Genomic DNA, 114,487 nt, shown 5'->3' with positions numbered 1-114,487 from the left:
TTCTGCCCGGGAAGAGTGCGGAAGTCAGAGGGGACGGGTTAAATTGTGCTCTAATATCGTGCGTTATTGGTCGTCTTGCACCATTGTGGTGGCCTGCTCAGACTGCTCTTTCCACGCGGCGTAACGAAGCAGGTCGGATTCCACCCAGGCCAGGCAGGCCGCCACGACTCCCGCGTCGTCCAGGAAGCCAACACCCAGAAGCAGGTCTGGAATCAGGTCCAGGGGGTTGAGTACATAGATAAGGGCGCCGGCAATGGCGGCGATGCTTTTCCAGGGCACTTCCCGGTAGTTCCCTTGCCAGTAATCCTGCAGCATGGAAAACATCAGGCGGATGTCGGTACTGAATCGGCGCAGTTTGCCGCTGTTCCTGACTTTTTCCTCAATGGCCTGGCGGCGGCTGAGCAGGTCGCCGACATCGTCCTGGCGGACCCTGTTGGCTTCGGTGTTCAACTGCTCGCTTGCCTTGCGCTTACTGAAATCTGTCATCGGGTTGATCCTGTATGGGATGAGTTTGCGGGGCGATTCCCGATCATGGTTATATGGTGACTATGGCTGATTTTGTCAAACACAATCCTGGTTCTTGTACCGATGCTCTGCTATGTGAGGCCCGGGGCCTTGAAACATTGGCGGAGACCCTTCGGCTGGCGGGTGTCAGCGAGCTGCGTGTTCCGGAAGTGAAGTCCGTGTCGGAACGGGAACTGGTTATTCCCAGGATCAGTCCCGGCCCGGCAAGCGAGGAAGCCATGATCGCCCTGGGTGAGGGACTGGCCCGGATGCATACAGTTCGTCAGCCCCACTATGGCTTTGCAAGCGACAACATGATCGGTTTGTCACCGCAGAAAAATCGGCTGACGGACGATTGGGGCGATTTCTTCCTGCAGGACCGGTTGGGTGTGCAGATTGGAATGATCGGAAATTCTCAGGTTCGGGAAGAGTTTGAGGTTGTGCTCAGGCGCAAGGGCAATGCCCTTTCTCAATTCCTGAATGAACACTGCGAACACCCCAGCCTGCTCCATGGTGACCTCTGGTCCGGCAATGTGCTGTTCGACAATACTGGCCCCTGGCTGATTGACCCTGCGGTCTACTACGGTGACCGGGAGGCGGACATCGCCATGACGGAACTGTTTGGCGGTTTCTCAACGGCTTTCTACCGCGCCTATGACCGGGTCTATCCCCGAACGCGGGTCTACGACACCAAACGGGCCGTCTATAACCTCTATCACACCCTTAACCATTACAACCTGTTCGGATCGTCCTACCTGGGCGCCTGTCGCCGTAATCTTGAGGTAATTGCGGCGATGTGATGGTAGCGGCTACCACCTGGCCTTGTCCCACATCTCCGGGTTGGCCCAGTTGTCGGGGTTGTTCCAGGCGCGTTTGTGGTTGTAGCTGTCGATATTGTAGGTGTAGAGGGTCAGTGGGTCGCTCTGTTCTCTTAATTCCGCCTGGCGGCGAAAGCCCAGCCCGATGAAGTCTTTGAATGACCACTCGGGGATGTCTGCCACCACCACGGCGATCTGGTGCGTGCCGTAGTTGCGAAGCTGGCCCAGCAGAACCTGGCCCTCTTCGTGGCTAAGATGTTCCAGTGTGCCGGTGACCAGTGCCAGATCCTGGGTTTCGGGTAGCGGGAAAGCCTCATTGGGGGCGTTGGTGTCCAGTGTTGTCATGGCGGATTCGTCGTGATGCCGGCACCAATGCTCACCCACTTCGCCAGCAACCTTGCCGCAGACCACAAGGGTAGCCGGTTGGCAGGTATCGATGATTCGCGCCAGGGCCTGGTGTGGTGTGGTCATGGTGTTCATTGGCCGCCCATATAGATTGACATCAAATGGTTGTCATCCCTGATGTCCTCGCGTGTACCCGCAAATTTACGCTGCCCACCCGCAAAGATATAGACACTGTCGGCGACAGGTAGGGCTTCACGAATGTTCTGTTCCACCATGATGACGCCGACCCCCCGCTCCTTCAAGCTGACGACTCGTTCCATGGTTTCGTGGACCAGGGCGGGCGAGAGTCCGGCTGATGGCTCGTCGAGCATCACAAACGCAGGGTCCGTAACCAGGGCTCGGGCGATGGCCACCATCATCTGTTCTCCTCCTGACAGTGAGCCCGCGGGGGTATTCCTGCGACGCTGCAGGTTCGGATAATCCGCAATCAAAGATTCAATTCGGTCTTCAACAACATCCTTGTTGTTCAGCGCGTAGCCTCCCATCCTGAGATTTTCCATGACGGTGAATCGCGGAAACACGCCCCCGCCCTGGGGCATCATCACAATGCCTTTGCGCACCATGCTGTGTACCGGTAATCCGGTGAGTTCCGTGTTCCCGAGGGTTATCCGTCCGGACCACGCGGGCAGGAGGCCGGCAATGGCCTTTATAACCGTGGACTTGCCGCTGCCATTGGGTCCAAAAATGCAGGTTATCTGCCCCGGAAGGGCAGAAGCGGTGATGTCATGCACTATCTCCTGTTTGCCATAACCGGTAACCAGGTTGTCGACTCTCAACTCGTTGCTCATGTGCGCCCCAGGTAGGCTTTTCGAACGTTGGTGTCGTTGGCAATGGTTTCAAAGTCGCCTTCCGCGACGATTTTTCCCTGATCCATCACCACTAGCCGGTCGCAGATCTCCTTTACCATTTCCATATCATGTTCAATAACCAGAAAGGTGATGCCGGTTTTTCTCAACCGCTGTATGGCGCCCAGAATTATCTGGCGAATGTTCGGGTGCACGCCTGCGGTGACTTCATCAAGTAAAATCACTTTCGGGTCGCGCATGCAGACCCGTCCGAATTCCACCAGTTTCTGTTGACCGCCGGAGAGCTCCGTAGCCAGGTTATCGACCACGTGGCTGATCTCCAGCATTTCCAGGGCATCTTCCATCCTGTCACGGGCACGCTGCCAGTCTCCTTCGACGGCGGCTGCCAGCAAGTTGTCCCTGACCGTCATGTTGATAAACAGGGAAGGAATCTGAAAGGTTCTGCTTATACCCGTACGGGCAATTTTCCAGGTGGGCCAGCCGGTGACGTCGATTCCCTGCAAACGCACCTTCCCGGCGTCAGGCTTCAGCCCGCCTGCTGCGAGGTTGAACAGTGTCGACTTGCCGCTGCCATTGGGGCCAATGACCCCAACCACTTCACCTGCATCTGCGGACAGGGAGACGCCATCGACCGCGGTAATCCCACCAAAGTGTTTGGCAACCGATTCTATGGCCAGTGGCGGATGGCCTGGTGATTTGGCATTGCTGGATGCAGATGACATCAACGGCCTTCTCCTAGAATTTTCTGAGAATGTTGGAAATCAGTTCCTTGCCGCGCTGGCGGCCAACAAGAAGGCTGATCAACCCGTTGGGCAGGAACAGGACCACCAGCGCGATAATAACGCCGAGTATGGGGAGGTATATGACGGTGTCCCCGAACGTCGACCAGATGTAACGATTGGTGATCCAGAGCAATACCCCGCCCAGGGCGGGGCCCCAGATGGTTCCAAGCCCGCCGAGAAGCACCATCACGACCATCTGGTCAGTTATCTGCGGCCCCATTACAGAGTGTGGATCGATATAGGTTGTCCAGTATGCGTAGATGCTTCCGAACAGCGCGGTGATGGCTGCCGAGAGTGCAAAAGACTGGACCTTAACCAGGTTTGTCCGGATGCCCAGGGATTCGGCAGCCGGCTCATCATCCCGCAATGCCTTGATTCTGAATCCGAAGCGCGAGTGTTCGATTAGCAGCCAGACGCCAACGAAACTGGCCGCCGCTGCGATCAGCATGGTGTAGTAGAAGAAAAACTCATTGAGGTAGGCGGGCAGGGAGAGACCGGCCGTGCCACCGGTAAAATCCAGTACCGTTACCAGTTGCATGAGCATTTCGGCGAACGCCCAGGTGGCAATGGCGAAATAGGCGCCCCGGAGCCGCATGGTCGGACCGCCAATGACCACAGCAACGGCGATTGACAGGATAATCGCCGGTAGCAGGGTAACAAAGAACGACGCGCCAAAATCAGACTGCATCAGGATGGCTGTGGTGTAGGCACCGATCCCGAAGAATGCCGAGTGCCCGAAGCTGATATATCCGGCGTAGCCACCCACAATGTTCCAGGCACAGGCCAAGCCTGCCCACATCAGTGCGCCGGTGGCAATTCTCAGAGTGTAGGAGTCAATAAAGGCCGGCAATACCGCAAGGGCGATCACAATGGCGCCGATCAGCAGCGCCCTGACGATGAACTTTGGGGTTTGAACAGGTTTAGATGCCACGTCCCAGAACTCCTTTGGGTGCAACCAGAAGGGCGAGGTACAGGGTTCCGAAAACAATCAGTAAGGAATATCGGGCACCAATATAGGTGGCGACATAGGCCTCAAGCAGACCAAGAGCGAGGCCGGCGATCAGAACGCCGCCAACCGATCCGAGCCCGGCGAGCACAGCAACAAAGAATGCAAAGAGCGTGTAGCGAATACCTACGGTCGGGTTCACGGAGTAGATAGTGGCGATCAGAACTCCGGCGGATGCGGTCAAACCGGTATATATGCCGTACACCCAGGCGGAAACCCGCTTTACGTCTACACCCATTAGTCCGGCATGGTCACGGTTCTGCGCCAGGGCCCTCACGGCCATGCCAAAGCGGCTGCGGTAGAGCAGGATAAACAGTCCAAGGCTGAACAGCATGGCCATGAGAAAGGCGGACAACCGCATCAAGGGAATGGTGACCGGCCCCAGGCTCAGGAACTGACCCGACAATACCGACTCGACGCTGCGGCTGTTATAGGACCAGAGCCATAAGGCACCCCCGCGCATGAACAGGAAAAGGCCGAACGTAAAGGCCAGTGCCATCAGGTCCGGCCGGGCATACCGGCTGGTTCTGACACGGTATATCAAAGGGCCCAGTCCACGACCGATCAGCAGAAACAGAGCAAAAACCAGGAAAATACTGATGAAAGGGTCAATGCCGGCCAGGGTTACCAGCCAGTAGGCGGTATAGCCACCAAGCATCGCCCAGCCCCCAACGGCGAAGTCGATCACATGGAGCACGCCGAAGGTGAGCTGGAACCCGATCGTCAGACAAATCAGGATACCGCCGATCAGGATGCCGTTTACAAGTGTTTGCAGGAAAAGGTCCAACTCGGTACTCCTTATCCAGGCGTCATCCACGCGTTGTTACCGCCGCCGAGAGCCTTCCCCTCGGGAGGGCAGCTGTCGGCGACTGTATATCCGGCTCGATGTCAGGAGGCGCCGGGGATTGGGTAGGTAAGCTCTCCCTTGGACGCGTTTTCCGGAGCCACAGGCACCACATCACCGTTCTTGATTTGGATGACAACTGGTACGGGCTTGGTATTGTTGTGGTAATGACTCCCTTCCTTGGCAAATCCCACGGGACCGTAGAAGGTTTCAATGTCGGTATCTTCAATGGCCTTGGCAAGTTGCGCACGGGTGTCCTGATTCCAGGGTGGCGCTTTTCCGAGCCGGCGTGCGGCGTCCTGTAGTACAAGGCCACTGGCCGAACACGCCGCTTCGGTGTAATCCGGACGTGTCCCCCATCTGGAAAACGACAGGTCTGAGTAGTCGCTTGCAGTGCCGAACAGGTCGTCCTTGTAGGGTAATCCGGCGGTCCACACGGAAACGCCAAGAATGCCGTTTGATTCGCTTCCGGTTTCGTTGATAAACGCCGCGGATGTTACGCCGTAATGCATGATGAGAGCTTTTGGCTTGTAGTTCAGTGCCTTGGCCGTATTCACGAAGTTAATAAAGACACTCTCGTGTCCCCCGACAGCCACGATATCCGGGTTAGTCGATTTGAGCTTGGAGACAATGGCCGAGAGATCGGATTCGGCGGGAAACAGCTCGTAACTCAGAAGGTCCAGCCCTGACTCCTCGACACCCTTGCGGAAGCCCTCCGCCGTCTCCTTGGAAAACGGTTCATCAACCCCGATCACCGAAGCGGTTTTTGCCCGGTCGCCGAGTGTGTCCGCCAACACCACCATGGATTTGTCGGTGGTGAGATCCACCGCCGGAATCATCCCGAAATTGAAAGCCGGCTTTGCCAGCCAGACATTCGGCGACTCGGCGGATCCGGAAATCATCGGCACCCTGTATTTCTGGCTGATGGGTTGCACTGCGAGGGTGACGCCAGAGGTATAGGGGCCGAACAATACGTCGACCTCGTCCTGGATGATCAGCCGTTCCGCGGCATCCGCACCGGAAGCAGGTTGTGACTGGGCATCACCATAGAACATTTCCACGGGATATCGCGTTCCCGCAATCTCTATGCCTCCAAGCTTGTTGATTTCTTCGGCCCATAGATCGTAGCCACGGCGGGTCAGGTTACCACCAAAACGATTTGCCCCTGATAGTGAGGTGACGACACCACAGCGAATTTTGGCCTCCTGGGCGCTGACGTTTAACGCTGGGAAACCAAGTGTCATTGCGCCAGTGCCGAGTAGGGAATTTCTTAGAAACTTTCTGCGGGAAAATTTATGACTCATGAGCATGCTCTCCCCTAATGGGTGCATTCGGTGCTTTGTCGTAAATCCGGAAATTCCGTGCCGATAACGAGAAACCAGCCAATGCAATTATTCCGGATACATTGTTAAGGAGTAGTCCAGACTGCCGAGGATTTCAAACTGGACCGCCAGACTCTGCAGGAATCAGCGCTGGTGTCGTATCCCAGAGGAAAGGTGTCGATGACAGCCAACCCAAAATCGTCCTTGATGTTAAAGTTGTGGTAAAACGGCCCTGCAGGCATGCTGGCGGTCGTCTAGAATGTGCCAAACATGCGAAACCTGAGACCCGTTTGAATCCGATAACCGACATTTTTTTCAAGGAGCCTGACCAGTGATTAAATCCCGTGCTGCGGTGGCGTTTGCCCCCAATAAACCGCTGGAAATTGTGGAAGTGGACGTTGCTCCGCCCCAGAAAGGGGAAGTGCTGGTGCGAATTGTTGCCACCGGCGTGTGTCATACCGATGCCTATACGCTGTCCGGTGCCGATTCCGAGGGTAACTTCCCTGCCATCCTGGGCCATGAGGGTGGCGGCATCGTCGAGGCCGTCGGCGAAGGTGTCACGTCGGTGGAAGTGGGCGACCACGTGATTCCCCTGTACACGGCCGAGTGCGGCAAGTGCAAATTCTGCACCTCCGGCAAAACCAACCTCTGTGGTTCCGTGCGCGAAACTCAGGGCAAGGGCGTGATGCCGGATGGCACCTCCCGTTTCTCCTACAAAGGCGAGCCTATCTACCACTACATGGGTTGCTCCACCTTCTCTGAATACACCGTGCTGCCGGAAGTCTCCCTGGCGAAAATTCCCAAGGAAGCACCGCTGGAGAAAGTCTGCCTGTTGGGCTGTGGTGTCACCACCGGCATTGGTGCGGTACTGAACACCGCCAAGGTGGAAGAAGGTGCAACGGTGGCCATCTTCGGCCTCGGTGGTATCGGCCTGGCTGCCATTATTGGTGCCACTATGGCCAAGGCCAGCCGCATCATCGCCATCGATATCAATCCCGGCAAGTTCGACATCGCCAAACAACTGGGCGCTACGGATGTGGTCAATCCCAAGGACTACGACAAGCCGATCCAGGAAGTCATCGTTGAAATGACCGACGGCGGTGTGGACTACTCCTTCGAGTGTATCGGCAACGTCAATGTCATGCGCTCAGCCCTGGAGTGCTGCCACAAGGGCTGGGGTGAGTCCATCATCATCGGCGTGGCCGGTGCTGGTGAGGAAATCAGTACCCGCCCATTCCAACTGGTGACCGGACGGGTCTGGAAAGGCTCTGCCTTCGGCGGTGTTAAAGGCCGCACGGAACTGCCGGGCTATGTGGAAAAGGCCGAGAAAGGGGACATCCCGCTGGATGTGTTCATTACCCACAACATGCCCCTTGAGGACATCAACGAGGCGTTTGAGTTGATGCATGAGGGTAAAAGTATTCGGTCGGTTATTCACTTCTGAAGGCAGGCGGGCGTCAAGCGCTGACGCCCGCCCCGAGCCCTGGCCCTGGGCAGACGTGCCTATTTCAGTTTGTAGGCCAGTACATAGTCACCGATGGTGGTCCCGATCGAGCCATGCCCACCGGCAACCTGTACCACCATTTGCTCACCCTGACTGTTCAGGTACGTCATCGGCGTGGCTTGCCCCCCTGCCGGCAACCGGGCCCGCCAGAGCTCCTCGCCGTCGGTCAGGTTGTAGGCGCGAAGATAGTTATCCACGGTAGCAGCAAGGAAGACCACACCCCCGCGGGTGATGATCGGCCCACCGATGCCCGGTACGCCCAGTTTCAGAGGGATCGGGATAGGCGCCATGTCTTCAACGGTCCCGTTCTTGTGCTTCCATACGATTTCACCAGTACGCAGGTCCGCCCCCGCCACATAACCCCAGGGTGGGCGCTGGCAGGGGATGTCCAGAGGCGACATTAGCGGCATCATTTCTACCGCATATTCCGCTCCCGCATTTTCATTCATGCCTTGCTCGCCCTGGTTGGTGGGCCCCAAGGGAGTGTTATCGTCTTTTGGAACCAGTCGCTGGATAAACGCCATGTACAGGGGCATGCCGAACATCACCTGGCGTTCCGGATCCACAGCAATGCCACCCCAGTTAAAGACGCCAAAATTGCCCGGATAAACGAGGGTGCCCTGTACCGAAGGCGGGGTGTATATACCTTCATAACGCAGAGACTGGAATTTGATGCGGCAGATCATCTGGTCGATGGCCGTGGACCCCACATATCGGATGCTTTCAGGGGCGGCGGACGGAAGCTCAGCCCGGATACCGGCTGGGTCGGGGCTGCATTGTCGCCCTCAATGGTGCCCTGGGGCGCTGCCTGCTCCGTGATAGGAATCAGCGGCTCGCCGGTTTCCCGGTTAAGCACGTACACATCCCCTTGTTTGGTGGGTACCACCAGGCCTGGTTGCAGGCCCTGTTCAGTCTGGATATTCACAAGGCTGGGCTGGGCAGGGGTATCCATATCCCAGAGATCGTGGTGGACGAACTGTTGCACCCACTCTACCTGCCCGGTTTCCAGGCTGAGCGCGACCACCGAGGAGGAGTATTTTTCTTCCTCCGGAGTGCGGTACATGCCCAACTGATCCGGTGTGCGATTTCCCATGGGAAAATAGACCAGCCCCAGCTCTTCGTCAGCACTGGCGACCGCCCAGCTGTTGGGGGAACTGGTGGAGTAGGTTTCGTTCTCGGCAATAGGTTGCGTCTGTTCCGGATTGGCGGGGTCCCAGTTCCATACCAGTTCGCCGGTCTTGACGTCGTAGGCACGAATAACACCAGAAGGCGAGTTTATGGCGTAGTTGTCATTGACCGCTCCAGCGACCACTACCACACCATTGGCGACCACCGGCGGTGAGGTGGAGTAATAAAAGCCGTCCTGCTTGTGGGGCATGTTGTGTAGCAGGTTGAGCGAGCCGTCGTCCGCAAAATTGCCGCAGCGGGCGCCGGTAACCGGGTCCAGTGCCAACAGCCTGGCATCGGAAGTGGGCAGGAAAAGCTGGGAATCGCATTCCACGCTGGCCTGGCTTTCTGCCGGTGACTGCAGGGTTTTTACCTCTGGGATATCACCGCCGCCCCCACTGGGAGGAAGGTAGGAAACGCCCCGGCAGGTCTGGTGCTGGCGCTGGCTTTCCAACGGCACTTGAGCGTCGTAAACCCACCGTTCCTCTCCGGTGTCTGCATCCAGGGCCACCAGCCAGTTATGAGGTGTGCACAGGTAGAGTGTGTTGCCTACTTTCAACGGGGTGGCTTCGTAGGTGGTCTCGCCAACATCTTTGGGCCCTTTACGATCACCGGTCTGGTATTCCCAGGCCAGCTCCAGCTCGCGGACGTTTTCGGGGGTTATCTGTTCCAGCGGTGAATAGCGCTGGCCGAGGTTGCTGCGCCCGTAGCTGAGCCAGTCGCCCTCTGGCACTTCCCCGAGTCGGGGATTCTGGATGACTGACTCAGTGTTGAGCGTTCCTTCAATGCGATGAGCATCATAGGGAATGCTCGCTACCGTAAACAGGCCCACGCCAACCCAGGCGATAGCGAGTGTTACGGCTCCCAGGCGGCCGTCCCCGCGGGCCGGGATCAACAAAGGGATGGTCAGCAGCAGCAATACGCCCAGTCGGGAGGCCAGGGGCCACCAGTCGAATCCTGCTTCCCAGTAGGCCCATATAGCGGTAGCCACCAGTAACAATGCGTAGAGGATCTGGGCAAACGTGCGCCGGGACTTCACCAGCAATGCGATGACGATCAGGACTATCCCGGCAAGGGCGTAATACCAGCTCCCACCGAGAGAAATAAGCCACACGCCCCCTATCAAAAGGCTAAGGCCGAACAGAAAGAGTAGTATCGCGAGCAAGATCATGGTCCGTTCCCTGGGATCATTGAGTTTCAGTGCCACATTAAAGCTAAGCTGGCGGGAAAAGCGATGTTTTCAATACGGTTAATAGCCGCCCTCTATGCAATAGTATCGTAGTTGAGTGCAATGAAGTCGTGCAACTTCTCGTTAATATCAAGGGTTGGACCTGCGGGTAGGTCGATATTGAGATGAGGAATTTTCGCTCCCGGCGCCAAAATGGGGTTTTTGGGGCGTTTTCGGGATGGCTAAATTTACCATTCGGATTGTATTTTTTACTGTGATTTAGAAGTTGATCAAGAATTGGGCGCAGGTCTTTTTTGATGAATGCGATAATATGGAATATATGTAGTTATTTTAATCATGAGTAAAGTGGTGTCACATCAAAGGTGGTAAGTGTTCAGGTTTCATTTCCTCTCCGTATTTGCAGATTGCTTTTATCCAAATCCAGTTTCATATTTATAAGAGAATCCTCAGGCCCAGTATCACCGGAATCAAGCGGTTGGACCACTGGACGTTGGACCGCATCGGTGTGGCAAGCCTTTTGTACCGGTGAATTGCGGCGCGATGTCCCCCAGTTAATAGAAAGCGAGCTGTTCGGGCCTGTCAGGCGACGCACCCGCCTTATGTAATGCAAGCCTCTGCGACGTGCTCATCGTGCGCGAGGCCAGTGCTCGCGTGACATTGTTGAAGAGCACCTCCGAAACCGAAAAGGGTGGAACCTCCGCATATCCTGAAACCGTCGGAGCTTCAAAGGCCGACGGTGTGAACTTCAAAAAGAAGGATCTGGACGAGATGCTCAATCTGATCAGCAACTTTAATACTATCAAGACGTCAATGTTGGTGGATAAGTAGAGGGGCCGACCTCTGGAGCTGGACAGCAACTAAAACCCATATGGTATCGTCGTAACGTCAGTTGATCTTGTTCCAAAGGATAATGTCGATATATCAAGATTGCAGTCAAAGGAGGGATCATGATTAGTCCTTCGGAAACCAAGGATCGCGCCGTAGGTTCGATAATGGGCGCTTTTATCGGCGACGCACTTGCACTGGGCCCGCATTGGTACTACGACCTTTCTGAATTACGCAGGGATTATGGTGATTGGATTGACGGATACACCGATCCAAAACCCGGTAGATACCATGATGGCCTGAAAGCCGGTCAGCTATCACAGGCCGGCTTTATTCTTACTCTTATGCTGCGGTCCCTGGTTGAGGCCAAAGGTTACAATGAGAAAGATTTTTGCCGACGAATGGACCAGGAACTCTTTCCTCTCCTTGACGGAACACCCGTAAGCGGGCCGGGTGGCTATACGAGCCAGTCTATACGTGACGCCTGGGGTAAACGGATTCAGCAGGACTTGCCCTGGGGCCAAACCGGTGGACACGCTGATACAACTGAAGCTATCGAGCGAACCCTTGCAATCGCTGTCCGTTATGCATTCCAACCTGCGCAACTGGCGGCTGCCATTACCGATAACACGGTTCTTACCCAAGTGGATGATACCGTGGTATCAATGACTGTTGCGTTTGGGGCTTTATTGGGACTTCTGATTCAGGGAAACAGCATGGATGCTGATGTGTCTGATAAATTGATGGCCCAAGTTAAAAACGGTGAATTGCCGTTTCATGCCGTCACTGGCGACAACCTGCAACCACCTCGCCCCGGTGATCCTGATCCGCCACGCGCGGGTCGTTTTGCCTCCCCCGATGCATTGTTGACCCCCTCTTTCATGGCTGCGGCTGCATCAGATCCTGACATTCGAATTGAACCGGCCTGGAAAGTCTCGCTCGTATACGGTATGCCTTGTGCCATTTACCATCAGCTCCCTGCGGCATACTACCTGTCCTCCTTGTTCCATGACGATTTTGAGTCTGCAGTGCTACACGCGGTGAACGGTGGGGGGCAAAATCAGGTGCGAGCCATGCTCACTGGTACTCTCACGGGTGCACAAGTTGGTATGAGTGGTATACCAAAACGATTTCTTGAGGGGCTCGAAAAAGCGGATGAACTTCAACACTTAGCAGAGACTCTGGCGTCTCATGTTGTAAATGGCTGAAAAAGTAGGAGGTTGCACCCCGCTCTGCCCCGTTATTCAAACTGGTCCCAGTAGGGCGGATCGCCAAAAAAGCCCTCCATGAAGTCAATAAAGCTGCGGACCTTGCTCGCCAGTAACTGCCTGTGGGCGTACACCGCATAGAGCCCCATCGGCTCTGGCTCATGATCTGGTAAGACGACTTGCAGCTTTCCCTGGCGGATGGCGGAGCCAGATATAAACGTAGGCTGCAGGGCGATACCTGCCCCGGCTATCGCTGCAGCGACGAGCACATCGCCGTTGTTACTGACCATCTCTGTGTTTTTGTCACGATCCGTGTTTTGCAACCATCGGTATACTGGGTGGTTAGCATCCAGCTCCATGTAGCTATAGCGCAGGTAACGATGGTTCCTGAGATCTTCAGGTCGTTCGGGCGTACCGTGCTGTTTCAGGTAATCCGGTGAGGCGCACAGCACCAGCCTTACCGGTGCAATCCGTTTGGCGATGAGTGATGAGCTCTTCAGGTGGCCGATCCTCAGGGCTATATCGAACCCTTCCTCCACAATGTCGACTTTGCGGTCGTTCAGTTGCAGATCGATCCCCACGGCGGGATGGACTTTCTGAAATTCGCTCAGCAGCGGGGCCATGTGGTGAATGGCAAAGGATACCGGTGCACTGATTCTCAGAACGCCCCGGGCCTGGCCTTGCAGGTCACCGAGCTGGTTTTCCATGTTGTCGATATCGTTAAGTACCTGCTGGGCAAGGTGCTGATAGCGTGTGCCGGCCTCCGTCAGATGTATTTTGCGAGTGGTGCGATTGAGCAAACGTACGCCAAGATGTTGCTCAAGCTGGGAAACGTACTTGCTGACCAGCTGTGGAGACATCGCCAGCCGCTCGGCAGCCCGGGTAAAGCTGCCTTCGTTAACCACAGTGACGAAGGCGTGCATGGCATCGATCCGGTCCATTGGATTGTCCTCTTGACTGTAGGTCTTTCAAATTATCAACACTGTGTTGGTAATTAAGCAACACTGGTCATCTTAGTCTTTATAAAAGTTGATAGTACAGTGAGTACATCATCTGGAGCGGGGCTTCAGGAAACGTCAACAGAGAAAGATTCAAGGTGATCATTATGAACTCCAAATTTGCACAGACATTGTTCAATTCCAGCGGCGGTTATGCGGCGCTTATTCTGCGGGTACCGGTCGGGCTGATTCTGGCGGCCCACGGTGCTCAAAAACTCTTTGGCTGGTTCGGTGGCTATGGCCTGGAAGGCACCGGGCAGTGGCTGGCCAGCATCGGCCTGGAGCCGGGCTATCTGATGGCTTTGCTGGCCGGCGGTGCCGAATTCTTTGGTGGTCTGCTGCTGGTACTGGGCCTGCTGACACGTCCGGCGGCCTTGGTGACAGCCTTCACCATGCTGGTGGCGATATTCTCCGTTCATATCGGCAATGGTCTGTTCATGGCCAACAACGGTTACGAGTATGCCCTGACCCTGTTTGTGGTTTCGCTGGCCCTCGTTGTACAGGGTGCTGGACGGTTCTCGCTGGACAACGTGTTACACAAGGGAGTCTGAATCATGCTGGTGAATGGTGAGTGGAAAGATAACTGGCAGCCGGTGCAGGCGAAGGATGATGAGGGGCGCTTTATCCGCCAGACCTCGTCATTTCGGAACTGGATTACGCCGGATGGCGCCCCTGGCCCGACCGGGGCTGGTGGATTCAAGGCGGAGACCGGGCGTTACCATCTCTATGTGGCGTATATCTGTCCGTGGGCTTCGCGGGCGCTGATGGCTCGCGAACTGAAAGGGTTGCAGGACGTCATTGGCGTCACGGTTGTCAATCCGCGGCTGACTGATCAGGGCTGGCAGTTCGGAGGTTACCCGGGCGCTGATGAGGATGCGCTCAATGGCGCACGCTACATGCATGAGCTGTATACCCGTGCTGATCCGGAGATTTCCGGGCGTGCCACCGTACCGGTACTCTGGGACAAGCAGACCGGAACCATCGTCAATAACGAGTCCGCTGATATTCTCAGGATGCTCAATAGCGCTTTCTTGGGGATCGTCAATCAGGGCCCGGATCTTTATCCGGAGGACCTTGCCGCCGACATCGATGCCCTGAACGCCTATCTTTACACAGACCTGAACAACGGTGTGTATCAGGCCGGGTTTGCTTCCAGCCAAGAGGCCTATGAAGAGGCTTACGGTAAGGTGTTTGCCGCACTGGATGAGTTGGAGTCCCGGCTAGCGGACGGGCGCACCTATCTGTTTGGTGACCGCATGACAGAAACCGACGTGCGCCTGTTCGTCACCCTGGTGCGCTTTGATGCCGCTTACCACGGACTGTTCAAATGCAACCGCAATACCCTGAAGGCCATGCCACACCTGCATGCCTACCTGCAGCGGATTCTGGCGCTTGAGGGTATCTTGAACACTGTAAACCTTGATCACATCAAGGCAGGGTATTACTCCATCAAGGCCTTGAACCCTACCGGGATTGTACCGGCGGGGCCCAGTGAAATCTGACGTTAATTGATGGAATCCAAACCGTTACTGGAGGGGCAATCGCCATGAGTGCCAATACCGATGTTCTGTTTATCTCTCACGGGGGCGGGCCAATGCCATTGCTAGGCGACCCGGGCCACAGAGAAATGGTGGAGCGGCTCGAGGAGATCGCAGGCAAGCTGCGTAAACCCTCGGCAATACTGGTCATCAGCGCCCACTGGGAGGAAGCGGTACCAACGATCACTGCCGGGACCAATCCACCACTGATATACGATTATTCCGGCTTTCCGCCGGAATCCTATGAAATTGAATATCCGTGCCCCGGTGAACCTGCACTGGCGGTTCAGGTGCACGAGGCGTTGGAGAAGGCCGGGATTCCGGTGCAGCTTGATCACCAGCGGGGGTTCGATCACGGTGTGTTTGTACCACTCAAACTGATGTACCCCTCTGCGGACATTCCATGCATCCAGCTTTCACTGGTAAAAGACCTGGACGCCTCAACGCATCTGGCCATTGGACGAGCGTTACAGGCTTTGGAGTACAAGAACTTGCTGGTGATCGGATCCGGTTTCTCTTTCCATAACATGCGGGCGTTTTTTGCGCCGAATACGCCAGAGGTTCAGGCCCGTAACCGGGCCTTTGAAGATTGGCTGGAAGAGACATGCTGTGACCCGGCTCTGAAGGAGGCTGAGCGTAGCGAGCGGCTACTGCATTGGGATCGTGCGCCCCACGCCCGGTTCTGTCATCCCCGCGAGGAGCACCTTCTGCCGCTGCATGTATGTTACGGACTGGCGAACAAGCCCAGCGACACCCATATATCAGCAACGATCCTTGGGAAACAGTCTGGCATGTTTTACTGGGGTGCCGATTAACTGGTTGTTGATTGACCAACTAAATTTATATAGAGTGAACGCATTAACAATAAGTAAATGAGGCGTGAGATGTTTGGTCAATCACTTGCGGGCGCTACCGTCCTTCAGGGGGCACATCCGGAAGAGGTGTCATCGTTCGTTAACCGGCATATCGGGCAGCATCGCCTGGAAATGATTGGCGAGCAGAAACGGAAGTCCAGTCTCAGCTTCAGGGAATTTGCCGGGTTTGGTTTGTCGCAAATCAGTTACGGTAACCACGTTCGGGTGAAGAGTCCCGAGTTGGAATCCATTTACCATTTCCAGGTTGTGACGCGGGGTGAGTGTGTCTGGCATCAGGCGGGCGAGCGCATGAAGGTTCGCAGTGGTCAGGCAGTGATGGTGAACCCCTATGAGAAAATTGACCTGGAGTATTCGGAAGACTGCGAAAAGCTGATCATCAAGGTTCCAGAACATGTTTTGAACAATGCCCGTGAACTGTCCCATGGTCGCTTGCCGGAAAACGGGATTCGTTTCACCCGGGCGCCTGTGGAGCTCCGGTTGTGCCCCGCACTGATCAATATCATGGAAGCTGTGTTCTCCGAGCTTGATGATGCTGGGGACGAGGACATAAACCCGGTCTGTGCCCCGTATCGGGAAATCATCCTCAAGAAATTCCTGAAGGTATTCCCCAGCAACTGGTCCTGCCAGGAAAACGGGCCGGCCTGTACGCCCTCACTGGGTAAGATGCTCCGCTACATTGAACAGAATGTGCATCGCAATATGGATATTGAAGAACTTTCCTCAGTTTCCAATATGAGCGTAAGGTCCATCTACAACGCGTTCTCCAAGGCCTTCGCTACCACGCCAAAGTGTTACATCAAACAGTTGAAGCTTCAGAAGTTGCGGGAAGACCTGCTGCAGGGTAAGTGCCGGAACGTGACCGAGATTGCGCTGGATTATGGCTTCAGCCATCTGGGCCGGTTTTCGTCGGACTATCGTAAAACCTTCGGTGAACTACCCTCTGAAACCATGCGAATGGCCGGTTAATCCCGGCCATTGCCCTCTCGTTGTTGCCCGCAAATCTGCCGCGTTACCCGGTCACTGCATTCCCGAACCTGTTCGAACAGGAATGAGCCTTCGCTGATGTCGGTGTCCCGATCAAGACCCAACAGGGTGATGACGGTGACAATGCTGCCGTTGATATCGAATACAGGGCGGCTGAGCACATTGATCTCGGGTAGGTAATCGCTGAAAAACGCGCAATAGTTGTCCCGTTTAATGGCTTCCAGGTGGGGTTGCAGCTCTTCCCGGGTGACGGGTTTGCCCCGGTGTTTGGGGAGTGACTTCGAGTTCCTGTAATACTGGTCCACCAGTTCCTTGCGCCGTTTCGTCGGCAGATGGGCGAGATAGATTCTTCCGGATGCAGAGTTCAGTGGAGATAATTCGGCGCCCAGCCGAACGTTTACCGAGATGGGCTGGCTTGAATCCAACCACTTGATAATCAGTGGTCCGTTGCCGTTCCAGACGGTGACAGACACGGTTTTGTCCGTTTCCTCATTGAGCCGGTCCACGGCCTCGTAACTCAACTGAATGGGGTTGATGCGCCGTAGCGCGGAAATGCCCAGGGTCAGGCTGGAATTACCCAGGGTGTACTGGGTGTGATTCACCTGATTGATGTACCCCTCTCTCAACAGACTGACCAGGTATTTATGGGCGCGGCTCGGTGAGAGGTCCAGCGCCCCTGACAGCTCCTTGAGGGTGGGTGGTTTGGGTGCTGTAGAAATGTAGTTGAGGATGTGTAATCCGATTTCCAGCGAACCGATTCCCTGCCGCTTGGGGCCTTCTTCTGCCATGGAAGTTACCGTTTGCAATTGACTGGTGCTGCCGTTTACCAGCGGAAAGCAGGCGCCCTGGAGACGTTGGGCGCCTGCTTTGCGGGTTGTTGGCAAGGATACCAATTCTGAAGGTCCGGATCAGAATTTGTATTTGGCCATGACCTCAACCTGCTGGCCTTCCGGCAACAGTGGGCCGAAGGCGAGGTTGTATTTGCGCCATTCTATCCCGGCTTCCAGATCCCGGGTAATGTTGTGGATCAGGTTGACGCGATGGGCTTCGTAGTTGGTGTCGGCGTTGTCATCCACCTCAACGGCTGTGTAGGCCACGTTTGCCCGCCAATCGTTATTGATGACGTAGCGGAAGCCGACGTCAAAACCCACTTGACTAACAGCATCGCCGTTCTCAACATCCGGCGACGCCAAACTGTTGTTCACGCCAACACCGGTGAACGCGCCAAGCCCCTCGCCGTAGTGGGCGTTCAGGTTAAAACTGTGTGGTCCGATCATGAACTTTGAGCCAATGGCACCACCACCCACAAAGTCACCGTTTTCAACTTCGCGGCCGGATGCGGTGAGGATAACACGGTGACCGCCGTCGAGATTCAGGTTGTAGTTGACGGCGAGATCGGGGGTGTCCGCGTCGTTGTTGACCGGGTCCTGGGCGGTAAGGCGGAAGCCGGCCACCTCATGGCTGATCAGGTTGGTGCGGAAGTTGAACCCACCCAGGGTGCCGCGTGGCCCGCCCAGGAAATCCAGGTAATCGTGATAGGCAACCGCCCAGAACTGGCCGGTCCAGGTTTGCCCTACAGTGGTCTGGTCAACCTTGATGAATGCGTGGCGAAGCCGCAGATCGTTGTTCTCGCCCGGGTAGGTACCGCCGTAAAAGTCGCCTTCCACAAAGCCAACAATCGTGTGGCCTTCCTTCTGGGTAACGGCCTTGAGGTTAACGCGGGACTGGTTTGAGCGACCGAAAATGCGGGAATCCCCCTCGTCCACCTTTTCATAGATGGCTTCGGCCTTGAAAAAACCACCGATGCTGAATTTGGTGTCGTTGAACTCGCCGAGTTCGAGGGCGTGAGCGGCGGGAGTAGCGCTGAGACCGGATGCGATCGCCAGCGCCAATAGTGAGTGTCGATAGTTCATTTGCCTTCTCCTTGTTGTTTGGCAATTGAACTATCGGTTATTCAGGCATGGTCAAATATCCGGTTAATGAACATCCCTATCCGTTTTTTGTAGTTATTCACACCCTGTGGCGAATCAGTGTTGCGGCCAAGGGGGTCTCCTTTGTGTTTCGGATCGGGATTTCAGACTTCTGAACGACTGGCAAATCGCGCCATCGCCATGCGCAAAGGCACGCCCACCCGCAGTAACGGTTTCGGCGGGAGTCGAGAAGGGGCACCTGATACTTCAACCATGTCGGACAGCAGTTCGCTTTTTTTTCCGCACGCCATGTCTGCCAGCATCATCCCGGATACGGTGCCCCGGGCGGCGCCGACGCTCTGGTCGCAGCAAGACAGGTAGATCCCCGGTTCTATTTGCCCAAAGTAGGTCTCGAAGTTACCTGACAAGCCGCTGGCTCCGCCCCAGGTGTACTCGAATTCCACATCCTTGAGTTGCGGGTAGCGCGCATCAAACGCTTTCCTGTGCCGCAGCCCAAGGCCTGGCAAAAGTTCCTGAGGCGTATTGTAATCGTGAGCGTAACGGTAGGAATTACGTATAATAGTTCGCCGGTCCTGTGTCATGCGGACCGTCGTGCCGGCGTGGTCCGCTGGTGTGATTCCCCAATCGAGCTGCCCGCCATAGCGTTTCATCTGATCATCCGTCAGGGGCTTGGTCATGCTGGCGAAGGTCATGACCGGCAGTATGTGGTCGCGCATGAAACCGAGTTCGGCGGTGAAGATATTCGTACCCAGTATCAGTTTGCGGCATTTGATGCTGGATTTGCCGGTTTTCAACAGAAACCCGCATTCCGTCCGGGTGATTTCAGTAACCGCCGTGTTCTCTGCGATCTGCACGTTGTCAGGCATGTTATCCGCCAGGCCGCGCATCAACGCCGCCGGCTGCATGAGAGCACCACCCGGCGTGAAAATCGCAGAGCTGTAGAAGTCTGTTCCGAAGACTGACTTGATCCGTTCGCGCGGGATTCTCTCGTAGGTCTCGCCAAAGCCTTTCAGCAGTTCTTCGTAATGGCTGAGGAACTTCTCTCCTCGCGTGCCCACGGCGGCCTGATATTTACCGGCAGGGGACCACTGGCAGTCAATGCCGTACTGGTCGATCTGGGTTTTCAGATAGTCGATGGCGGTACGGTTCAGGCGAACCAGTTTGCGCTTCAGATCGTTGTCATTCGATTCCAGGTCCCGTTTATGGGGCTGGTCAATAACAAAACCCGAGTTGCGGCCAGACGCGCCTTGCCCGATTTTGAGCGCTTCGATGAGAAGGAACCGTTCGTCGGGGCGGTTTTCAGCCAGTCGACGCACCGCTGCGCAACCGACGAAACCGCCACCAATGACGACGGTATCCACTCGCACATTGCTTATCAGCTCGGGAAACGCCGAAACGTTGTCGAGGGCTTCGTACCAACCGCAGTGGCCATCGTATTGGGGAAGAATCATTGCCTGTATCGCTCATTGTTGTGTTGCTGTATCCAGGTCCAATGGTTCGGACCTGTTCGCGTTACACAATGATTATTCGATTCAACTATTAGATAATCTACATTTGGCGGTCAAAATAAGAAAAAATGATATATATAATTAGCATAACTTATGAAATGGTGAATTTTAACAATGGACCCGGACCTTCTGGATACTCAGTTACTGAGCACGTTTGTAACAATCGCCGAGTCTCAGTCCCTGACGGATGCCGCCAATCGACTGTCGGTCACCCAGTCAGCGATCTCCCAGTCGTTGAAACAGCTTGAGGGTATGGTCGGCGCCGAATTGATCGTCCGTCGCACGCGCCCGGTACAACTCACGGCAACAGGGCAGGTTCTGAAGCGCAGTGCAGACACCATCCTTGCGGATCTGCGCCGGTTAAACGTGCAACTGAGATCTGCTGCGGAAATGAATCTGGTTCAGTGTCGTCTGGGGCTTGTGACGTCCTGCTCGGAAGTATTCGGCAGCAGGCTTATTGCAAGACTGAGTAGCCGGATCGAACGGCTGGCACTACGCAGTGGTATGACGCCAACGTTGATGCAGGCATTCCTGGATCGTGAAATCGACATTCTGGTCTCCAGTGAGCCGATGCATGATGTAGAGGGGCTTGAGCGAGTCCAGCTTTGCCGTGATCCAATGCTGGCTGCGATACCAACCACAATGTTGGAAGGCGTGAAGACTGAGGTGAATCATGGTGGTCGGGGGCGGCTCGAGAGTCTTTTACAGTCTGAACCACTGATCCGTTACGGGCGCAACACGCACATAGGTGCTCTGAGCGAAGTGACTATGCGGCGTATGCGGCTTCAGACCAATGTGCGGTATGAAACCGATGATACTCATACGTTGATGAGCTTTGTTCAGGACGGGCACGGCTGGGCAATACTGAGTGGGCTTTGTCTTGCCCAGGTGTTGTACAGAACAGAGGGTGTCCGCTTTATCGAACTCGACGCCAGCCGTCATGCACGCGAGCTGTATTTATTGGCCAGAGAAGGGGAAATGGGCGATATCCCCTCGCAGGTAGCGGAGAGCACCCGAACCCTTTTGCGAAAGGATATCGTGCCTGATCTGGCTGTTCACGCCCCTTGGCTTAACGAAGAACATTTCGCAATTGGTCAGTATACTTAGCCCGATTGCGCAGACAGACTGGTGGTGGCAGACGTTTCACCCGAATAGGATGGGTCTTCCCTGACGTGCTCAAGCAGCCAGTCACGAAACTCCTCTACACCAGGTTTTCTTCTGGCCTGCTCCTCTGGCTCAAGCATGTAAAAGTGCGCCTCGGTGTTCAATTCCGTTGGCACGGGACGCACGAGCACGCCATTGTCCAGATATTGTTCGACCAGTTGTTGCCAGCCAAGTGCGATACCCTGACCATTCAACGCTGCCTGTATCAGCATCGGATAGTTGTTCAGATTGAGCTGGCGGCGAGGCTTAATCTGTTCCAGCCCGGCCGAGCGAAACCATTCTTTCCAGGTCAGCCAGTTTTCATTGGAGTCCAGCCAGAGTTGAGTTGTACCAAGCACCTGCTCTGGAGTGTCCACAGTCTGGCGTTCCAGGAAGGCCGGGCTACAAACGGGGTAGACCCGTTCACGAAACAGAGGGGTTACAGAGGTTCCTGTTGGGGCTTTCCGGTAGTAGAACAGGGCAATATCGTATTCTGAACTACGGACACCCTTCAGAGAATCCGTTGCCAGAATTCGGACGTCGATATGTGGATGCAGGTCCTGGAACTTCGGCAGTCTCGGCAGCAGCCAGAGCGAGGCCATCGCGTTAGAGGTTGCCACTGTGATCTGCTTGTTTGACCGCCATTGCAGGATATCGCTTGTCGTGTCGGCCAACACCTGCAGCGACTGTTGCACACTGGCGTAGTAATCCGTACCGGTTTGCGTTAGCCCCAACTGACGCTTGTCCCTGACGAAGAGTGCGCGGCCCAGGTATTCCTCAAGGTGCCGGATTTGCCGGCTTACAGCACCCTGGGTCACGCTCAGTTCGGAGGCTGCCTGAGTGAAACTCATATTGCGCGCGGCCGACTCGAAAGCCACGAGGCTGTTAAGAGGAGGTAAGGGTTTTATTTTCACCGGTTTCTCTCTGGCAATGTTGATGCTTGTTATTAGTGGGCCTGGGTAGCCGTCGAAAGCTGGTTAGACCCTGACGCTTCCTCGTTGCCCTGCCTATCGTCACTTTCCTCTATTCTAATCATCGATCCGCGCGCCGTCCGTTATTTTTCTTGGGCAAAGGTCGGGATAGTGGATGCAATCCTCATCAATTAATTGACATGGGTCAAACGAGTTTTTGTGCCTCAAGTCATGAGATTTTGTCATGAACAGGCGGCTTAAAAGTCGTTTGCCGAAAAAGTTCGCCATCCTTACTATCGCTCCTCATACAGCTACGACCTGTAGTCACTGAGTCAGGTCAATGTGCTGCTGGTAGCCCTGACAGGGTCACGAGAGATCGTCAGAGATCGAGAGAGGAGAAATGCCATGACAACAACAACGCGTCTGATTCCAGCAACAGCACTTGATAATGTCCGCAAACCGCTTGCCGAAGCGTCCGGTATGCCCAACGCCGTTTATGACGACGCCTCACTGTATGAACTGGAGCGGGATGAGGTGTTGGGAAAAGGCTGGGCAGCACTTGGATTTACCAGTGACCTGCCGATGGATGGTTTCGCCAAACCCTACGAGTTCATGGGCTTGCCTCTGGCGATCATGCGTAACCGTGACGGTGAGTTCAAGGTTTTCCACAATGTCTGCAGCCACCGGGGAATGATTCTTCTGACCAAAGAAACCGAAGTGGAAGGCATGGTGCGCTGCCCTTACCACTCATGGACCTACGATCTGAATGGCAACTTGAAAGGTACTCCGCATATTGGGGGGTACGGCAAGCACAAAGCGGAAGGTTTTGTGTGCGAAAAGCATGGGTTGCGTGAGGTCCGCTCGCACGTCTGGGCAGGGATGGTGTTTATCAACCTTTCCGGGGATGCGGTCGATTTTGAAACCTATATTGAACCGTTGAAAGAGCGTTGGAGTGATCTTTGCGGCAAGGACGGCTGGGACAACCTGCACATTGCGCCCACCGGCAGCCAGATGCAGCTGGAAGTGCTGTGCAACTGGAAACTGGCGGTGGAAAACTATTGCGAGTCCTATCACTTGCCGTGGGTCCATCCCAGCCTGAACACATACTCGCCGCTGGACCAACACTACAACCTGGTGGTGGGCGACAACATGTCCGGTCAGGGCAGCCACACCTACAACCTGTCTGATGTGGCGGGCACCCATTTGCCACGCTTCCCGTCCTGGCCGCAGGATCGACTGCGCCAGGCAGAGTACATTTCGCTCTATCCGAATGTTCTGCTCGGCCTCCAGGCAGACCACTTTTTCGCCATTATTCTGGAGCCGAAATCCCACGACCGGACGCTGGAAAACCTGCGTGTGTTCTATGTGGGTGAAGAGGCGTGTGGCGACGAATACGCGGCATGCCGACATTCACAGATCGAAGCCTGGCGTGTGGTGTTCGGTGAGGATGTCTTTGCCGTTGAGGGAATGCAGGTGGGTCGTCGATCACCTGGTTTCCAGGGCGGTGTGTTCTCACCGGTGCTGGACGGCCCGACACACCATTTTCACAACTGGGTAGCCAATCGCTACGCCAGCGCACTGGAAGGATGATTCTCTATGTTTAACAAACAATCCAACCACTGGCTCAATTTTATTGGCGGCGAATGGGTCGATGGCAAAACAAGCATTGAGGTGAGTGACCCCTCCTCTGACAGCGTGTTTGCCACCATTGCCAGCGCGGATCTGGGCGATGTCGAGTGTGCTATCGCTGCCGCTCGTCAGTGTGTGCGTGAAGGCCGGTTGACTCGTCAACGGCCCTCCCAGCGAGCGGAACTGCTCTACCGGATCGGGAGCGAGATCCGCAAGCTCGCGGATGAGGGTGCTCTACTAGCCTCTCGCGAAAACGGGAAGTCGCTCAACGATGCGCTGGGTGAGTTTACTGAATCCGCGTCTTACTTTGAGTATTACGCGGGCATGGCGGACAAGATCGAAGGCAAGTCGATCCCCCTGGGAGAAGACTATGTCGATTTCACGACTTACGAACCGCAGGGTATTTCGGTACAGATTGTTCCCTGGAATTTTCCGGTCTCGATCTGCGCGCGTTCACTGGCACCGGCGTTGGCTGCTGGAAACGCGGTGATTGTGAAATCGCCCGAGGTGTCGCCGCTGGCGATCACGTTGCTGGCAACGGCGTGCGAGCGTGCTGGCTTGCCCAAGGGGGTGCTGAGTATCCTGGCAGGGCCCGGGCGCGAGATTGGTGCGGCTTTGGTGGCGCACAAGGAGACCAACCAGATTGTCTTCACCGGTTCTGTGCCGACTGGCCGCTCGATTATGCGTGCGGCCGCCGAGAATGCCGTGCCCTGCGTTATGGAGCTGGGTGGCAAATCCGCTGCCGTCGCGTTCTCCGATGCAGATTTGGACGAGGTAATCTCCAGTGTAAAAAACGGGATCTTCTTCAATTCCGGGCAGGTTTGCTCGGCCATGTCCCGTCTGCTGGTTCAGCGTGAGATCTACGATGACGTGGTTGGCCGGGTTGCAGAACTGGCCCGGGGGCTGAGCATTGGCGGCGGCAAGGATAACCCGGATATTACGCCGTTGGTGTCGATGCAGCAGCGTGATGGTGTCCTTGAGCTGTGCCGTCAGGCGGAAGAGGATGGCGCACGCCTCATTTTTGGTGGGCGGGCCGTGGAAGGTCTGCCAGGCGCGTTTGTGCAGCCGACGGTGTACGCGGACGTCACCCCTGACATGCGCCTGTTTGGCGAAGAAGTGTTCGGTCCGGTCATCGCCATCACGCCTTTCGATAGTGAAGAGGAAGCCTACGAACTGGCCAATGGCACCGACTATGGACTTGTCGCGGGCGTCTTCACCCAGGACATCAGCCGGGCCCTGCGTGCCTCCCAGTCACTGGATGCCGGCCAGGTGTTCGTCAATGAGTGGTTTGCCGGTGGCATAGAAACGCCGTTTGGTGGCAACGGGCTCTCCGGCTATGGCCGCGAGAAAGGGCAGGAAGCACTCTACAACTACGTGCGCACCAAGAACGTCGCGATTCGCATCACCCGATAAATACGATGACGGTGCCGCTGTCCCGGATAGCGGCGCCGAGGGAGGGCCAAATCATGAAAAAGTGGCTATGTACTATCTGCGGTCTGATCTACGACGAGGCCAAGGGCTGGCCATCCGAAGGAATTCCCCCGGGTACCCGCTGGGAAGATGTTCCGGACGACTGGCTGTGCCCTGACTGTGGCGTGGGCAAAGCCGACTTCGAGATGATTGAGCTGAAAGCCGAGCAGAAGCCGAGTGCCCCTGGCATTGGAGCAGAGACTGAGTATCCGCATCTATACTCGCTGCCGGGTACAGAGCATCGACCCGAAAGCAAAGACGCTGGAAACCGACTCCGGCTCCCAGCCCTACAGCAAGCTCGTTCTGGCGCTGGGTGCCGAGCCTATTCGCCTGCCCATCGACGGCAGTGGCGCCGAGGACGTATTGAGCGTTAACAACCTGCAGGACTACCGCCACATGCGGGAGCGTCTGCAGAGCGGCAGCAGGGTCACTATTATCGGCAATGGCCTGATCGGCTGCGAATTTGCCAATGACTTGACGGCCGCTGGTTGTCAGGTGGATGTTGTTGGCCTGGCCGAGTCCCCGATGGACCGGTTGTTGCCTTATGACGTCGGTGTGCAGTTGCAAGAGGCGTTGCGGGAGCAAGGCGTGAGCTGGTATCAGGGCAATACCGTCGAGCGTGTCGAGAAGGAAGGTGATCGGTATCGGGTTGTACTGCGTGATGGTACTGAGCTGGTCACCGATCTAGTGATTTCCGCGGTTGGCTTGCGCCCCCGCACCCCCGCACGGAACTGGCCAAGTCGATCGGTGCGGACGTCAATCAGGGCATTCAGGTCAATGGCGGAATGAAGACAACGGTCCCGGACGTATTCGCGATTGGCGATTGTGTTGAAATCAATGGCCGGCTGTTGCCATACATTGCGCCAATCACCTATGGCATCCGGGCACTGGCGGATACTCTGTTGGGGCGGCCAACCATGGTTCAGTACCCACCGATGCCTGTCATTGTCAAAACAGCGGCACTTCCGCTGACCCTGTTAAGTCCGTCCAACAGTTTGGAAGGACGCTGGCAGGTTGAGCGCGATGAGCATGGCTCCCGGGCCTTTTTCCTTGATGAATCGGAGTGCCTGCAGGGCTTCGTACTGGCAGGGCAAGTTGTTTCGGAACGACAGTCCTGGGTTGATCAGTGTGGAGAGCCCCTGAAACGTTCGGTTGCCTGAGAGATCGCCCGTAGGTTGGTGAACCTGTTGCCCACTGTATACAGTGGGCAATAGCCCTATCTTTTTTACATTCAGACACTCAGTGCGGTTTCGACTTTGTCCAGGTTCTGGTCCAGTTCTTCGGAGCTGCCATCGAAATGAACTTGTCCTTTAACAATAACCACGTGGCGGTCGCAGAGCTTCTTTAATGCCTTGATGTTCTTGTCCACGATCAGCGTGGAAATACCCGATTCCCGGATCGTTGCGATCACATTCCAGATGTCCTGGCGGATCAGCGGAGCCAGGCCTTCGGTCGCTTCGTCGAGAATCATCAGTCTCGGATTGGTGACCAGCGCGCGGCCTATTGCCAGCATCTGTTGCTCGCCCCCTGACAGTTCAGTACCGAGATTCGATAACCGCTCCTGAAGTCGTGGAAAAGTCGCCATAACCCGCTCGAAGTCCCATCCGGATTTACCGTTGCTGTCTGGGCGTGCCGCCATTTGCAGGTGCTCCTTGACCGTCAGGTTGTGGAACATGCCGCGACCTTCGGGCACGTAGGCGATATCCCGTCGCATGCGCTTCCAGGTTGGCAGTTTGCTGATGTCCTCGCCGTCGAAATACACATGACCACTGCGGGGCGGCACGATGCCAAGAATGGATTTGAGCGTCGTGGTCTTGCCCATGCCGTTGCGCCCCATCAGGCTCATGGACTGCCCTTTCTCAAGCTTGAAAGACAGGTCGTGGAGGATGTGGCTGCGGCCGTACAGGGTGTTGAGGTTCTTTACTTCCAGAAGGTTATTGCTCATGCCGCTTCCTCCTCCTCGTCTTCCTTACCCAGGTAGGCTTCTTTAACCCGGGGATCATTGCGGACTTCATCCACGGTGCCGGTGATCAGGTGCGTGCCGTTATCCAGCACGGTCAATTGGTCCGAGAGTTCGAAAATGGCGTCCATATCGTGCTCTACCAGCACAATGCTGTAGGTCTGTTTGAGCTGACCCAGAAGCTCGATAATGCGCTGGGATTCCTCATGGCCCATACCGGCCATGGGCTCGTCCAGAAGCAGGATGCAGGGGTCGGTTGCCAGCACCATGGCGAGTTCCAGTTGGCGTTGCTCGCCATAGGATATTTCCGCTGCAATGGTGTGGATGCGGTCAGCCAGACCGACCTGGTGAAGCGCCTTTTCCGCAGCTTCCCTAACCAGCTTGTTGGCATGGCGTGATGCAAACAGGTTAAAACTTCCCGCGAACCGGCGCTGGGCTGCGACAGCGCAGTTTTCCAGGCAGGTCACATCGGCGTAGATATTGGTTTTCTGGAAGCTGCGGCCGATGCCCCGGCGTACGAATTTCCACGGCTTCATGCCTTCAATCTGATCGCCCTTGTGGAAGATACATCCGCTGGTTGGCTGCAGGGTGCCGCACAGCATATTCAGCAGCGTGCTCTTGCCGGCGCCGTTCGGGCCGACCACGCCGTGCAGTTGTCGGTCATGAAACTGCAGCGAAATATCGTTGAGGGCCTTGATGCCACCCCAGTGTTTGCTGAGGGATTCGGTTTCCAGAATGATGTCGTTGGCCATGATTATTTCTCCAGCAGCTTTTCAAGGTAGCCGGCCAGGCCTTTGCGCAGCAGCAGGACCATCAGGATGATCGAACCGCCCATAAACAGCATCCAGTCGTCGCTCAGGTGCTCGAAGATATACAGCAGGCCTTCGTAAGTGATGGTGCCCAGAATGGCGCCGTAGATCGTGCCCATGCCGCCGAGGATCGACATCACCAGAGCGGTGCCGGACATTTCCCAGGTCATGAATTGCGGGTTTACGTACCCGTATTGCAAGGCGAACAGCAGGCCGGCATAGGCCGCCAAGGTACTGCCGATGATGTAGCTGATCAGGCGGAACGCGAAGATGTTGTAGCCCAAGGCTTCTGTGCGTTCGGGGTTCAGGCGGCTTGCTTCCACAATGCGGCCGAACCGCGAGCGAAGGATGATCTTGATGGCCACCAGGGTGATCAGAACCGCCAGCAGCGACAGGTAATAGAAGTGCGATGGGTTGTCGAGGTCCAGGAAACTCAGGCCGAAAATGCTGGTGTCCGGCTTCATGAAAATGAACAGGCCGTCGCTGCCGCCGAACTCCAAAGAGTCGAAGAAGAAGTAGTAGACCATCTGCGATATGGCCAGGGTGATCATGATGAAGTAGATCCCGGAGGTACGCAGAACCACCACACCAACAACCAATGCGACCAGGGCACTGATACCCATGACGTAAATGGCGTAAACCCAGAAGTTGACCGCTTCGTACTCCGGCGTGAGGATCACGAACAGGTAACCGCCCAGCCCATAGAACAGCGCGTGCCCCAGGGTGACCAGGCCAACACGCCCGACCAGGAAATCCAGGGACATCACGAACACCGCCAGGATCAGGATGGTGGTGACTTTCCCCACGAAGAAGGAGTTGTCCTCCAGGAACAGGGGAATACAGAGGGCGATGACAAAGAAAATCGCCAGGACAATACGCTCGGTGCGTTTCTCGAAAATCATGTTCGGCTCCCGCTTACTTGGCGAACAGGCCCTGGGGCTTCACCAGCAGCACCAGGATCATAAAGAGGTAAATCACCATGTTGGACATGGTGGGCATCAGAACCGCCGCGAAGGTGCTGATAACACCGACCAGCAGCGCACCTACGAAAGCGCCCTTAATGGACCCCATGCCACCGATAACCACCACCACGAAGCATGTAATCAGCACGCTCTCCCCCATGCCCGGAACGATCGAGCGCATGGGTGCGGCAATGATTCCTGAAATGGCGGCCAGCATCACGCCGATGGCGAACACGATGGTGTAGAGGCTTTTTATGTTTACGCCCAGGGCTTCCACCATTTCCCGATTGGACTCCCCGGCACGAATCAGCATGCCCAGGCGGGTTTTGCTCACCATGAAATACAGGGCGGCGGCGATGGCGATGCAGATCAGCGCCGCAAAAATGCGATACACCGGGTAACTGGAGTTGTCGGTGAACGGCACGGAACCGCTCAACGCCTCCGGAACCGCAACACCGTAGGGATCGTTGCCCCAGAGAATGCTTTGAAGAGAGTTGAATACGAAGATCATGCCAATGGTCAGCAGCACCTGGTCCAGGTGGTTGCGGTTGTAAAGTCGCTGTATCAACACCCGCTCGATCAGTATGCCCAGGCCCAGTGCGATGACCGCCGAGAGAATGGCGGATACCGTAAAGCTGCCGGTTACAGCGACGAAGTACCACACCAGATAGGCGCCGACCATGTACATGGAGCCATGGGCCAGATTGAGGATGCCCATCACGCCGAATACCAGGGTCAGGCCGGAGGCGATCAGAAACAGGAGCAACCCATACTGGAGGCCATTAATAAGTTGCACGAAGAAAAGTTCGGTAGACATAGTGATACCCAACGGTTTTACGGATAAGTCAGTTCAGGGGCGGGCAGACAGCTTCGGGGATGCTCCCGGCAGCTGCCGGGAGTCAGTGGAACCCGTGCTCAGAGCTTGCAGCCGCGAGCCGGATCTTCCAGCGCTTCGGCGGCCACGCTCTGCACCACGTTTACGCCATCTTTCACTTCCCGCAGGTAGATGTTCTGGATCGGGTTGTGGGCCCTGGAGAAGGTGAATTCTCCGCGAGGGCTGTCGATGGTCAGTTTCTCCATGGTGCTGATCACCGCCTGTTTGTCCGAAATGTCACCCTCGAGCTGGCCGATGGTATTGGCAATGGCCTGCCCCGCGTCGTAGCCCTGTACGGCATAGATGTCCGGGTAGTGGCCGTACTCGGTATTGAAGGCTTCGCGGAACTCCCGGTTCTTGGGAACGTCCAACTGCTCTGCGTAGTGCAGGCCGGTCAGTACGCCCTCGGCGGCATCGCCCTGCGCCTGCAGTGTGCCTTCGGTGAGGAAGCCGGAACCCAACAGCGGAATTTTGCCGCGCAGGCCCATGGCGTCGTAATCCTTCACAAACTTGATGGCACCACCGCCAGCGAAAAAGGTGAAAACTGCGTCCGGGTTGGTCGCAGCGATATCACTGACATGGGACTGGAAGTTGGTAGACGGGAACGGCAGCAGTACCTTCTCGACAATCTCACCACCACCGGCGGTAAAGGACTCTTCAAAGGCGTCGAGGCTTTCGCGGCCCATGCCGTAGTTCCAACTGATGGCGTAAACCTTCTTGTAGCCCTTATCCAGAGCCACTTTACCCATGGGGTAGGACGGCTGCCAGGATGAGAACGATGTCCGGAAGATATTCGGTGCGCACAGGGGGCCAGTGGCGGCCGCGGATCCGGCGTTCGGGATGATCATGATGGTGTCTTTGCCGCGCAGCATCTTGATCATGCCCATGGCAACACCGGAATGAACCGGGCCAATCACGAAGTCCGCTTCGTGCTGGTTCAGCAGTGACGAAGCCAGCTCCGGTGCACGGGAGGGTTTGGCTTCGGTGTCCAGTTCGATGAACTCAACAGGTGAGCCGTGCAGTGCTGATGCTTTTTCTTTCAGTGCCAGCTTCAGGCCATCGCGGCCGGCTTCGCCAAGCTGTGCGTAAATGCCGCTAAAAGGCAGCATGATGCCAATTTTCACCGGGTCACCGGCGGCCGCCAGGGCAGAGGTAGAGAGCCCGGCGGTTAGGGTGGTTGCCAGTACAGCACTGGCAAGCGTTTTGATCCTGCTCATTTCAACACCTCAGATTGTTGTTGTGGGTTCTGTCATTAGAGGCGTGAAGGGGCTACAGGAATATCCGTTTTCTGCAGAGAGATGTCCCGTGGTTGCACTGGCGGATAGTGCAGTTCGAATATCAGGCACTTTCACTGAAGGTCTTGCGCCAGTCCCGTGGGCTAACACGGTGGCGTTGCTTAAAGTGTTGCCGGAACGACGTGGCCGTGTGGAAGCCGATTCTTTCCGCAATGGCTTCTACAGACAACGACGTGGTTTCCAACAGCTCACGTCCTTGCCGTAACCGCTCATTCACCAACCACTCCACCACTGTCATGCCGGTTGCCTTTTGAAAGTGACGTGTGAAGGTGCGCCTGCTCATGGCCGTGCGGGTAGCCAGTTCATCGATGGTGTGCGTATCGGCCAGGTTTTCTCGCAGATAGTCCAGTAGTTGGTTGATATGGGCATCCTGGGTGGAGATGGCGACCGGCTGCTCGATGAACTGGGCCTGGCCTCCCTCCCGGTGAGGTGGAACCACCATTAGGCGGGCAATCGTGTTGGCGGTCTTTGCGTCGTAATACTCTCTCACCAGGAACAGGCAGCAATCCAGCCCGGCAGCCGTTCCGGCGGACGTGACCAGTCGTTCGTCTTCCACATAGAGCGCGTTGGTGTCCAGGTTGACTCGCGGGAAGCGACTAATGAAGTCCTGCTCAGCCAGCCAGTGAGTTGACGCTCGCTTGTTGTCCAGCAAGCCCGCATAAGCCAGCGCGTAGGTTCCGTAACAAAGCCCTACCACATGTGCGCCCCGCTGATGGCAGCGGGTTAGCGCCTCGGCCAGTTCTGGCGGTGGTGCTTCATTCAGATCATGCCAGCCAGGCACCACCGCAATATCGACCGTATCCAACAGTTCCAGGCCGCCGTCCGGCTGCACGGTTATCGCCCGCTCTGATTCCAGAGGCCTTCCGTCCGGCGTCACAATCAATAACTCAAACAGCGGGCGTTCGGGCAGGGAAATGTTGAACACCATGTAGGGCACCGAGAAATGGAAGGGGCTGAAGTGGGGATGAAGGATGAGTCCGACTCTGGGTAGCACCACTGTATCAATCCTGTTGTTCATTGAGCCCGATGATAACCGGTTGGCCCAATTGTTTCGATGATTGTCTTTCAGGTCAATATTAGTGTTAGTCAGAGCTCTCTAGACTTAATCCCATCAACAAAACACCCTATTGGAGGACGAACCCGATGTTGATCAAAACCTTCGCTGGCGCTCTGGTTGCTGTTTCGGCTGTCTTTGCCGGCAGTGCGTTTGCCGACTCTGGCGCTCAGGAAACAACCCAGAAAATACAGCACATTCGCAACGCCACGATAAAGATAACCTATGGGAATACCACGTTTCTGATTGACCCGATGCTGGCCGACCGAGGTGCCTATCCGGGTTTCGAAAATACCTACCGGAGCGAGCTGCGCAATCCGCTGGTTGGGCTGCCCATGGCCGCAGAGGACGTGGTCGAGGGTACGGATGCGGTGATTGTGACCCATACCCACCTGGATCACTGGGATGATGCCGCCCAGAAGCTGTTGCCGAAGGACATACCCCTGTTTGTGCAGAATGTGGCCGAAGCTGAGATGGTTCGTTCACAAGGTTTCAAGGATGTGCGCATTCTCGATGATGATGCTGAGTTTGGTGGCGTAAAGCTTCACAAAACCGGCGGCCAGCATGGGTCAGACGCAATCTATTCGGTCCCCGAACTGGCCCAGGCGCTCGGTGAAGTGATGGGCGTGGTTTTCGAGGCAAAGGGGCAGAAAACAACTTATGTGGTGGGCGATACAGTTTGGCGTGATGAAGTCGTGCAGGCGTTGGAGCGTTACCGTCCCGAGGTCATTGTGCTGAACACCGGCGCTGCGGAGGTTTCCGGCTTTGAGGGCGACCCTATCATCATGGGCAAGGAAGATACGTTGCGTATTCACCGCGCAGCCCCGGATGCCACCATCGTCACCGTGCACCTGGACGCTGTAAACCACATGACCCTCAGCCGTGAGGAACTGGCCGAATTCGTCCGCAGTGAGGGGATTGAGGATCACGTTTCGATCCCGGCGGATGGCGAGATTATTTCTTTCTAACCAGAACACACCCGAAACACAAAACCGAAAGAGGAACAATTATATGAGTAAGCGAGCCATTATCGTTGTTGATGTCCAGAATGAATATTTTGCCTCCGGCAAGCTGCCGCTGGTGAATATTGAGCAGGCCGCAGCCAAAGCTGCCCAGGTAATAGAAGCCGCACGCCAGAATCAGGACCTACTCGTGCACGTTCGCCACGAGGCCCCGGATCCGAGTGCCCCGTTTTTCACGCCGGGCACCGATGGAGTCGACATTCACGAATCTGTGGCTCCTCAAGGTGATGAGCCGGTCATTGTGAAGAACTACCCGAACTCGTTTCTGAAAACCAACCTCAAAGAGTTGTTGGATGCCAGTGGCATCGAGGAAGTCGTGGTCATAGGCGCCATGAGTCATATGTGCATCGAGGCCACCAGCCGCGCCGCTTCAGATTTTGACTATAAGGTCACGGTGCTGGAAGACGCTTGCGCTACGATGGATCTGGAGTTTAACGGTGTAAAAGTGCCGGCTGCACAGGTTCATGCCACTGCCATGGCGGCTCTGGAATTTGCTTACGCGACCGTCCAGTCCACTCGGGATTACCTGTAACGAAACTGCCCTTCGTATCTGCTCGGTTGCTCCCGTAACCTGAACGCTGACCGGCTCGAAGTATTTTCTAGCCGGTCGTTTCGGGGGCACCGTTCGACCCGTATTCATCGCTGTAGCCGGCCAGGTAATCCCTGGCCAGTCTCATCGGACATCGACCCTGAGGTCTGTGTACATCTGCCCGGTAAGCTCGCGCTGAACCTGCAACCGTTCGGTAATGCCCTGGACGACTTCCATGCGAGCCATCGCCCCGGCCTGGATATCCTTCATTGCCTGTAAGGTCTCACCGGACTGGCCCAGGCACTGGTTACACGATTCCCGGATTTGTTCCATGCCATTACCTGCTTCGACCGAGGTGGTATTCAGGCTGTCGGCTATGGCGCGAATCCCCTCGCTGGATTCGTTGGCACGTACAGCCAGGTTGCGCACTTCATCGGCCACCACGGCGAAACCACGGCCGTGCTCCCCCGCCCGGGCGGCTTCGATGGAAGCGTTTAGCGCCAGCAGGTTGGTCTGTTTGGCGATGTCCTGAATATTGCCCACGATGGCGCCGATCTCGGCGGATTGCTTCCCCAGCTCGGTGAACACATCATCAATGCGGCCCATGAAGTCGGCCAGCTCGCGAATCGATGCTTCGGACTCTGAAATGCAGCTGGCGCTCTGGGCTACCTTGGCCCCGGACGCCTTGGCCAGCTTGCCCGCCTCCGCCATCTCCTCGAGGATCACATCGACGTTGCTGCGCAGGTCATCCAGGTGGCTGAGCAGAATAGGGTCTGGCGATTCCGGTTCCGAGGTATGCACTTGCGGTTCCTGCACCGGTTCGGGCAGCGGCTCGGGTGCCGGCACCTGTTCCCGGACGGTCACTACGGTCGGCTGCATCCGCGTGCACAGGGCGAGTGCGGTGGCGGCTAGGGCGAGGGTAACCGCCGCAAGCACGGCCGGGGTGGCTCCGTCCGCCATGCTCAGTAATAGCCCGGCGCTGACGATGGCCAGAAGCAGTGCTCCGTAAACCGGGGCTTTGGAAGATCCGGGCTCAGATGTTTTTTGTTCGATAGTGAGAGTGTTGTCCATGGTTCTGTTTCCGCTGGGCAAGGGTTCGCATCCTGCGATGAACGCTAAGGGATTTTTGGGGGCGAACCTATCCGCACAATGCAGAGGTTTATCCGTATTCTGAAAAACGGGCTTGGAGGGCAGAAGTAGAAGCCAGGCCGGAACGGTGGGCCTGGCTTCCGGGTTGATATTCAGTCCAGGTTGTCGAGCAGCATCTGGCTGAACTTGTCAGGGCATTCCACCGAGGGGACATGGCCGACATGTTCCAGAATCACTGGGTGCGAGGCGCCACTGTATTGGGCCAGCGCCTGGAGCGTTTCCGGGGGGGTAGCAACGTCGTCCGAACCGCCAATCAGCCGGAGCGGTACGCGATGCTGGCCCAGCTTCTCGCGGAAATCGACACGCCCCAGCATTTCGCACAAAAGTGCATAACTGCGGTCATCACCGCGCCCCATGATCACGCGCCAGCCCTCGACCAGAGCCGGCTGCTGTTCGCAGGCGGCGGGGCCGAACCAGCGCGGAACGATATCTACAGCCATGGCACGGAGGCCGAGTTCCAGTACGTTAGCTGAGCGGGTATTCCAGGCCTCGGGTGTGCCGATGACAGCGCCGGTGTTGGTGAGAGTGGCGGAAAGCAGTCTGTCAGAATGTTGGCTGACGAGTTGCTGGCCAATAGCACCGCCAATCGATGTGCCAACAAAGTGGAATCTTTCAGTATCTGCAATGGCGGCGAGCGCGATGGCTTCCTGCGCCAGGTCTTCCGGTGTGATTTTGTCGGACTTGTCCGGCCAGCTCGCGCTGGCGCCGTGCCCCGGCAGGTCCCAGGTCAGCACCCGGAACCGTGGCAGCAGCATCGGTAGCATGTCGTCCCACACGCCCTGGGTCATGCCCAGCGGGTGTGCCAGCACCAGCAGTGGTTTGTCTTTGTCGCCGAGCAGCCGGTAGCAGATGGTGCGGCCATTGTGTTTCAGAAATGCCATGTTTGCTCCTTACCTCAGACCCGTTCGATGAGTGTAGCAATACCCTGGCCGACACCCACGCACATGGTGCACAGGGCGTAACGGCCACCGGTGCGCTGTAGCTGGTGGGCGGCGGTCATCAGCAGGCGGGCGCCGGACATGCCCAGAGGGTGGCCCAAGGCGATGGCACCACCGTTGGGGTTGACCCGCTTATCGTCATCGGCAACGCCCAGTTCTCGTAACACCGCCAACCCTTGTGCAGCAAAGGCTTCGTTCAGTTCTATCACGTCGATGTCATCGATGCTGATACCCTGTTTTTCCAGCAGCTTGCGAACCGCCGGCACCGGGCCTATGCCCATGATGCGCGGTTCCACGCCTGCCGTGGCCATGCCCAGAATGCGGGCCATGGGCTTCAGCCCGTGGGTTTTCACCGCGCTCTCACTGGCAACCAGCATTGCAGCGGCGCCGTCGTTCACGCCAGAGGCGTTGCCAGCGGTCACGCTGCCGCCGTCCCGGAACGGCGTTGGCAGGGCAGCGAGCTTTTCCAGGGTGCTTTCACGGGGATGCTCGTCGGTATCGAATACCAGCGGGTCCTGTTTGCGACGTGGAATGGACACCGGCACGATCTCTTCGGCGAAGATACCGTCCTTCTGGGCGCGGGCAGTTTTCTCCTGGGAGCGGAACGCAAATAGATCCTGATCTTCCCGCGACACCTTGTACTGTTCGGCGACATTTTCCGCGGTTTCCGGCATGGAATCGACACCGTACTGCTTTTTCATCAGCGGGTTCACGAAGCGCCAGCCGATGGTGGTGTCTTCAATCATCTGTCCACGCGAGAAGGCAGCATCCGCCTTACCCATGACATAGGGCGCGCGGGACATGGACTCCACACCGCCGGCCAGTACCAGGTCCATCTCGCCGGCACGAATCGCGCGGAAAGCGGTGCCCACGGCATCCATACCGGAGCCGCACAGCCGGTTGAGGGTAGTGCCGGGTACGGATGTCGGCAGACCAGCCAGCAACGCCGACATCCGCGCCACGTTGCGGTTGTCTTCGCCGGCCTGGTTGGCGGAGCCCATCATCACTTCGTCGATGGCGGCTGGGTCCAGTTCCGGCGCCTGTTCCAGTACGGCCTTGAAAATATGGGCCGCCAGGTCGTCGGGGCGGACGCTGGCCAGGGTGCCGCCGAAGCGGCCAATGGCCGAACGGCGGGGATGGCAGAGATAAACGTTAGTCATGGTGAACCTCACTGTTGACCGGCATGGTGGGCGTTTGTGCGTGCTTTCAGGTCCCGCAGGATTTCCAGCTCGTGGGCGGTGGGTTCCGGTGTGGTGTCCAGCGACTCGGCAAAACGGATCTCCCAGCCAGTGGCTTCGATCACCTCTTCACGGGTCACGTTCGGGTGCAGGGACGTGACCACCAGTTCTTTGGTGTCCGGATCCGGCTTGAGAATGCACAGGTCGGTGATCACCACCGTGGGGCCGCGACCGATGTTGGGCACGTTGTCCCGGGCCTTGCCGTCACGGCCGAAGCCGACGGTGGTCACGAAGTCCACATCCTTAACAAAGGTGCGCTTGGAGTGCTTGACGGTGATGAACACTTCCTTCGCGTTGGTGGCAATTTCCGGTGCGCCGCCACCGCCGGGTAGGCGAACTTTGGGCTCACGGTAGTCACCGATCAGCGTGGTGTTAAGGTTGGCGTAACGGTCAATCTGTGCGGTACCCAGGAAGCCGACGCTGACGTGGCCGCCCTGCAGCCAGTAGCGGAACATTTCCGGTACCGAAACCGTGGTGAGGGCAGATTCGCACAGCTCACCGTCACCTATGGACAGCGGTAGCACATCCGGTTTGGTCTGCAGGGTGCCGGATTCGTAAATCAGGGTGACGTCCGGCGCATGGGTCAGGCGCGCCAGGTTGGCGGCCTCGCTGGGCAGGCCGATGCCGACGAAACAGGTCATGTCGCTGGTCAGTGCGCGGGCGGCAGTGACGCTCATCATTTCCGAGGAGGTAAATTCAAGGCTCATCACGCAGCTCCTTTTTCAAAGACGTTTTCTTTCAGCCAGGTCTGGAAGGTTTCCCGGTCACGGGCGATGCCGTCCCACTCTTTGTAGAAGGCGTTGTCGCGGTCGTAATAACCCAACGCGTAGGACGGGCTGGCGCCTTTCGGTGCCTCGGCGATGGCAGTGATGGCCCAAGAGGGCAGCACGCAGGCGTTTACAGAGGCGCCAAGGTCGTCGACGATTTCCTCAACGGTAACGATGCTGCGCTTGGCGGCCAGCACCACTTCCTTCTGAATGCCGACAATGCCCTCCACCAGTACATTGCCCTTGCGATCGGCGCGCTGGGCGTGGATCACCGCCACGTCCGGGCGAACCGACGGCACTGCGGCCAAGCGCTCGCCGGTGAACGGGCACTCAATGAACTTGATCTGGTTGTTCACCTTGGGCAGGTCGCTCCCTACATAGCCGCGCAACACGGCGAACGGCAGTCCGGCCGCGCCGGCTTCGTAGGCGCAGGCCATGGCGGCGTGGCTGTGCTCGAGGATGTCCAGCTTGTTCGGCCAGCCCTTCTCCACGGCGTCCCGCAGGCGATGCAGCGAACCCACGCCGGGGTTGCCGCCCCAGGAGAAGATCAGTTTTTTCGCGCAGCCGGCGCCGATCATCTGGTCGTACACCAGGTCCGGGGTCATGCGGATCAGGGTCAGGTCACGCTTTTCCTGACGAATGATTTCGTGGCCCGCCGCGAACGGAATCAGGTGGGTGAAGCCTTCCATACAGACGGTGTCGCCGTTGCTGATGTGGCGGCTCACGGCCTCCTGAAGGGAGAGAAATTCAGCCATCACAGTGTCTCCATTGCAGTGATTGTTGAAAAGTTCGATATACGAACATAAGTTTAATATGCGAACATGATGGCTCGAAGGTTTTACCTTCGTCAAGTACAAATTTTCACCAATCAGCAAAAATGCACGGATGTTCGGATACCGAACGAGCTGCTACCATGCGCGGATGCTGTTTTAGGCGAGGAAGGAACAGGAATGGACGATCAGATTCTCAAGCCCGGCGACCGGGACTATGTGGGTGCGCTGGCCTCAGGACTGGAGGTATTGCAGGCGTTTGATGCCGAGCACCCCCGCATGACGCTGAGTGAGGTGGCGGCACGTACTGATATGGATCGGGCCAAGGCGCGGCGTTTTCTGCTGACCCTTCATGCCCTGGGCTTTGTGAAGCGCAATGGCCGGCAGTTTGAGCTGACACCTCGGGTGTTGCAGCTGGGTTATGCCTACCAGGCCTCGAATCAGTACCGCGCGGTGATCCAGCAATACCTGGAAGACATCACTGCCGAACTGGGGGAGTCCTCCTCGCTGGCGGTACTGGATGGGGATGATGTGGTGTACGTGGTGCGCTCATCGGCGCGGCACCGGTTGATGGCCATTACCCTGTCAGTGGGCACCCGCCTGCCGGCGGCCTATACCTCCATGGGGCGGGTGCTGCTGGCGCAATTGCCGGAAGCGGAGCTGGATTCGTTCCTTGCTCGGGTGACTCTCGAAGCGTTTACGGCATCCTCAGTGACCAGTGCTGATGTGTTAAAGGATGAAATCATCAAAGTCCGGGAGCAGGGGTATTCGATCGTCGATCAGGAACTGGATTCCGGTCTTCGCTCCGTGGCGGTGCCGGTGTTTGCCGGCAATGGTGAATTGCTGGGGGCGATCAATATCAGCACCAATGCGGCGCGGGTGGGTATGGAGACGTTGATGGGGGTGTACTTGCCGCGGTTGCAGCAAGCGACCGAGGCGGTGCGGCGGACGACGCAGTGAGGTTTTGGGGGTGAGGAAGGTTGCGTGGGGAGCCGTCTGTGTCGGATTACGAACCGCGTTGCGGTTCTAATCCGACCTACGCGGGAACATGCAAACATGTAGGTCGGATTAGGCGAAGCCGTAATCCGACGCCCACCAGGGAGCAGGTATACCTGTAGGTCGGATTAGAGCCGTCAGGCTCGTAATCCGACATCCATCTCTCCGACACGCCCACATCACGGATACCGCCCGGTCAACCGGTTCTCCACCAACTCATCCAGAATGGTATTCGCCAGCCGCATCACTGCGTTCGGATTTTCTCCCTTTCGTCGCGATGCAATCACCGGCACGGTAATGTTGTCATCCTCCAAAGGCATATAGTCCACCCCCTCCCTGTGCAGCCGTCGAACCTGCTCAGGCACCAGGGTGAACCCCATATCCGAGGCCACCAGCGACAGCGCAGTCTGCAGGTCATTGACCTGCTGCATCACGTTAATACGCAGGCCGCGGCGGTGGAACAGGCCTTGGGTCAGGTCCGCGAAGTTGGGGCCCGTGCTCGAAGGAAAAGCGATCATCGGCCATTCCGACAGCTCTTTCATGGACGGCGGGTGTCGGGTCAGTGGGCTCCCGGCGGGTATGGCGGCGATCAGGGGTTCATCGAACAGCAGATCCTGTTCCACGTCGGGGTCCTCAATGCGCACCCGTCCAAAACCGATATCGATCTTTCCGGCCTTCAGCGCATCCACCTGCTCCCTTGTCTTCAGTTCGTGCAGGATGATTTCCAGGTTTTTGTTGCGCCGCAGGCGCCGGACCATCAGTGGCAGTTGCCCGTAGAACACCGAGGGCACGAAGCCGATGGAGAACACCGTCTTGCGATGCTGGGCGATCCGCCGGGTGTCGTTCATGGTGGCGGTTACCTTGTCGAGAATCTGCCTTGCCTGCTCCAGGAAGTACTCGCCAGCCGTTGTCAGTTGCAGGCCCCGGGGTTTGCGGATGAACAGTGCTGCGCCCATCTCCTCTTCCAATTGCTTTATGGCACGGGTCAAAGGTGGCTGGGCAATAAACAGCTTTTCTGCAGCCCGGGTCAGGTTCAGTTCCTCCGCCACGACCACGAAGTACCGCAGGTGTCTCAGTTCCATCCATACCTCCAGGGTATCGGTTAGTACTTAATCAATATTGGTTCATATCCGCGAAACTTCGTACTGTTCGAATTACAGGCATTTTAACTTGCGATTCGGAGAGCCCATGTCCGCCACCATTCAGTCCATCGAAGCCATCCTGGTCGACATTCCGACCATCCGGCCGCACAAACTGTCGATGACAACCATGGGGGTTCAGACCATGGTCATTGTGCGCCTGAGGGATTCCGATGGTCTCGAGGGGTTGGGTGAGGCCACCACCATCGGCGGCCTGGCCTACGGCCCGGAAAGTCCCGAAAGCGTGAAACTTACCATTGACACCTATTTCAAGCCGCAACTGATTGGGCAACGCGCGGATAACATCAATACCCTGAGGGTAATGTTAAACCGCTCGACCCGCGGCAACAACCTGGCCAAATCCGCCCTTGAAACGGCGTTGCTGGATCTGCAGGGCAAGCGGCTGGGCTGTCCGGTGTCGGATCTGCTTGGCGGCGCCGTGCACCAGCACATACCGGTGCTCTGGACCCTGGCCAGCGGGGATACCGCCAATGATATCGAGGAAGCCCTCGGCCTGATCGAAACCGGGCGCCACTGCGATTTCAAACTCAAGATCGGCTCACGAGCGCTGATGGACGACGTCCGCCATGTGGCTGCCATCAAGGATGCCGTGGGTGAAACCGCCAGTGTGCGTGTTGACGTGAATCAGGCGTGGGACGAGGCCACCGCCGCCAGGGGCATGGCGGAACTGCAGGCGGCCGGTATTGACCTGGTCGAGCAGCCCACACCGATGAAGGACCACGCCGCGCTGGTGCGCCTGTCACGGAAATTCCATCTACCCATCCTGGCCGACGAAGCCGTTGCCGACGCCAGCGATATGTACAACCTGGCCGCCGCCGGTTTCTCGGGCGCTGTTGCGCTCAAGATCGCCAAGGCTGGCGGCCCGGCCCGGGCCCTGGAGCAGGCCGCGGTTGCCCAGGCGGCGGGCATTGGCCTGTACGGGGGCACCCTGCTGGAAGGCACCATCGGCACGGTTGCCGCGTTACACGCTTGGTCCACCCTGGAAACCCTGCACTGGGGCACCGAAATGTTCGGCCCGCTGCTGATGAGGGACGACATTGTGGACAAGCCCATGAACTTCCACGGCAACGGCGTGGACCTGCCACAAGGCCCCGGCCTGGGCGTCACGATCAACGAAGACAAGCTCGCTGAATACAGCCGCAAAGATCAATAACGGAGGAGCGCACATGCTGTTTAAAGTCGAAATGAAGGTCAATCTGCCCACCGATATGCCGGCTGAGGTCGCTGCCGAGATCAAGGCCCGGGAGAAAGCCTACGCACAGGGCCTTCAGGAAAAAGGCAAGTGGCGTCACCTGTGGCGTGTGGCGGGTAGCTACGCGAATGTCAGCATTTTCGACGTTGAGGACAACGCCGAACTGCAGGACCTGATCAGCAATCTTCCGCTGTTCCCCTATATGGACATCACCGTTGCGCCCCTGTGCCGTCATCCGTCCTCCATTCATGAGGACGATCGCTAACGGGGCCTGTTCACCAGATACCGGTGCCAAACGCAGTCCCAGGCACCCATCACAACCTGTTGCTAATTGATTGGAATGTCTTGAGCAACAACAACAAAAGACCGAGGAGACCGACAATGACCGTTAAAACCATGCAAACCGCTGATGTGAAGGAACTGCTGGAGAAAGTAGCCGGCTTCGACAAGGACGGTGGCAATGAGCGCATGAAGAAAATCGTTCATCGCGTCATGCACGATGTTTTCCAGATCGTCGAGGATTTCGATGTCACACCGGAAGAATTCTGGAGCGCCGTCTATTACGTTGGCGAACTGGGAGCGAATGGCGAAGCCGCCCTGCTGGCCCCTGGCCTGGGCATGGACCGTTACCTGGATATCCGTCAGGACGCCGAAGACGAGCAGGCCGGCCTGACCGGCGGCACGCCGCGCACTATCGAAGGCCCGCTGTACGTGGCAGGCGCTCCCATCAGTGAAGGCTTTGCCCGTATGGACGACGGCTCCGACAAGGATGCCGAAGTGATCCTGATCAAGGGCCAGATCACTGACGAAAACGGTGAACCGCTGGCCAACGCCATTGTGGATATCTGGCACGCGGACAGCAAGGGCGCCTATTCCTACTTCGACCAGTCACAGAGCGAGTACAACCTGCGCCGTCGCATCAAGACCGACTCCGAAGGTCGCTATGCTGCCCAGAGCATCATGCCTTCCGGTTACGGTTGCCCGCCTGAGGGCTCTGCGCAACAGCTCCTGAACCAACTGGGTCGTCACGGCCAGCGTCCGGCTCACATTCATTACTTCGTGTCCAAACCGGGGTACAAGCACCTGACCACCCAGGTCAACATCGCCGGTGATGAATACACCTACGACGACTTCGCGTTTGCAACTCGTGAAGAGCTGGTGATGGAAGCCAAGCGTGTGGAGCAGTCCGAAACCGCCGCAAAGCATGGTGTGACCGGTCCGATTACCGAGGTTGAGTTCAATGTGACTCTGGTCGCTACCGACAAGCCCGAGCTGCAGACGCGCCACGCACGTCGTCGCGCCCTGGAAACGGACGCTGCGTAAGTGACACACAAGAACAAGACGGAGTGAACGACATGACCAGTAAACTCGAAAAACTCGCAGACAAGGTGCGCGATGCGGTGATAGCGGATCCGGAAACCGGCCGCTACCAGTGCGATCGCAGCATCTTCACTGACCAGGAACTGTTCGACCTGGAGATGAAGTACATCTTCGAGGGCAACTGGGTCTACCTGGCCCACGAGAGCCAGATCCCGGAGCCGGGTGACTACTTTACGGTGACCGTGGGTCGCCAGCCGGTAGTCATTACCCGCACCAAGGATGGCGAGCTGAAAGCCATCCTCAACACATGCTCGCACCGTGGCGCCACCCTGTGCCGCAAGAAGCGGGGCAACAAGACCTCCTTTACCTGCCCGTTCCACGGCTGGACCTTCCGCAATGACGGTCAGCTTTTGAAGGCGAAGGACCAGAAGAAGGGCGGTTACCCAGAGCAGTTCAACACCGACGGCTCCCACGACCTGAAGCAGATGCCGAAGTTCGGCAACTACCGTGGCTTCCTGTTCGGCAGCCTCAACGCCGATGTGGTTCCTCTCGAGGAGCACCTGGGTGAAACCACCAAGATCATCGACAACATCGTGGATCAGTCGGAAGACGGCCTGGAAATCCTGCGCGGCAGCTCGACCTACACCTACGAAGGCAACTGGAAACTGACCGCGGAAAACGGCGCCGACGGTTACCACGTGGGCACCGTGCACTGGAACTACCTGTCCACCATGGGTCAGCGCAATTACGACAAGGGCGGCACCGAGGCGGTCGACGCCAAGAGCTGGTCGGCCGAAGGCGGCTTCTACTCCTTCGAGAACGGCCACATGATGCTTTGGACCCGCCTGCTGAACCCGGAAGTGCGCCCAATCTTCAGCCAGTTGGAACGTCTGAAGGAAACCTACGGCGAGGCCCGTGCCGACTCCATCGTACGCACCACCAAGAACCTGTGCCTGTACCCGAACGTCTACCTGATGGACCAGTTCTCCACACAGATCCGTGTGACCCGGCCCATCGACGTCAACAAGACGGAAGTGACCATCTATGCCTTTGGTCCGAAGAACGAGCCGGCGGAACTGCGCACCAAGCGTATCCGCCAGTACGAGGACTTCTTCAACGTCTCCGGAATGGGTACACCGGATGATCTGGAAGAGTTCCGCGCCTGCCAGAACGGCTACGAAGCCCGCGACATGCGCTGGAACGACATGAGCCGTGGTGCGGCGCACTGGATCGACGGCCCGGACGAACACGCCAACCAGATCGACATGAAACCCATGATGAGTGGCGCGCGGCCCGACGACGAAGGCCTGTATGTGAACCACCACCAGCATTGGCAGGTGGAGATGACACGCGCGATCGAGGCCGAGCGTGCCCGTTTCATTCCAGTGACTTCAGAGGAGGCGTCCGCATGAGTCTGAGCTATCACGACATCGAGCAATTCATCATTCGCGAGGCGCGCTTCCTGGACGACCGCGAGTGGGACAACTGGCTGGCCTGCTACCACGAGGATGTCACCTACTGGATGCCGGCCTGGGATGACGACGATGAGCTGACCGAAGATCCGCAAAGCGAGATCTCACTCATCTACTACCCCAACAAGGAAGGCCTGGAAGACCGGATCTACCGGATCAAGACCGAGCGTTCCGGTGCCAGCTCCATGCCGGAGCCACGCACCACCCACTTCACCAGCAACCTGGAGATCCTGTCCCAGGACGACAGTGAAATAAAGCTGCGGTTTAACTGGCTGACCAAGGCCTACCGCTACAAGAAATCGGCCGAATTCTTCGGAACTTCCTTCTACACCCTGGACATCACCGGCGAGCAGCCGCTGATCCGCGAGAAGCGACTGGTTCTGAACAACGATTGCATCAATCAGGTGCTGGACGTTTACCACCTGTAATTGATGGGGAGAGCATCATCATGAGTTACAACATCGCGCTTAACTTTGAAGACGGCGTTACCCGTTTTGTGTCCTGCAACGAAGGCGAAACGGTTCTCGATGCCGCCTACCGTGCGCAGATCAATCTGCCCATGGACTGCTCCGATGGCGTCTGCGGCACCTGCAAGGGTGCCTGCCGTCAGGGCGAGTTCGACATGGGTGAGGAATACATTGACGAAGCGCTGTCTGACGAGGAAGCCGAGCAGGGCATGGTGCTGACCTGCCAGATGGTGCCCTCCAGCGATTGCGTGGTGGAAGTGCCTGTTGCTTCCACCATGTGCAAGACCGGCAATGCCGAGGTCACCGGTACCGTGGCCGAGGTGAACCTGATCTCGCCCACGTCGATCGAACTGAAGATCACTGCGGATGACGACATCGTCTTCCTGCCGGGGCAGTACGTGAATATCCAGGTGCCAGGCACCGAGGAGACCCGCGCCTACTCCTTCAGCTCGAAACCCGGCAGCCGCGATCTCAGTTTCCTGATCCGCAATGTGTCGGGCGGGCTGATGAGCTCCTGGCTGGTGGGTAAGGCCCGTACCGGTGACAAGGTGACCCTGACCGGCCCCATGGGCAGCTTCTACCTGCGCCCGATCGAGCGTCCGATACTGATGTTGGCGGGCGGCACCGGCCTGGCGCCGTTTCTGGCGAAGCTGGAACACATGAAGGCCAATGGCTGCGACTTGCCGACCCATCTGGTCTACGGCGTCAGTAACGAAGATGACCTGGTGTGCCTGGACATCCTGGACCGTTTCACCCAGGAGCTGGACAACTTCAGCTACGTCACCTGTGTGTCCGGTGAGGAGAGCGATCATCCGCGTAAGGGTTATGTGACCCAGCATATGGATGAAGCGCCCCTGAACGAAGGCGATGTGGACGTCTATCTGTGTGGGCCGCCGCCGATGGTGGACTCCGTACTCGGGTTCTTCCGCGAGAAGGGCATTGAGCCGAACTCGTTCCATTATGAGAAGTTCACGCCCAGCGTGCCGGCGGCCAGGGAGAAGGTCGCATGAAAGACCGCTTCACCGACAAGGTCATGGTGATTACCGGCGCCGCCCAGGGTATCGGCAAGCGTGTCGCCGAGCTGGCGGCCGCCGAAGGCGCCAGGCTACTGCTGGTCGATATTGCGGATTACGTTCAGGGCGTTGCCGCGGAGCTGCGTGACCAGGGGGCCGAGGCTGTCGCGGTCCAGGCCAACCTGGAAACCTGGGCCGGCGCCGAAACCATCATGGCGGAAGCGCAAAAGCAGTTCGGCCGCATCGATATCCTGATCAACAACGTGGGCGGCACCATCTGGGCGCAGCCGTTCGATCATTACACCCCGGAGCAGATCGAAAAGGAAATTCAGCGCTCGCTGTTTACCACAATGTGGTGTTGTCGCGCGGTGCTGCCCTACATGCTGGAGCAGAAGGGCGGGGTGATTGTGAACGTGTCGTCGGTGGCAACGCGGGGCTTGATGCGCGTGCCTTATGGCGCGGCCAAGGGCGGCGTCAACGCCATGACAGTGAACATGGCCTACGAGTACGCTTCCCACAATATCCGCGTGAATGCTGCCGCGCCCGGTGGGACCGAAGCGCCCCCACGGCTGACCCCCCGCAATACCAAAGAGCAGAGCAAGCAGGAAAAGGCGTGGTACCAGACGTTGATCGATCAGACCACGGACAACAGTTTTATGCACCGTTACGGGACGCTTGATGAACAAGCCGAACCAATCCTGTTTCTGGCTTCGGATGCTGCCAGCTATATTACCGGGACGATCATTCCTGTTGCGGGGGGCGATTTGGGGTAGACCGGAGGTTGATGCGACCCAGGGTAGACAGTCAGTCATACCCTCCTTGGCCCCGGTGCTCTTGCGCGCGGGGCCTTTTTTCATGAATCGAACCTATAACAAGCACTAACGGATTCACGTTTATGTCGAAATTTTTCAAAGACCTTTCCCTGCCGGCCATTGTTGCCGGTTTTCTGGCCGTTCTGGTGTCCTACTCGGGGCCATTGGCCATCTTTTTCCAGGCGGGGGCCAGCGCGGGTATCTCCACGGAGATGATGACCTCCTGGGTCTGGGCGATCTCCATGGGCGCGGCGATATCCGGCATTGTCCTGTCTATCTGGTTGAAAGCACCGGTCGTTACCGCCTGGTCGGCCCCCGGTACGGCACTGCTGGTGGCCCTGTTTCCGGAGCTGTCCCTGAATGAGGCCATAGGGGCCTACATCACAGCCGCCATCATTATCTTCATCATTGGTGTGTCCGGGACCTTCGATACGTTTGTTCGTGCCATTCCCAAAGGCATCGCCGCCGGTATGATGGCGGGTATCCTGTTCCAGTTTGGGGTGGGTGCCTTCACCGCCATTGAAACCACACCGGCGCTGGCCATCGGTATGCTGGTTTCCTATGTGGTCTTCCGCCGCCTGTTTCCCAAGTACACCCTGGTGCTGCTGTTGGTTGCTGGTGTGGTGCTGGCGGTTGTCCTGGAGGGTGCGTCACTGTCCGGGGTGCGCTGGAGTATTGCGGTTCCACAATTCATCCAGCCCGAATGGACCCTGGGTTCAACCCTGAGCCTGGCCATTCCATTGGTGCTGGTGAGCCTCACCGGGCAGTTCCTGCCGGGCATGGCCATACTTCAAGGGGCGGGGTACCCGGTCAAGGCCAAACCGATCATTGGCGTCACCAGTCTGGTGTCGTTGCCCATGGCGTTTTTCGGCGGTATCACCACGGTGGTGGCGGCGATTACGGCGGCCATCTGCACGGGTAAGGACGCCCATGAAGACCCGTCCCGCCGTTATATCGCGGGTGTATTTAATGGGGTGTTCTACCTGGTGGGTGGGCTGTTTGCCGGCACCATTGTTAGTCTGTTCACCTCGCTGCCGGCCGCGTTTGTGGCCGTGCTTGCGGGTTTGGCGTTGCTGGGGGCCATTGCGGGCAATCTGTTCTCAGCGCTGGAAGAGGGTAGCCACCGGGAAGCGTCGCTGATCACCTTTATTGTCACCGCCTCCGGCATGTCGTTGTTCGGGCTGTCGTCGGCTTTCTGGGGCGTTGTTATCGGCTATGGTTGTTATCTGGTGTTGAACGGCAGCGCTGGCAGAAAATGATCGGCTGATGGGGTAGGCTGTTGGTTTATTCATTTTTACAGATTGAGTGACCATGACTGAACAGACCGATCAGCCATTCCGCTTCCGTTTCCGCGTCCGCTACGGCGAATGCGACGCCCAGAGCGTTGTGTTCAATGCCCGCTACGCGGACTACGTGGATATCTCCGTCAACGAATACATCCGCACCCTGTTCGGTGATTACCAGGCCCTGCTGGATCAGGATCTCGACATCCAGGTGGTGAGCCTGACAGTGAACTACCGGGCACCGGCGCGGTTTGATGATGTGCTGGAGGCGCGGATCAGGGTTGGGCGTTTGGGGAATACCTCGTTCACCCTGCATCTGGAGTTTGTACGCTTCGGTGATGAACAACGGGTCGCCGAGGCTGACATTACGTATGTGCTGATCCAGCCCTCGGAGATGGCAAAGACGCCGATACCGGCGCATATCCGGGAAAAGCTTGAGGTGGGAGCCCCCGGCGTGCTCATCAGTCACGCCGGGGAATAGCTATTGTCAGGAGGGCGTTCAGCCTTGCTGAAGCGTCTGCACCACTGCCTTGGCAGCGCCTTCGGAGGAGGCCGGGTTCTGGCCGGTGATCAGTTTGCCGTCCACCACGATGTGCGGTGCCCAGTCGTCACCCTTGGTGTAGGTGGCGGTGTTTTCCTTCAGCATGTCTTCGAGCAGGAAGGGCACAACGCTGCTCAGGCCCACAGCTTCCTCTTCGCTGTTGCTGAAGCCCGTCACTTCGCGGCCGCCCACGATGTTCTGTCCGGGCTTGATTTCCACATTCTTGAACACGGCCGGTGCGTGGCACACGGCACCGATGACCTTATCCTGCTCATGGGCGGTCTTGATCAGGGCCAGGGACTTGTCGTTGTTCACCAGGTCCCACAGCGGGCCATGGCCGCCGGGGTAGAACAGGGCGTCGTAGTCGTTCATGTCCACATCCGCCAGTTTCTTGGTGCTGGCGAGGGCTTCCTTGGCGTGGGCATCCTGCTGGAAGCGCCGGGTGGTGTCGGTCAGGGCATCGTCAGCTTCGCTGTTGGGGTCAACCGGCGGCTGGCCGCCTTTCGGGGAGGCGATAGTGATGTCCGCGCCGGCATCCTTGAACACGTAATAGGGCGCGGTGAACTCCTCCAGCCAGTTTTACACAGGAAAAATTTGGTAAACATTGAAAAATCTGAACCCTAACTCTCCATTTGCCTTAAATAAAGAATTTCAATAAAGAAAGCACACTGAAACAGTTTACAAAAGTGTAAATTGCTGTAAGGTCGGCTAGAAGTTATTTGACTGGATAATTTGTAATGGTCGCCAGGATCGAAATCTGCCAAGCTCAGGGTGGTAGCCAATTCATCATGGTGACCGATGAATTTGGGTTGCCTACCTGCTTCCACCTGAATACTTACCTAGTTTCTCAACTCAGTGAAAAAGCCTTAAATACACAGATCATATACGCGGGTCAATTGGCTTTTGTGTTCCGCCACTTCGAGGTGGCCGGCATTGATCTGCCCGAGCGCATTCGAAGCGGCGAGCTGTTAACACGTGCGGAATACGGTGCATTTGAGCGCGCCTGCCGATTCAAGGCCAAGTCCGAGCAAGCAAAGCATGATCCGGCCAACAAGGTCGTGAATCTGGCGCAATGGAGCAGCAAGCAACTCGACCGTTACTTGCACGCATCCACGGCGGCGGAAGAATACGTCGGCTCAGCAGCCACTAAGGGGCGTCTGCGGCGTTTTCTGGGCTACCTGCGTTGGCTCTACAGTCTCTATCACGGCGATTGTTCACCACCTCAGGATCTGATCCACCGCTTTGTTCAGTTCGAGCATTGGGTGAACGAAGATGCTCGGAAGCTGAGGGACCAGAATCATGTTACAAAGGATCCATATCTGTCTGTCATCCCCGATGACGTTTTTGTCCGTTTGCTGGGCTGCATCGCGCCCGAGGCATCCGATAATCCCTTCAAGGGGTCACGTCGTCGTAATTCATTGATGATATGGATGTTTAATGATACCGGTATGCGCAAGGGAGCGCTGGCCAAGTTGAAGTTGGCCGACGTGGTCGAGGACTGGGAAACTCCCCGCCTGCGGATCAACCGCACCCCGAACGATCCGGACGATCCCCGTAAACGGCGCCCATCGCAAAAAACCAATGCCGGTACCGTCCCCATTTCACATGAACTAATGGCGGCGCTGAGATACTACCGGGATCACATCCGCGCCCATTTCCCAGCCGCCCAACAGCACGATTTCCTATTTGTTTCTGAAAAAGGCAAGACCAAAGGTCAGCCGTTGACCATTAGGGGGATTGATTACCTGTTCGCCGTGCTCTCGGAATCTCTCGGCTTTCACCTGACTGCGCACATACTGCGCCATAAATGGAACGACCTTTTTAGCGAAAAAGGTAAAGCGCTGGGGATCGATCCCGCTGTCCTGGAAGACGTCAGAAAAGTCGCAATGACGTGGTCGGAAAACAGCACCATGGGCTCGGTGTACAACAAAAAGCATCTGGCCGCTTTGGCCAAAAAGATTTCAGCTGCCCGGCAAGACCGGCAATTCCAATCGGAGCAGGATGATGAATAATAATCTCGGGCACGAACCTGAGCCGGAATGGGGCTACATCACCGACCCGACCCTGCTTGAATCTCGCAACGCTAAAAACGCCGTGTTCACCTTCCGGCCGTCCGATGACAACTGGGTGTTGGGAGTCCACAAGTCGGAGAGTTATGACATGCGCTGGTTGCACGACGCCGTTATCGATCCGGCAGACAAGCTGGCTCTGCTCACCCTGCTGGCCGATGCTGCCAACCGAAACGCGCCAGCAACCATACGATCTTACATCCATGCGGTAAGAGCGTGCCTCGATGCGCTGGCAGGCATGGCCTTCCAGCAGCGTTGGCCGCACCTCAGAGTAACTGATCAAAGGGTCCTAGCTGGGCTGTTTCGCCGTGCCAAAACCTTGGGCCTGGTTCGTTTCACAACCCATGCGGCGTTCATTGAGCGCGCAGGCGTCAGCGAGATCCAACGCAAATTTCTCGACCCGGAGAGGGGCGCTTTAACCGACATCGAGAATCAATCCGTCGACCACGCGTTTCGAAGGATCAATGACGAATTGCTTCTGGAATTCGGTGATCGTTTGCGGCTACTAAAGGCCCAAGAGGTCACTTATCTAGGCACGTTGGTGGCGGCCAATCTCAACCGGGCGATCCTGCGCCGGCCCTGCCAGTTGGTCGAAATGAAATGGGCCGATGTTCGGCCCTATGGCGTTGGGTTTGAGCAGGACATTGGGTACCCACAACTGGCCGACGATGAGCGCCTGCACCTGCGTGTATTCCTGGGCAAGCGCGGTGATTTTCGTGGCTATGCCGAGCGCCACAGTCATCCTTTGCAGCCCGCGATGTCGCGGTTGCTGGCCCTGTACCACCATCATTACTGGCAAACGCTATTGGTTCGTCTGGCTGGCCAGGGCATTGAGTTGACCAAAGCCGAACTCGGTGAGCTCTGGCCCAGAACTCCTCTGTTCCCCATGCGAAGCTTGTTCACGACCGCGTTTGGCGATAAAGGCACGCTGTTCAAGGCGCTGTCGGTGCGTAGTCAAGCATTTCACCGCAGCCATGATCGCATGGGAACAAGGTTAAAGACATTCTACAAAAACCAACTGGGGCCACACCTCACAAGTGACCGCCGCCTCCTGGATCCTCAGCAAGGCCAGGTGCTGCCCGTCGGCAACAACCGTTTCCGCCACACGGCCTTAACCAATGGAGCTATGCGTGGCATGTCGACGGTCGAACTGGCCAGCTTGACCGGCGTCAGCGAGGGGGCGGTGGCACATTATGTTGACCTGACCCCCGCCGCTCGGGCGAGCATTGATGCGGCACTCGCTCCCAATCCGACCCTGAACGGTTTTGGTCGTATCTCTGTCACGGAGCTACAGTCGCAACCCGGCTATGCCGCCAAGAACGAGTATGAGCAAGTCATCGGCCTGCTGCGAGCGCCACAGGATTGCACCAGTTGTCCATCTAGGGGAGGAAAGCCGCTGGCCTGTTATCCCTGCCAGAACTTCAAGCCCTTTGTCGATGCCGATCACCACGCGCAATTGGACAAGGCCGAGCGCCGGCTAGCGCTGCAATTCCAAGCCGGTGCCGGGGAAGGCTCGCTCAAACCGTTGCGCACCATCGTCGCCTACATCCGCGCTACCATTCTGGCCTGCCTGGCCTGCGAACAATACCGAGCGCTATCCCCGGAGGCCCAACATGACCTCGCTTGACCCACTGGAAGCCAACCGTAGAGAGCACATTGCGGCCCTGCGGGCTGGGCCGCTCGAAGGCTACCGCAACAACCAGGGCTTACCAGCGACCTTTGACGATGTGGCTTGGCAGTTCACTTGGCCGGATGGGCGCAAGATCAATCTGCTGTTTCACGAGCGGGCCAAAATTCCTGCCCGTCACCTAGGCTTCAGCAACCTCAAACAGGAGCATCGCCTGCCCGATGACCCGCGTCACCTGCTGATGGCCTATGCCATCGACCTCGTTGCCAGCAAATTAGCCATGTCCAACAAGGCCAACTTGGTCGCGCAGGCCAAGGCGCTGCTGCGCCCGGCCATCCATACCCTGACCCAGACGGAGCTGGAGAGGGTGGTTGCCGGGCTGAGCTTTGATATTGCTTCACAAGTCCGATATGTCTTCAACTGGTTGCAGAACCACCGGTTTGTCTCGGCCACGCTGAATTATCCCACACTGAGCAAAAGCGACTGTACCGAGCGCTACTATCGGGCTGAGAGATCCCGCAAAAAAAAACCGGAAGACAAGGTGCTGTTGGCGCTGGGAGCCATTTTCTATGAGGCGATCCCACCGGATGAGCGCCAGTGGGACTTTTCCCCGTCCACCTCACAGCGTGACGCCATGGTCACCACTCTGGCCGCGCTGGCGATGGCTTCCCCCAACCGGGTGGCGGCCGAGATCCCGGCCCTCGCCAACCAGCCTCTCCAGTCTTCCGTCGATACGGCCAGCGGCCAGCGCGTACACTGGCTGGACTGGCCGGGCTCTAAGGGCTACAAGGACAACCGTAACCATCTGCTGGCCAACCTGATCGATCCGTTGCAACGAGGATTGGCGTACTGTCGTCAGGCTACTGAGCCGGCCCGAGTGCTGGCCCGCTTTTATCAGACGCCCAGGCAGTCTCTGCGCCAGTTGCTGGGCGAGTTCACCCCTGAGCCGGAAAGGTTGATCCGCACCGAGGCCAATCTGGATGATCCGACCCACCTGCTGCAATTGGGCTATCTTTTAGGGTTTTACCCACTGGAGGCAACGGTGGCGGTGGACAAGGGCACGACCAACGCTGCAAGAATGCTTGGCCCCCCTGGCCATGCGCAATTGACAAGAGCGCACTGGCGCAAATCGATCTACGCATTAAAGCCGCAGGACAGGGTGATACTGACCTCAAAGGCCTCTATTGAACTATTCGGCACCCAACTCACGACGGAAATGATTGCCACAATCTGGCCGAATCGGCAATCAGGACCCGGCAAACGCCCGCACGTCACGGTCTCGGCGTTGCAGGCCGGTTGGCTGGCCCACATCCACAAGGTTCACCCCGGCTTTCCCCGCGCATATGCCAGCGGCAATAACTGGGTCAACGCCTACCAGGCGTTGTTCATCTACCGGGGGCCACAACTGCTGAGTGGCAACAGTACCTATCCAGGCCAGAGGAGCTTTTACGGCCTGATCATGGGGAAATCCTTGGCTCAGATTTTCGCCCTCGACATCAACCCTGGTCAGGCAAGCCGCACGATCTTTGGTCGGCACGGCTTCGCTGACGACTTTGCTATTCGGCCTCACCAGTTTCGCCACTGGCTAAATGACGAAGGCGAGCGGGCCGGACTGAGCCATCAGATGGTTAATTTGTGGTCTGGGCGTCGGTCACCGGAGCAGATCCTCTACTACCTGCACAGCAGCGAGGACGAGCGCGCCAGCGCCATTCAGGACATTTGGGAGCGTAAGCCGGATGAGGCCTCTAAGAAAGCGGAGTCAGACCCGACGGTACAGCCGATCCGGGTGTACACCATGCAGGAACACGAGCGCTTGTCGGGCTTGCGCAATGGCGCCGCCTCCGTCACGGCGGTCGGCTTTTGCCAGCAGGATCTGGTGGTCGAACCCTGTCGATACCTAAATGACTTTGAACTCCAGTGCACCCTGTGCGCCGAGGCTTGTCACGTAAAGGGCGATGACCAGGCGCTCAAGCTGTTGCGGTACGATCTGACGGTGCAGCAGCGACGCCTGCAGACGATCCAGGACGCCGGCAACTTTGCCAACAGCAAGCACATGCAGATGTGGTTCAAAACGCACCAGGGGAATACCGAGCTCCTGCAGCAACTGATTGACTTGTTGCAAGATCCCAGCATCCGAGACGGCTCAGTGATCCGGGTGGTCCTGTCCAAGGCCGAATTCCGCATCACCGATCTGGCCACCAAGGTCGTGACGATTCGTAAGCTCGCACTGCCCGACCGGGACGGTGCCCTGCAACAGGCGCTGGAACAAAACACTCCGCCGCCCGAGCAAGACGACTTTCTGAGCGATTTCTTAAACCACTTTGGGGGAGAGGCTTAATGGCAGCACATTCGTCGTTTACCTCCGGACAAATCGACCAGATCGTGCGGATGGTTGATACCTGGCTGGGCAAGCTCACCTGGGCCTTACTGGTCGAAAGGATCGCTACCGAACTGGAGCTGCAGACCACGCGCCAAACGCTGGATAAGTATCCCAGTATCAAGCGGGCTTACAAACGAGCCAAAGCGCGCCTGCGCGTAGAGGGCCCTCTTGAGGCCAAGTTTGTCAATTTTACCCAGCAGGATCTTGATAGTTTCAAGCGCATTGAGTCGCTCGAAAAGGAGGTAGATTCGTGGAAACGTCAGGCGCGCGTATTGCAAGAATTCCTTAACAAACTCATGAAGGCAAGCAGCAGTAACAAAGCTTTGCTGGATACATTGGAAAGTTTAGCGAAACAGCACAGGAAACAAGAGCACCAACGCCATGGCTAATGGACAAGAAAAAGCACGCCAGAATCTCACATCGTTCCAGAGCTGGGTGGCCACCCAAACCGATGACGATTTCACGCAAATCGTTCACCGAGGCCAGTTAAACCGGGGCGAGGTGGCCAAGGCTATCGGCATCGGCAAAAGCGCGTTGCGACAGAATCCAGCCATCAAGGAAGCCCTGGAGGCACTGGAGCAGTGCCTGCGGGATCGGGGTGTGCTACCGCCACTAACCGACATCGCGCAAAGTCGAAGAGCCGAACCAAAGCCGTATGACGCTAGTGTGAATAAACAGACGATGGAAACCAGGCGACTTTCAGCGTTGGAGCAAGAAAATATCGAGCTGAAAGCTCGCGTGGCAACCCTCGAAGGCAAGCTCAGACGCTACGGCGAGCTGTCGGAGGTTCTCACTGAGTTCGGAGTGGCTCCCGATGCCTGACACGCTGCACGAAGAATACTTCCGTGTCACGAGTTGCCAGCATTACGGCTCGAAATACACGATCTTCACAGGCGTGCCTCTCAAGGCTGACAGCTATAGCATCAACTCGGGTAAGTACATCGTCTCGATCCAGTGCGAGAATCACTCCTTGCCTATAAAGCCCTCTGTTGGCAAACAATGGCGGGTGAGAGGTATACGGGCTCTGGAGAGCATTCAGGCAGGCGATTACGCCCTACAACAGCACCTCTATGACGCTCCGGCTGAGATGGAGTGTACTTTGCCCGAAACGGGCGAGGCGATAATCCGCTTCATCGCCACAGAGAAAGACTTCATTGGCATTGGCGAGGCTAAGGCTAGAGCCCTCTGGGAAACCTTTGGCGGTGATCTGCATGACGTTCTCAAGTCTGACACCCCTGAGCACAGGGAGCGCCTCAGAGGCGTTCTGAGCGAGGTCTCGGTCGATGCGCTCTACAACGGGTACGCCAAATACCGAAACCTTCCGCACGCTAACTGGCTGGCCTCTCTTGACGTGCCGCTGCGTATTCAGCAACGCATCTTGAAACACCACGACGAACGCACCGTCGATGTCCTAAAGAGCGATCCTTATGCGTTACTTGGTTTTGGGATGCCGTTTTCCGACATCGATACCATTGCCGAGAGGATGGGTTTCGAAAAATCGGCTCCGGTGCGGCTAGCCGCGGCACTCGAAAGCGCCTTACGCAAACAGGTTGGAAAGGGACACACCTACGCCACGCACCAGACGCTCAAGCCCGAAGTCGGTAAGTTCCTGGGCGATAAAGAGCTAGTAGCTGAGGCCTTTGCTCACGGCCACCGCAATGGCCAGTTTGTGCTCAGGCCAGAGACCGGCACCTACCACCCGACTGCCCAGGTAATGATGGAGTCGGTCGTCGCCAAGCGCCTCCGAAAACTGGCTCTCCAGACAGATCTATATGATCAGGAGGCCGACCGCGCCTGCATGGCATCCGTAGCCGAGGTGCCTTACGAACTGACCCAGCGCCAAGCGCAGGCCGTTCTAACCTCATTGGATAATGCGGTCAGTTGCATCACCGGCGGTGCCGGAACGGGCAAAACCGCTGTGCTGCGCACCGCGCTTCGCGCCCTCAACACCCTCGGGTACGAAATCCACGCCGTGGCCCTTTCAGGTCGCGCGGCCATGCGCCTGCACGAGTCCATTGGGTTTTTGACCCGGACCATTGCGGGGCTGCTAAGGCAGGAGCCCATCGAACCCACCGCTGATCAACCGCTGCATCTGCTGGTAATCGATGAATCCAGCATGCTCGACCTACCAACCATGTACCGTCTGGTTACCCACATCAGCCCGGATGTCCGGATAATTTTCACCGGCGACCCTGATCAGTTGCCGCCCATTGGTTGCGGAAAGGTTCTATCGGACATCGTCGCCTCAGGCCTGATTGCCAACACGACTCTGGATATTGTGAAGCGCCAGGAAGGTTCAACGGGCATCCCTGAATATTCGAAAATGATCAACCAGGGAATCGTTCCGGAGAAATTGTCAGCGGGGGCTGTTTATTTCCACGAGACGCCCCGCCACAAGGTTGCCGAGCAATGTGCTGCGTTGTTTACTGAAGCGCCGGAGGGTAGCCGCATTTTGGGCGCAACCAAAGCATTGGTTTCTGACATCAACCAGCGCGTGCAGAAAGCGGTGAATCCAGGCGGCAAGCGCATGGAGTTTGAGCTGCAGGGTGACCGCTTTTTCCGGGAAATCTGTCAGGGTGACTCAGTTTTGTTTACTCAGAATAATTACGATGCGGGTATCCAGAATGGCTCGCTGGGAACATTGATTTCGTCCGAAGCTACAGAAGAATCTTTTGGCATAGTTCAGTTGGATACCGGCACTGAGGTCTTGTTAACCCAGGCTATACAGGAATCGATGGAGCTTGGTTATTGCATCACGCTTCATAAAGCTCAGGGGTCGCAGTTTCCACGGGTGATCATTGGCCTGCAGCAAGGCCGTATTGTGGACAGAGCATGGCTTTATACCGCGATTACCCGTGCCGAATCGGAAGTGCATATCGTTGGTACAGCGAGTGAGCTAACAGCCATTACCCAGGCGCCCAGTTTGGCGCACCAGAGGCTGAGTTACCTGGAGCAATTGTTGTCCGAGAAGAAAAGCCCCTAACATAGCTAAAAAATGTAAGGAATAACAACAATTGGACTGAGATCTCAGTGATTGCGAAAATTTGTCACGCTTCGTGATTAAGATTTTTTCAATTAATACTGGTCGATCCAATAAATTTGAAAATCAGAAGCTTAGCCCATCGATCAAGCCTTTGCCACGTGGTCATTTGACCTCTGCGATCTTTGCCATCAGTAGTACTGGGGCTTCGCCGGGAACCTGTTTTTTGGACCATATCAGCCACTGGGCTGGGAAGGGTACAACGTAAGCTCACACATTATGGGCTAGGGATCGTCGGTGTCATACGGGAGGCTGTTAGGATGCGTAGAATTTGTGAGCCTCGCGATCACCGATTGAATAGATAACGGTCGTTTGTTGGACGCATTCGCCAACGATTCAAAACACCGGTTTTTGGCTTGTTTAATGATCAACAATAACGTACAACAATCTATGACCACAAAAGGCACCTTTTATGATCATAGGTTATGCGCGTGTTAGTACTCAGGATCAAAATTCCGAACTCCAGGTGGATGCCCTGGAAAAAGCCGGGGCTGAACAGGTCTTCCAGGAAAAGTTTACCGGCACGTTTCGCGAACGACCTGAGCTGTCGCAGTGCCTCCGTAACCTCCGAAAGGGCGATCTTCTGATTGTTTGGAAGCTGGATCGGTTAGCTCGCTCCCTGAAAGACCTGGTGGAGATTGTCCAGGATCTCCATGATCGGGAAATTGGTTTCAAGTCACTGACAGAATCGATTGATACAACGAGCTCCGGCGGTCGCTTGGTGTTCCATATCTTTGGAGCTCTGGCCGAGTTTGAACATGATCTGATTCGAGAACGGACAAAGGCAGGGCTTCAGGCGGCGAGGGCAAGAGGGCGAAAGGGTGGTCGGAAACCTGCTATGTCAGATGCTGATGTGAGAAAAGCAGCCGCCATGTTGTCAGATCCTAAAATCACCAAACAAGAGGTGGCTAAACACTTTAGAGTTTCTCGTACAACGCTCAATGCATCGTTGGCGAGAGTTAATTGATGCTTTGACATGAGCCTCTATGGGGGGCTTGAATTAGTTGTGTTGCGGACTGAGTCTGCTCTACCCATCGCCTAGTTTCAGCACAACGGAACTCTATCAACTGAAATATTTTATCAAGGTCATCCGAGAGGGTTCTCTGAAGGAGAGGTTCGTGATGGGCTACTCGATTGCGTAACTGACGAACATGTTCCAAATCGGTATTAATCATTGACCGATTTTTTCCGATGGGCTGATTAGGTAGGTTAGGGAAAGCATGTTGAATATGAGGATTCCAAAGCCGCCCATCATGGCGTTTCGTGAACATCATCTGCCAGAACACGAACTTTAACTCTGGAATAACCTCCGATGTTTTCTGGAATCGATTTCGAACTGATTGCAGATCGCGAGTAGGACTATAGCTTTTTTGCGGGTTAGGAAGACTTTGTTCGAAACCTTGAGACCAGGGCCAATGCTCTCCATACTTTTTAAAGAGCACGTCTGACACAGCATTACGAATCGTCACTTCACAGACATGTAGCGGATGCATTAGCGCGGCAGAAACCTGTGCATTCCAAGTATAGAGCTCTATTGCTTCTACTGCACCTTGCTGGCATCCAGCTGCTCGTTCGTAAGTGCTCATGCGTGCATGTGAAAGTGCGCGAGCGATTGCCTTGCTCTGCTCAGTTACTATTGACGCCACAAGCAATAGCTCCTATTATATTGGTCGTGCGCTACGGGATTTTGCTGGCAAGATGCCTCCCCCTGTAGACATATGAAGATTTTAAAACCCGCCCTTGAGCGGGTTTTTTCTTACCTGAAAATTATAACAAAATTATTGGTTATAATAAAATCGAATAAAAGACGCTTTTAGCTCAAATGCCGACTAATCCGGTTTCCTGTCACTCAGAACCACTTCAGCTTGCCCATCTAAATGTTCTTTAATCGCTCGCCATTCCGGCATAAACCGATCTAGCAGTCCATAAAAGCGCGAGCTGTGGTTGTGCTCTTCCAAGTGACACAGTTCGTGCAGCAGCACGTAATCAATGGCCCGGGTGGGCGCTTTGGCCAGGTGTGGGTTTAGAAGAACGGCCCCTTCCGGCGAGCAGCTGCCCCACTGGGTCTGCATCTCCACGATGCGCCAAGGCGGCGCGGTCTTAGTCCAAGGTAGCCTCTCGGTCATCAGATCTAGCCGGCGCTGGAACACATCCTCGGCCTGATCCCGGTACCACTGGCGAACCGCCTTCTGTATTCGTTCTGGGCTTACTTTTTCCCCTTGCACACGCAGCTGACCGCCAATGAGTTTACAGGTCACCCTTGGTTTTTCGGGGTCGGGGATGACTTTCAGCACATACCGCCGGCCCAGGTACAACATACTCTCGCCGCTTACCCACTGTCGGGGATGGACGTAGCGCGTGCGCACCTCGATGTCATCCAGGTGCTTGAGGATCCACCGGGCCCGGCACTGAACGGCCGCCTTGATGGCCGGGAGTCCGGCCCCCTCCGGCGCATCCACCTGAACCTGACTGTTCGGATGAACATATACTTTGATGGATGCCTTCTTGTGCCCGGGCAGATAACACAGATGATACCGGAAGGCCCGGTCACCATACTGGCACCCGTACTCCTTGGGCTTATCTTCCTGAGCCGGATCAACTGCCGTCATCACTTAGACACCCCGTTTCGCAAGATCTGCAACACTTCATCGAGCATGGCCTTAGCCTTATCCAGCCCGATCAGACCGAACAGCTTCGGCAGGAGTGTCTTGCGAACGTCCTGCTCGATGCCCACCGGGTTCAGGGAATTCTCGGCCACGGCTCGGTGCACCACCTTGTCGATCTCGAAGGCCTCTTCGATCAGCTGCTCACCCTTTTCAGCTTCTAGTGCCGGGAAGTCATCCCCGAACACCAGTATAAAGGTGGCACAAACTCACTCCCATCCACCGCACCGCCTCTAACATGAATAAATTTGCCCGCGAAAGTATGCTCCTGGCGGCCGAGATTGTCATTTTCCGGCTTTACACCCACTGAGAGTGAGACTTTGTTAGAAGTCGAGCTTCAATGAGCCGTATCGCAGGCAGGCCTCGCCTCCGCGCGGGCCCGCGGCCGCAAGGGAGGGCGACCTTACAAGATGACGCCCGCCAAGCTGCGCCTGGCCATGGCCGCGATGGGAAAGCCGGAAACCAAAGTAGGAGACCTATGCCAGGAGCTGGGTATCTCGCGGCAGACGCTGTACCGGCACCTTTCCCCTCAGGGAGAGCTTCGTCCGGACGGGATGAAGCTGCTTTCACGAGCGTAGGGGAAAGCGAGTGGCTCAGCCATAGGCGGGGCGCTGGACTAGTTCGTGCCCGGTAGCGACCAGGCTAGTTTCACTAATACAGTCCACTTCTGAACTTGTGTGCAGAAAAAGAAGTAGAGATATATTGCATTGAATGGTAACCACTTTCTCGAGACCCGTTGACCTGAATCAGGCTACCTGCTTGAGCTGACCCAGTAGTTCTTAAAGCAGCATCTCGTTCTGCCGGTGGCACATTGTTGATCGGTTCCAGTAGCCGTCGGTGTCCCAACACGGCTCATTGGGATTCTTATCACTATCGGAGCGGACGGGCATGGGTGGCCCATTCTGCACTCGCAAAAGTCTCACCCGCGAACCGCGCCTCTACCATGAATCCTTAGCTGTTTCGATCCGGCGCACGGTCGCAAGAATTGCCTCCGCCCGCTTGCGATGCGGCAAATCGAGCATCTCACCCTCGAGACGCGCGATGCCGGTTCCGGCCCGGGCGAAGGCCTCAAGAACTCTGTTTGCCCAATCAATCTGTGTTTGGTGAGGAGTGAAGGCTGCATTGATGACGGGCACCTGAGCAGGATGGATGGCCATCTTGCCGGTGAAACCCATTGCGCTGGCCGCGGCGGTCTCGCGCGCCAATCCCTCGTTATCCTTGAAGTTGGTAAAGACCGCATCTACCGGCGCCACAGCAGCTTCGAGTGCAGCGAATAGGGTCAGATCGCGGACCAGCACGAAAGGTGAGGCATAGTCACCGTCCGCCGACCGATTAGAATAGGCGCCCATGTCAGCCACGAGGTCCTCGCCGCCCCAGGTGATTGCGGATAGGCGCGGATGCGACCAGTCCTCGCGCATGAGGCAGCGTACGGCGCGAACTGTTTCCGTGGCAATCGCCATAATCTGCGTCTCGCGCGGACCGTTGTGCTTGTCGATCAGCCGGGCCAGCGCCTCGACGTCGCCGGGCCCTTTACACTTCGGAAGGACGTAGCCATCTGGGTGCAGGGCGGCAGTGGCAGCAACGTCGGCCTCCGTCAGCCCGGTATCCATTGCGTTGACTCGCACGAAGCGGGCCGGCGCGATGGGCTCGGCGAGGAATTCGGTCAGCATGCCCCGTGCCTCTGCCTTAGCGTCATCGGCGACTGCGTCCTCGAGGTCGAGGATCAGGGCCTCCGCCTCGCCCCCTCCGGCCTTTGACATTTTCTTCGGACTGTCTGCCGGGACGAAAAGATAGGATCGGTAGGTCATAGTGGTCGTTGACTCCTGAACTGCCTCAGCATTATTTCGATCTGCCGGGCATAATCGTCGATCGAATGGCGATTCGGGTTGAACCATTCAAGTGATTGGTTTAGCGCGCCGACCAGGATGTGCCAGATGTAGATCACTTCGTCTCCTCGCGCGGGTCGATTAATGAACTCACCGATCAGCTCGAGCCACAGAAGGTCATAGCGGCGCCGGACCTCGCGAAGCTCGAACCTCACGCGGTCGGGCACGAAGGGATAGCATCGAATATGCGACGAGACGAACTCGCTGCTCCGCAACAGTGCGTTGAGATGGATGTGGACCGCGGTGATCAGGCGCTGTTCGCTGTCTATGGGACTGACCTGGTCCAGCGCTTCGCGCACGTCCCGCTCCACCGCCTCGACACCGATCCGCATGACCTCAGTGGCAAGCTCATCCTTGGACGAAAAATGATAATAGAGCGAGCCCGCTTTCATGTTCACTTTGGCTGCAACATTGCGCAGCGTCAGCTCCGCGTAACCATGACGGCGCATGATATTTGCTGCGGCTGATAGAATTTCATTGCGCGAGGTCTCGGCCTTCGCGCTTCGTCCAATGGTCTTCGCAGTATAAAGTCGCATCTTTTCCAATTCACAGTTACCGTGTTCAAAATTACCCCAAGCCGGGTCGTCCGACGCTAGTCGAACAACCGGCACTTGCTCTTCCTGAGCAGTGACGGCGATGTCATATAGTCGAGATGCCGCCGGTAATGGAAATGGTTTGACCGGTAATACGCACGGCCTCCGCACTGATCAGGAAGTCTGCCAACGCGGCGACTTCCGACGCCTGCACCACTCCGAGGTCGGCACGTAGCTTTGCCTTGGTGAAGAGTTTCCCGGCAAAGGTGTCGGCCATCAGGTCATCATGCAGCTCGGTGCCCTCCACAATGGAGGGCGTAATACAGTTGACGCGAATGCCGTTGCGCTTAGTCTCTTCCGCCATGGCGCGGCAGAACATGATGATGCCCGCCATCGCCGCGCCGATGGCGACCTCGCCGGGCGTCGAGAGTTTCCCGGCGTCGGACGCGAAACAGACGATGGAGCCCCCGCCCTGATCCGTCATGAGGGGCAGGACAGCGCGGGCGGGCAGGATCGTCGGAGCCAGCGAGCGGTTGATGCTCGGGAGCAGGTCCTCGCAGGGAGTGTCCTTCAGCAGCCGGGGGCGCGGATTGCCACCCGCGGAGCTCACGAGTGCGTCGATGCCGCCGAGGCGATCGGCCGCCATGTCAACCATAGCACCGCACTGCGCTGGGTCGGAAGCATCGCAGGCAATGAACGAGGCTTCGGAATGGTTAAGGCTGCGCAGGGCAGCCTCCCCGCGCTCGGGAGAGCGACCAGAGATGACCACTCGGTCGCCCTGCTCAAGCAGTAGGCGGGCGGTCGCAAGACCGATGCCAGCCGTGCCGCCACTGATCAGAACTCGGCGGGAAATTTTCATCACGCGTCTCCCGTCGAGCGCATGTACATCAGTGCGGCTCGGTCACAGCTCCCGCACAGCTTACCATCCTGGTTGAAGCACTCGTGGCGCAGGGTAACAATGCCTTCGCCAGGACGCGACTTACTCTCCCGCTTGTCCAGAACTGTCGTCCGGATGCGGATGGTATCGCCTTCGAACAGCGGATGTGGGAACTTCACGTCGCTCATGCCTAAATTGGAGATCGTCGTTCCGAAGGTCGTATCGTTCACCGACATGCCCACCATGCAGCCGAGAGTGAACAGCGAATTGACCAGCGGTTTCTTCCATACCGACTTAGCTGCAGCATGGCTATCGATATGCAGCGGTTGTGGATTCATCGTTAACAGCGAAAACCACTTGTTATCGGTTTCGGTCAGGGTCCGCGTCCACTCGTGGTCGAAGGTCCTGCCAATTTCGAACTCCTCGAAGTAAAGTCCGGCCATTATTCTTCCTCCTCAATCTCAATCGACATCAGGATCGTCTTGACCTGTACTGTTTCGCCATCCGCGCACGAAATGTTGCTCACTTTGCCGTCGAACGGTGCGGTCAAGGTGTGCACCAGCTTCATCGCTTCCATTTCCAGAAGCGGGGTTCCAGTCTTGACTTCTTCGCCTTCGGTGACAAAGACCTTAGTGACAAGGCCGGTCAGCCCAGCGGCGATATCACCTTCGGAAAGCCCCGTTCCCACTCCGCCGAGTTTGGCATCGGACGCGGCCACGATATTCGCGGCGATCGTCAACCCATTGCGCGTCGCGTAGAGTGTATCGGGGCCCTCGAAGAAGGTCGCCTCGACATCCGTCATATCAAAGCTTTTCCCGTCCACCTCCACCGCGCTGCAGCTGCCGGTCCAGAGCGTCAGCTCCGCGGTGCCGAAATTGTCCTGAACGACGAAGTCGGTGCGCGCCCCCCGGCGGTTGTAAATGGTGCGGAATCCGTCGCGACGCTGGCGTGGGTCATCTTCGCCCGTGTCGAAGGACGCCCTTGCCGCCGCACCGCGCAGCCGTGTCAGCTCGTCCGCGTTCGGCGACCAGCCGTCTGGAAAGGTCTCGGTTAGAAACCCCGTCGTGAACGTGCTGTCCGCAAAGGCTTTGGCCTCCAAACAGTCGATCAGGAAGGCCTGGTTCGTCGGCACACCGATCATTGACAGTGACTTGAGTCCGTCGATTAGATGGCGCCGCGCATTTTCCCGGTCAGGCCCGTAGCTGATCAGCTTGGCCAACATCGAGTCATAGTTGGTCCCGACGGTCGAGCCCGTTGCCACCCCGGTCTCGAACCGAAGCCCCGCCGGCCCGTTAACTTCGAGGAACGTGCCGGTGCCGGGCATGAACCCGCTCTCGGGACGCTCGGCGGTGATCCGCACCTCGATCGAATGACCCTTTGGCACGATCTGATCCTGCGTCAGTGGCAACGGCAGCCCGGCGGCCAGGCGCAGCTGGAACTCCACGAGGTCGACGCCGCAGATTTCTTCGGTTACCGGATGCTCAACCTGTAAGCGCGTGTTCATCTCGAGGAAATATGGGCTGTCACCACCGGCCTCCATGATGAACTCGACGGTGCCGGCCCCGGCATATTCCATCTCGCTAGTCAATTTTAGTGCGCTTTCCAGTAGCTTCTCGCGCACCGCTTCGGGCAGGTTCGGCGCGGGCGCCTCCTCGATCACCTTCTGGTGATTACGCTGCACTGAGCAGTCACGCTCGTAGAAATGCAGCGCACCGCCACGGCCGTCGCCAAAGACCTGCACCTCGAGGTGCCGGGGCGATTCGATCAGCTTCTCGATGAACACCGAGTCGTCCCCGAAGGACGCACCGGCCTCCTGCTGGGCTGAATTGATCGCCGCCTTTAGCGCGTCGGGGCTGGTGACCTGTCGCATCCCGCGCCCACCACCGCCCGAGTTAGCCTTGATCATGACCGGGTAGCCCAGCTCACTGGCGGCTTTCGCCAGCTCGTCATAGCCGGCGTTCACACCTTCGAAACCAGGCACGGTCGGTACGCCGGCCTCCTTGGCGATGTGGCGGGCCTTGATTTTCGAACCCATCTCGGCCACCGCATGGGAGGAAGGACCAACGAAGATGAGCCCTGCCTCTTCGCAGGCCTTCACGAAATTAGCGTTCTCCGACAGGAAGCCGTAACCGGCGTGAACCGCCTCCGCGCCGCTCGTCTTCGCCGCCTCGATGACCGCTGGGATCTTGAGGTAGCTCTCCGAAGACGCAGCCGGGCCGACACAGATGGCTATGTTAGCCAGTTTTACATGAAGTGCTTCGCTATCCGCTTCGGAATAGATTGCTACCGTTCGCAAGCCGAGCCGGTGACAGGTGCGCATGATCCTGCAGGCGATCTCGCCACGGTTGGCGACTAGAACGGTCCGAATCGGGTTCGGGGCAGTAAGAAACTCCGTCATTTTTTACATCCTATACACGGGCCGGTGGCTCGGAATTTCCGGTCGGGTGAATCCAAGCGCGATGCACAGGCCCAGGATCCGACGGGTGTCCCGTGGATCGATGATCCCGTCATCGAACAGACGCGCGGTGCAGAAATAGGGATCCGATTTTTCCTCGAACATCTTGCGCATCTTGGCTTCGTATTCCGCGTCGGAAGCTTCGGTGCCGGCCTCGCGCGAGATCGAGCCGCGTCGCAGATCCATAAGAACTGCACTGCCAATATCGGGGTTCATGCCCCCGAATCGTGCATTGGGCCACATGAACAGGAAACGCGGACGGAAGCCGCGACCGGACATGCCGTAATTTCCGGCACCGTAAGAGCTGCCAATGATCACGGTGTAGCGCGGAACATGTGTGTTCGACATTGCATAGACCAGCTTAGCCGAGTGCTTCGCTATACCGTTGCGCTCCGCTTCCTTGCCGACCATAAAGCCGGTGGTGTTCTGCAGGAACACCAGCGGAATGCCGCGCTGGTCGCACAGCTCGATGAAATGCGCCCCTTTTAAGCATGCCTCGGCAAAGAGCACTCCGTTGTTGGCCACGATGCCGACGGGGAAACCTTCAAGATGCGCGAAACCGCAGACCAGTGTGTCGCCCCATGCGGGCTTGAACTCGTGGAACTCGCTGCCGTCTACGAGGCGCGCGATGACTTCGCGCGGGTCGAAAGGACGTCTCAGGTCGGTGCCGACGATGCCGGGCAGCTCGTCGATGTCATATAGTGGTTCGACGGTCGGCTTTCGCTCGAACGAATAGGGCTGCTGATAGTTTAGCGCCTCAACCATGTCGCGCAGACGCCCGATGGCGCTGGCCTCGTTGGGGGCGAGATGGTCGCTGACCCCCGAGATGAGCGAGTGCATCTCGGCGCCGCCTAGTTCCATGCGATCAACTGTTTCCGAGATCGCGGCCTTCACAATTTGGGAACTGCCGAGGTGGATCGACGCCTGCCCTTCGACCATGATGAATTCGTCACAGAGTGCGGGGATATACGCACCGCCCGCCGTACATTCGCCAAACACGATGGCAAGCTGCGGGATGCCCTGCGCCGACATTCGGCACTGGCGGTGGAAGGTGCCACCGAAATGGCTTTCGTCGTAGAACACCTCTTCCATCTGGTTGAGGTTCGCGCCGCCGCAGTCCACGAGATAAAGCACCGGAAGACGGTTTTCGAAGGCGATTTCCTGTGCGCGGATATGCTTCTTGATGGTCTCTCGGTAGAAGCTGCCGCCTTTCACCGTCGAATCGTTGGCGATGATCATGCAGCTCGTGCCGCGCACCGTGCCGACTCCAGTCACGATCCCGGCTGCGGGCAGCTCGTTTTCATAGAGTCCGTATCCGGCCAGAGGCGTCAGCTCCATGAACGCGGTGCCCGAATCTACCAGGAGGTCGATCCTGTCACGCACAAGGATCTTGCCGCGTTCGTGATGGCGCTTCACCATCTTTTCACCGCCGCCGCCGAGTGCCCAGTCCAGCTTTTCGCCCAGCTGGTCTAGCAGGACCTGATATTCTTCACTGCGCTGACGAAACCCATCGCTTTCCGTATCAATCGTTGTGTCTAATCGTTTCATTATTGTGTCTCCGCGGGCCGAACTTCCACTAGCTCCCGTTTGCTTGATGCCGAGTCCATCAGCAGCATCATGGTCCCGTCCTGAACGGTGGTACCGGTTTGATTGATTACCAGCAGGCGCAGGGTCACGATACCCGCACCGTTTTTAGCCGGACGCGTCGAAACCACCGATACGCAGGCATGCACGGTGTCTCCGATACGGACCGGTGCACGGAAATCCCAATTAACGTTCAATAAGCCTCGCGCTGTTCCGTTGATCAGGTTGAGTTGCGACATGAGGCCGATCGCTATTGACTGGACCAGCGGCCCGTGGGCGACTCGCTCGCCGAAACTACTGCCGGCGCAGAATTCCGTGTCTGAATGCAGAGGGTTGAAGTCGCCAGACAACCCACAGAACAGCGAAACGTCAGCCTCGGTTACGGTCCGGGCCTGCGTCACCCACCGCGAATCGATCTTGAACTCCTCGTAAGTCAGTCCCACAGGCACTTCTCCTCGACTGTTAATCTAACAAGTGTTAGTTATAATAGTGGAGGCGGCTCAGCTTGACAAGCGCTTGAGTGAAAAAACTGGACGGAAGGGAGGGGGAGGAATGACCTTGGAGGCATCTGAACTGAGAGAGGGCTTGGCGCGGCGCTTGGGCGGTCCTATCGCGCATGATGAAGAACTTGGAGTTCGCTACGGGTTCGCGCCGGATGGGGCGGTGACGAGTACCATCGATCCCCTCCCTGCCATCGAAGACGACAGCGGCGACGTGGCGCGGGGGGCACTGGCGTCGGTGCTGGATACAGTCAGCGGCATCGCCAGTATGGCATGCCTCGATTTCGCAGGAACATGTACCACGCTGAACCTGCGGATAGACTACCTACGCCCTATGCCGGCAGGGCGAGGTCTTATTGCGCGCGCGACGCCCGTGGGGGCGGTCGATCCCCGCAGAGCGCGTTTGCTTACAATCAAGAGCAGGGTTGGCACACCCTCAGACAATGGACCATTCGCGGTAGCCGTTGGCAGATTTTTCAGGCTTGCGCACTCCACCCCCCCCCCCCCCCAATTTCATGGTGATTTGCCGCAGCGCCGGCCATCTGGTGCACAGAGCTACGCCGATCTGATGGGCATGACCGAAGCTGAGGATCAACGCCTCGTACTACCGTTTAGGGATGGGCTGATCGGTAACGGCTCCCTTCCCTCGCTCCATGGTGGAGCGATAGTGTCGCTGCTGCAGGACTGTGCCCTCCGCTACGCACGCCGAGCCGTTGAGCATCCACTCGAAATCGCCTCAGTGCACGTCTCGTTCTTGCAGTTCGGCCGCGCCGAGGATCTGATCGCCGTCCCACGCTTGGTCCGACTCGGACGCAGCACCGCGACGCTGAACGTCGTGGCCCACCAGGGTGGCGGCATCGAACTGCCCACGGCCGAGGCGACTGTCACCTTCGTCTCCGCACAGTCCGCAAAAAGTTGAGAAGATTGCTTGATTGTTCAAGCATAACGTCTATAGTTAATCTAGCGGTCGTTAGGTAGTTTTTTCTACGCGCCTGCGAGACCGCTACCATTAACGGGAGAAAAACAATGACAATTTCTAGTGGTTCACGGTCTTGGGTTGCGATTGCTGCGGGAGCGCTGCTATCGGCGACGACGGCTTCAGCAGAAACTACGATTTCCTATGCGACTTACTTCAACAACAGCGACCCGCTGGTTCAAATGGACCTTTGGTTCATGGATGAGGTCACCAAGCGCACTGATGGCGAAGTCGTGTTCGAAACCTACCTCGGCGGCGCAATGCTGGGTGGCCCCGATATTTATCCCGGCCTATCGCGCGGTGGCGTCGGCATGGGGATGAGCGTTCCGGCGGGGTTTCATCCGGACACTTACGTGCTTACCAATGTCACCTTGCCCTACATCACCGACAATTCCGTGGCGGTGACCTATGCCTTCAATGAATTGCTCGCCGAATCCGAGCCTCTGCGACAAGAATACGAGCAGCAGAACGTGAAGTTGCTCTACGGCCTCGGCTTCTCTGAGAACCTTGTCTGGTCCAACACCCCGGTGCGCACCGCCGAGGACCTCGAGGGCATGCGCATCCGCTCAATCATGAGCATTGCCAACGCCCTCGAGATGCTCGGAGCCGTTCCGGTCCTGATGGACTTCGGCTCCGCGGTCGGCGCCCTCCAGCGTAATGTGATCGACGGCTTCTCATCGGCGCCGTTCCTCACCAGCATTGCAGTGGGACTTCAAGACTTCGCCCCTTACGTCTCCGATGCCGGCGGCATGGGTGTTTACGCGGTGTCCAACACCGGGGTCAACATGGACGTCTGGAACGACTTATCGCCCGAGATTCAGCAGGTGATCGAAGAGGTCGTCGCCGAAATTCCAGGTCATTACGCATCGGTCATGGACGATTACGTAGAGGAGGGCGTCAAAGCGCTGCACGATGCCGGCAAGACCGAGGTCATCATGATGAATGAGGAAGAGACAGACAAGATTCGCGAGACAGTCTCTCAGGCTTTGTGGGACAGCTGGATCGAAAAGGTCGACGCCTCCGGTCAGGACGGCGAAGCCTTCCTTGCCCGTTACGCTGAGCTGGTTGAGCAGGCCGAGGCCAGCCATGACTACGTCCCCGCCCTGTCCCGCTATATGGACCAGTACGGGGAATAACTCCCCGATCGCTAAACAGTGTCGCAGGCGAGCTCAGTCCGCCTGCGTCCAACTTGAGCTTGAAGACCGGGATTGGTGATTAATTAATGAAGCTTCTGCGAGCTCTAGAGAGATTTAACATCTTCATGGGGGTGGCGTCCGGCGTGGCCATCTTCCTGATCACGTTGATCGTGGTGGCCGACGTGGCGCTTCGGGCCCTTTTCCGGCAGCCGATCCCCGGCGCGACCGAACTAAGCACCCTACTCATGGTGGCACTGGTGTATCTGGGCCTTGCATCGGTCCAGACCACCAAATCCAATTTCAGGATGGAAGTGCTGATCAACTACCTGCCCTCAGGGATCGCCCGCATTCTGAATCTTCTGACGACGTTGATTGCGCTGGTAGCGATCTCAATCATAGCTTGGTACACGACGCTGGAAGCCCTCCATTCGCTCTCCGTGAAAGAGATGAGTTACGGCGCAGTCAGCTTTCCGATCTACCCCGCGCGTACGATCATTGCCATCGGTTTCGTCCTTCTTGCCCTGCAACTCCTCATCGACGCCGTGTTCCTGCTAGTCGGGCACGATACGAAGGATAAATCCTGATGACACACATCGAAATTGGCGGCCTCATCATCGCGCTACTCTTCACCCTCCTTATTCTGGGCATGCCGATCGCATTTTCCCTGCTGACCAGCGGAATGGTCGGCATCTTCCTGACACGGGGAAGCGCGGGTTTCGAATACCTCATCTCGACGTTTCCATATTCCCACGTATCCAACTTCGCCTACGTAGTTATCCCGCTTTTCTTGTTGATGAGCCACATGGCCTTCGCGACAGGAGTGTCGGCAAGAGCCTTTGAGGCGGCGAACAAGTTTACCGCTGGGCTTCAAGGGGGGCTTGCCGTCGCGACGATCTTCGCCTGCGCAATCTTCTCGACCGTTAGTGGCTCCAGCATCGCGACCGCCGCCGCCATCGCCAAGGTGGCGATCCCGGAAATGAGGGCTGCCGGTTACAGCGATAAGCTCGCGGCGGGATGCGTGGCCGTGGGCGGCACGCTGGGCGTGCTGATTCCGCCCTCCAGTATCCTCATCATCTACGGGCTCGCGACCGGGACCTCTATTGTGCAGCTCTTTACTGGCGCCCTTCTCCCCGGTGCCCTGACTGCAGTGGCCTACGTGCTCGGCATTGTGGTGATGGGACGTCTTAACCCCCTCTCCGTCGGCGGGCAGAAGGACCACCCGCGCTTCAACATCACAGACCGTTTCAAGGGCCTCCTCCTAACTTGGGAAGCACTAGTCCTGTTCGTGCTAGTCGTGGGATCGATTTATCTCGGCATCGCCACGCCGAACGAAGCGGCGGCGGTCGGTGCCTTCGTTGCCATCATCATGGCCATGGCCCGGCGCGGCCGGTTTAATATCTTGTGGCACGGCCTGCGCGAAAGCAGCGCGATCACTTCCTCGGTCTTCGCGCTCATCATCGGCGCAGGCATGTTCAGCCTCGCCCTGACAACGACTCGCCTGCCGGTGGAGATCGCGGTCTGGGTATCGAGCCTCGACGTGCCCATCCCGGTCCTGCTGATCCTGATCCTGCTGCCGTTCCTCGTACTCGGTGCCTTCATCGACGGGATTTCCATGATCCTGCTTATGATGCCCATTGTCTTTCCAATCATCGAACAAGTAGGCGTGCACCCGGTGCTCTTTGGGGTGCTCGTCGTGAAAGTCGTCGAAATAGGGCTAATCACCCCGCCCGTCGGACTGAACGTCTTCGTGGTAAAGGGGGCCGTGAGCGATCTTGATCTCAAGCACGTGTTTCTGGGCTGTCTCCCGTTCCTGGCAATCGAGCTTATGTTGATCGTGCTACTCATCTCCGTGCCGCAACTCGTGCTCTGGCCGCTGGGATGATCTAAACACGCGCAGATGAATGAAACATCTATGGAGGAATGACTGTATGACCAGTGGAGTAATTCACACTACGTTGGGAGAGATGTTGCGAAAACAGGCCGAAACCTTTGGCGACAAGATCTTCCTCTCTTTCGAGGGACAAGACTTTAGTTTTTCCGAGCTCGACCACCGTACCAACCGGGTGGCTAACGCATTCCGCAAGCAGCTTGGCATCTCCAAGGGCGATCACGTCGCACTGCTCATGGGCAACTGCACGCAATTCGTTCTGTCGATCTTCGCGCTGGCCAAGCTCGGGGCGGTCGCTGTGCCCATTAACACCGCGGCCAAGGGGGTGTTGCTGGAATACCTCCTGCACCAGTCCACCAGCAAAGCAATTATCGTGCAGCATGAGCTTTACGAACGTGCCGCCTCGATCGTCGACGGCCTCAAGGGTTTCGGCCCGGTGGTCATCGCCGAAGTCGACGGTGGGAGTGTCCCGGAAGGGACCGTGAACTTTGACGACATGCTCGACGCGGACGGCAGCTGTCCAGAGGTGTTTGTCGACCCGCGCGACACGATGTTCCTGATGTTCACCTCGGGCACGACCGGACCGTCTAAGGGAGTCGTCAGCCCACATTCGCAAGGCTTGAGCTGCGGCAATCAGGCAATCGAGGCTTATGGCTACACCCCGGATGACGTAATCTTCACCTGTCTGCCTCTCTTCCATGCCAACGCACTGTGGTACAGCTTCATGTCGGCGCTGGTCTGCGGTGCCAAGCTTGTGGTTACACGCCGTTTCTCTGGGTCCAACTACTGGGAGGAAATCGTATCTAGTGGTGCGACCCAGACGAACGCGCTCGGCGCCATGGCCAATATCGCGCTGAAGGAATTGGGCCGCATCGATCGCAGCCGCCTGAAGCTGCGCCAAATGATGGTCGTGCCCGCACTCGATGGTGAAACCGCTCGGCCGCTCACAGACCTCGGCATCAAGATGACCAGCCTATTCGCACAGACGGAAACCTTCGCGGTGACACTGCACGGACCCGATGAGCCGCTGGAAAAGGCTGGTTCCGCTGGTCGACCGCGTGCTCACGTCTCGCTCGCGATCCTTGATGATGACGACAACGCCCTCGCGCCCGGCGAGGTCGGTGAGATCGCGCTGCGGCCCATGGCACCGGGCATCATGATGGACGGCTATTTTCGAATGCCGGAAGAGACGCTCTCCTCGTGCTCGACACTGTGGTTCCACACAGGCGATCGTGGGTATCTGGACAAGGACGATTATCTCTATTTCGTGGACCGAAAAAAGGACGCTATCCGGCGGCGGGGAGAGAACATCTCCACCTATGAGCTTGAAATGATCATCTGCAGCTACGACAGCATCCGCGAGGCCGCCGCCGTCGCGGTGCCGTCGGAACTGGGTGAGGACGACGTCCTCGTCTTCGTGGTGATGGAAGAGGGTCACGTCTTCGAGGCAGAAAAGATTATCCGCTTCTGCGACGAGAACATGCCCTATTTCATGGTGCCCCGCTACCTCGAGGCGATCTCGGCTCTGCCCAAGACGACCTCGGAAAAGGTCGAGAAATACAAGCTGAGAGAAATTGCGGCCGATCGAATGAAACAGCTCTGGGACCGCGAGGCCAGCGGCATCAAGCTCAAGCGATAGGACCGATATGACACCCCAAGAGGAGACACGCCGGGATGGAAACCGAAACACTCAAACTGGAATGGCCCGAAAAGGATGTCGCTCTGCTTACCCTGCAGCGCGGGAAGGAGATGAACACCCTAACCCAGGCCCTGCTCAGCGAGTTTAATCAGGCTCTCGACATCATGGTCGAAAAGGGCTGCCGGGCGCTGATCATCACCGGGACCGGTCGCGCCTTTTGCTGTGGTGCGCACCTCGACTATTTCTTTGAAGACCAGATGGACGTCGATGCGCGTTTCAGGCTGCGGGATGACTACCTCGACCTGATTGCCCGCCTGTTTGACCGTCTGGAAGTGGTTCCCTTCCCAGTGATCGCGGCGATCAACGGTTACGCTCTTGGCGGCGGCTGCGAAATGACACTGTCGTGCGATTTTCGCATCATGTCAAAAGAGACCCGCCTCGGCTTGCCGGAGGTGCGCTTAGGCGCGCTGGCGGGGGCCGGCGGTGTGCAGAAACTGTCGCGCCACGTTGGCCGCAGCAAGGCGATGGAATGGATACTGCTAGGCAGCCACATCGACGCCGAGGAGGCGGACCGCCACGGGCTTCTCTACAAGATCAGCGAGCCGGGCGAGGAAGTGATTGATGCGCTCACCCTTGTCCAGAAACTGAAGGAGCAGAGCCCGCTTGCGATTATGCAGAGCAAACGGGCTATCCTGACCTGCGAGGATGTCGATCTACGCAGCGCCCGCCGTTTCGGTCTCGAAGCGCTCTCCATGCTGATCGACAGCAAGGATTGGGCCGAAGGCATCGCTGCCTTTCAGGCAAAGCGCCCGCCCAAGTTTGACTGAGTAACTGTTCATTGGCAGATGAAATGGATCGACTTAGTCCGAAAAACGTTCGATTATGTGACAGTGTGCGCCCAAGCTACCAGAGCGTCAAAATTAGTCACTTAACCCGTAATTTTTTCTAACACATACAAAGGGTTCTTATGGTTAGTAAAGTGACGAAGCAAGACAGCATCGTGCAGGGGACTCCTGAGCAATCCCATCCCGTCGCGGTGGGCTCGTGCATAGAACTACTGAATAGGTCTTGTCAGCAGTCCTATGCACTCGGTACGGCCAGTCCAATGAGCTGGTGCAGTCGTCTTCTGAAAATGACACTATGCGCTACGGCGGCTTCGAGGTCCGGCAATGTCCGAATGGGCTGGCCGAAGGATCGAGAGCACATGATCTGCTTCTTGGGGGCTGGAGCATCCTCCCACACAAGGCAGGAAATGCCGTTCAGTTCTCGAGCGGTCCGCTCGAGCACAACGGAGAAGCGTTTGCGCAAAGTGGCTAGGTTGGTATCGGCCAGCTGCAGAGCCGTTGTGACGCCCATAGCCTGCAGTTTGGCAGAAAGCTTGCGCCCAACACCCCATACCTCCTCCATGGGCACACGGGCCATCAGACGCCGTTGTCGAGCCGTGTCCGTCAGATCAACAACGCCACCCGTCGCTGGATATTTCTTAGCCGCGTAATTGGCGAGCTTGGCCAGCGTCCGGGTCGGCGCAATGCCAACACAAACAGGAAGCCCGACGTTCCGATATACGGCATCCTTCACCTGCCGGCCAAACGCCTCAAAAGACACCACTTGCTCAATTCCGGTGAGATCTAGAAAGGCTTCATCGATGGAGTAGATATCAACGCGTGGCGCCATGGCTTCCAGGTTGGTCATGACCCGTCGACTCATGTCACCGTAGAGCGTGTAATTGGAAGAGAAAACCTGGATGCGGTGGTGGCGGATTTCCCTTTTGATTAGATGGGCAGGCACGCCCATCTTAATACCCAGAGCCTTAGCTTCCTTCGAACGAGCGACGACGCAGCCATCGTTATTGGAAAGGACCACGACTGGGGTGTTCCTGAGGTCCGGCCGGAATAGCTTTTCGCAGGACGCATAGAACGAATAACTACGAATGATCCAATTATGGACATGTCTTTAAACTGAGCATCACATGGCTTTCACTGAATGGCCCCGTGTCCATGGCGGACGTCGATATAAAGCCCTCTTCATACACTTTTATGTCCATGCCATTGATGGATTGGTATTTCGTACCCCAAAAACGTAGCCCACTATTCCGGTCTAAAGGCACCGCCTGTTAGAACCATCAATTGACGGCTACGAGTAAAATAAAATGTCCGGGCCTAAACAAAAGCGAACCTTCGCGCTTCCATGCCCGCTGCATATTCTCTCGTGCGAACGCCTACGCAAGCAGGTTTCGCCCTGCGCCCTCCGGTTCTCGTCGCGGGAGCCCTGTTTCATCACTGGTCACGTCCGGCAAGGCTTCACCTCCCCTTGTTGCGACCCGCCCCGCTGACGCGGGCATCTGATGCGTTACAGTGCTCATCGACAAGGCGTTTGAAGCTTCTTCTCGTTCAGCCCTTCGCCCTGAACAAGTGGCTACTATGGCCTCTGCTGACTTCTCGCTCCGTGTTACCACGTCACCCTTTCAGGCATACGGCGAGATCTCCCCGGGTAAGAACACACTCCTTCACCGCACAACCGCCGGATATACACCACCTCACGTTGGCCACAAGAGCTTCGCGGCTTCTTGCCCGCTCGCCCTGCTTAGCAGTGCCTCCTATCCGATTCTTATTCATCGGCTCACGGTTTACGATCCACGCTTCCTCCCCACGGTCGGTCGTCCTTCCGCAGTTGCGCTTCACTTCGTTCGCTGTGGCCAGCTCACGGGAGGACGTGCACCTCCAGGAGCCCGTGCCGGGCGCACAAAAAAACCCGGCATAGACCGGGCAAAGGACACACAGAGGGTTTCCAAAAAAGTGAACGGAGCAATTTATGAGTCTAAAAATTCTCTAACGCATTTATTATCTAAGGTAAGTTTTTAAAAATTATATTGAGCGGCAAACATAACTCGGTTTGCATCATCGTCAGTGCCATCTACTCTTTCTGTATACCAGTTGGCGAGTTCGACGCCCATCATTACGTTCTTAACTGGCGTCCAGAGGTAGTTAACTAGAATGTTTCGGTTAACTTCAGACTTTCGATCGACATTGATTCCATCCGCTACAGCATCATCCCAGTCTACGGTTGTCATACCAACAGCCATATTGATACTTTTGCCGCCACCAAGTTTGAAGGTGGTTCCAATATTCCCTGCATAACCAGAAATATTCTCTAGGCTACCGGAGGCATCAAGATAGGCATCGTCTGCATATGATTGGTGAAGGTATGCGCTTGCCCCATTGGAATAGTTCACGCTTCCCTGAACTGAAATATTGTCGCTCAGCGCTAGTTTCCCTGAAACAAAACCAGCATAAGCAATAGCAGAATCATCAGTTATGCCGTCATCGTGTGCGTTCTGTTTGGCGAGAACCCCAAGGGAATAACCGCCCCCGGAGCTACGGGATTCGTATCGTGCGGTAAAAGCAGGAGCACTGTCTTTAAGGGTTGCGCCATTCGCACTATTCAACACACTTCGTGGGTTTTCAACCGACATAGAGAGTTTGCCGGTGGTATATCTGAGCTGAGGTTCCCGGTGCTGAAGTCCAGCGCCTCCCGCAACACCACTGAAATCAAGAGTGGAAGTTGCGCCGACAAAACTAGTGTAATTTGACCAGTTTTGTCCCGCCAATATCCCCTTATATTGCCCATAGGCATGACGTAGCCGCAATGTACCGTTGTAGAAGTCCCCCTCGACTTTGAACTCTACGCCGTCATTGTTCTTGATCTGTACGCCAATTCGGCTCTGATTGGCGTTTGCACCAAAATGTCCAGTGGCACCGCTTCCTTCAATGAATGAAAAAATGCTATTTTCAGCATCCGCTCCAATATCCTCATCAACATCGTAAACCATAGTCAAGCGAGCATAGCCATAAATATTCGCATCAAAATCACCTGCATCGATATTGACTGCGGATGCTTGGGAGATAAAACTAAAGAAAATTGCGGCTGTAGTAGTCTTGGCTAGAATTGATTTATTAAAATTCATGTTATATTTATCTCCAGAGTTGTTGTTCTATTAATGCGCTGGGGCACACGGTTATTGATAAATTTTTTTCAATTTTTATGTCGCTGATCGACACGAATAAATTAACAGCAAACTAGCTTTCAAACAGTTTTCTATATTAGATAATAGGCATTCACTTTGGCTCCCATGTTATTGTCGTGAGTGCTCTACTCTAGGTGTCCTTCTCGATATTTTCATCGTCAATATCGACGATTCGACACAAGAAGCCTGTCGGACTTGGGGTGTGACTCAACGGAACAGAAGCTGCGTTTTAAGCGTTAACGGATATTTCTAAAAAGAGGCACACTGTGCTAAGGGAGGGTTCATATCCGGACGCAGAAAATATAGTCCGGAGTTCAAACGTGAAGCCATCGCTTTAACCCGTCAACTTGGTGTGAGTTCTCGCCAAGTCGCCTTGGAGATCAGCGTCAATCCCAATCTCTTGTCTCGTTGACGCAGAGAAGCGGATGATGATACCGATAAGGACTTCAGGCGCCCCAGCTCGCCCAGAGCCGAGGAGGTTGCCCCTCTCAAGCGAGAGCTGGCCCGTGCGAAGAAGGAGAGTGAATTTTTGCGCGAAGCGGTAGTGTTCTTCGCAAAGAAATCGTCCTGAGGTTTCAGGCGATTCAACGTTGTCACAGTCATTTCCCAATAAGTCTTATGCGCCGATGCTTGAAAGTGTCAGCCAGCGGTTATTACGCTTGTGTATTTCGCCCTGAGTCCGCTAGGGTAAAGGCGAATCAGCACCTGCTGTCACGCATCATAGAGATTTATGACGAGGGCGGTGGCATGATTGGTTCACCCCCGAATGCATGAGGACTTGGCCTTATTTAGCACTTCCTTTTCCAACTGCTCGACCGCCAGTTCACGGCGCGGCTTGGAGATCTCTGCTTCGAGTTCAGCAACGTTGCGGCTGGCCGGTGCTGACCCAATTAGCGAGCCTCCCCTGGCGACAGCCAAGCGCGCTCCCGCCTCCTGTAGTGAAAGGCCTTGCCCCAACACTAGCTTGACTGCCTCTTCCCGAAATTCGGGCGCGTAACTTTTAAAATCGGTTTTGCAATGATTTCTCCCTTTGGTGAGTTTGCCAAACGGGAGTGTCCGAAAATCTCAGGCTACCTAAAGTTGATGAGCCCGTACCTACGGCCAAGGGCAACCGCCTGGGTTCGGTTGTTGGCGCCGAGCTTTGCATTGATGTTGCGAAGGTGGGTGCGTACCGTGCTATCGGAGACGAACAGCTTTTCCGTCAGCGCCTTGTTTGAATAACCTTCTGCAAGCAGTTGCAGCACGAGAATTTCCTTGGTGGTAAGCGCTTCCTTCAATTCGGGCAGGTCGCCCCCGACAGTTGCATCGGCATCCAGCGGAATGGCCTGGGGGCCAAACGCGGTGATCAGGCGATGCAGGTAATCCGTAATCAAAGGATCGTGCTGTGCTTCGGCAAATGGACGGCAGCGCATGAGCAATGCAGCTGCGGTAGGTCCTTCATCAACAAACAGTCGCACAACGCGCTCTGTACAGCACTCTCTTACCAAAGCCAGCGTTGATTCTGTCGCCTTCTCATCTTGACCTGTGCGTGCCTGTGCCATGGCTAGGAGCAAACGAAGCTTGAGGGCACGGCGCGAACGTCCCTGCATACGCGCCTGAGATAGCAATTGCGACAGGTTTTCCAGTGCCTTGTTGGCGTCTCCTGCGATCAACTCCCAGCGTGCACACGCGATATCGAGGTTGTCCCAATCAAGTGCAAGATGCTGGCGTGCGCCGACGTCGCGCCACACCGGGGATTCTGCAGCGATCGCAAGTTCTTTGGCCGCCGCACTGGAGTGGCCTTGACGCAGCAAGACCCATGCCCGTTCCAGTCGAGCCGCTTCGACAAATCGGGGAATCCGGCGTTCATGGCCCAGGTATTCCAGTTCGGAAATATGCTCGAAAGTGTGATCGATTTCACCTGCGTAAAAAGTCGTTCTCGACAGCAATAGGTAGCCGAGGATCGTTTGCTCCGGAAGCCATGCATCTCGCGCAAGAGGCAAATACAGGTGCAGCAAATGCTGCGCCTCGCGCAGGTCTCCATTTTCATAAATGGAAACGGCATACAGAAGTCCAGCCCATGCATTGCCGTGGCCAGAATAAATGCTAGGCGCCTGGGATGTCTGTAGTGCCAGATGAAACCTAGCCTGAGCTTGTCGAAAGCGACCTTCGAGCAAATCAATGATGCCCTCGATGGATTCGGAGTACATGCGGTGGAAATAGCTGACACTTTGGCCCTGACTCAGACGCGCGCGCTCAACTAGGTGCCTCGACTCATCAAAAAGGCCCAATACCGTTGCCGCCGCAGCCAGCACATTGACCAATGCGGTGTCCGCGTAGGCAGATGGACTAGGGAGTGCGGCTAGTGAGCGTCGACCCGCCGCATAGGCATCTTCCCAGCGGTCCATCATGATGAGCAGCGTGGCTTGCAAGGCTGCTACGTGAACCCTGATCTCCGGATCGTTCGAGTCCGTCAAGCCCGTAGCTTTCAGCAGCACGATCGCAGCCTGCGGGCCACGCGTGTATCCCAGTGTCCAGGCGTAGGTCACCTCAAGCAGAGGCGAGCCCACCAGCGCAGATGGCGGCAACGCATCGAACCAGCGTGCCAGCAATTGCAGCCTGCCCTGGGTCAGCAGTTGCAACGCCTGGTTACGCAGCAAGGTAACAGCTGGTTGGGTGTGGCCACCGGCGATCAAGTGGTCTATCGCCGGTACAGTGCGGCCCTGCTTGAGAAATGCATGGGCAGCAGCTTCATGCAGGGCGAGAAATTCCAGGGGCGCTTCCCGTTTCAGTTCGGAGCGCAAGAAACTGGCAAACAGGCTGTGGTATCGCCAAGTTCCAGGCTCGCCTTCGATTTGAATAATGAAAACGTCCGTCGCTGCCAACTCCGCCAGAATCGCGTGACAGTCCACCTCTGGCATGAGTGCGCTGCAAAGCGGCGCTGAAATCTCACCGAGTATAGATGTGCGAAGTAAAAAATGCCGGACAGGCTCGGGTTGTTGCGACAGAACCTCCTCGGCGAGATAATTGGCGAGTGCGGATTCGGTCCCCGAAAACGATGCTATGAACTCGCTGCCACGTTTATTTCGTTCAAGCGCCAGCGAAGCGAGCAACAGAGCCGCCACCCAGCCTTCAGTCTTCTTGTGCAAAATGCGAAGGTCGTCGTCCGAGAGTCCAATACCCGGACGCGTTTCGAAAAACGCGCGAGTTTCTTCCAGCGAAAACCGTAAGTTCTGAGCATCTAACTCCCGCATCTGACCGGTTGCCCGAAGCCGCGCAAGCCGCAGTTGCGGCATAGTCCTCGTCCCGAGGATAATTCTACCGCTGCTGGGGAGGCGTTCAAGCACTTGTCCCACCAAGTCGAGCACGCCGGGCGAATTAATAACTTCGAACTCGTCTAGAAAAAGAACGAAGGGAAAGTCAATAGCTGCAATGCGCTCAAAAAGCCCGCTAACCTGATCACCGTCTGGTGTGTCTGACGTGAGTGCTGCGTTTTCTATTTCCTGAGTTTGCAATGCTATGAACTCTGCCTGAAGGCAGGCAAGAAAACGGGATGGATCGTTGTCCGCTAAATCCAGCGTGAGCCAAGCGGTAGCAATTCCTTGGGCGCACAGATGTTGACGAGCCTGCGCAAGAACGGTTGTTTTGCCGAACCCTGCAGGCGCGTGGACCAAAACCAGGCGAACCGGTCCAGGCTCCACCAGAAAATGTGTGGCACTCCCGCGCTGAACATGACGTTTATCAGCAGCAGGCGGCCTCAGCTTGTGGGGTGATATTCTCGGGTACATCAATGCAAATTAGCATAAGAAGTCCTGTCCTGTTAATTCGTGTGCAACGTCACTGGAGTTTTTCGAGAATGGAATCAGCCGTCGGGGTCCATTGGAACGGTTTGCAATTCTGATTATAGGAGGTGACGAAATGATCGATTTTCCGCGTCAACTCCGTGACGCTGGCAAACGATCCGCGCCAGATGGCCTTGTCCGTGATCAGTGAGTAGATGCGCTCTACCTGGTTGAGCCAGGAACTGTAAGTCGGAATGAAATGCACATGGCAGCGCAGGCGGAGCCAACCAGGCTTTGACGCGCGCATGTTTATGCGTGGCGTAGTTGTCGACGATCATGTGGATAGAGAGATAGGGCGGTACTGAATTGTCAATGGTGCGCAAGAATCCCAGGAATTCCTGATGCTGATGACGCGGCTTGTACTCTGTCAATACCGCTCCGTTGAGCACAAAGTCTGCCCATTGCCAGAATGGATATTGCCAAAAACGTGTTTCAGTTACATGTAGTGGACACCGAAACATAGGTCAGAAGTGTCTACGGCAGCCGAGGTAATCCAACGTAGTAATTTCGTCGTTTCAGACGAGGCGTACTGAGATGCATCCGAGATAGATTTCAAGGATGGATAACTTAACAGATCAATCGACCCTGTTTGAAGGGCAAAGTCTTTGGGTACGCGCCGTTGGCGATCAACTCTTTGAGTTGTGCTTTGACCGCCAAGACGGCTCGGCAAACAAGCTTGATTCGTGCACGTTGAAGGAACTCAATGAGGCACTCGCGCAACTGGCGCAGGCCGATGCAGTTTGCGGACTCCTGGTTAGCAGCGCAACGGACGTTTTTGTCGTCGGCGCGGACGTTCATGAATTCGTGCAACGCTTTGCGCTGGACGAGGCTGCGATCATTGACGATGTACGTGGCGCAAGCGACGCTTTCCGTGCGCTTGAAGACTTGCCATTTCCCACGGTAGCAGCGATTGGCGGTTACGCGCTCGGAGGTGGCCTCGAGCTCGCGCTGGCTTGCTCATTTCGCGTGATGTCCTCCGTTGCGCAGATCGGCTTACCCGAGGTGAAGCTAGGCCTGATTCCGGGTGCTGGTGGTCACGTACGTCTACCAAGGGTGGCTGGCATCTCAGTCGCGCTGCAGTGGATCACCGAAGGCAACTCGTTCAGGGCTGAAGCTGCGCTGGCCGCCAACGTCGTTTACGACGTCTGCGAGCCCAATACTTTGCGCCAAGCCGCACTCAAGGTGCTGCAGCAGGCTGCGGCCGGTGATCTGGACTGGCAGGAGGAGCGCAGGAAGAAATGCACTCATCTCAATGCTGACACCGGGCACGCAACTCATCTTTCTGGCGATCCGACGTCAAAGAGTGCGGAGCTTCCGGCACTGGCTGCGGTGCCGGGCCTGCTCGCCCGCTGCGCTCGCCTGCAGCGCGACGCGGCACTGGAAGAGGAACTGCGCACCTTTGCAGGAATTGTCAGGACACCGCAGGCGGCGCAACTCGTTCAGGCATTTATCGATGCACAGGCGGCCCGTCGCTTGGCGAGGCAGGTCAACACCGTCACCAACTAAACAGAAGCAGCAGAGGAATTTTATGCGATTAGGATCTGAAATCAGCGCCGTGGTCACGGGCGGGGCGTCAGGCCTTGGGGAAGCTACTGCACGGCGTCTCGCAAGCCGCGGCGTCAAGGTCGCCTTGTTCGACCTCAACACCGAGCGTGGCGAGGCATTGGCTCGCGAGATAGGCGGCGTCTTCTGCGAGGTGGACGTAACGTCCGAAACCGAGGTCGACGCGGCTTTTGCGAAAGCGCGTGAACTCCATGGCCAGGAGCGCATCCTCGTCAATTGCGCGGGTGTCGCGAACGCCGTCAAGACTGCATCCACCGACAAGACAACCGGCAAGCCGAAGCATTTCCCAATTAAGGATTTTGAGCGGATCATCCAGATCAACCTGATTGGCACCTTCAGCTGCCTGGCCAAAAGCGCGGCCGGCATGCTGACCCTGGATCCGCTGGCTGACGGCGAGCGCGGCGCCATCGTCAACACAGCTTCCGTGGCCGCGCAGGACGGGCAGATGGGACAGACTGCCTACGCGGCATCCAAGGCCGGTGTCGTTGGCTTGGCGCTGCCTGTGGCGCGCGATCTGATGGCCAACGGTATCCGCGTGAACACCATCCTCCCAGGAATTTTCGAGACGCCGTTGCTGCTAGCACAGCCAGAGAACGTGCGAGTGGCGCTGGCAGCCTCCGTCCCCTTTCCGAAGCGCTTGGGCATACCCGACGAATTTGCAGCCGTGGCAGAGATGATGATTACTACCACCTACTTGAACGGCGAGTCGGTTCGCGTGGACGGCGCCATCCGCATGTCGCCCCGCTAAGAGCAACTATGACCATTGGTTTCACGCCCAAGCGGATGGATGCGGACCTGCGGATGTTTACGCCGCGACGCTCGAATACGTGCTGGAACGCCGGGCTTTTGGCAATCCGCTCAGCGTATTCCAGAACACCAAATACAAGCTGGCCAAAATCGCTACTACCATCGATTTGGCTTGGACCTTCGTGGACAGCAGCGTTACCGATCTGGTGGCCACGGCCAAAGTGTCCATGGTCAAGCTCTGGATGTCGGAGCAGGGCGGGTGCGTCATGAACGAGTGCCTGCAACTTTTCGGCGGCTACGACTTTATGAACAAATACCCCGTAGCGCGCCTGTATACGGATTCGTGTGTGCATCGCATCTACGGCAGAACCAGCGAGAGGAAGCGATTTGGCGCTCCTTGTAAACACAATCAACCACAGAGAAGACTATGACACTCGATGATCTGATGTACCGGCCCAACCTCCTGGACGGGCAACGCATTCTTGTAACTGGTGGAGGCTCGGGTCTCGGCCGCGTGATGGCTGAGGCTTTTGGCCTATTGGGCGCGACGGTTTACATCTGCGGACGGCGTATGTCCGTGCTGGAAGAAACTGCCGCTGAACTGAAGGCCGCCAATGGCTCCAACATTATCCCGGTCGCCTGCGACATCCGCCGCCATGAGGACATTTCAAAGATGGTGGAAACCATCTGGGCCGATGGTGGCGCACTGACCGGCCTGGTGAACAACGCAGCCGGCAACTTTATCAGCCGCACGGAGGACCTGTCGCCCAACGGGTTCGATGCGATCTCCAGCATAGTGTTCCGCGGATCCTTCCTGGTGACGCTTGAATGCGGCAAGCGATGGATCGCTGAAGGGCGCAAGGCCTCAGTGATTTCTATCCTGGTGAGCTGGATCTGGAATGGAGGGCCATTCACCGTGCCTTCGGCCATGTCCAAGGCCGGCCTCAATGCCATGACCCAATCGCTTGCGGTGGAGTGGGGCGGAAAGGGTATTCGCTTCAACGCAATTGCTCCTGGCTTATTCCCCACGGAAGGTATGATGGCCCGGCTCGATCCCAAAGGCGGGACCTTCGACCCCGTCGGCCGCAACCCCATGAAACGTGCTGGCCACATGCCTGAACTTGCAAACCTCGCTGCGTACATGATGTCGCCGGGCGCCGAGTATCTAAACGGCCAGACGATAGGGATCGACGGCGGCGAGTTTCAGGCGACCGGTTCGAACTTTTCTCATCTGACATCCTGGACCGACCAAGATTGGACAACGGCCGCCAGCTTGATGCAGAAAAAGAACTAAGCAAACAAGCAGGCCCGCTCCACGTGAGTTCCGACATGGAGGCACTGGTCAGGGTGGAGTTGCCGCTGGCTTAAGGGTTTGCCTTCGCCGATACCAAGAGACACGCCCTCTTGCCAAGCGTTGCAACGTTCGTTACGCAGGGCCTCCCGGAATTCGCCGCGTATGTCGCAAACGATAGACGCAAATATGAAAACATTCTGCAGGATCTCAACTTGCAGCAAGTTAGATGGGCTTTTGACTCATCAAGGAGGCATACATGACGACGAATAACACGGGCTCCGTGTTGCTGGAGCGGGCAGGGCACATTGCCTACTTGACACTCAACCGGCCCGAAGCCTTGAACGCACTGGACGTACCGATGTCTCTTGCATTTCTGCGGGCATGTGAGGAATTGGCGGCCGATTCCAGCGTGAGAGTGGTCGTGCTCCGGGGAGCCGGCCGCGCATTCGGTGTCGGCGGAGACATTCACGCTATGGCGAAGGACCCGAGCGGAACGGCGTTAACCCTGCTAGGCAACATGAACCCAGCCCTCGAATTGTTGGCCGGAATCGACGCGCCAGTGATCGCATCGGTTCACGGCGTGGTCGCCGGAGGGTCACTCAGTATGATTCTGGGCTGTGATCTGGCTATCGCTGCAGAGGGTACGCGTTTCAACATGGCTTACGCAAACATCGGTGCGAGTGTCGACCTTTCATGTTCCTGGTCATTGCCGCGGCTTGTGGGACTGCGCAAGGCAATGCAGATTGCGCTACTTTCGGAAACCTTCGATTCGGCCGAGGCGCAGGATCTTGGGGTTGTGAATCTGACAGTTCCGGCAGAAGCCCTTGGCGCAAGCACCGATGCCTTGGCGGCTAGGATTGCAAAAGGCCCCACGCTCGCTTATGGCCGAATGAAGCGGCTCATGCGGCAATCACTTGACAACACTCTCAGCAAGCAGCTCAAGGCGGAGCGTGAAGAATTTCTAAGTTTAATCAATACGTTAGATTTCAAGGAGGGATTGCGCGCCTTCATTGAAAAGCGACAGTCTAACTTCACCGGAACTTGAGAAGCGCTTCGGAGCGCTGCACGGAAATCAGTCGATATGTAGTCGTACCGGTCATCAAGTTGCTCCGCGCACGGGGCGGTTTCGGCGTGCCGGCTGAGAGGGTAACGATCCTGACCTACATTTTTTTCTTGGCGATTTAGCCTTTGACGCTTGCGGAAGCGTCATTGAACACACGTTGGCGACCGCGCTTGTCATTGGGTGTGGCCAACCATTGCATGTCACGGTCGAGCCAGATGGTCGGTGCCCCGGGCCTTGAGGGCTGCGTTGTATGCGGACGTCTTGTACTTGATCTTGGGTCGCTCCGCTTGACTCATGCACCGAGCCTACCACTTGTGGACGGGGTGTTTGCGCAACAAAGCCTCGCCAAGCAGGAACTGCGCAAATATCGATAAAGTACAATACCAGCGATTTTCACAATCATCGGTTCCGACGATGCGTCGTAAGGACGGCATCGGGATAATCAAGTCTAAGTCCTCGCCATCATGCGAGCCCTCCCACCCCATAGGAAGCACTATTCATGCCTGAAGCCTATATCGTCACGTCCCTTCGCACCGCCGGCGGCCGCCGCAACGGACGCCTGTCAGGCTGGCATCCTGCAGAAATGGCGGGCCGCGTCCTTAATGGGCTGCTGGACCGAATTTCTTGCGACCCTGCCCTGATCGAAGACGTGATCATGGGCTGTGTCAGTCAGGTCGGCGAGCAGTCAGCCAACGTAGCCCGGATGGCGGTGCTGCACTCGCGGCTGCCATTGACCACGCCGGGCACCACTCTGGACCGGCAGTGTGGCTCGTCGCAGCAGGCCTTGCACTTCGCGGCGCAGGCCGTGATGTCCGGCACCATGGACGTGGTGATTGCCGCTGGCGTCGAGAGCATGTCGCGTGTGCCGATGTTCACCGCATCCACCCTGCCGGAGAAAAACGGCATGGGAAGCTACATGACCCCGCAATTGCAGGAGCGCTTTGGTGTACTGGGGTTCTCACAGTTTGACGGCGCGGAAATGATAGCGCGTAAGTACGGCTTATCACGCGAACAGCTTGATGAATACGCGCTGTCTAGTCATCGTCGCGCCACGGCTTCGACCAAAGCGGGGCATTTCAGGGATGAAATCCTGCCACTGAAAGCACGCAGCCTTGAACATGGCAATTTGGACGAGATGCACCTGTTCGACGAAGGCATTCGCACCGAGACTACGCTCGACCAGATCGCATCGGTCAAGCTGCTCAAGGACGGTGGCGTTATCAGTGCAGCCAATTCCAGCCAGATCTGCGACGGAGCCAGCGGTTGCATCGTTGCCAATGAAAACGGGCTCAAAGCACTTGGCCTGAAGCCCATGGCCCGCATCCATCAGATGACGGTGATCGGCGACGATCCAGTGATGATGCTGGAAGCGCCTATTCCGGCAACCCGGCGCGCTCTGCAAAAAGCAGGACTAAAAATTGACGACATTGACCTCTTCGAAATTAACGAAGCCTTTGCCTCAGTGCCGCTTGCCTGGCTGAAGGCGCTGGGCGCAGACCCCCAACGCATGAATTCCCGGGGCGGATCCATTGCCATGGGCCACCCGCTGGGAGCCTCCGGCACCAAACTCATGACAACGCTGCTGCATGCGCTACAGCAAACCGGTGGTCGCTATGGCCTGCAGGCCATGTGCGAAGCTGGCGGGATGGCGAACGCGATCATCGTCGAGAATCTCTAAATACCAGTCGGAAACCCGACCCTGAATGCCATGACCGAAACCCGGGCTGGAAGATTGACAGCGGAGAAAATGGCGCGCTACACACTTTCGCAATTCCTGTTTTGAATGGAGTTCGTCTCTGAATTGAAACTATCACCGCAACAACGAACGAAAACCGAATGTAATGCACCGGGCGATGACCGCCCGTGTGGCTTCTAACCCTGAGGCCCAACCCCATGATCCCAAGAACTCTCTTTTCAGCCGAGCATGACCTTTTTCGTGAGTCGGCGCGCCGCTTTATCGCGCAGCACGTGACACCCTTCTACAGCGAATGGGAAAAAGTCGGCCAGGTACCGCGCAGCGTTTGGATGGAGGCCGGCAGGCTCGGTCTGCTTTGCTGCAATGTGCCTACCGAATACGGAGGCCCCGGCGGAGATTTCCTCTACAGCACAATTCTGATGGAGGAAATGGCCCGGGAGGGAGCCACGGGTCCCTCCTTCTACATACATTCGGACATTGTCGCACCCTATTTGCTCGAATTCGGCAGTGAACTGCAGAAGACGACGTGGCTGCCCAGGATGGCCAGTGGCGAAGTGGTCACGGCCTTGGCTATGACGGAACCGTCCGGTGGCAGCGACGTGCAGAACATCCGCACGCAGGCCGTGCGTGATGGGGACCACTACATCGTTAATGGGCAAAAGGTCTTTATCACCAATGGTCACAGCGCCGACCTGGTCCTGGTTGCGTGCAAGACAGATCCCCATGCACGCGGCAACGGGATCAGCCTGCTCTTGGTCGAAGCTGGCCTGCCCGGATTTAATCGGGGACGCAAGCTTGAGAAGATCGGCTGCAAGGCCGAGGACACCGCAGAACTGTTTTTCAGCGACATGCGCGTGCCGGTCACCAACCGTCTGGCGGAGGAAGGACAGGGCTTCAAGATCCTTATGACCCAGTTGTCGCAGGAGCGCCTAGTGCAGGCAATCCGCGCAGTCGCCACGTCGGAGGCTGCACTGCAGTGGACCATCGACTATGTCTCGGAGCGCAAGATGTTTGGGCAAACGCTTGGCGATTTCCAGAACACACGCTTCGTCCTCGCACAGTTGCATGCCGAGCTGCAGGCGCAGCGTGTGCTCGTCGACCGCTGCATAGCGCTCCAAGTGGACAGACAGCTTGATCCCGTGGATGCCGCGGCGGCCAAACTGCTGGCTACAGAATTGCAGGGCAAGGTAATGGACCAGTGCCTGCAGCTTTTCGGCGGCTGGGGATACATGTGGGAATACCCGATCGCACGAGCGTTCGTCGATGCTCGTGTGCAACGCATCGGCGGCGGAACGGTCGAAGTGATGAAACAGATCATTGGCAACTCACTGCTTCCGAAGGCGGTGCCGAAAAAGGACTAGTTGTTGAGTTGTAGTAGGTTATTCCCACCAAAACAGGAAGCCGGCCACCTGATGCGTGTGGTGGATGGATTGAATGCGGCGCATGGCCGCGACACCATCCAGCTGGCCCCTGTTGGGCCCTTCAGCCGCGCTGGACGACACGGTTCGAGCATCGCACGCCACTCTATACCACGCGCTGGGATTAATTGCCGCGCGCCCGTGCCTGAGGCTCGGCGACGCTTTAGTCGTGTTTGGCCGCGTCTTGGGGATCCGCATTTGTGGGCCCCTACTTTTTGGGTCGAAACGGGGTGCCTTGCGGTCTACATCGAATGTACGCGATAAAGCCTTATTTTATTTCGTGTTGAAAATAAACCGGATATAGGTTCTGCACCAGAGGCCCATTGAAATCCCAGGTCACGCACTTGCCCAAGTGCTGCGGCGGGCGATTCGGGTCAACTGAGACCGTAGTGTGTTGTGCCGGCAAGGTTTGAAACGCCGCCGTGGCCATATTAAACAGCAACTCTCGTAAATGCACGCAGCCTTTGATTTCTCCCAGGTGGTGTTCGATAGCTTTTCGCCAGCCGGGTCCCATTTTGCTGCCTATCATAAGTTGCATGGGAGCCATAGCTTGTCGACAGGGCCCATGAGGGACATTGTTCATGGCAACGTCAATACCATGCACGACCATTTCGGCATTGATGGTGACTCGAATCAGCATACCGTGTATGGGTTCACCTATCTGCAAGGTACGTTCATTCGGAATCGTGAGCGGGTGGGTTTTCGTATCAAGCAGCTCGCCTTCAATGTCCCACAAACCATCTTCGCGCTCGTATCCACGGTAAATGACTCGGCGGGTGTGCAGTAACTTGCGCTTTTCGGCAGGAGGCAGGGGCACATCAATCTCCTTCAATAATACAGTTTCTTAATTTGGGGCCGCAGGCAAAAATACGTTCAATCAGTTTGCGTTCAGTATTTTGACATCTGCTTACTGAAAAATTACTTCACCATAGCGTTTTTTTAGATACAACTCCGGATGATTAGCCGCAGTGAATTGTGAGCTTGTGCGCCCGGCAAGTTCTTCCTCGACGCTCGTTTGGACCTTTGGGACACCCTTGCATTCCTCGTGGATAATGTCGTTTGTGCGGCATTCATCTGGGTGATCCAGCAGGTACGGCTTGCCCAATGCCCAGGCCGCCGAACTGCTCGGATCATTCTGAAAAAATTCCAATTCGATCATTCTGCGCAGGAAGAGGCGATCGAACATGCGGCTTGAACCACGCCCTGGAGCACCGGATACCATACGCTCGGTGGCAAAGCATCGGAGCGATTTCAAGGTCAAGAATTTTCCGTGCCTGGATCATTTCCTTACCATGGCCTTTGCGCAGCTGACCTGGAGCGAATCGCTGCGCGATTATGCCTTCGACGCCACCACCATCTGCAATTTGTCCACCTTGCCTTGCTTCCCTAATACCATGAAGTATTCGCACACAGCCCTTGGCCGGACCGTATCAGCGGGACAGGACACTAGAAACATCATCCATAAAAACGCTTAATGGTGTCAGCAAGGCCATTCGAACGAATTGACTCTGACATCGCACGTACTGGTTCCGAAAAATGGAGCAATGCGTCAGTTTCAGCACCAGAGATGAATGCAGAGCGAATTCCGCGGTCCTCATAATAGCGATTGACAGAAGATTTTTTGACCGCAAGAACGTCTGGATGAACCCGCGCAATCCTGCTGGATAGCTTCTCCACGGCGTCCACCAACTCATCATGTGGAACGGAGAAGTTTGCCCAGCCCCATTCGACTGCTTTGGCGGCGTTAAACCGAGCGCCGGGGTCAAGTGCCATCATCTTCGCCTGCTTAGGGCCAAGTAGGAAGGCCCAGAAAGGTTCCATAAAACCGCCACCGATGGGGAGAGTGGGCTCTCCGATTACAGCGTTGTCAGCGACAACCGTGAGATCGCAAAGTGATGCAAGCAGCACCGCACCAGCAATGCAAGGACCATGCACTGCCGCAATCGTCGGCTTCGGATGATCCCAGAGAGGCATCAAACACTCGATTTTTTCCCGCAACCGGGTACGCTCCTCAATGATGTTCCGACGCCCCAAACCTCCGATCTCCTCAGCCTCAGGAGAAATATCGTAGCCGGATGAAAAGCCGCGACCGGCTCCTCGGATGCCGATGACCGGTGCCCCCTCGGTCTTAAGAATCCTGAGTACGTCAGAGAATTCAGTAAGCAGCTCGTCGCTCAACGCGTTGAGCGTCTGGGGTCTATCGAGCACGATCCATGTAATCGCACTTTTCTCTTCTATAGTCAAAGTGTTGTATTTAGGGATTGACATTGGAAACGTTCCTTTCTTCTAGATTCAATGCGTTAAAAGTCGCGCTCTGCGAGAGCCTCTCTCGCGATCTCATTAATCGAAGGCCGGTCAACTTTTCCCCCAGCGTTTACAGGAATCTGGTCGAGCGAAACCACGAATTCGGGGAACTTGTACTTCGCCAAATTACGCTCAGTCAAGAAATTCTGGATCTCCTCCACACTGGGTACTGCATGGCCTGCCGCTGCACTGATTACGGCACATGCGCGCTCACCCAACCTGTCGTCAGGGACACCTACGACGACTACGCTCTCGATTGCTGGATGTTCGTTTAGCAGCAACTCGATCTCGGCAGGGAAAATGTTATGCCCACCTCGAAGAATCATCTCCTTGATCCGTCCAACGATGCTGAGGTACCCGTCGTCATCGATGACTCCGATATCGCCAGAGTGGAAGTAGCCACCGTGCCAGGCCTGCACGTCCATTTCCCCTTGGTTCAGATATCCGAAGGACTTCGATGGGCCATGCCAAACGACCTCGCCAGAAGTGCCGGGTGGAGCGACCTGCCCGTTTGTCAAGATTTTTACATCATGCCCTCGGGCAATACGCCCCACAGTGCTAAAGCGTTGTGTTTCGGGAGTGTCGAGGTCCGTGCATGCGGCGATGCCACCGTCACTTGCCCCGTAGACCTTGTGCATCCGGCACCCAAAACGACGCTCGAAATCTCCGGCAACGTTCGGTGGGAGTGGGGCACCGCCGGTGAGAACGACTCGCAGTGATCTTAAGTTGAACTTCTCTACAGGATGATCGAGCATCATTAGCATCTGAGTCGGAACAGCGACAGCCACGGTCACGTTAAGGTCACGCAACTTCGTGAGTGCCGCCTCAGGTGACCAGTGCTGCAATAGGTTAGCCTGCGCACCAACAGAAAGTGCTGCCAGGATTGGATAAACGTATCCCGTTGATCCGATGTTGGCCGGAGCAATCGCTAAGGTAATGTCGTTCGAACTAAGGCCGTATGCGTGACCAGCTGTGCTGACACCTTGGGTGTACAGGTTGTTGAAGCTATGAAGCGCGATCTTGGGGATTCCAGTCGAGCCCGATGAGCACATTGCCAACTGCGGGTCATTCGCCTTAGATGTCCGGTGCCGAACTTCTTTCGGGTCAAGCGGGCGGGCTTCTTTAACGAGCGCATCGAGTGTCTCGAGGCTGATGGCTTCTCGCAATGAGGCGACACGGTTGACATAGGATGCTGCGGCGGCAGTGCGGTCATACGAGTCATCTGTCGTGTGGATCAATAGTCCGGCCCGCGAAGTAGAGAGCAGGGGCAGCATCTCAGCATCGCGCCATTGCGGTGATACTGGGGCTAGGATCGCACCGATCCACGCCAACGCGGCATGCATGGCGGGCAGGTGCAACGTATTCATCGATTGCAATGCAACGACTTCTCCGCGGTCTACACCAAGGTCAAGCAGCGTGCGGGCTAGCCGCAGCACGTAATCGTTGAGTTCCAGATAGGTCCAGGACCGAGTCCCATCGCTGATTGCTGGCTGTGCTGGCGTCGTTTTAGCAAAGTAACTGATCCGATCATGCAATGACTGATCCGTCCAGATACCGGTTCGTAAATATTCATTCGCCTCCTTCTCGTCGTTAACGCGCATGTACATTGGCGCCTCTAATTGGTTCATTATGTACCTCCGGCAAAGTATATGTCTGAAGTGAAACATCACACCCTTTTTTAGTGGGCTTAGTCTGGGGATGAGACGGCTCTACTCTGGTAGCCTGCGGAAGCAGGGGGCCTATGCATCACATAGGTGGCGAAGGCACCAATCAGACAGGCACCCAAGCAGAGCACCCCAATACCCCAGATACCGAATATGGTATCTGCCAGAACCACGGCGGCTAAAGGTACAAAACCAGTGACGATGCCAGCCAGCTGTATGCCGAGCGAGCCTGCGGTATAGCGCACCTCCGGGGGCAAGCACGACACCAGGAAAGCCGGCCAGATCCCGTTGACCGCCGCATAACCGATACCCGCGAATCCCAACATTGATATGGATATGAGCGGCATGCTCCGGCTATTAAGCGCGGCGATGAACACGATCATCAACAGTCCCAACGTGACGAGGCTGGCAGTCAATAGTCTGCGCCGCCCCAATCTGTCTGAAAGCGCGCCCCACACCGGGTTCATCAGGACCACGAGCAATGACGCAGCAGACACCACCCAGAGGTAGAAGGACTTATCCATTCCAAGAGTGCCGACCGCATAGCTCAAGCCGTAAACCGTGACGATGTACCATGAAGCTAACAGTCCAAACAGCATACATCCCAGTCCGAAGATCGTTTGCCAATGGTTCTTGATAGCCAATTGAATCGGAAGCTTGCGTTTCGTTTTAGGAGCTGCGCCCTTCTCGAAATCCGGTGTCTCGTCCAGTCTGCTACGGATCATTAAACCGACAATCAGGATGACGACGCTCAGTAGAAACGGAATTCGCCATCCCCAGGCTTCAAACTGCTCTTGGGGAAGTTGCGTGACGAGGGCGAACACGACGGTGGCCAGGAGACCGCCCGCTGGACCGCCGGCGGTCGAAAAACTCCCGTAGAAACCACGCTTATTTTCAGGAGCATGCTCCACAGAGACCAAGACCGCCCCGCCAAGTTCGCCACCAATCGCAAGTCCCTGACAGAGACGCAACAGGACCAGCAGCACCGGGGCTAGCGCCCCGGCAACAGCATAAGTCGGCAAGAGCCCAATAAGAAAAGTTGCACTACCCATCAACCATATCGTGCCCAACAGTGCCGCTCGACGGCCGAACCGATCGCCGATGTGCCCGAACAGCACGGCACCCAGAGGGCGCGCCACGTATCCGCTAGCGAAGGCGCCAAACGAGAGTATCAGAGCGACTTTCGGGGAGGTAGTATTGCTAAAGAACAATTTGCCGAACACCAAAGCGGCAGCCGTGCCATAAATGAAGAGGTCGTAGTACTCCAGGACCGTGCCGACGAAGGCCGCTCCCGCTCCACGGCGCGCATTGCCGTTATCGCGTTCAGCAACGTCGCTAGTACTATCCATGGACTGAACGTTAGTTTTCATACCTCCTCCTTAAATAAATTTTGGGGGCGAACCTGATGTTCAGAGCTTTGAAATAAGAGGCACACGGCTTGGGCATCCCCAGTCGCCGTGCCGGGCCATACACTCCCGCACGCAGCACCTGCTGTTAGAAAACCCAGTACTCGGTCTGGGGAAGGTCGATTTAAGTCACACATACTTTTTGGATCCTATGTTGTTTTTGTGAGTACTCAACTCTAGATGTCCTTTTCGATATGTTCATCGTCAATATCGACGATTCGGCACAATCAGCCTGTCTGTCGGACTTGGGGTATGGTGCGCAACGGAACAGAAACTGCGGTTAAGTTTTAAAGAACCTCTGAATAAGTGTAACTGTCCAGTAATCCCATCTTGAGCCAGGCGCTGCTGCCTGGAGGATCGGTCGAAGCGTGGATCCAATTTCGCGGACTATCAGGTATGGATTATTTATGGCCGAGCCGGAAGTGGATTACCAGCATTGGACTGGATCCACCCGTCTATGCCACTCACTCAATGAGACGGAGCAAGGCAACATTGATCTACAAGAAGACCAAAAATCTGCGTGCAGTCCAGTTGCTATTGGGCCACACAAATATGTCCAGTACCGTGAGATACCTTGGTGTCGAGGTGGAGGATGCTCTGGAGATAGCCGAGAGCATTGAGGTCTGATTGCTGTAATGCGGCCCTTCAACCCGGATTGCCGGGAGTCGAAACCGCTCTCGGACTCAGTCGTTGATCATGTGTTGTGTTTTCCCAGGCTCCTCCAATGCCCTAAACAGTTCCGGACGTTCGCTTTGCGACCCAAGCGGCCATTAAATGGTAACAATCGCAGCCCTATAAATGGTGTCATGCTCAAAATAGCCTGCCGCAGCGATTATCAGCGCCTGAGCCGACTCTATGGTCAATCTCTGGCCCGTTGAACTAAGCCTGAACAGAAGCAAGGGCGCCCGGGGCCCGGACGAGTGGTTGCCACCGTCTGGCCAGTGCGGATACGTAGCCAGGTTCCTGCGAATCGTAAAGCTGTATGATCTTCAGCCCTCCTCATCAGAAGCAGGATGGATAACGTCTTTTCTTGACGGGTGTCGAAACTGACCGGCTGCTAAAATTGAGAGTGTGAAACGGTTGCCACTGAAAGCGAGGTCGTATGAAAAAGAAAACACCTACCGAGGAGGAACCTCTGCAAGACCTTGATGCTGAATCGGGACACGCTGACGTACTTGCCACGCTGCTTCCTCACGAGCTTACGCCACTCGATCGGCTCAGAGGTTCTGTCGAGCGATACGATCGGCCCACCGAGCCCGTCTGGGACGAGTGGTTCGACTCCGACGATGGTGTTTCCGACGATTTCATGCAAGATCGGGAGCAGCCTCCAAAGGGTCACGAGTAATAATGTCCGCATCTATCAGATATGGCGCCAAGGCTCTGGCTGACCGGGGGAGCGGTTGGCACTGAGAGTGAGGTCCTGGAGCCTTCCAGACTGCTAAAATTTCAGGTTCATTACGACGTCTGTGACGAATCGATCGCGCCGAGGTATTTCATAGCCTCATCAAATCCGTCTCTACCTTTCAGCAGCTCCAGAGGCCGTGCTCCCAAGTGACTATTTGGGGTTCGCAGCCAATGACTCATTGCATCAGGATCCACCCCCACTTTGGGTGCCAGCTGTTTGTACAAGTGGGCAAACATCTGAGCTACCTGTCTCTGATTAAACTGGCATCCCGATATGATGCGCTCCACTTCGCCGCCAGTGAGAGTCAACAACTCTGCGTTATGGCGAAGGGTCTCCTCTACGTCTTGCTCCATACTTATCTCCCGGGTTCGTGTCGATGATTTTGAATTGATCTCGACCTCCCCCAGCCTCCAACCCTCATACATTGCCAGCGGCAAGATCGGGAAAAGGCTCCGAAAGAGCGGGAGTAATAATGCCTGCTGCTATCAGATCTCCAGATCTCGCTTTATTATTGCCCGGAAAAGGCGGTCACGTTCAAACGGAATGGGTGGTCACGATGGCGGCGAATACGCTGCCACCACGTCGCGTTCTAAACCTATCGGCTCTGCTTGCTCCCATTCCAGCAACTCAGGGGGCATGGGCGAATCGGGGTCGCATTGAGCAATCAACTCGGCGAGCTTGTACGGCACGTTACCGTCGGACATAAAGTTTGCCTCTATCTGAAAGTTAAGGAGTCAGAAATACCTCAGCTGAAGTCGCCTGCTTCAATTTTGGCTAAAACCTGATAAACCCGCCTACATCCTTCAGGTGTTCCGAGCAGCTTGCTGGGGACTTCTTCTCCAAGCGCCTTGATCGGACTTTCTAACCAGTTCAGCGCAATCTCTCGAGATTCAAATACAGTCTCGGCCATCTGTATTAGCGCCACCGGTGAAATGTCGGGCATGTCAGTTTTTCTTATGGACATAAACCTGTACCTATCTCGAATGACTGCGTTTGTTCGAGAACCTCCGGGGGTTTTACGTGCTATTGGCGAAAAGGGCGAGAACCTCATTCCAGTAATGGTTACTAATACGAAGATCAATCTGCTCTTCATCCGGAGGCTCTCTGGATCGACCAGAACCGTCAACTGACGTTTGCCCATCCAGATCCAGGGTGAAAGCAAAGTTGTCGTCCTGGTAGAACTTCATTGCTTTCGATTTTTGGGTACCCCGAGTCTCCGAATCCGGGACGAATGAAACAACTTTTTCCCCGGGAAGATCTTCTCCGATCCGGCGAGCAAATTCCGCTAAATTTGGTTCAGCCAGCACGTAAAGCCAAGCACTTGTATCGGCCGGATCCGTTGGCTGTCGCCTGAGAATTCGGCCCAGAACCTGCCGGAAATGCAGTTCGGTTCGGATTCGACTGAGGTGACAGCAAACCTGGAGTCTCGGAATGTCAGTGCCTTCGCTGATCATCCCAACCGAGATGATCCAACGGTCAGACGACGTCTTGAAATTGGAGATAATGCGCTGCGCGTCAGGCGTCTGATAGGTGACGATGATTGGATGTTCCCCAGCCATCGCAAGTCGCCTCGCTATTTGTTCAGCGTGTGCCACAGATGCTGCGACAACTAGCCCCCCTGCCAAAGGCGCATGTTTGCGTATGCTCGTCAATCTTGCTGATGCCTCAGAGAGAACCTGGTCAATGACTGCATCTCTGAACAAGAAATCCGTGTAGGTTATGTGCTCATTTTTGAGAGAGTCGCTGATACTGGCGAACGTTTTAAGGCCGAAGTCCGCCGAGCTCAGGCTGATTTCACGATTGTCCGTGAGAACGATTTTTGGTGCCCGGCATACGCCGTCCGAAACAGCTTTTCCCAAACCGTATTCATAGTCGCAGGAAATCTGTCCAGTCGATTTGGTGTACTGAGAGAGAACGATCGGGCTGTCATCGGTTCGCCAGGGAGTGCCGGAGAGCGCCATGGTATAGCTCGCCTTTCCCTGGACCTTATCTATAATGGTCCGCCCCCAACGGTTGCCAATGGGGGAGTTGTCCCAGACGATCCCCGAGCAATGATGTATTTCGTCAAGAACCACCAGGACGCGGTGTTCGCGCAATACCTGCCACAACTCGTCAGGCAGGGTGTCCATGGATTGGTAGGTATAAGATCCCCCTGCCGCTCCGATCTGACCATTGAAGCTCCGTCCAAGAATTTGACTGAACGTTAAAGCCACGCCATGCGCAACAGCGCGAGATGGCGAGAAGCACACAACAAAATCGATCTTGTCATGCTGAAAGAGGGCCTTGGCAACCGATGCCACCATCACTGTTTTACCAGCGCCTGGTGTTGCGTGACAGAGGAAGTGCGACTGGCTCTGAAAGACTGACAGAGCTTTCTCAATGCATTCAACCTGCCATTTACGTAGTTGGATCATGCATTGTGTCCAAGATCTGCCAAGACGGTTTCCACGGCACGTAGCTGGCCCAGCGCCTTTGTACTTCGATCGCGAGACTCAAGATATTGCGTTCTAATCGTTTTTTGAAGAGCCGGGTATTTTTTGAGCAGGCGCTGATACTCCTCTGCCTCGCCGATACTTGTCATCAGCTCGACCTTTCGCTTCGAAAGCTCTTCCTGCAACCCTTTCAATGTCGCTGAATCCATTGAGGACGCGTTTTCCTGTTTTGGTTTCGCAAAAGGGGAGCGTTTGATCTTCAGAGCAATCCCGGAAGGCGCACCTCGATAGATGAATTTGCAGCCTCTGCCTGTTTCTCCGTTGTACCTCTCCAAAAGGCCGATTTTTAGCAGGCGACGAAGTTCCTTGTCGATGTATTTGCGAATCGAGTTGCGATCAAGCTGATTCGGGTCGGATGACTGGGAAACGTATAGATCTCGAAGCGAAGTGGTTGAAAAGGGGTTATTCGCCGGTTCCTTCATGAGCGAAAGCAGGATTGGATCGACGCGAACTTGCTTCATTTCGTTCATGGGAGAGTCCTAATTTGGGCTAAGTGTCGATCGGGTCGATTATCGAAAAATGGGTAGTATATGCCGTGGCTCCATATGCCTCAAGAAACCATAGTCTTGTCTTTTGTGGGGACAAGAAATGGGTTCACCGGTTTGCGAGGCGTTTGGACGGAACCTACGCGCGATTCGAAAAGCAAAAGGGTTCTCCCAGGAGCGCCTTGCCTATGACGCGGGAATCGACAGGAGCTATGTCGGTAAGATCGAGAGGGGGATGGTCAATATTACAATCGAAAAGATCTATGTATTCGCTGAGCTACTTCAATGCTCACCCAAGGATCTGATTCCTGATCTTTAGCGGTTTTCGGATCAATGACAGTTACAAGTGTAGAAGTTGGTTTGTCTGCTAGCGACTTGATTTGGATTGGTATTTGCACCGCAAGTCCGCCCGTCCGGACCTCCGGCTCGGGCTTTTCGCAAACGCAGGGTTTCTGCCCGCAAACCTGACCCATGCCTTCGCCATCATTGCCTCCACCTTTTTCGCAGGTACAGGGGGAGATCCCACAGCGTTCACAAACTTCGGGTGGAAGAGGCTCGCCATCCCATTCCGGGTCGGCAAAGTCGTAGTGGGCTTTCACGAAGTCATAGGCGGTGAAGTAATCCTTACCGTCGTATAATCGCGTCCCGCGACCGATGATCTGTTTGAATTCGATCATGTTGTTAAAGGGCCGCATGAGGACGATGTTACGCACATTACGGGCATCGACGCCTGTGGAAAGCTTGCGCGATGTAGTCAGGATGGTCTTTTCGTTGTCCTGAAAGGTCTTCAGATCCTTTTCACCCGCCGCAGCGTCATTGGCGGTGACTCGCACACAATAGCGTATGTTGGTGGTCCAGCCCCGCCCGTTTCACGGCATATTCATTGATAAAATCCTGCACCATGCCTGCATGCGCCTGTGTGGCACAAAAAACGAGGGTTTTATCTTTAGGTGTGAATGGCGGTGGAAAAACGCGCATATTTGGCTGCGAACGATTTGCCCTCTTGCTACGACCTGCCTCTTTATGCTAGGGGCGAACCAGACGAAGCGGAAAGCCCATAGCGGCCGGAAACTGCAATGCCCGTAGGTGGGGTCCAGGAGGAGTCCCGAGCGCGCGAGGGAAGCTCCTGGAGGCTCCTACGGGCATGCGGATAATTTTAGCCATGGGGTTGTCGCGCGTTGACTCAGTTATGTTCCGCCAAATAAGCGCGGTTTTAGGCCGCCGTTAACATTAGGATTGGATCGGTCCACCAAGCACGGTAATTGTAAACATTGAGGCGAAAATCTTGGGTGAAGGAGGCTGAATTGGCGGTTAAAAGGGAATTTATACAAAAACTTAAATTGTGTAAAGAATGAATATTGATAGAATTTGGTTCGCAGGCCACGTCAAGGCTTGCTCCCAGTCACCCACTCACTCACTCGATTAGGACGTTTCCTGTGCTTTATGCCAGAAGCCGGTCTTGTGGCCGGTGTCTCCCATCTGATCATGCGAGGTGAGAACCATCAGTACTTTCATGCAATCTGTCCTTATGGATCGTGGGATGAGTTCGGATAACTGCCTTATAAAAGCTTAGTGGTGGTGATCGCATCGAAAATCAACCGCAAGCAGTCGTACCTGATGCGCGATAAACCCTTAAACTAAAACCCTATGGTCGTTCGCTACCTATCTGTATAAACTCCGGGAATCCGAGCCTGCGTTTTCACGTTGGCTCTCCAACATCAGGAGGTAGCAGTTGATGGCAATCTGGACTCGCAGCATTCCCACTCTTGAACAAATGGCTGAGGCCAGCAAAAACACCGCCGTGGCCACCATGGGCATTGAGTACGTGGAAATTGGTGATGACTATGTGATCGGGCGTATTCCGGTGGATGAGCGCACGGTGCAGCCGTTCGGCATCCTTCATGGTGGGGCATCAGTGGTGCTGGCGGAAACGCTGGGCAGCATGGCCGCCAACTATTGCCTGCGGAAAGAAAACCAGATTGCGGTGGGGTTGGATATTAACGCCAACCATATTCGCTCGGCTTCCAAAGGCTGGGTCTACGGTACAGCACGCCCTGTCCATATTGGCGGTACGACACAGGTCTGGGAAATACGTCTGGAAAACGAGGAAGGCAAGCTTACCTGTATTTCAAGGCTCACCATGGCCGTCATCGACCGGGGCTGATACCTCCGGGGCCTTGCGGTTGAGTATGCCCTGTTCGATGAAGTCCTTCATCACAATGCCGTAGCTTTCATCCGGTACTTCCCGGGCAATTTTGTAAGGTTGCCCGGCGCTGTCCGGGATGTCTTTCAGCAGGTCCACTTCGCGGAAGGTGGCCAGAGGATGCTTGTTTGCGTCACGTACCAGCAACACCCGGGGCTTGAGTTTGCTGGTGGGGTGTGTGGCTACCACGATACCCACTTCCCCATTGGTCATTTCCACTATCGAGCCGGGCGGGTACACGCCAATCATGCGGATAAACTCCACCGCCAGGTCGGCATCAAACTGGGTGCCCTTGTTGCGGTGGATAATCTGCAGCGCTTCCATCGAGGCCCGGCCCTTGTCGTAAACCCGGGAGCTGGTGATGGCATCGTAGGTGTCCACCAGCCCCACAACCTTGGCAAACAGCGGAATCTGGTGGCCGGCCAGGCCTCGCGGATAGCCATTGCCATCCATTCGTTCGTGATGCGAATAGGCCACATCGACCGCTGAATGGGCGAGGCGGGGCAGGGAAGCCAGAAGATCGCGGCCGAACGTAGTGTGTTTTTTCATCACCGCGAATTCGTCGGGGGTGAGGGCTCCGGGTTTGTTCAGGATCTCATCGTCGATGCTCATCTTGCCCACATCGTGGAGCAGGCCGCACAGGGCCACATTGCGAATCTCTCCTTCCAGCAGCCCCAGGTTTTTGGCAAACGCCGCCGACAATATCGAAACGTTGATGCAGTGCTCGGCGGTGTATTCGTCCTTGTTCTTGATCTTGGTGAGTAGCAGCAGGGCATTGTCGTTTCGCAGCACACTGTCCACGCAGCTATCCACCACCTGGTGGATATGGTTCATTTCCAGTGTGCGACCCAGTCGCAGGCTGGACATGATGTTCTTTGCAGTGGCTTTGGCCTCGGTATAGCTCATTCGTGCCGCAGACATCTCACGGCTGGCGTCTACCTTGTTGACGTAGGTAACCCGGCGCTTGGGAATCGAAGATGAGGTCTGTGAAGTGTCGGAGGGGCTGCTTTTACCGGCCGTTTTTCGGCGGCTCACCGGCGACCGTTCAAAAGGCTCTGGTACAACCTGAACTTTCCCTTCAACAGTGACTTTTTCACACTGCTGCTGAACGGCGAGAACATCTTCTTCAGTCTGGAGGATAAATCCCTGCAGCAGGAAATCGGTGTCTTCCCACGACCGGTCCAGACGAATTACATGCATCCCGATCTGCAACTGGGATACGGGGATCTCCGTCTCTACGATGTCCTCGCGGGCCATGGGCATAATGCACAGTCTCAAAACCGGGAATGGCACTGAACAGGATGCACCCTGGTCAGACTTTGAGCACCACGATTAAAGTATGAGCGAATGCCGCTGCAGTGTATCGCCTGATTTCTAAAATATTGTCAAATGCTGTAACAGGAAGCGACATACTTGTATGTCAAAGTATAGCAGACGTTGGTAGGCATGCTGCTTCGGGTTTTGCGTTTAGGGGATTGAGGACAATGCTATGACTAACGTGAAGAATGGCATTCCACTGTGGTGGCTGGCCATGGCTGCCGCGCTGACGCCGTTGATTACCATTCACACGACCTTTGCAGTGTCGATACTTGAAGGGCATATTTCCTGGTGTATTCCCTACTGGGACAGCTGCACCAGCATCAGCCGCACTGGTCGCTATGGCACCTCCTATTTCATCTTCAAGGGCACCATGTTGCCGGCGGCCATTCTTGGCATTCTGTTCTGGTTCCTGAATGGTCGCTGGCTGTTACAACTGGGTGCCACCAGCCGCGGGCGCCCCTGGATTCCCTGGCTGGGGTTTGTTGCCTGTGTGTCGCTGGCGGCTTACACCCTGGCGCTTGGCCATGAGGGTGACGGCTATAACCTGACGCGCCGCATTGGTGTGGTGTTGTACTTTTCACTGACCTACATTGCCCAATTACTGATCAGTTCGGGCCTGAGAGGACATCCCCGATGGCACCAAAGCGGCAGGCACCTGCTCTGGTTGTGCGAACTGGCACTGGCGGTTGGCATACTTTCGGTTATTCTGACTGCCGTGGTGCCAGGGATTTACAGCCAGATAGACAATGCTTTCGAATGGATACTGGCGTTCCTGATCAACCTGCACGCGATCTGGATTGCGGTATTGTGGAAGCAAAGCCGCTTCCGGGCGCGATTGTGGGCTGAATGATGCAGACAGTCACAGTGATATCAGGCCGCGAACCAGCGCCGCTACACCGGCGATGGCGGCGATACCAAGAATGACCGGGCGCAGGCCGTCAAACGGCATGCGGTTGACCAGTTTTCCGGACAGCCAGAAACCGATCAGCATGCCTGGGAAGGTAACCGCGAACAGCTGCAGTTCCCGTTGCCCGAGATAACCGGAGGTCACCAGGGCGGCAATACTGAAAAAGCTAGCCACCAGGAAAAATGCCGACATATTGGCCCGCACCAACGGGCCTTTCTCGTTCTGGTAGATGAGCGCAATCGGCGGCCCGCCAACAGCTGTTATGGTGCCCATGTAGGTTGAGGCAGCCCCGGCCAGAACACTGTTGCGGGCATTCAGCGCAGGCCGCAATCCGCCTGCGCTCAGCAGCACCCCGATCAGGATCAGAACACCGAAGATCAGTTCAAACCCGGTGGGTGAAATCAGCATCAGCGTGATCCCGGCCAGGACCATGCCGCCAACACCGCCACCAATGGCAAAGCGCACCTCGCGGATTTGCAGCGCGCCCCGGTTTCGGGCCAGCATGAAAACGGTCAGCACCATGGCATTGAGAACCAGCGGCGCTGGCACCAGCAGGGGGCTGACCAGAAACAGCAGAGGTGCCGCCAGTGTGCCAATGCCATAACCCGCCACACCCTGCAAACAGGCGCCAGCCAGCAGGGCTGTATTGGCAAGGATAATCTGCAGCAGGGAAAGGTCAGTCACAATCGGGTTACTCGAACAAGTGAATTGATGAGTGTTGATATCACAGCGGCGGGGCAACTAAAACTGTTAAAATGAACGATTTACCCGGCACGACGGCACGAAAGACACGACAAAGAGGAAAACCAGATGGTTGCAGAGGTCACCACGGATTATTGCCTCGACGGTAGCCGCAGGGAATACAAGGCATATTGCCTGTGAAGCCTGCCAAGCCTGAGGCTGCGAAGGGAGTTGGCTACGGCCTGGCGGCCTACACCATCTGGGGCTCCTTCCCGCTGTACTTTGCCCTTTTTGCAGGGGTGCCTTCCTACGAGGTGCTGATTCACCGTATTGTCTGGTCCTGCGTGTTCCTGGCCATTGTGGTGAGCTTTCTCGGTCGCTGGAAGCCTATCATGGCGGCGCTGGCGCACCCTGAAAAGCTTGGCTTCGTATTCGGGTGCGCCGTGTTTATTGCCCTGAACTGGGGTATCTATATCTATGCCGTGGAAACCCGGCATGTGCTCCAGGCAAGCCTGGGCTATTTCCTCACGCCGCTGGTGAATGTGGGGCTGGGCATGCTGGTGCTGCGGGAGACTATTTCCCGATTGCAGATTGTGGCGGTGGCACTGGCGACCATCGCCATCCTTTACCAGCTTTTCCTGTTGGGTGTGGTGCCCTGGATAACCCTGGTGCTTGCCTTCAGCTTCGGCACTTACGGCCTGCTTCGCAAACAGGTGGAACTGGATGGTCTCTCGGGCCTGTTCGTGGAAACACTGCTTCTGCTACCAGTGGGTCTGCTGGCTCTCGGGTTGCTGGGTGCCGCCGGTGAATCCCACTTCAACGACAGCACAACCACCATGCTGCTACTGATGTCCAGCGGCATTGTTACCGCCATCCCCCTGCTGTTTTTCGCTGGCGCCGCGCGCCGACTACGGCTGGCCACCGTGGGCTTCCTGATGTACATCAATCCCACGCTTCAGTTCTTTATCGCGCTGTTTGTGTTCAATGAACCCATGAGCGGGGAAAAGCTGTTGAGCTTCGCGATGATCTGGGTGGCGCTGGGGCTTTATTCCTGGTCCGCCTGGGTTGGGCGGGAGCGCTCTGCGTAGCTAAGGTCACTGGCTCTCATTGAACAGGTGTTCCTCGATACCTCCAAGGGCCAACAGGTCCTCCCGCACGCGGGTTTTCTCCTCGGCCAGGCTTGAGATCAGGTCGTTCAGGCCAGCCACCGGTTCCAGCATGTCGGGTTCTGTGGCGATGCTGTCTCGAAAAGCCAGCAGCATTTCGATCTGTACATGCAGGTCCTGAAAATCGCCGAACCGTTGCTGGCGGTGTTTTAACGGCCTGAGCATGTCGCGGAACGTCGGTTTGTCCAGTTCGGCCAGGTAGCGTATGCGTTTCAGCTGTTTGCGCAGGGCATGAAAGTTTTCGTCCGGGGACTGGTCATTCAACTGCCGGACCTGGGAGTTGTAGCGGTCCATACGTGTATTCAGCGCTTTCCGGATATCCCCGGTTGCCAGTTTGCGGGTGATTTTTGCCAGATGGCGGGACGTGATCAGTTGATGCCAATCATCCATGTCCCGTTGATACTTCCTGCTGTTCAGTCGCTTGGCGAGTGTCTGGTGTTCAACGTTCGTCAGGTTGGCAAAATGGCTTCGGGCGCCGGAGCTGACCAATGCCGCCTGCGTCTTCTCTTCCAGTAGCCACTGGGCCAGGTCGCCGAGGAACACGTGCAGGTCTCTGAGATGGCTGGTGGCCTGCGCATGTCCTTTCAGTACCTTGACGGCCTTGCGCAGATCGGAGTCGCCACTGATTTCAACAATGGCTTCGGCAATGGCACGGCTGCGGCGGATGGCGATGCGGTACTGATGCAGGAATTCGTCGTCGTAGCCCCGTAGTACGCCCGGTTCCAGATCCCGCATGCGCTGATACTGGCGCAGCAGCGCTTCGGGGATGTGGCGGGCCAAAGGGGGCTCGTCATCAGTACGGACTTTCGTGCGCTTGCGATCGAACTGTTCGTAGCTGACATCTTTTGGCGTCAGGAACTGCTCCAGCCGGCCCTTGTTCCTGGACAGCTTGTGCCAGCGCTTTATCGGCAAGGCAATGTGCATAAAGCTGCACGTGGGAAAGCTTTCCGGCGGATGTTTCAGCAGGTAGCCCGCTAACTCCTCCAGGGCCGGATTGTGGCCAATCAGTGTAATGCTCTCGTCTTCCCGGCCACGCAACCAGTCGATCAGTATCTCGTGGTTGAAGGTATAAAGCACGGGCGCTATGTAAGCCGCTTTGCGAAGGTCCCGCGGTATCAGGCCTTCCAGTGTCTGCCTGGCGCGGATGGCATTGCTGCAGAATACCGGCCCGTCCAGAGCTCCTTCGGCAAGAACCGCTTTACTCATCGGCCCCAGTTGCTTCTGGCCCCGGTTATTGAGCGGGCGCTCGTGGTCGCGAAGGCTGTCATCGGCCCAACTGGATTTGGCGTGGCGAATCAGATAGAGGTGTTTCATCCGTGCCCCTGGCGCAGGCTTTGCGGTGCCTGGCTTGATGGATCCGAAGTTAGGGGTTAGACCTTTGGTCTAACGCTGGCTCAAGTCTTTAACCTGCTGGCCGATACCACTGTAAACAATAAAAGCAAATACATGAATGAGTTGTGACATCGCCGCAGCGTTACACCCCAATCCCTTACACGCTGGTTTTACAAACTGGAACACACCACAGCCTTTAGTTGTGGATAATCGCGTTCAACATTTGATCTTTTACGGAGTAAACCCTGATGACACTGCTGAGCCGGCTCCGCATTCGTTCCCGCCTTTTGCTGGGTGTACTTATTCCCGTACTTATTACGGCGGCAACCCTTGCCTGGATTACAATTGCCCAGATCAAAAACAGCGGTGAGGCTGAACTTGAACGCCTGGAAGCAAGCCTGCTTGAAGGGCGCAAGGAAGGGTTGAAGAACCTGGTGGACACAGCCCGCTCCATCGTTATGGAGGCAAAGAACAACCCGGAATTGTCGGATGCAGAGGCTCAGGAAGCCGCAAGGAACCGTCTGCGTTCGATCACGTTTGAGGGCGGTAACTACATATTTGCCTATGCCCGGGACCTGGAGAACCTCGCCTACGCGCCGGATCCTTCGCGGGAAGGCCCCACTACGAATCCGGATGTACAAAAACTGGTGCGGTCACTGTTCGATGCCGCCGAGGAAGGGGGCTTTTTCGGATATGACTGGCCGAACCCGGAATCCGGCGAGGTGGAACCCAAAGTATCCTATTCCACCATTATTCCGGGCTGGGACTGGATGATTGGCACCGGTGTTTATGTCACCGATGTTGAGAGAGTGGTGGCTGCCGCCCGTGCCGATATTGAAGAAGAGATTGCAAAGACCCTGGGCTTTATTGTTCTGGTAACAGTGGTCGTGGTGATCATTGCACTGCTTATCGGCATCTTTGTCGGCCGTACCGTCACCAATCCGCTGAACAAAGTCATTGCCATGATGAAGGATATTGCCGAGGGGGAAGGGGATCTTCGCCACCGCCTGCCGGATGAAGGCAACGACGAACTTGCGGAACTTGGCCGTCGCTTCAACGCCTTTGTGGTGAAAATCCAGGACACCATTCGTGAAGTGGGGGCCACGACCGACCAGGTGGCATCCGCTGCCGAGGAACTCAGCCGAGTCGCCAATGAAACCCGTGCCTCGGTGCAGGAGCAGGGCTCAGAAACCGACCAGATTGCCTCGGCAATCAATGAAATGGCGGCGACCATCCAGCAGATTTCCGGTAACGCCAACTCGGTGGAAGGTGCCGCTTCCGATGCCGACAGGCTCGCGCGGGACGGTGGGCAGACCATCGCCAACGCCCAGGCGTCGGTAAACCAGTTGTCGGAAGAGATAGAATCAAGCTCTACCCGCATCAGTAACCTGGCGTCGAAAACCGACGAGATTACCCAGGTGCTGGATGTGATCCACGCGGTGACGGACCAGACCAACCTGCTGGCCCTGAACGCCGCCATTGAAGCTGCCCGTGCTGGCGAGCACGGCCGTGGCTTCTCGGTGGTGGCTGACGAAGTGCGGCAGCTGGCAAAACGCAGCGCCGAATCCGCCGACCAGATTCGCGGCATGATTGATGGCTTCGTGACCGAGTCCCGCGCAGCGGTGGAGCGGATGGATGCTTCCCGCACCCGCTCCAGTGAAACCGTTGAGCGTATCAACCATGCCACCGATGCCCTGCGCACCATCGAGAAATCCGTGGGGCACATTCACGATCAGGTTACCCAGATAGCCACCGCCGCAGAGCAGCAAAGCCAGGTGGCCGAGGAGATCAACCAGAACGTGGTGCGTATCGTGGATGCCGCGCAACGCAGCGATACCGGCGTTACCCAGACCAACGAAGCGAGCCACGAGTTGGCACGACTGGGTGAAAGCCTGCGTGAGCTGGTAGGCCAGTTCAAGGTATAGATTCGTTGCTTCTGGCCGGTTGACGATTGGCGTCAGCCGGCCAGCAAGCTATGATGAGGTCGATCTGATCCGACCACTATAAAAAACGGAACCTGACCTAATTATGACTATACATAAAACTTTCATGACCGCCCTGGCCCTGGCGTTGTCCTTTGCGTCCACGTCTCTGGCAGCCCAGGAAACCTACACTATCCGCCTGGCTGAAACCTGGGGGCCCAATTCCCCGATTCTGGGCGAAACACCCCGCAACATGGCCGCCATGGCAGAGAAAATGTCCGGTGGCCGCCTGCAGTTCCGGATTGATTCCTCCAACAAGCACAAGGCGCCGTTTGGCATCTTCGATATGGTGAAGGCTGGCCAGTATGACATGGGGCACACCGCGTCCTATTACTACAAGGGCTCGATTCCCAATGCCATGTACTTCACCACCGTGCCTTTCGGGATGCTCGCGCAAGAGCAATACGCCTGGTTTTACTACGGCGATGGCATGGAATTGATGGAAAAGGTGTATCGGCCCCATGGACTGCTGTCGTTTCCGGGCGGTAACACCGGCAACCAGATGGGTGGCTGGTTCCGTGAGGAAATCGAAAGTGTCGAAGACCTCCAGGGCCTGAAAATGCGTACGCCCGGGTTTGCCGGCGAAGTGATGTCCGAGGTGGGTGTCGCCGTCACCAATATTCCTCCTGGTGAGCTGTACAGCGCATTGGAAAGGGGCACGATTGACGCCCTGGAGTGGGTAGGCCCGGCACTGGATTTCCAGATGGGTTTCCACCAGATCGCAAAATACTACTACTCGGGTTGGCAGGAGCCGGGCGCGGAAGTGCAATTCCTGATCAATAAGGAAACCTGGGATAAGCTGCCCGAAGAACTGCAGGAAATCCTGCGGGTTTCCATGCGCACTGCCGCCTACGACATGTATATCCAGAGCACGCACGCAAGTGGCGTGGCCTGGGATCGCATGAAGGAGGATTATCCGGACGTAACCCACAAGACCTTCCCGCCGGAGGTCATTGACGCCCTGCGAGAGGCTACCGAAAAGCTGCTGGCGGAAGAGGCGAAGAAGGACGAGTTGGCCAGGGAAATTATCACTTCACAGCAGGAGTACCTGGAACAGGTCCGGCAGTGGACGAACATCTCCGACAAGGCCTACCTCAACAGCGTTTCGGGTGAATGAAAGAGACGCTACTCTCCCTGAAGAACGTCTCCAAGGCGTTCGACGGCAAAACCGTGCTGGACTCGCTGGACCTGGATATCCTGGACGGCGAGTTCATCACGCTGCTTGGCCCGTCCGGTTGTGGTAAGACCACACTGCTGCGGCTGATAGCGGGCTTCGAGCAGCCGGACATCGGGTCGGTGATCCTTTCCGGCCACGACATTACCCATGCCGCCCCTGAGCATCGCCCGCTCAACACCGTGTTCCAGAACTACGCGCTGTTTCCCCATATGTCGGTGTACGACAACGTCGCCTATGGCCTGAAAATGGAGAAGCGGCCGAAGGATGAAATACGCCAGCGGGTGGATGAGGTATTGGCAATGGTGCAATTGCAGGAATTCGCAAGCCGCAAGCCGCACCAGTTGTCCGGTGGACAACAGCAACGGGTGGCTATTGCCCGTGCGGTGGTCAAACGCCCGCAACTGTTGTTGCTGGATGAGCCTCTGTCTGCCCTGGACTACAAGCTGCGCCGTACCATGCAGGCGGAACTGAAGCGCCTGCAGAGGGAACTGGGCATTACCTTCGTGTTTGTCACCCACGACCAGGAAGAAGCCTTGTCCATGTCGGACCGGGTGGTGGTGCTGAAAGACGGTGAGGTTCAGCAACTGGGCACGCCCCGGGAAATCTATGAACGGCCTGCCAACCTCTTTACAGCGCGATTCGTGGGCGAGGCCAACCTGTTCCCCGGCTATCTGGCTTCTGTTGATGAAAGCGCCATCACCTTGGATATCCTGAGCCTGCGCCGTACGCTGCAGAAACCGACGTTCGCGGTGCGCAAGGGTGAACAGGTCAACGTGCTGCTGCGCCCGGAGGATATTCGTGTGTTGGCGCCGGAGGACGAGCAGGGCCTGGCCGGCAAGATCGTTGAAAGAAACTACAAGGGCAGCACACTGGATTCGGTGATTCACCTTGAGGATGGCACCGAGGTGCTGGCCAGCGAATTCTTTGACGAAGACGATCCGGCCTTCGATTACAGGCTGGGAGAGGCAGTACGGGTCAGTTGGGTGGATGGCTGGGAGTGGTTGCTGCCGGTGGAGCTGGAACCGGTGAACGAAGAGGCAGAAGGGCTGGCCACGGATGCATAGGGTGTTACAGCAGCCCTTCAAAACCGCCGTACTGGTTCTGGTCTGGGGCTGGTTGCTGCTCCTGGTACTCATCCCCAACCTGCTGGTGGTAGGTGCCAGCGTCATGACCCGGGATCCGGGCACCTTTCTTTCGTTGCCGCTGAATCTGGACAGTTACCGGCAACTGTTTGATCCGTTGTACCTGGATGTCTTCCTCAACTCCCTCTATATGGCGGGCATGACCACCTTTTTCTGCCTGTTGATCGGCTATCCTTTTGCCTGGGCCCTGTCCGGCCTGGGCAAACAGCGCCAGACTCTGCTGATATTCTTGCTGATCGTGCCGTTCTGGACCAATTCCCTGGTGCGTACCTACGCACTGAAGCTGCTTTTAGCCACCAACGGGCTGATCAACAACGCGCTGATGGCCGTGGGGCTTATCGACGAGCCGTTGAAAATGCTCTACACCGAAGGCGCGGTGATTATCGGGCTGGTGTACCTGCTGCTGCCGTTCATGATCCTGCCGCTGTACTCGGTTTTTGAGGATCTCAGGCAGGAACTGTTGATGGCCTCGCACGATCTGGGAGCGGGTAAACTTTCAACTTTCCTGCATGTCACAGTACCCCTGACTCTGCCGGGTGTACTGGCTGGCGTGATGCTGGTATTGCTGCCAGCCATGGGCCTGTTCTTTGTGGCGGACATACTGGGTGGCGCCCGTAACCTGCTTGTGGGCAACGTTATCAAGAACCAGTTCCTGGATGCCCGGGACTGGCCCTTCGGTGCTGCTGCGAGCATCCTGTTGACGGTAGCAATGGCCGTATTGCTGTTCGCCCACAGGCTCAGCCAGCGGCGGCTGGGGGAGGAGGCGCAAACGTGAGCCGCTGGTTGCCGAAAACTTACCTCACTCTGGTGTATGTCTTGCTCTACCTGCCCATCCTGGTGCTGGTGGTGTTTTCCTTTAACAATTCCCGCACCGGCTACCGGTGGGGCGGGCTTAGTCTTCAATGGTACGAGTCACTGTTCAACAACCACGCCATGGTGCAGGCCATGTGGAATTCCCTGTGGCTGGCCCTGTCGGCCGCCACGGTGTCGACCATCATCGGTGCGTTGACGGCCCTGGCCCTTCACCGGTATCGGTTTCGTGGCAAGCGCATGCTGCGAGGCATGCTGTTTGTGGTGATGATGTCGCCGGAGATCGTGCTGGCTATCTCGCTGCTGGCGCTGTTCCTGCTGGTGGGTCTGCAACTGGGGTTTGTCTCCCTGCTGTTGGCCCACGTAACCTTTTGCCTGCCGTTCGTGGTGATAACCGTAATGGCAAGGCTGAGCGGGTTCGATGAAAGCCTGCCCGAAGCGGCGCGGGATCTGGGGGCCAGTGATTTTACCATGACCCGCACGGTACTGATCCCCGTTATCATGCCAGCCTTGCTGGCCGGTTGGCTGCTGGGTTTTACCCTGTCCCTGGATGACGTGGTGGTCAGCACGTTTGTCAGTGGCCCCAGCTATGAAATTCTGCCGCTGCGCATCTATTCTATGGTGCGTGTGGGCCTGAAACCCGAAGTGAATGCCCTGGGCACCCTGTTACTGATATTTTCCCTGACGATGTTGATGCTGTCCCAATGGATACTGACAAGGAGCAAACGATGAAAAGACTGGCGCTGGCAGGCCTGGTGGCCGCGACCCTGACCGGTTGCGGTTCCCGGGAAGAACCGCAGGTACTGAACCTGTATAACTGGTCCGAATACATGCCTCAGGAAGTACTGGACCGCTTCGAGGAAGAAACCGGTATCCAGGTGGTCTACACCACCTACGACAGCAATGAGGCCATGTACGCGCGGTTGAAACTGCTCGATGAAAGCGGCCAGTACGATCTGGCGCTGCCTTCCACCTACTACGTCAACAAGATGCGGGAAGAGGGCCTGCTGGAGAAGATTGATCGCAGCAAAATAGAAGGCTTCGAAAAGCTGGACCCGGAACTGACCAACCTGGATATCGACCCCGACAACGAATACAGCGTTCCCTACCTCTGGGGCACCACCGGCCTTGCCTACGATGCCAGCGACGTCGATGGCGATGAAGTGAAGGCCTGGGCGGACCTGTGGGATGAAGAATATGAGGGCCGCGTGATGCTCACCAACGACATGCGCGAAGTATTCCACATCGGTTTGCGGGTGCTCGGTTATTCCGGCAACAGCACCAACCCGGACGAGATTGAGGAAGCCTACGAAAAACTGACCGAACTGATGCCGTCGGTGCGTACTTTCAACTCGGACGCGCCAAGGATGCCCTACTTGGAAGGTGAAACCGATATCGGCATGATCTGGAACGGTGAAGCGGTGATGGGCGAGGAAGACATGCCCTCGCTGGAGTACGTCTATCCTGAAGAGGGCACCATTGTCTGGCTGGATAGCTTCGTGATTCCCAAGAATGCCGAGAATGCAGACGCCGCCCACCAGTTCATCAGCTTCGTCATGAAACCGGAAATTTCCGCACTGATCAGTGAAGACATCGGCTATGCCACACCCAACCTGGCGGCCCGCGAATTGTTGAGCGATGAAGTGGCCAACGACCGCACCAGCTACCCGACACCGGAAGATCTCACCAACGCCGAATTCCAGGAAGACGTGGGTGATGACGCCATGCAGGTGTACACCAGATACTGGGAAATGCTGAAGTCCGGGCAGTAATCACTCCCCGGAGAAAATCGCCCCGGTTTCAGATTTCCGGGGCGATAAAATCCGGTGCAATGCCGGACTGTGCAATGCAGTCCGGTATGTCCATGCCCTGCAGTGATCCCTCGGCGGTGACCAGCAGGGTTTTCATACCGGCATTCTGCCCGCCCAGAATATCCGTGTGCAGGGTGTCCCCTACCATCAGTATCTGTTCCGGTGGTACCTCAACAAAGCGCTCCAACACCGCCCGAAAAGCCGGGGCGTAGGGCTTGCCATAAAACTCTGGCATAACGCCACTGGCTTCCCGCGCCTGGTGCGCGAAAAACCCGGGCTCCAGGGTCAGGCAGTCACCACGGGGTGCCACCAGGTCCGGATTGGCGATTTC

General features: G+C 56.6%; 106 protein-coding genes and 11 pseudogenes (1 of these 117 only partly in view). 60 read left to right on the top strand and 57 right to left on the bottom strand.

All coding sequences use genetic code 11. The features are described from left to right. Positions 1-63 precede the first annotated feature (63 nt). A complete protein-coding gene (locus NLU14_RS11815) occupies positions 64-486 on the bottom strand; it encodes a YkvA family protein (protein ID WP_275706716.1) in 423 nt (140 codons plus the stop codon). Positions 487-548: 62 nt separating this feature from the next. Here NLU14_RS11815 and NLU14_RS11810 point away from each other — a divergent pair, with 62 nt between their 5' ends. Then, positions 549-1,304 carry a fructosamine kinase family protein gene (locus tag NLU14_RS11810; protein WP_275706714.1) on the top strand — a complete coding sequence of 252 codons (756 nt, stop codon included), beginning with the start codon at positions 549-551 and terminating at the stop codon, positions 1,302-1,304. Between the two features lie 9 nt (positions 1,305-1,313). Here the strand turns inward: NLU14_RS11810 and NLU14_RS11805 are convergent, their stop codons facing one another. The 6 genes from NLU14_RS11805 to NLU14_RS11780 all read right to left on the bottom strand — a co-directional run bounded on the left by NLU14_RS11805 (position 1,314) and on the right by NLU14_RS11780 (position 6,409). After that, the gene (locus NLU14_RS11805) at positions 1,314-1,802 is read right to left on the bottom strand and encodes a DUF6231 family protein (protein ID WP_275706712.1); all 489 of its coding nucleotides are present in this window, start codon (positions 1,800-1,802) and stop codon (positions 1,314-1,316) included. Next, the gene (locus NLU14_RS11800; RefSeq protein ID WP_275706710.1) at positions 1,799-2,515 is read right to left on the bottom strand and encodes an ABC transporter ATP-binding protein; all 717 of its coding nucleotides are present in this window, start codon (positions 2,513-2,515) and stop codon (positions 1,799-1,801) included. The genes NLU14_RS11805 and NLU14_RS11800 overlap by 4 nt, the downstream gene beginning before the upstream one ends. After that, positions 2,512-3,255 (bottom strand): ABC transporter ATP-binding protein, encoded by a 744-nt coding sequence (locus NLU14_RS11795; RefSeq protein WP_275706708.1) that lies wholly within the window; start codon positions 3,253-3,255, stop codon positions 2,512-2,514. The genes NLU14_RS11800 and NLU14_RS11795 overlap by 4 nt, the downstream gene beginning before the upstream one ends. Before the next feature lie 13 nt (positions 3,256-3,268). Further along, entirely contained in the window at positions 3,269-4,246 is a 978-nt protein-coding gene (locus tag NLU14_RS11790; RefSeq protein ID WP_275706706.1) for a branched-chain amino acid ABC transporter permease, read from the bottom strand. After that, positions 4,236-5,108 carry a branched-chain amino acid ABC transporter permease gene (locus NLU14_RS11785; RefSeq protein WP_275706704.1) on the bottom strand — a complete coding sequence of 291 codons (873 nt, stop codon included), beginning with the start codon at positions 5,106-5,108 and terminating at the stop codon, positions 4,236-4,238. The genes NLU14_RS11790 and NLU14_RS11785 overlap by 11 nt, the downstream gene beginning before the upstream one ends. A 101-nt stretch (positions 5,109-5,209) precedes the next feature. Then, positions 5,210-6,409, bottom strand: a complete 1,200-nt coding sequence (locus NLU14_RS11780; protein ID WP_275706702.1) for an amino acid ABC transporter substrate-binding protein — start codon at positions 6,407-6,409, stop codon at positions 5,210-5,212. A 409-nt stretch (positions 6,410-6,818) separates the two neighbouring features. Between NLU14_RS11780 and NLU14_RS11775 the strand changes: the two genes are divergently transcribed. Beyond that, on the top strand, positions 6,819-7,931 hold the full coding sequence (locus NLU14_RS11775; RefSeq protein ID WP_275706700.1) for an S-(hydroxymethyl)glutathione dehydrogenase/class III alcohol dehydrogenase: 1,113 nt from the start codon (positions 6,819-6,821) through the stop codon (positions 7,929-7,931). A 59-nt stretch (positions 7,932-7,990) separates the two neighbouring features. Here NLU14_RS11775 and NLU14_RS11770 read toward each other — a convergent pair. After that, positions 7,991-10,329 (bottom strand): annotated as a pseudogene (locus tag NLU14_RS11770) (glucose/quinate/shikimate family membrane-bound PQQ-dependent dehydrogenase). A gap of 648 nt (positions 10,330-10,977) precedes the next feature. Between NLU14_RS11770 and NLU14_RS11765 the strand changes: the two are divergent. Together NLU14_RS11765 and NLU14_RS11760 are read left to right on the top strand one after the other, a co-directional pair. Then, positions 10,978-11,175, top strand: a complete 198-nt coding sequence (locus tag NLU14_RS11765) for a hypothetical protein (protein WP_275706698.1) — start codon at positions 10,978-10,980, stop codon at positions 11,173-11,175. A gap of 119 nt (positions 11,176-11,294) precedes the next feature. After that, complete coding sequence (locus NLU14_RS11760) at positions 11,295-12,380, top strand: ADP-ribosylglycohydrolase family protein (protein WP_275706695.1); 1,086 nt, start codon at positions 11,295-11,297, stop codon at positions 12,378-12,380. 32 nt (positions 12,381-12,412) lie between these two features. On the opposite strand, the gene NLU14_RS11755 is transcribed toward NLU14_RS11760, so the two are convergent. Then, on the bottom strand, positions 12,413-13,321 hold the full coding sequence (locus NLU14_RS11755) for a LysR family transcriptional regulator (RefSeq protein WP_275706692.1): 909 nt from the start codon (positions 13,319-13,321) through the stop codon (positions 12,413-12,415). 164 nt (positions 13,322-13,485) lie between these two features. Here NLU14_RS11755 and NLU14_RS11750 point away from each other — a divergent pair, with 164 nt between their 5' ends. The 4 genes from NLU14_RS11750 to NLU14_RS11735 all read left to right on the top strand — a co-directional run bounded on the left by NLU14_RS11750 (position 13,486) and on the right by NLU14_RS11735 (position 16,757). Beyond that, a complete protein-coding gene (locus NLU14_RS11750) occupies positions 13,486-13,929 on the top strand; it encodes a DoxX family protein (protein ID WP_275706689.1) in 444 nt (147 codons plus the stop codon). A 3-nt stretch (positions 13,930-13,932) separates the two neighbouring features. Then, positions 13,933-14,880, top strand: a complete 948-nt coding sequence (locus NLU14_RS11745; protein ID WP_275706687.1) for a glutathione S-transferase family protein — start codon at positions 13,933-13,935, stop codon at positions 14,878-14,880. A gap of 44 nt (positions 14,881-14,924) precedes the next feature. Continuing rightward, positions 14,925-15,731 carry a DODA-type extradiol aromatic ring-opening family dioxygenase gene (locus tag NLU14_RS11740; RefSeq protein ID WP_275706685.1) on the top strand — a complete coding sequence of 269 codons (807 nt, stop codon included), beginning with the start codon at positions 14,925-14,927 and terminating at the stop codon, positions 15,729-15,731. 69 nt (positions 15,732-15,800) lie between these two features. Continuing rightward, the gene (locus NLU14_RS11735) at positions 15,801-16,757 is read left to right on the top strand and encodes an AraC family transcriptional regulator (RefSeq protein WP_275706683.1); all 957 of its coding nucleotides are present in this window, start codon (positions 15,801-15,803) and stop codon (positions 16,755-16,757) included. On the opposite strand, the gene NLU14_RS11730 is transcribed toward NLU14_RS11735, so the two are convergent. The 3 genes from NLU14_RS11730 to NLU14_RS11720 form a co-directional block, all read right to left on the bottom strand. Continuing rightward, on the bottom strand, positions 16,754-17,563 hold the full coding sequence (locus tag NLU14_RS11730; RefSeq protein ID WP_275706681.1) for an IclR family transcriptional regulator: 810 nt from the start codon (positions 17,561-17,563) through the stop codon (positions 16,754-16,756). The two genes, NLU14_RS11735 and NLU14_RS11730, sit on opposite strands and share 4 nt — an antisense overlap. A 120-nt stretch (positions 17,564-17,683) precedes the next feature. Continuing rightward, entirely contained in the window at positions 17,684-18,688 is a 1,005-nt protein-coding gene (locus NLU14_RS11725) for a porin (protein WP_275706679.1), read from the bottom strand. A gap of 161 nt (positions 18,689-18,849) precedes the next feature. After that, the gene (locus NLU14_RS11720; RefSeq protein WP_275706677.1) at positions 18,850-20,157 is read right to left on the bottom strand and encodes an NAD(P)/FAD-dependent oxidoreductase; all 1,308 of its coding nucleotides are present in this window, start codon (positions 20,155-20,157) and stop codon (positions 18,850-18,852) included. A 171-nt stretch (positions 20,158-20,328) separates the two neighbouring features. Here NLU14_RS11720 and NLU14_RS11715 point away from each other — a divergent pair, with 171 nt between their 5' ends. Next, the gene (locus NLU14_RS11715; protein ID WP_275706675.1) at positions 20,329-21,321 is read left to right on the top strand and encodes a LysR family transcriptional regulator; all 993 of its coding nucleotides are present in this window, start codon (positions 20,329-20,331) and stop codon (positions 21,319-21,321) included. On the opposite strand, the gene gcvA is transcribed toward NLU14_RS11715, so the two are convergent. Next, complete coding sequence (gene gcvA / locus NLU14_RS11710; RefSeq protein ID WP_275706673.1) at positions 21,318-22,271, bottom strand: transcriptional regulator GcvA; 954 nt, start codon at positions 22,269-22,271, stop codon at positions 21,318-21,320. The genes NLU14_RS11715 and gcvA overlap by 4 nt on opposite strands. Positions 22,272-22,673: 402 nt before the next feature. Here gcvA and NLU14_RS11705 point away from each other — a divergent pair, with 402 nt between their 5' ends. The 5 genes and pseudogenes from NLU14_RS11705 to NLU14_RS11685 all read left to right on the top strand — a co-directional run bounded on the left by NLU14_RS11705 (position 22,674) and on the right by NLU14_RS11685 (position 26,527). Beyond that, positions 22,674-23,858: an aromatic ring-hydroxylating oxygenase subunit alpha gene (locus tag NLU14_RS11705; RefSeq protein WP_275706671.1), complete on the top strand. Its 1,185-nt coding sequence runs from the start codon at positions 22,674-22,676 to the stop codon at positions 23,856-23,858. A gap of 6 nt (positions 23,859-23,864) precedes the next feature. Continuing rightward, positions 23,865-25,310 (top strand): aldehyde dehydrogenase family protein, encoded by a 1,446-nt coding sequence (locus NLU14_RS11700; RefSeq protein ID WP_275706669.1) that lies wholly within the window; start codon positions 23,865-23,867, stop codon positions 25,308-25,310. Between the two features lie 53 nt (positions 25,311-25,363). Further along, positions 25,364-25,525, top strand: a pseudogene (locus NLU14_RS11695) (rubredoxin); the annotation flags it as partial. Positions 25,526-25,544: 19 nt separating this feature from the next. After that, positions 25,545-26,156 carry an NAD(P)/FAD-dependent oxidoreductase gene (locus NLU14_RS11690; RefSeq protein ID WP_275706667.1) on the top strand — a complete coding sequence of 204 codons (612 nt, stop codon included), beginning with the start codon at positions 25,545-25,547 and terminating at the stop codon, positions 26,154-26,156. Beyond that, positions 26,099-26,527: a hypothetical protein gene (locus tag NLU14_RS11685; protein ID WP_338040791.1), complete on the top strand. Its 429-nt coding sequence runs from the start codon at positions 26,099-26,101 to the stop codon at positions 26,525-26,527. The genes NLU14_RS11690 and NLU14_RS11685 overlap by 58 nt, the downstream gene beginning before the upstream one ends. A gap of 71 nt (positions 26,528-26,598) precedes the next feature. On the opposite strand, the gene NLU14_RS11680 is transcribed toward NLU14_RS11685, so the two are convergent. The 6 genes from NLU14_RS11680 to NLU14_RS11655 form a co-directional block, all read right to left on the bottom strand. Beyond that, entirely contained in the window at positions 26,599-27,312 is a 714-nt protein-coding gene (locus NLU14_RS11680; RefSeq protein WP_275706665.1) for an ABC transporter ATP-binding protein, read from the bottom strand. Beyond that, the gene (locus NLU14_RS11675) at positions 27,309-28,079 is read right to left on the bottom strand and encodes an ABC transporter ATP-binding protein (RefSeq protein WP_275706664.1); all 771 of its coding nucleotides are present in this window, start codon (positions 28,077-28,079) and stop codon (positions 27,309-27,311) included. Before NLU14_RS11675 ends, NLU14_RS11680 begins: the two co-directional genes overlap by 4 nt. Positions 28,080-28,081: 2 nt before the next feature. Further along, positions 28,082-29,038 carry a branched-chain amino acid ABC transporter permease gene (locus NLU14_RS11670; protein WP_275706662.1) on the bottom strand — a complete coding sequence of 319 codons (957 nt, stop codon included), beginning with the start codon at positions 29,036-29,038 and terminating at the stop codon, positions 28,082-28,084. Positions 29,039-29,051: 13 nt separating this feature from the next. Further along, entirely contained in the window at positions 29,052-29,915 is an 864-nt protein-coding gene (locus NLU14_RS11665; protein ID WP_275706660.1) for a branched-chain amino acid ABC transporter permease, read from the bottom strand. A 98-nt stretch (positions 29,916-30,013) separates the two neighbouring features. After that, positions 30,014-31,189, bottom strand: a complete 1,176-nt coding sequence (locus NLU14_RS11660; protein ID WP_275706658.1) for an ABC transporter substrate-binding protein — start codon at positions 31,187-31,189, stop codon at positions 30,014-30,016. A gap of 121 nt (positions 31,190-31,310) precedes the next feature. After that, complete coding sequence (locus NLU14_RS11655; RefSeq protein ID WP_275706656.1) at positions 31,311-32,285, bottom strand: GlxA family transcriptional regulator; 975 nt, start codon at positions 32,283-32,285, stop codon at positions 31,311-31,313. A gap of 125 nt (positions 32,286-32,410) precedes the next feature. On the opposite strand from NLU14_RS11655, the gene NLU14_RS11650 reads away from it, so the two are divergent. Both NLU14_RS11650 and NLU14_RS11645 read left to right on the top strand, forming a co-directional pair. Then, on the top strand, positions 32,411-33,289 hold the full coding sequence (locus tag NLU14_RS11650; protein ID WP_275706653.1) for an MBL fold metallo-hydrolase: 879 nt from the start codon (positions 32,411-32,413) through the stop codon (positions 33,287-33,289). A 43-nt stretch (positions 33,290-33,332) separates the two neighbouring features. Next, a complete protein-coding gene (locus NLU14_RS11645) occupies positions 33,333-33,875 on the top strand; it encodes a cysteine hydrolase family protein (RefSeq protein ID WP_275706651.1) in 543 nt (180 codons plus the stop codon). A gap of 141 nt (positions 33,876-34,016) precedes the next feature. On the opposite strand, the pseudogene NLU14_RS23125 reads toward NLU14_RS11645, so the two are convergent. The 5 genes and pseudogenes from NLU14_RS23125 to NLU14_RS11620 form a co-directional block, all read right to left on the bottom strand. Next, a pseudogene (locus NLU14_RS23125) lies at positions 34,017-34,409 on the bottom strand (methyl-accepting chemotaxis protein); the annotation flags it as partial. A 704-nt stretch (positions 34,410-35,113) separates the two neighbouring features. Beyond that, positions 35,114-35,902: an alpha/beta fold hydrolase gene (locus NLU14_RS11635; protein WP_275706646.1), complete on the bottom strand. Its 789-nt coding sequence runs from the start codon at positions 35,900-35,902 to the stop codon at positions 35,114-35,116. A 14-nt stretch (positions 35,903-35,916) separates the two neighbouring features. After that, the gene (pcaF, locus tag NLU14_RS11630) at positions 35,917-37,119 is read right to left on the bottom strand and encodes a 3-oxoadipyl-CoA thiolase (protein WP_275706644.1); all 1,203 of its coding nucleotides are present in this window, start codon (positions 37,117-37,119) and stop codon (positions 35,917-35,919) included. A gap of 8 nt (positions 37,120-37,127) precedes the next feature. Further along, on the bottom strand, positions 37,128-37,904 hold the full coding sequence (locus tag NLU14_RS11625) for a CoA-transferase subunit beta (RefSeq protein ID WP_275706642.1): 777 nt from the start codon (positions 37,902-37,904) through the stop codon (positions 37,128-37,130). Next, positions 37,904-38,719, bottom strand: a complete 816-nt coding sequence (locus NLU14_RS11620) for a CoA transferase subunit A (protein WP_275706640.1) — start codon at positions 38,717-38,719, stop codon at positions 37,904-37,906. The genes NLU14_RS11625 and NLU14_RS11620 overlap by 1 nt, the downstream gene beginning before the upstream one ends. Before the next feature lie 195 nt (positions 38,720-38,914). Here NLU14_RS11620 and NLU14_RS11615 point away from each other — a divergent pair, with 195 nt between their 5' ends. Then, complete coding sequence (locus NLU14_RS11615) at positions 38,915-39,694, top strand: IclR family transcriptional regulator domain-containing protein (protein WP_275706638.1); 780 nt, start codon at positions 38,915-38,917, stop codon at positions 39,692-39,694. A gap of 215 nt (positions 39,695-39,909) precedes the next feature. Here NLU14_RS11615 and NLU14_RS11610 read toward each other — a convergent pair whose 3' ends face one another. After that, on the bottom strand, positions 39,910-40,812 hold the full coding sequence (locus NLU14_RS11610; protein WP_275706636.1) for a LysR family transcriptional regulator: 903 nt from the start codon (positions 40,810-40,812) through the stop codon (positions 39,910-39,912). A gap of 106 nt (positions 40,813-40,918) precedes the next feature. Here NLU14_RS11610 and NLU14_RS11605 point away from each other — a divergent pair, with 106 nt between their 5' ends. The 9 genes from NLU14_RS11605 to NLU14_RS11565 all read left to right on the top strand — a co-directional run bounded on the left by NLU14_RS11605 (position 40,919) and on the right by NLU14_RS11565 (position 48,930). Beyond that, on the top strand, positions 40,919-42,043 hold the full coding sequence (locus NLU14_RS11605; protein ID WP_275706634.1) for a muconate/chloromuconate family cycloisomerase: 1,125 nt from the start codon (positions 40,919-40,921) through the stop codon (positions 42,041-42,043). Between the two features lie 13 nt (positions 42,044-42,056). Beyond that, complete coding sequence (gene catC / locus NLU14_RS11600) at positions 42,057-42,347, top strand: muconolactone Delta-isomerase (RefSeq protein WP_275706633.1); 291 nt, start codon at positions 42,057-42,059, stop codon at positions 42,345-42,347. A gap of 116 nt (positions 42,348-42,463) precedes the next feature. Then, entirely contained in the window at positions 42,464-43,405 is a 942-nt protein-coding gene (gene catA, locus NLU14_RS11595; RefSeq protein ID WP_275706631.1) for a catechol 1,2-dioxygenase, read from the top strand. Positions 43,406-43,437: 32 nt separating this feature from the next. Further along, positions 43,438-44,814, top strand: coding sequence for a Rieske 2Fe-2S domain-containing protein (locus NLU14_RS11590; RefSeq protein ID WP_275706629.1), 1,377 nt, complete (start codon positions 43,438-43,440; stop codon positions 44,812-44,814). Beyond that, entirely contained in the window at positions 44,811-45,302 is a 492-nt protein-coding gene (benB, locus tag NLU14_RS11585) for a benzoate 1,2-dioxygenase small subunit (RefSeq protein ID WP_275706627.1), read from the top strand. The genes NLU14_RS11590 and benB overlap by 4 nt, the downstream gene beginning before the upstream one ends. A gap of 20 nt (positions 45,303-45,322) precedes the next feature. Next, the gene (gene benC / locus NLU14_RS11580; RefSeq protein ID WP_275706624.1) at positions 45,323-46,351 is read left to right on the top strand and encodes a benzoate 1,2-dioxygenase electron transfer component BenC; all 1,029 of its coding nucleotides are present in this window, start codon (positions 45,323-45,325) and stop codon (positions 46,349-46,351) included. Further along, positions 46,348-47,127: a benzoate diol dehydrogenase BenD gene (benD, locus tag NLU14_RS11575; protein WP_275706622.1), complete on the top strand. Its 780-nt coding sequence runs from the start codon at positions 46,348-46,350 to the stop codon at positions 47,125-47,127. Before benC ends, benD begins: the two co-directional genes overlap by 4 nt. 122 nt (positions 47,128-47,249) lie before the next feature. After that, entirely contained in the window at positions 47,250-48,425 is a 1,176-nt protein-coding gene (locus tag NLU14_RS11570) for a benzoate/H(+) symporter BenE family transporter (RefSeq protein ID WP_275706620.1), read from the top strand. A gap of 52 nt (positions 48,426-48,477) precedes the next feature. Then, positions 48,478-48,930: an acyl-CoA thioesterase gene (locus NLU14_RS11565; RefSeq protein ID WP_275706618.1), complete on the top strand. Its 453-nt coding sequence runs from the start codon at positions 48,478-48,480 to the stop codon at positions 48,928-48,930. Positions 48,931-48,948: 18 nt separating this feature from the next. On the opposite strand, the pseudogene NLU14_RS11560 reads toward NLU14_RS11565, so the two are convergent. Beyond that, a pseudogene (locus NLU14_RS11560) lies at positions 48,949-49,566 on the bottom strand (type 1 glutamine amidotransferase domain-containing protein); the annotation flags it as partial. 161 nt (positions 49,567-49,727) lie between these two features. Here NLU14_RS11560 and NLU14_RS11555 point away from each other — a divergent pair. From NLU14_RS11555 to NLU14_RS11525, 7 genes are all read left to right on the top strand, one after another. Beyond that, positions 49,728-51,002, top strand: a complete 1,275-nt coding sequence (locus tag NLU14_RS11555) for a tyrosine-type recombinase/integrase (protein ID WP_275706616.1) — start codon at positions 49,728-49,730, stop codon at positions 51,000-51,002. Beyond that, positions 50,992-52,686 carry a hypothetical protein gene (locus tag NLU14_RS11550; protein WP_275706614.1) on the top strand — a complete coding sequence of 565 codons (1,695 nt, stop codon included), beginning with the start codon at positions 50,992-50,994 and terminating at the stop codon, positions 52,684-52,686. Before NLU14_RS11555 ends, NLU14_RS11550 begins: the two co-directional genes overlap by 11 nt. Continuing rightward, positions 52,673-55,024 carry a hypothetical protein gene (locus NLU14_RS11545; protein ID WP_275706612.1) on the top strand — a complete coding sequence of 784 codons (2,352 nt, stop codon included), beginning with the start codon at positions 52,673-52,675 and terminating at the stop codon, positions 55,022-55,024. The genes NLU14_RS11550 and NLU14_RS11545 overlap by 14 nt, the downstream gene beginning before the upstream one ends. Then, complete coding sequence (locus tag NLU14_RS11540) at positions 55,024-55,455, top strand: hypothetical protein (RefSeq protein WP_275706610.1); 432 nt, start codon at positions 55,024-55,026, stop codon at positions 55,453-55,455. Before NLU14_RS11545 ends, NLU14_RS11540 begins: the two co-directional genes overlap by 1 nt. Continuing rightward, positions 55,448-55,888, top strand: a complete 441-nt coding sequence (locus tag NLU14_RS11535) for a VPA1267 family protein (RefSeq protein ID WP_275706608.1) — start codon at positions 55,448-55,450, stop codon at positions 55,886-55,888. Before NLU14_RS11540 ends, NLU14_RS11535 begins: the two co-directional genes overlap by 8 nt. Then, on the top strand, positions 55,881-58,049 hold the full coding sequence (locus NLU14_RS11530) for an AAA family ATPase (protein ID WP_275706606.1): 2,169 nt from the start codon (positions 55,881-55,883) through the stop codon (positions 58,047-58,049). The genes NLU14_RS11535 and NLU14_RS11530 overlap by 8 nt, the downstream gene beginning before the upstream one ends. A gap of 469 nt (positions 58,050-58,518) precedes the next feature. Beyond that, positions 58,519-59,073 (top strand): recombinase family protein, encoded by a 555-nt coding sequence (locus NLU14_RS11525; protein ID WP_275706605.1) that lies wholly within the window; start codon positions 58,519-58,521, stop codon positions 59,071-59,073. Here NLU14_RS11525 and NLU14_RS11520 read toward each other — a convergent pair. The 3 genes from NLU14_RS11520 to NLU14_RS11510 all read right to left on the bottom strand — a co-directional run bounded on the left by NLU14_RS11520 (position 59,066) and on the right by NLU14_RS11510 (position 60,957). Beyond that, complete coding sequence (locus tag NLU14_RS11520) at positions 59,066-59,752, bottom strand: hypothetical protein (protein ID WP_275706603.1); 687 nt, start codon at positions 59,750-59,752, stop codon at positions 59,066-59,068. The genes NLU14_RS11525 and NLU14_RS11520 overlap by 8 nt on opposite strands. Positions 59,753-59,935: 183 nt before the next feature. Further along, positions 59,936-60,715 (bottom strand): M48 family metallopeptidase, encoded by a 780-nt coding sequence (locus NLU14_RS11515; RefSeq protein WP_275706601.1) that lies wholly within the window; start codon positions 60,713-60,715, stop codon positions 59,936-59,938. After that, positions 60,715-60,957 (bottom strand): hypothetical protein, encoded by a 243-nt coding sequence (locus NLU14_RS11510; RefSeq protein ID WP_275706599.1) that lies wholly within the window; start codon positions 60,955-60,957, stop codon positions 60,715-60,717. Before NLU14_RS11510 ends, NLU14_RS11515 begins: the two co-directional genes overlap by 1 nt. Positions 60,958-61,176: 219 nt before the next feature. On the opposite strand from NLU14_RS11510, the pseudogene NLU14_RS11505 reads away from it, so the two are divergent. After that, positions 61,177-61,347 (top strand): annotated as a pseudogene (locus NLU14_RS11505) (recombinase family protein); the annotation flags it as partial. Between the two features lie 360 nt (positions 61,348-61,707). Here the strand turns inward: NLU14_RS11505 and NLU14_RS11500 are convergent. From NLU14_RS11500 to NLU14_RS11470, 7 genes are read right to left on the bottom strand one after another with little or no spacing between them, the layout of a single operon-like run. After that, positions 61,708-62,577, bottom strand: a complete 870-nt coding sequence (locus NLU14_RS11500) for an HpcH/HpaI aldolase/citrate lyase family protein (protein WP_275706597.1) — start codon at positions 62,575-62,577, stop codon at positions 61,708-61,710. Beyond that, positions 62,574-63,266, bottom strand: a complete 693-nt coding sequence (locus NLU14_RS11495; protein WP_275706595.1) for a TetR/AcrR family transcriptional regulator — start codon at positions 63,264-63,266, stop codon at positions 62,574-62,576. Before NLU14_RS11495 ends, NLU14_RS11500 begins: the two co-directional genes overlap by 4 nt. 28 nt (positions 63,267-63,294) lie before the next feature. Then, a complete protein-coding gene (locus NLU14_RS11490; RefSeq protein ID WP_275706552.1) occupies positions 63,295-64,047 on the bottom strand; it encodes an SDR family NAD(P)-dependent oxidoreductase in 753 nt (250 codons plus the stop codon). Further along, positions 64,047-64,508, bottom strand: coding sequence for a MaoC family dehydratase (locus tag NLU14_RS11485; protein WP_275706550.1), 462 nt, complete (start codon positions 64,506-64,508; stop codon positions 64,047-64,049). The genes NLU14_RS11490 and NLU14_RS11485 overlap by 1 nt, the downstream gene beginning before the upstream one ends. Further along, complete coding sequence (locus tag NLU14_RS11480) at positions 64,508-66,463, bottom strand: acetyl/propionyl/methylcrotonyl-CoA carboxylase subunit alpha (RefSeq protein ID WP_275706548.1); 1,956 nt, start codon at positions 66,461-66,463, stop codon at positions 64,508-64,510. Before NLU14_RS11480 ends, NLU14_RS11485 begins: the two co-directional genes overlap by 1 nt. Positions 66,464-66,466: 3 nt before the next feature. After that, positions 66,467-68,068 carry an acyl-CoA carboxylase subunit beta gene (locus tag NLU14_RS11475; RefSeq protein WP_275706546.1) on the bottom strand — a complete coding sequence of 534 codons (1,602 nt, stop codon included), beginning with the start codon at positions 68,066-68,068 and terminating at the stop codon, positions 66,467-66,469. Then, a complete protein-coding gene (locus tag NLU14_RS11470; RefSeq protein WP_275706544.1) occupies positions 68,068-68,547 on the bottom strand; it encodes a MaoC/PaaZ C-terminal domain-containing protein in 480 nt (159 codons plus the stop codon). Before NLU14_RS11470 ends, NLU14_RS11475 begins: the two co-directional genes overlap by 1 nt. Positions 68,548-68,656: 109 nt before the next feature. Here NLU14_RS11470 and NLU14_RS23055 point away from each other — a divergent pair, with 109 nt between their 5' ends. The 6 genes from NLU14_RS23055 to NLU14_RS11440 all read left to right on the top strand — a co-directional run bounded on the left by NLU14_RS23055 (position 68,657) and on the right by NLU14_RS11440 (position 75,070). Beyond that, positions 68,657-69,523, top strand: a complete 867-nt coding sequence (locus NLU14_RS23055; RefSeq protein ID WP_338040789.1) for a hotdog domain-containing protein — start codon at positions 68,657-68,659, stop codon at positions 69,521-69,523. Positions 69,524-69,630: 107 nt separating this feature from the next. Further along, on the top strand, positions 69,631-70,716 hold the full coding sequence (dctP, locus tag NLU14_RS11460; RefSeq protein WP_275706541.1) for a TRAP transporter substrate-binding protein DctP: 1,086 nt from the start codon (positions 69,631-69,633) through the stop codon (positions 70,714-70,716). Between the two features lie 86 nt (positions 70,717-70,802). Further along, a complete protein-coding gene (locus NLU14_RS11455; RefSeq protein ID WP_275706539.1) occupies positions 70,803-71,300 on the top strand; it encodes a TRAP transporter small permease subunit in 498 nt (165 codons plus the stop codon). Next, entirely contained in the window at positions 71,300-72,598 is a 1,299-nt protein-coding gene (locus NLU14_RS11450; protein ID WP_275706537.1) for a TRAP transporter large permease, read from the top strand. The genes NLU14_RS11455 and NLU14_RS11450 overlap by 1 nt, the downstream gene beginning before the upstream one ends. Positions 72,599-72,680: 82 nt before the next feature. Beyond that, positions 72,681-74,243 (top strand): AMP-binding protein, encoded by a 1,563-nt coding sequence (locus NLU14_RS11445; RefSeq protein WP_275706534.1) that lies wholly within the window; start codon positions 72,681-72,683, stop codon positions 74,241-74,243. Positions 74,244-74,278: 35 nt separating this feature from the next. Beyond that, complete coding sequence (locus NLU14_RS11440) at positions 74,279-75,070, top strand: enoyl-CoA hydratase/isomerase family protein (RefSeq protein WP_275706532.1); 792 nt, start codon at positions 74,279-74,281, stop codon at positions 75,068-75,070. 253 nt (positions 75,071-75,323) lie between these two features. On the opposite strand, the gene NLU14_RS11435 is transcribed toward NLU14_RS11440, so the two are convergent. Next, complete coding sequence (locus NLU14_RS11435; RefSeq protein WP_275706754.1) at positions 75,324-76,175, bottom strand: Y-family DNA polymerase; 852 nt, start codon at positions 76,173-76,175, stop codon at positions 75,324-75,326. Between the two features lie 925 nt (positions 76,176-77,100). Then, a complete protein-coding gene (locus tag NLU14_RS11430) occupies positions 77,101-78,207 on the bottom strand; it encodes a DcaP family trimeric outer membrane transporter (RefSeq protein ID WP_275706531.1) in 1,107 nt (368 codons plus the stop codon). Positions 78,208-78,550: 343 nt separating this feature from the next. On the opposite strand from NLU14_RS11430, the pseudogene NLU14_RS11425 reads away from it, so the two are divergent. Further along, a pseudogene (locus NLU14_RS11425) lies at positions 78,551-79,054 on the top strand (transposase); the annotation flags it as partial. A 283-nt stretch (positions 79,055-79,337) separates the two neighbouring features. On the opposite strand, the gene NLU14_RS11420 reads toward NLU14_RS11425, so the two are convergent. Continuing rightward, complete coding sequence (locus tag NLU14_RS11420) at positions 79,338-81,920, bottom strand: winged helix-turn-helix domain-containing protein (protein WP_275706529.1); 2,583 nt, start codon at positions 81,918-81,920, stop codon at positions 79,338-79,340. Positions 81,921-82,083: 163 nt separating this feature from the next. Beyond that, positions 82,084-82,477 (bottom strand): annotated as a pseudogene (locus NLU14_RS11415) (transposase); the annotation flags it as partial. Between the two features lie 169 nt (positions 82,478-82,646). On the opposite strand from NLU14_RS11415, the gene NLU14_RS11410 reads away from it, so the two are divergent. From NLU14_RS11410 to NLU14_RS11390, 5 genes and pseudogenes are all read left to right on the top strand, one after another. Further along, a complete protein-coding gene (locus NLU14_RS11410) occupies positions 82,647-83,594 on the top strand; it encodes an enoyl-CoA hydratase-related protein (protein WP_275706527.1) in 948 nt (315 codons plus the stop codon). A 22-nt stretch (positions 83,595-83,616) separates the two neighbouring features. Continuing rightward, entirely contained in the window at positions 83,617-84,399 is a 783-nt protein-coding gene (locus NLU14_RS11405; RefSeq protein WP_275706525.1) for an SDR family NAD(P)-dependent oxidoreductase, read from the top strand. Between the two features lie 67 nt (positions 84,400-84,466). Further along, positions 84,467-84,829: pseudogene (locus tag NLU14_RS11400) on the top strand (acyl-CoA dehydrogenase family protein); the annotation flags it as partial. After that, a complete protein-coding gene (locus NLU14_RS11395) occupies positions 84,826-85,692 on the top strand; it encodes an SDR family oxidoreductase (RefSeq protein WP_275706523.1) in 867 nt (288 codons plus the stop codon). The pseudogene NLU14_RS11400 and the gene NLU14_RS11395, both read left to right, overlap by 4 nt. Positions 85,693-85,948: 256 nt before the next feature. Further along, complete coding sequence (locus NLU14_RS11390; RefSeq protein ID WP_275706521.1) at positions 85,949-86,737, top strand: enoyl-CoA hydratase/isomerase family protein; 789 nt, start codon at positions 85,949-85,951, stop codon at positions 86,735-86,737. 154 nt (positions 86,738-86,891) lie between these two features. Here NLU14_RS11390 and NLU14_RS11385 read toward each other — a convergent pair. Further along, positions 86,892-87,051: pseudogene (locus NLU14_RS11385) on the bottom strand (IS5/IS1182 family transposase); the annotation flags it as partial. A gap of 203 nt (positions 87,052-87,254) precedes the next feature. On the opposite strand from NLU14_RS11385, the gene NLU14_RS11380 reads away from it, so the two are divergent. Together NLU14_RS11380 and NLU14_RS11375 are read left to right on the top strand one after the other, a co-directional pair. Next, positions 87,255-88,433, top strand: coding sequence for an acetyl-CoA C-acetyltransferase (locus tag NLU14_RS11380; protein ID WP_275706518.1), 1,179 nt, complete (start codon positions 87,255-87,257; stop codon positions 88,431-88,433). Positions 88,434-88,648: 215 nt separating this feature from the next. Beyond that, entirely contained in the window at positions 88,649-89,812 is a 1,164-nt protein-coding gene (locus tag NLU14_RS11375) for an acyl-CoA dehydrogenase family protein (RefSeq protein ID WP_275706516.1), read from the top strand. Positions 89,813-90,137: 325 nt separating this feature from the next. Here NLU14_RS11375 and NLU14_RS11370 read toward each other — a convergent pair whose 3' ends face one another. Next, the gene (locus NLU14_RS11370) at positions 90,138-90,701 is read right to left on the bottom strand and encodes a DUF2889 domain-containing protein (protein WP_275706514.1); all 564 of its coding nucleotides are present in this window, start codon (positions 90,699-90,701) and stop codon (positions 90,138-90,140) included. A 75-nt stretch (positions 90,702-90,776) separates the two neighbouring features. Next, a complete protein-coding gene (locus NLU14_RS11365) occupies positions 90,777-91,130 on the bottom strand; it encodes a hypothetical protein (RefSeq protein WP_275706766.1) in 354 nt (117 codons plus the stop codon). Between NLU14_RS11365 and NLU14_RS23120 the strand changes: the two genes are divergently transcribed. After that, positions 91,054-91,344, top strand: a complete 291-nt coding sequence (locus NLU14_RS23120; RefSeq protein ID WP_420845058.1) for a DUF4372 domain-containing protein — start codon at positions 91,054-91,056, stop codon at positions 91,342-91,344. The genes NLU14_RS11365 and NLU14_RS23120 overlap by 77 nt on opposite strands. Here the strand turns inward: NLU14_RS23120 and NLU14_RS11355 are convergent. From NLU14_RS11355 to NLU14_RS11345, 3 genes are read right to left on the bottom strand one after another with little or no spacing between them, the layout of a single operon-like run. After that, on the bottom strand, positions 91,325-92,137 hold the full coding sequence (locus NLU14_RS11355; protein WP_275706512.1) for an enoyl-CoA hydratase/isomerase family protein: 813 nt from the start codon (positions 92,135-92,137) through the stop codon (positions 91,325-91,327). The genes NLU14_RS23120 and NLU14_RS11355 overlap by 20 nt on opposite strands. Before the next feature lie 32 nt (positions 92,138-92,169). Continuing rightward, complete coding sequence (locus NLU14_RS11350) at positions 92,170-93,801, bottom strand: class I adenylate-forming enzyme family protein (RefSeq protein WP_275706511.1); 1,632 nt, start codon at positions 93,799-93,801, stop codon at positions 92,170-92,172. A 59-nt stretch (positions 93,802-93,860) separates the two neighbouring features. Next, entirely contained in the window at positions 93,861-95,207 is a 1,347-nt protein-coding gene (locus tag NLU14_RS11345) for an MFS transporter (protein ID WP_275706509.1), read from the bottom strand. 393 nt (positions 95,208-95,600) lie between these two features. Between NLU14_RS11345 and NLU14_RS11340 the strand changes: the two are divergent. Next, positions 95,601-95,870 (top strand): annotated as a pseudogene (locus NLU14_RS11340) (tyrosine-type recombinase/integrase); the annotation flags it as partial. 828 nt (positions 95,871-96,698) lie between these two features. On the opposite strand, the gene NLU14_RS23115 reads toward NLU14_RS11340, so the two are convergent. From NLU14_RS23115 to NLU14_RS11320, 5 genes are all read right to left on the bottom strand, one after another. After that, a complete protein-coding gene (locus NLU14_RS23115; protein ID WP_420845062.1) occupies positions 96,699-96,827 on the bottom strand; it encodes an MbcA/ParS/Xre antitoxin family protein in 129 nt (42 codons plus the stop codon). 372 nt (positions 96,828-97,199) lie between these two features. Beyond that, positions 97,200-97,352, bottom strand: a complete 153-nt coding sequence (locus NLU14_RS11335) for an AbrB/MazE/SpoVT family DNA-binding domain-containing protein (RefSeq protein ID WP_275706507.1) — start codon at positions 97,350-97,352, stop codon at positions 97,200-97,202. Positions 97,353-97,393: 41 nt separating this feature from the next. After that, entirely contained in the window at positions 97,394-97,591 is a 198-nt protein-coding gene (locus tag NLU14_RS11330; RefSeq protein ID WP_275706506.1) for an MbcA/ParS/Xre antitoxin family protein, read from the bottom strand. 73 nt (positions 97,592-97,664) lie between these two features. Then, positions 97,665-99,062 (bottom strand): DEAD/DEAH box helicase, encoded by a 1,398-nt coding sequence (locus NLU14_RS11325; RefSeq protein WP_275706504.1) that lies wholly within the window; start codon positions 99,060-99,062, stop codon positions 97,665-97,667. Continuing rightward, entirely contained in the window at positions 99,059-99,610 is a 552-nt protein-coding gene (locus NLU14_RS11320) for a hypothetical protein (RefSeq protein WP_275706502.1), read from the bottom strand. Before NLU14_RS11320 ends, NLU14_RS11325 begins: the two co-directional genes overlap by 4 nt. Positions 99,611-99,728: 118 nt before the next feature. Here NLU14_RS11320 and NLU14_RS11315 point away from each other — a divergent pair, with 118 nt between their 5' ends. Next, positions 99,729-99,944 (top strand): helix-turn-helix domain-containing protein, encoded by a 216-nt coding sequence (locus NLU14_RS11315; protein ID WP_275706499.1) that lies wholly within the window; start codon positions 99,729-99,731, stop codon positions 99,942-99,944. Here the strand turns inward: NLU14_RS11315 and NLU14_RS11310 are convergent. Both NLU14_RS11310 and NLU14_RS11305 read right to left on the bottom strand, forming a co-directional pair. Continuing rightward, the gene (locus tag NLU14_RS11310) at positions 99,871-100,458 is read right to left on the bottom strand and encodes a helicase-related protein (protein ID WP_275706497.1); all 588 of its coding nucleotides are present in this window, start codon (positions 100,456-100,458) and stop codon (positions 99,871-99,873) included. The two genes, NLU14_RS11315 and NLU14_RS11310, sit on opposite strands and share 74 nt — an antisense overlap. A 613-nt stretch (positions 100,459-101,071) precedes the next feature. Further along, a pseudogene (locus NLU14_RS11305) lies at positions 101,072-101,140 on the bottom strand (type 1 glutamine amidotransferase domain-containing protein); the annotation flags it as partial. A 220-nt stretch (positions 101,141-101,360) separates the two neighbouring features. Here NLU14_RS11305 and NLU14_RS11300 point away from each other — a divergent pair. Further along, positions 101,361-101,789 (top strand): hotdog fold thioesterase, encoded by a 429-nt coding sequence (locus tag NLU14_RS11300; protein ID WP_275706496.1) that lies wholly within the window; start codon positions 101,361-101,363, stop codon positions 101,787-101,789. Here the strand turns inward: NLU14_RS11300 and NLU14_RS11295 are convergent. Continuing rightward, entirely contained in the window at positions 101,754-103,091 is a 1,338-nt protein-coding gene (locus NLU14_RS11295) for a cyclic di-GMP phosphodiesterase (protein ID WP_275706494.1), read from the bottom strand. The genes NLU14_RS11300 and NLU14_RS11295 overlap by 36 nt on opposite strands. A 226-nt stretch (positions 103,092-103,317) precedes the next feature. Here NLU14_RS11295 and NLU14_RS11290 point away from each other — a divergent pair, with 226 nt between their 5' ends. Continuing rightward, a complete protein-coding gene (locus tag NLU14_RS11290; protein ID WP_275706492.1) occupies positions 103,318-103,998 on the top strand; it encodes a hypothetical protein in 681 nt (226 codons plus the stop codon). A 9-nt stretch (positions 103,999-104,007) separates the two neighbouring features. On the opposite strand, the gene NLU14_RS11285 is transcribed toward NLU14_RS11290, so the two are convergent. Then, entirely contained in the window at positions 104,008-104,739 is a 732-nt protein-coding gene (locus NLU14_RS11285; RefSeq protein ID WP_275706490.1) for a sulfite exporter TauE/SafE family protein, read from the bottom strand. A 194-nt stretch (positions 104,740-104,933) separates the two neighbouring features. On the opposite strand from NLU14_RS11285, the gene rarD reads away from it, so the two are divergent. Next, a complete protein-coding gene (gene rarD, locus NLU14_RS11280) occupies positions 104,934-105,824 on the top strand; it encodes an EamA family transporter RarD (protein WP_275706488.1) in 891 nt (296 codons plus the stop codon). A gap of 6 nt (positions 105,825-105,830) precedes the next feature. On the opposite strand, the gene NLU14_RS11275 is transcribed toward rarD, so the two are convergent. After that, positions 105,831-107,216, bottom strand: a complete 1,386-nt coding sequence (locus tag NLU14_RS11275; RefSeq protein WP_275706486.1) for a CHAD domain-containing protein — start codon at positions 107,214-107,216, stop codon at positions 105,831-105,833. Positions 107,217-107,482: 266 nt separating this feature from the next. Between NLU14_RS11275 and NLU14_RS11270 the strand changes: the two genes are divergently transcribed. The 6 genes from NLU14_RS11270 to NLU14_RS11245 all read left to right on the top strand — a co-directional run bounded on the left by NLU14_RS11270 (position 107,483) and on the right by NLU14_RS11245 (position 114,117). Continuing rightward, positions 107,483-109,159 carry a methyl-accepting chemotaxis protein gene (locus tag NLU14_RS11270; protein WP_275706484.1) on the top strand — a complete coding sequence of 559 codons (1,677 nt, stop codon included), beginning with the start codon at positions 107,483-107,485 and terminating at the stop codon, positions 109,157-109,159. 103 nt (positions 109,160-109,262) lie between these two features. Next, positions 109,263-110,333: a TRAP transporter substrate-binding protein gene (locus tag NLU14_RS11265; RefSeq protein WP_275706482.1), complete on the top strand. Its 1,071-nt coding sequence runs from the start codon at positions 109,263-109,265 to the stop codon at positions 110,331-110,333. After that, positions 110,330-111,457: a spermidine/putrescine ABC transporter ATP-binding protein PotA gene (gene potA, locus NLU14_RS11260; RefSeq protein ID WP_275706480.1), complete on the top strand. Its 1,128-nt coding sequence runs from the start codon at positions 110,330-110,332 to the stop codon at positions 111,455-111,457. Before NLU14_RS11265 ends, potA begins: the two co-directional genes overlap by 4 nt. Beyond that, positions 111,450-112,310 (top strand): spermidine/putrescine ABC transporter permease PotB, encoded by an 861-nt coding sequence (potB, locus tag NLU14_RS11255; protein WP_275706478.1) that lies wholly within the window; start codon positions 111,450-111,452, stop codon positions 112,308-112,310. The genes potA and potB overlap by 8 nt, the downstream gene beginning before the upstream one ends. Next, positions 112,307-113,077: a spermidine/putrescine ABC transporter permease PotC gene (gene potC, locus NLU14_RS11250; protein ID WP_275706476.1), complete on the top strand. Its 771-nt coding sequence runs from the start codon at positions 112,307-112,309 to the stop codon at positions 113,075-113,077. Before potB ends, potC begins: the two co-directional genes overlap by 4 nt. Next, a complete protein-coding gene (locus NLU14_RS11245) occupies positions 113,074-114,117 on the top strand; it encodes an ABC transporter substrate-binding protein (protein ID WP_275706474.1) in 1,044 nt (347 codons plus the stop codon). The genes potC and NLU14_RS11245 overlap by 4 nt, the downstream gene beginning before the upstream one ends. A 28-nt stretch (positions 114,118-114,145) precedes the next feature. Here NLU14_RS11245 and NLU14_RS11240 read toward each other — a convergent pair whose 3' ends face one another. After that, positions 114,146-114,487, bottom strand: partial view of an HAD-IIA family hydrolase gene (locus tag NLU14_RS11240; protein WP_275706472.1) — the final stretch only. Its footprint extends 615 nt past the window's final position; the window shows 342 of its 957 coding nt (coding positions 616-957); its start codon lies beyond the right edge, outside the window; it ends in the stop codon at positions 114,146-114,148.

The sequence above is a fragment of the Marinobacter iranensis genome, assembly GCF_029207565.1.
In the GTDB taxonomy this organism is placed as follows: Bacteria; Pseudomonadota; Gammaproteobacteria; order Pseudomonadales; family Oleiphilaceae; genus Marinobacter; species Marinobacter iranensis.
This window is presented reverse-complemented; position numbering and strand designations above follow the sequence as displayed.

Bases quoted from the DNA above. Each gene is read 5' to 3' on its own strand.
- NLU14_RS11675 (WP_275706664.1), bottom strand. From the start codon at position 28,079: ATGGCCAACGACATCATTCTGGAAACCGAATCCCTCAGCAAACACTGG.
- NLU14_RS11450 (WP_275706537.1), top strand. From the start codon at position 71,300: ATGACACACATCGAAATTGGCGGCCTCATCATCGCGCTACTCTTCACC.
- NLU14_RS11570 (WP_275706620.1), top strand. From the start codon at position 47,250: ATGTCGAAATTTTTCAAAGACCTTTCCCTGCCGGCCATTGTTGCCGGT.
- NLU14_RS11660 (WP_275706658.1), bottom strand. From the start codon at position 31,189: ATGAGCAGGATCAAAACGCTTGCCAGTGCTGTACTGGCAACCACCCTA.
- NLU14_RS23115 (WP_420845062.1), bottom strand. From the start codon at position 96,827: ATGAGTCATTGGCTGCGAACCCCAAATAGTCACTTGGGAGCACGGCCT.
- NLU14_RS11485 (WP_275706550.1), bottom strand. From the start codon at position 64,508: ATGGCCGGACTTTACTTCGAGGAGTTCGAAATTGGCAGGACCTTCGAC.
- NLU14_RS11480 (WP_275706548.1), bottom strand. From the start codon at position 66,463: ATGACGGAGTTTCTTACTGCCCCGAACCCGATTCGGACCGTTCTAGTC.
- NLU14_RS11395 (WP_275706523.1), top strand. From the start codon at position 84,826: ATGACACTCGATGATCTGATGTACCGGCCCAACCTCCTGGACGGGCAA.
- NLU14_RS11670 (WP_275706662.1), bottom strand. From the start codon at position 29,038: ATGATTTTCGAGAAACGCACCGAGCGTATTGTCCTGGCGATTTTCTTT.
- NLU14_RS11610 (WP_275706636.1), bottom strand. From the start codon at position 40,812: ATGGAACTGAGACACCTGCGGTACTTCGTGGTCGTGGCGGAGGAACTG.
- NLU14_RS11265 (WP_275706482.1), top strand. From the start codon at position 109,263: ATGACTATACATAAAACTTTCATGACCGCCCTGGCCCTGGCGTTGTCC.
- NLU14_RS11290 (WP_275706492.1), top strand. From the start codon at position 103,318: ATGACTAACGTGAAGAATGGCATTCCACTGTGGTGGCTGGCCATGGCT.
- NLU14_RS11780 (WP_275706702.1), bottom strand. From the start codon at position 6,409: ATGACACTTGGTTTCCCAGCGTTAAACGTCAGCGCCCAGGAGGCCAAA.
- NLU14_RS11275 (WP_275706486.1), bottom strand. From the start codon at position 107,216: ATGAAACACCTCTATCTGATTCGCCACGCCAAATCCAGTTGGGCCGAT.
- catA (WP_275706631.1), top strand. From the start codon at position 42,464: ATGACCGTTAAAACCATGCAAACCGCTGATGTGAAGGAACTGCTGGAG.
- NLU14_RS11330 (WP_275706506.1), bottom strand. From the start codon at position 97,591: ATGCCCGACATTTCACCGGTGGCGCTAATACAGATGGCCGAGACTGTA.
- NLU14_RS11295 (WP_275706494.1), bottom strand. From the start codon at position 103,091: ATGCCCATGGCCCGCGAGGACATCGTAGAGACGGAGATCCCCGTATCC.
- pcaF (WP_275706644.1), bottom strand. From the start codon at position 37,119: ATGACTAACGTTTATCTCTGCCATCCCCGCCGTTCGGCCATTGGCCGC.
- NLU14_RS23055 (WP_338040789.1), top strand. From the start codon at position 68,657: ATGACCTTGGAGGCATCTGAACTGAGAGAGGGCTTGGCGCGGCGCTTG.
- NLU14_RS11680 (WP_275706665.1), bottom strand. From the start codon at position 27,312: ATGAGCAATAACCTTCTGGAAGTAAAGAACCTCAACACCCTGTACGGC.
- NLU14_RS11390 (WP_275706521.1), top strand. From the start codon at position 85,949: ATGACGACGAATAACACGGGCTCCGTGTTGCTGGAGCGGGCAGGGCAC.
- NLU14_RS11555 (WP_275706616.1), top strand. From the start codon at position 49,728: ATGGTCGCCAGGATCGAAATCTGCCAAGCTCAGGGTGGTAGCCAATTC.
- NLU14_RS11500 (WP_275706597.1), bottom strand. From the start codon at position 62,577: ATGACCTACCGATCCTATCTTTTCGTCCCGGCAGACAGTCCGAAGAAA.
- NLU14_RS11715 (WP_275706675.1), top strand. From the start codon at position 20,329: ATGGACCCGGACCTTCTGGATACTCAGTTACTGAGCACGTTTGTAACA.
- NLU14_RS11540 (WP_275706610.1), top strand. From the start codon at position 55,024: ATGGCAGCACATTCGTCGTTTACCTCCGGACAAATCGACCAGATCGTG.
- NLU14_RS11335 (WP_275706507.1), bottom strand. From the start codon at position 97,352: ATGTCCGACGGTAACGTGCCGTACAAGCTCGCCGAGTTGATTGCTCAA.
- NLU14_RS11620 (WP_275706640.1), bottom strand. From the start codon at position 38,719: ATGGCTGAATTTCTCTCCCTTCAGGAGGCCGTGAGCCGCCACATCAGC.
- NLU14_RS11605 (WP_275706634.1), top strand. From the start codon at position 40,919: ATGTCCGCCACCATTCAGTCCATCGAAGCCATCCTGGTCGACATTCCG.
- benD (WP_275706622.1), top strand. From the start codon at position 46,348: ATGAAAGACCGCTTCACCGACAAGGTCATGGTGATTACCGGCGCCGCC.
- NLU14_RS11320 (WP_275706502.1), bottom strand. From the start codon at position 99,610: ATGAACGAAATGAAGCAAGTTCGCGTCGATCCAATCCTGCTTTCGCTC.
- NLU14_RS11565 (WP_275706618.1), top strand. From the start codon at position 48,478: ATGACTGAACAGACCGATCAGCCATTCCGCTTCCGTTTCCGCGTCCGC.
- NLU14_RS11720 (WP_275706677.1), bottom strand. From the start codon at position 20,157: ATGATTCTTCCCCAATACGATGGCCACTGCGGTTGGTACGAAGCCCTC.
- NLU14_RS11430 (WP_275706531.1), bottom strand. From the start codon at position 78,207: ATGAATTTTAATAAATCAATTCTAGCCAAGACTACTACAGCCGCAATT.
- NLU14_RS11515 (WP_275706601.1), bottom strand. From the start codon at position 60,715: ATGACGGCAGTTGATCCGGCTCAGGAAGATAAGCCCAAGGAGTACGGG.
- NLU14_RS11440 (WP_275706532.1), top strand. From the start codon at position 74,279: ATGGAAACCGAAACACTCAAACTGGAATGGCCCGAAAAGGATGTCGCT.
- NLU14_RS11625 (WP_275706642.1), bottom strand. From the start codon at position 37,904: ATGAGCCTTGAATTTACCTCCTCGGAAATGATGAGCGTCACTGCCGCC.
- NLU14_RS11375 (WP_275706516.1), top strand. From the start codon at position 88,649: ATGATCCCAAGAACTCTCTTTTCAGCCGAGCATGACCTTTTTCGTGAG.
- NLU14_RS11535 (WP_275706608.1), top strand. From the start codon at position 55,448: ATGGCTAATGGACAAGAAAAAGCACGCCAGAATCTCACATCGTTCCAG.
- NLU14_RS11410 (WP_275706527.1), top strand. From the start codon at position 82,647: ATGGATAACTTAACAGATCAATCGACCCTGTTTGAAGGGCAAAGTCTT.
- NLU14_RS11300 (WP_275706496.1), top strand. From the start codon at position 101,361: ATGGCAATCTGGACTCGCAGCATTCCCACTCTTGAACAAATGGCTGAG.
- NLU14_RS11795 (WP_275706708.1), bottom strand. From the start codon at position 3,255: ATGTCATCTGCATCCAGCAATGCCAAATCACCAGGCCATCCGCCACTG.
- NLU14_RS11755 (WP_275706692.1), bottom strand. From the start codon at position 13,321: ATGGACCGGATCGATGCCATGCACGCCTTCGTCACTGTGGTTAACGAA.
- NLU14_RS11350 (WP_275706511.1), bottom strand. From the start codon at position 93,801: ATGAACCAATTAGAGGCGCCAATGTACATGCGCGTTAACGACGAGAAG.
- NLU14_RS11525 (WP_275706605.1), top strand. From the start codon at position 58,519: ATGATCATAGGTTATGCGCGTGTTAGTACTCAGGATCAAAATTCCGAA.
- benB (WP_275706627.1), top strand. From the start codon at position 44,811: ATGAGTCTGAGCTATCACGACATCGAGCAATTCATCATTCGCGAGGCG.
- NLU14_RS11815 (WP_275706716.1), bottom strand. From the start codon at position 486: ATGACAGATTTCAGTAAGCGCAAGGCAAGCGAGCAGTTGAACACCGAA.
- NLU14_RS11725 (WP_275706679.1), bottom strand. From the start codon at position 18,688: ATGAACTATCGACACTCACTATTGGCGCTGGCGATCGCATCCGGTCTC.
- potB (WP_275706478.1), top strand. From the start codon at position 111,450: ATGCATAGGGTGTTACAGCAGCCCTTCAAAACCGCCGTACTGGTTCTG.
- NLU14_RS11805 (WP_275706712.1), bottom strand. From the start codon at position 1,802: ATGAACACCATGACCACACCACACCAGGCCCTGGCGCGAATCATCGAT.
- catC (WP_275706633.1), top strand. From the start codon at position 42,057: ATGCTGTTTAAAGTCGAAATGAAGGTCAATCTGCCCACCGATATGCCG.
- NLU14_RS23120 (WP_420845058.1), top strand. From the start codon at position 91,054: ATGCGGCTTGAACCACGCCCTGGAGCACCGGATACCATACGCTCGGTG.
- NLU14_RS11615 (WP_275706638.1), top strand. From the start codon at position 38,915: ATGGACGATCAGATTCTCAAGCCCGGCGACCGGGACTATGTGGGTGCG.
- NLU14_RS11475 (WP_275706546.1), bottom strand. From the start codon at position 68,068: ATGAAACGATTAGACACAACGATTGATACGGAAAGCGATGGGTTTCGT.
- NLU14_RS11740 (WP_275706685.1), top strand. From the start codon at position 14,925: ATGAGTGCCAATACCGATGTTCTGTTTATCTCTCACGGGGGCGGGCCA.
- NLU14_RS11760 (WP_275706695.1), top strand. From the start codon at position 11,295: ATGATTAGTCCTTCGGAAACCAAGGATCGCGCCGTAGGTTCGATAATG.
- NLU14_RS11455 (WP_275706539.1), top strand. From the start codon at position 70,803: ATGAAGCTTCTGCGAGCTCTAGAGAGATTTAACATCTTCATGGGGGTG.
- NLU14_RS11355 (WP_275706512.1), bottom strand. From the start codon at position 92,137: ATGTCAATCCCTAAATACAACACTTTGACTATAGAAGAGAAAAGTGCG.
- NLU14_RS11750 (WP_275706689.1), top strand. From the start codon at position 13,486: ATGAACTCCAAATTTGCACAGACATTGTTCAATTCCAGCGGCGGTTAT.
- NLU14_RS11245 (WP_275706474.1), top strand. From the start codon at position 113,074: ATGAAAAGACTGGCGCTGGCAGGCCTGGTGGCCGCGACCCTGACCGGT.
- NLU14_RS11315 (WP_275706499.1), top strand. From the start codon at position 99,729: ATGGGTTCACCGGTTTGCGAGGCGTTTGGACGGAACCTACGCGCGATT.
- NLU14_RS11665 (WP_275706660.1), bottom strand. From the start codon at position 29,915: ATGTCTACCGAACTTTTCTTCGTGCAACTTATTAATGGCCTCCAGTAT.
- NLU14_RS11270 (WP_275706484.1), top strand. From the start codon at position 107,483: ATGACACTGCTGAGCCGGCTCCGCATTCGTTCCCGCCTTTTGCTGGGT.
- NLU14_RS11345 (WP_275706509.1), bottom strand. From the start codon at position 95,207: ATGAAAACTAACGTTCAGTCCATGGATAGTACTAGCGACGTTGCTGAA.
- NLU14_RS11550 (WP_275706614.1), top strand. From the start codon at position 50,992: ATGATGAATAATAATCTCGGGCACGAACCTGAGCCGGAATGGGGCTAC.
- NLU14_RS11445 (WP_275706534.1), top strand. From the start codon at position 72,681: ATGTTGCGAAAACAGGCCGAAACCTTTGGCGACAAGATCTTCCTCTCT.
- NLU14_RS11730 (WP_275706681.1), bottom strand. From the start codon at position 17,563: ATGGCAGAAGAAGGCCCCAAGCGGCAGGGAATCGGTTCGCTGGAAATC.
- NLU14_RS11800 (WP_275706710.1), bottom strand. From the start codon at position 2,515: ATGAGCAACGAGTTGAGAGTCGACAACCTGGTTACCGGTTATGGCAAA.
- NLU14_RS11810 (WP_275706714.1), top strand. From the start codon at position 549: ATGGCTGATTTTGTCAAACACAATCCTGGTTCTTGTACCGATGCTCTG.
- NLU14_RS11635 (WP_275706646.1), bottom strand. From the start codon at position 35,902: ATGGCATTTCTGAAACACAATGGCCGCACCATCTGCTACCGGCTGCTC.
- NLU14_RS11405 (WP_275706525.1), top strand. From the start codon at position 83,617: ATGCGATTAGGATCTGAAATCAGCGCCGTGGTCACGGGCGGGGCGTCA.
- NLU14_RS11650 (WP_275706653.1), top strand. From the start codon at position 32,411: ATGTTGATCAAAACCTTCGCTGGCGCTCTGGTTGCTGTTTCGGCTGTC.
- NLU14_RS11590 (WP_275706629.1), top strand. From the start codon at position 43,438: ATGACCAGTAAACTCGAAAAACTCGCAGACAAGGTGCGCGATGCGGTG.
- potA (WP_275706480.1), top strand. From the start codon at position 110,330: ATGAAAGAGACGCTACTCTCCCTGAAGAACGTCTCCAAGGCGTTCGAC.
- NLU14_RS11645 (WP_275706651.1), top strand. From the start codon at position 33,333: ATGAGTAAGCGAGCCATTATCGTTGTTGATGTCCAGAATGAATATTTT.
- dctP (WP_275706541.1), top strand. From the start codon at position 69,631: ATGACAATTTCTAGTGGTTCACGGTCTTGGGTTGCGATTGCTGCGGGA.
- NLU14_RS11655 (WP_275706656.1), bottom strand. From the start codon at position 32,285: ATGAACAACAGGATTGATACAGTGGTGCTACCCAGAGTCGGACTCATC.
- NLU14_RS11490 (WP_275706552.1), bottom strand. From the start codon at position 64,047: ATGAAAATTTCCCGCCGAGTTCTGATCAGTGGCGGCACGGCTGGCATC.
- NLU14_RS11735 (WP_275706683.1), top strand. From the start codon at position 15,801: ATGTTTGGTCAATCACTTGCGGGCGCTACCGTCCTTCAGGGGGCACAT.
- NLU14_RS11380 (WP_275706518.1), top strand. From the start codon at position 87,255: ATGCCTGAAGCCTATATCGTCACGTCCCTTCGCACCGCCGGCGGCCGC.
- NLU14_RS11700 (WP_275706669.1), top strand. From the start codon at position 23,865: ATGTTTAACAAACAATCCAACCACTGGCTCAATTTTATTGGCGGCGAA.
- benC (WP_275706624.1), top strand. From the start codon at position 45,323: ATGAGTTACAACATCGCGCTTAACTTTGAAGACGGCGTTACCCGTTTT.
- NLU14_RS11545 (WP_275706612.1), top strand. From the start codon at position 52,673: ATGACCTCGCTTGACCCACTGGAAGCCAACCGTAGAGAGCACATTGCG.
- NLU14_RS11325 (WP_275706504.1), bottom strand. From the start codon at position 99,062: ATGATCCAACTACGTAAATGGCAGGTTGAATGCATTGAGAAAGCTCTG.
- NLU14_RS11705 (WP_275706671.1), top strand. From the start codon at position 22,674: ATGACAACAACAACGCGTCTGATTCCAGCAACAGCACTTGATAATGTC.
- NLU14_RS11745 (WP_275706687.1), top strand. From the start codon at position 13,933: ATGCTGGTGAATGGTGAGTGGAAAGATAACTGGCAGCCGGTGCAGGCG.
- NLU14_RS11530 (WP_275706606.1), top strand. From the start codon at position 55,881: ATGCCTGACACGCTGCACGAAGAATACTTCCGTGTCACGAGTTGCCAG.